The organism is Burkholderiaceae bacterium (assembly GCA_024235995.1).
Taxonomy (GTDB): Bacteria; Pseudomonadota; Gammaproteobacteria; order Burkholderiales; family Burkholderiaceae_C; genus Ottowia.
This window is the reverse complement of the sequence record JACKLI010000001.1, coordinates 2,976,279-3,087,466: the sequence shown is the minus strand read 5'-3', so window position 1 is coordinate 3,087,466 and position 111,188 is coordinate 2,976,279. Positions and strand designations below refer to the sequence as shown.

Genomic DNA, 111,188 nt, shown 5'->3' with positions numbered 1-111,188 from the left:
CTCCAACTTGGCGATGCCGACCGCCACCGTGAACACCTTGATGCCCCGGCGCAGCTTCTTGCCGCCCTGCGAGACATCGATGGCCGTTGGTGTGCCGATCAGGGCCGCGCCGCGCGGCACACCCTTGACCGCCATCACGCGCGAATCGCGGCAGGCGCGCACGAAAGCGTAGGCCTCCTGCGTCGCAAAGCCGGTGTCGAGCGCGAACCGGGCCAACGGCATCGCCGCGCCCGAGGCATGCGTCCAGTTCTCCGCAATCAACTCGGCGAGGCGCTTCCACACCGCGTCGCGGGCGGTGTCGCCCATCAGCACGCGGTGTTCCACCAGCCAGGACTCCTTGCCGCGCCCAAAGGCCCAGATCGACGCCTCGGTGCGATCCTTCTGCACGTCGGCCGCGCCCACCAGGAGCAGTCCTCCCTGCGGAACCGTGCCGATGCGGTAGTCCTCGCGGCGCTCGACCAGCCGTTGCCAGTCGGGTGCTTCGCCTTCCTCGACCCAGGTCTCACCCAGTTCGGTGTTCTTGAAGGTCTTGATAGCAGCCGCCGATCCCGATTCCTTGTTGACGGCGCTCTCCCACGCGGCGGCGATGTCACGCCAACTGCGCCAGCCCACCGGGCTGTACAGCGACGACAGGTGAAATCCCGCGGTCTTGCCGGGCCCGTCGCTGATCATCGCGCGCCACTCGCCGTGCTCCAGCATCCAGGTCTTGTGATGCTCGGCAATCGACTCGTCGCACGATTCGCAGATGTAGGCCGCCGTCTCCGGTGCGCCCTTGTCCCAGCGCAACTGCTCGAAGCGCAGCCACTGCCGGTGCGAGCAATGCGGGCACGGCACGAAGTAGCGACGCTGGTCGCTGGCCTCGTATTCGCGCTCGATGGCGCTCGCCCCGGAGATCGTCGGCGTCGACACGATGAAGATCTTGCGGCGCGCGAAGGTGCGGGTGCGCGCCTCGGCCAGCGAGATCGCGTCGCCTTCGCCCTCGACGTCCAGCGGATAGCCGTCGACCTCGTCGAGAAACAGATACCGCACCGGCATCGACCGCAGACCGACGGCGCTGTTCGCGCCCGTCATCACGAGCACGCCGCCCCGGAACTCCTTGGCGAGGATCGTGTTGCCCGAGTCGCGCGAACGCGCCGGCGCGATCAGTTCCGCCAGCGCCGCCGACTCCTCGATGAGCGGGTCGATCCGCTGCTTGGAGTTGCGCTTGGCCATCTCCACCGTCGGCCAGACCGCCATCATCGGCCCCGGCGCATGGTGGATCACGTAGCCGATCCAGTTCGAGCCCATCTCGGTCGCGCCGAGCTGGGCGGCCTTCATGAACACCACACGTTCGAGCGGCGAGGTCGGCGACAGGCAGTCCATGATCGCCTTCAGGTATGGCGTGCGGCTGGTACGCCAGCGCCCCGGCTCGGCGGATGCCTTGCTGGAAAGCATCCGGTGGCGATCCGACCATTCGGACACCGTGAGCAGAGGATCGGGCGTCAGCCCTTCGCGCCATGCGCGCTCGATCTCGGCCGCGCCTTCGTAGTCCATGTCCATCGTCAATCCACCCGAGGGCGCATCTCGCCCAGCTCCTGCAGGTGCTCACGCACCGCCGCCTCAAGGGCGATGTGCATCGTGTGCGGATCGACACCGAGCTTGGCCGCCATCTGCGCCGAGATGCGCGCGGGCCAGTTCAGCCACGCGTCGCGCTCGGAGCGCGCCAGCTTGAAGACGTGGGCGATGGCCTGCGGCCGATCCACCAGTTCGCCCTTCAGGCGGGCCAGCCGCACCTTGTTCGTCTGCGCCTTGACCACCTCGTTGACTGTGCGCGCTTGCAACAGCGACGCGCCGCCGGTAGGCAAGGCAGCCTGACCGTCGCCCACGGGCGCGGCGGTGGCGGTTTCCGGCGGCACGACGGCCTTGACGGCATGGGCGCGCGTGCCGGTGCGCGGCGCTTCGGTGTTGCGCGTCCACTCGGCGTCGGCGCGCTGCGGGTCAAGGGTTCCGTCCGACTCCGGCGTGATGCGCCCGGCAGCGATGGCCTTGCGCACAGCCGCGTCCGAAACGCCACGGTGACGCGCGTAGGCGCGAATCGAGATTCCCATCGGCACCTTCAATCATGTGTTCGTCCTTCGTCGAGAAAGAGCTTGGCTTCCATCGGGAACAGCGCGTTCATCACGTCACGCCATCAATCACGTCGAAAGGACAAACGATGAACAACCCAGCCCCCGACACCCTTGCAGTCAAGCTCGCCGAAGCCGCAATGACGGTCTTGGTGCGCGCCTGCCGCGACGAGGTCGCCTCCGCCAGCAATGCCGAACTCGAAGCTGCATGCGCTTCGATGCGCACACGAGCCAAGTCGGTCGTCAATCAACTGCTGGATGACGCTCGGGACGCACCCTGGATCGCGGAAACCGCGTTCCATGCCGCGGCCCTTGAACTGGCCGAAGCGGGCATCTCGTCGCTCCGCAGGCGTTGAAGCAGAAAGAGCTTGGCTTCACCGGCGAACAGCGCGTTCATCACGATCCCAATCAACCACTGCAAAGGAACTGACCATGAGCACCATCCAACTGACCCCGGCCCAGCACGCCATCCTCGCCAAGGCCATCCACTCCAGCGACGGCAAGATCGATTGGTTCCCCGATAACGTCAAAGGCGGCGCGCGCAAGAAAGTGCTGGAGAGCATGTTCAACCGCGCCCTCATCACGCCTGACGGCGAGGGCTGGCGCATTGCCGCCGAGGGTTACGACGCGCTGGGCATGCCGCGCCCCGGCGTCCAGCAGCCGACGCCACAGTTCGACGCCGAACTGGAGCAGGACGTCGCTGCCGCCGAAGCCACGTGGAAGCAGGAGGCCAAGGCCACGCCGCGCACCCGCGAGAACAGCAAGCAGGCCGAGGTCATCCGGATGCTCAAGCGCCCCGAGGGCGCGACCATCCGCCAGATCTGCGATATCACCGGCTGGCAGGCGCACACGGTGCGCGGCACCTTCGCCGGGGCCTTCAAGAAAAAACTCGGACTCGCCATCGTCTCGGACAAGGCCGAGGGCGGCGAGCGCGTGTATCGGATTGCGTGATCAGCGCCGGGGTGCCGGCCCTGCCTGCCCCCCCGAAACATCCATCGCCACCACCCTTGAAAACGCTTGGCTTCCCTGTCGAACAGCGCGTTCATGCTGATGTCGTGATTGACGACGCATACCAAGGAGAACAGCTATGAGCACCATGACCATCACCATCGAACGCACCCCTTGCACTCTGCGGATTGGCACAAACACCATCGAGGTCGAGGAGTTGAGCATCCGCCTGCCGTTCGCACGCAAACCCGCCGATCTCGGCGAGGTCGCTGGCAGGGAACAGACCAAGGTCTACATCACCGAGACCAAGGAACTGACCCCGGCCGAGTTCGACGCCTTTGCCAGCAGCTTGTTGGTATCGCGCGATTGGTTGCGCGGCAAAGGCGGCGGCACCGGCGACGGCTAGCTCTGCGTCGAGGTCAAGGCGCCGGGTCGCCCCTATCTGTACATCAACCCGGAGGGCGGCGATTACGCCCGCTACGTGGCCCGCCTCGGGTAATCGAAAAGATCGAGAAAGAAGCCAGGAACAACTTGGCTTCTCAATCGAACAGCGCGTTACTACGTGTGTCGCAACGATCAACCGCAAGGAGCCCACGATGAACAACACCAACCAGATCCCCGCCACCCGGAACGACGCCTGGGGCTTTTGGGGAACGATGAACGAGAACGCCGCCGCAGCCTGGCCGACGGCTATGACCGCGATCTCGGATGCCACGCACCAACCCCTCGACTCGGTCCGGGCCTTCCTCGACAGCCGGCACGGACGCCACTTCGCGGACGATGTCCTGAACCAGATGCACGCAGGCCGCGCCCTGGCGGACGCGATCCACGCCGCCACCGAGCAGTGGATGGGCTGGAAGATCGGACGCCAGACCAGCAAAGACTACGGCATCCCGCGCGGCCTGCCTTACCTGACGGGCTTCGTGATTCACTGCGAGATCGTCGAAGAAGAACTCGCCGCCTGAGGAGAACGACATGGCCGCAGTCACCACCAACCTGACCATCGAAGCCAACTACGACAAGTTCGTCGCCGAACTGACTGCGCTCACCCGCAAGTATGGTGTGGCAATCCAGTCAGTCGGCGGCGTCATCCTTGCCGACCACGCCGACGAATTCCGCAACGTCACTTACGTTGCGGATATCAGCAGCGGCGACCTCTACCCGAGTTTGCCCGAGTCCTGACAGATCGTCGAACGCCACCCCATCGGATTCGCGGGTGGCTTGCTCTCCGGTCCAGTCCTGCCAGCGGCGCACGATCACATCGACGTACTTGGGGTCGAGTTCGATCAAGCGCGCCAGCCGTCCTGATTTCTCGGCGGCGATCAGCGTCGTGCCCGAGCCGCCGAACGGGTCGAGCACCACGTTGCCCGGACGGCTCGAATTGCGGATCGCCCGCTCCACCAACTCCACCGGCTTCATCGTCGGGTGCAGGTCGTTCTTCGCCGGCTTCTTGATCTGCCAGACATCGCCCTGGTCGCGGTCACCGCACCAATGGCGCTGCGCGCCCTCGGCCCAGCCGTAGAGGATCGGCTCGTATTGGCGCTGGTAATCGGCGCGGCCCAGCGTGAAAGTGTTCTTGGCCCAGATGATGAACGTCGACCAGTGGCCGCCGGCGGCGCGGAACGCGGCCTGCAGCACGTCGAGTTCGCTGGAGGACATTGCCACGTAGATGCCGCCTCGGCAACTGGCGATGGTCGGCGTGAGCGCCGCCAGCAGGAAGTCGTAGAAGCCGTCGCCGAGGTTGTCGTTCAGGATCGCCCGGCTCTTGCCGCGCAGTCTGTCTTTCGACGTATTGGCGTAGTTCACGTTGTACGGCGGATCGGTGAAGACCATGTCCACCTGTTCGCCGTCCAGGACGCGCTCGTAGCTTTCGGCGTTGGTGGCGTCGCCGCACAGCAGCCGATGGCCGCCGAGCAGCCAGACGTCGCACGGACGCGAGACCAGCGTCTCGCTCACTTCAGGCATCGCATCGTCGTCGGTCTGACCTTCACCCTCCGGCTCATCGCCCGCCATCAATTCAGCCAGCGCATCGGCATCGAAGCCGGTCAGCGAGAGGTCGAAGTCATCGTCCTGCAAAGCGGCGATCTCGATGCGCAACATCGCGTCATCCCACCCTGCGTTCTCGGCGATGCGGTTGTCCGCGATCACCAGGGCCCGGCGCTGGGTGGGACTCAAGTGATCGAGCACTACCACCGGCACCACCTCCAGTCCAAGCTTCTGGGCGGCGGCGAGCCGCCCGTGGCCGGCGACGATCACGCCGTCGCTGCCCGCCAGGATGGGATTGGTGAATCCGAACTCGGCAATCGATGCGGCGATCTGCGCGACCTGTTCATCCGAATGGGTGCGCGCGTTGCGGGCGTAGGGCAGCAGCTTGGCCGTCGGCCACTGCTCGATCTTGTCGGCAAACCAGGAGGCGTTCATTGCGCGGCCTCCGTCGCGGCCAGACGATCCTTGGCAACGTCGTCGAAGGGCTGGCCGGTGGCCACCAGCGTGACGGCCACGCCCGGATGGTTCTGCTGGAAGCGCTTGATGGCGACATCCACGTACTCAGGGGCGATCTCGACTGTGCGGCAGACTCGACCGCTGCGCTGGGCCGCCAGCATCGTCGTGCCGCTGCCGCCGAAGGGTTCGAACACTATGTCGCCAGCGTTCGAATAGGCCTCGATCACGAACTCCGGCAGCGCGACCGGGAACACGGCAGGATGATCGATGTCCTGACCGATCTTGCCCTTGTGGCGCATCACGCGGATCACCGAATCAGGAATGCGCATGTCCTGCGTCGGCTGGCCCGCGTGCGTCCAGCCGTTGACTTCGCCATCCTTCCTGCGCATCGCGGTGGATGAGCCATCGGCGCGCAGGTGCGTTTCCTGCCCGGCGAACTTGCAGGGCACGATCTTGTTGGGCTTGCGGCTGGCGCTGTTGATTCATCAGCACAACTGAGCCAGTGATCACGTTGAATATTGAGCCACTGGGTTGATGGATTCTTTGACTATTCGGTTGTGGATAAGTCTATCGGGTCTGCTGTTTTTCGATCTCCTTTCTGGCTCTTTGGGCGTTGCTTTGGGGGAGCCGCGCCAGCGGCACTGGAGTGCTTGAATCGCCAGCTCTCGTTGCCCGTCTCGACGATGTGGCAATGGTGCGTGAGCCGGTCAAGCAAGGCCGTGGTCATCTTGGCGTCTCCAAAGACGCTGCTCCACTCCGAGAAGGTGAGGTTGGTGGTGATCACCACGCTCGTTCGCTCATAGAGTTTGGAGAGCAGGTGGAACAGCATCGCGCCGCCCGACTGCGTGAATGGCAGGTAGCCCAGTTCATCCAGGATCACCAGATCGACGTACATCAGGCGGTGCGCCATTTGCCCGGCCTTGTTCTGCGCCTTCTCCAGCTCCAGGGCGTTGACCAGCTCCACCGTTGAGAAGAAGCGCACCCGCTTGCCATGCATGCGAATGGCCTCGATCCCCAGGCTCGTGGCCAGGTGGGTTTTACCCGTGCCGGGGCCACCAACCAGCACCACGTTGTGCGCCGACTCCACGAAGCGAAGGGTGTGCAACTGGCGCACCAGTGCTTCGTCGAGCTGCGCGTGGGCGAAGTCAAAGCCGGCGAGGTCACGGTGCGAAGGGAAGCGCGCCACGCGCATCTGGTAAGCCATGGAACGCACCTCACGCTGAGCGGTCTCGGCCTTGATGAGCTGGTGCAGCACGGCCTCATGATCCAGCGACTTCATGCGGGCGGTGCCCAGTACCTCCGGCCAGGCACTGGCCATGCCGTGCAGGCCCAGCGCTTTGAGGGCATCAATGACGTCATGCATGGTCGGACTCCGGTGATGCCTCATGAGGCTGGACGTTGCGCAGTGCGTCGTAGCGCTGCAGGTTGGCCAGTGGCGGCGTGTTGAGCTTGAGCATCGTGGCCACCGGTGGCTCGGGCACGCGCTGCTCCTTCAGACGCGAGAGCACGTTGAGCACGTGCTCGGCACTCACCCGCCCGGACTGCAGCGCCAGCTCTACCGCCACCACCACGGCCTCCAGTCCATGCAGGCTCACCCCCATGAGCACCTGCGCCATCACCCTGTCGCCACCGCTGTGGCGCAGCAACTGGCGCTGCATTTCCTGCAGTGGCTCGGGCATGGTCTTGAAGGGCGCGCCGTTGCGCAGCGCGCCGGGCTTTCGCTCGATGAGCGCGATGTAATGCATCCAGTCGTAGAGCGTCTGATCACGTTCGAAGCTGCGCGCCAGGCGCACCTGTCGCCCATCGGGCCCGACCACCAGCAGGCCATCCGCGTAGGCCCGCAGACTGACCACCGCATGAATCCATTCACACGGCACGCTGTAGCGGTTGCGCTGGAAGTGGATCAGTGCGGTCGCAGAGACCCGTACCGGCTGCTCCACGTAGCCATCAAACGCACGGGGGTTGGGCATGAGACGAGCACGTTCGTCCTGCCAGACATCGGCCACCGTGAGCTGAGTCCATTCCGGGTGACTCATCTCAGCCCAGGCCTTCACGCAGGCCTGCTGCAACCAGTCGTTGAGTTCACCAAGCGTCCCCCAGCGCCGCTCGCTGGCCTCACGCCAGATGTCCTTGCGCCGATCCTGAACGTTCTTCTCCACGACCCCCTTCTCCCAGCCGGCGGCCCGGTTGCAGAACTCCGGCTCGAACAGGTAGTGCCCGGTCATCGCCTCGAAGCGTGCATTGACGCTGCGCTGTTTGCCATGGCCGACCTTGTCCACAGCGGTCTTCATGTTGTCGTAGATGCCCCGCCGGGGCACGCCACCGAAGAGGGCGAACGCCCGTGCGTGCGCATCGAACAGCATCTCGTGCGCTTGGCTGTAGTACGCCACCAGGCAGAAGGCGCGACTGGCCGCCAGCTTGGTGTGTGCCACTTCCAGGCGGCGGCGCAGCCCGCCGATGAACAGGTACTCGCAGCTCCAGTCGAACTGGAACGCCTCGCCCAACTCGAAGCTCAGCGGCACGAACCCCGCACCACGCGCAGCGTTGCCTTGCTCTTGCTGCCAGCGCTGGGCAAAGGCGTAGACCGGCCCTCGGCTGCCGCTGTAGCCCTGCGCGCGCAGCGCCTCAAACATGGCCTTGATCCCGCGTCGATCGCGTTTGCTGCGATGGCTATCGGCCTTGAGCCATTGGCTCAACTGCTCCTTGTACGGATCCAGGATGCTGGGGCCCGACACCCGCTGCGGGTATCGGGGTTCGGCCATCTGCCCGTCTTTGAGCCACTTGGTGGCTGTGTTGCGCGAGATGCCCAGGCGCCGGCTGGCCTCGCGCACCGACACGTCCTGCCTCAGCACGAGGCGGCGTAACTTGCTCAATGTGCTCACGTTGATCACTCCTGCTCCCCCGTGCTGAAAAATTCAGCAGGATAGAGCGGCAACGTGGCTCAAATTTCAACGTGAATGCGTCCCGAAATGGCCCAGCTTTGGAAATGAATCAACAGCGGGCCATTTTCTTTTTCCTGATTCGTTCAAAACTATCGCTGATCCGGCAACTGCCCGTTCGAGACGAACTGATCGTAGCTGTCGAAACTCTCACCGTCCTGCCATGACCGATCCCATGCGCGCGGCTCTGCGCTTTCGAGCAGTAGCAGCGTGAGGATGCGATCACGGGCGCCGTAGCTGTGCTTGAACTCGCGCAGCTTCATGTGCTGCGCTTCCTCCGGACACCAGATCGCGGCGGACATCTCCGTGCCATCCCATTCCTGATCGACGCTGGCGTCGGCGGCCAGCGTGCCCGGCAGCGGTTCCTGCGGATCGGCGTTGCGCCGGATGCGCGCCCGCGTCTTGACGGCGCTGCTGCTACGCCATTCGTACTTCACGTAGCCGTTGTCCCAATAGACGAGGATCGCGCGCTGCGTGGTGAACTTGATGAAGCGGATGCACAGCGCCTCGAACGAAACCTGAAACCGCTTGGCGATTGCGCTGAGGACGTGCAGGTCGATGCGCTGGTTCGAAATCCAGTCACGCAGCAGATCGCCGGGCATCAGCAAGTTGCTGGCGAAGTCGTCGGCTTCGCGTTCGATGACGCGGATGGTGTCGACGCCGGAGTAGACGCTTTCCTTGTCGCAGTTGAAGCTCTGCTGCTGGCCGCGATGGAGGATGAAGTGGCCCAGCTCATGGGCGATGGTGAAGCGTCGACGTTCAGGGCTGGCCTTGCCGTTGTAGAAGATGCCCCACTCGGCCGCATCCTTCGGGTTGCGCACCAGCATGCCTTCGCAACTGTCGACGTCGAGCACCATCGGCGCCTTGATCTCCCGCGCGCCTGTGCCGTAGGGCGTGCTCGGCAGCATCTGCCGGACGATCTCCAGATCGATGGCGTCGGGCATGCCCGTGCTGTACCACGCCCGCAACCACTTCTGGACGGTGTTGGCGGCAATGGAGCCAGTGAGGGTCTGCGCTGCGCTCAATCCTCAGTCCCCGCCTTGGCTCTTGTCGGGGAACATGATCTTGAGTGCCTGCCGGTAGCGATCCTTCTCCTCGTCGGTCATCCCGGCGTACTCGCGGAAGAACGCCACATCCTCGGGGCTAGCTTCGGGTGCCTGCTGCATGGGCGTCCCCATCACATCCTCCATCGTCACGCCGAGCACCTGGGCGATCTTCTGAATCCGCTCGGCGGTGGGGCGCTGCCCATCCTTCATTTCCAGCTCCCAGATGTAGGCCTTGGTGCAGCCGACCGCGTCGGCGACCTGTTGCAGGGTCAGCTTCTTCGCCTCGCGCAAGCGTCGCAGGCGTGCTCCAAACGCCGAAGCCATGGCGATGCTCCTGTAGTAGGTAAACGGTCAATCAATGAAAACAAGACTCACAGTATAGCCGCGAGATACATAAAAGGTCTAGATGTGCCCCGTTGATTGACAAGCGGAAATCCGAGGGGCAGAATCACGCTTGTATCTCGTGACTTTACTTGTACGAGTTACGTGTTCAGTAACCCTGTCGCTGGCCCGTGCAGCCCGAACATCGGTCGCAGACCTCCGACGCCGATCCAGAAAGGACGAACAAGATGAAGAAAACCTTTGTCGACGTGATGCTCGAACTGCCGGTGGATGCCACGCTGCGCGACTTCCTGACCACGCATGGCCTGCCGGTGCCCGACGGGTTCGCGTGGGACGACATGCCGGAGACCAGCCAGTTCTTGGTGGAGGCGGTCAAGGTGTGGCCCGACACCGCCGCCCGCGACCAGATGATCGCCAACCTCATGGCCGCAGTCCAACTGGGCGACGCGGCGGGCAAGCAGGCGATGTTTGAGGCCGTGGTGGCAGACGGTGCCGCACTGGCCGGCCTGACGCTGTGCCGCAGCGACGTCCATCGCTCGTTCTGGCTGTACGTCAACCACCCGACGCTGTTCGAGCGCGCCTACGACTTCAGCTTCTGGGAGCACCACGGGCCGCAGACCCAGCAATACGATCTGGGCCTCAAGCGCCAGCCGAACGGTTCGGACACCAACCTGGCCGCGCTGCGCCACGCGATCTCGGCTTTCTACAAGCGCGAAATGCAGTGTGGCGACAGCAGCGTGGCGCACTTGGTCGAGCGCAGCCCCGGCGTGTTCCTGCTCACCGTCCACGTCAAGGACATGGCCATGCTGCGGCTGGAGTTCGAGGGTTCGACCCTGAAGCGCCGCGTCGGCAATCCCAACATCCACATGGTGTTGGAGTACGCCAAGTCCACCGGCGTGGTGCGCACGCTGGTACGCGGCGGCGCGAAGTACCAGCAGATGCTGGTCGAGGCCTTCGCCGAGCATGTGCTCGGCGTGAAGGCGAACGCGCACCGGATCAAGTCGCCCACCCTGGATTTGTCGATGTTGCGTACCGGCTTCGATGCGCCGGAGGCGTTCGAGGACGGCTTCTCGATGGTGCAGCTCAAGGCGCTCACGCTCCTCAGCCCCGACACCGCGCTGAAGATCGAATGCACCGCGATGCAGTCCAGCCAGCAACGTTCGGTGCATGAGCTGCTGAAGGAGAAGCTGCCCGGCCCGCTGGAAGGTCAGTGGGCGGTGACGGCGGCGCAGGTCAATCTCTACTACCCGCCCGAGCCGGGCCGGACACGCCCCAAGGTGGTCACCATCGAAGTGACCAGCAAGGGGAGGCTGAACCTGCACAAGTTCGACGCCAAGATGCAGGCGCAACTGGAGGGCTATCTGGTCGCAGTGGGCATCTTGCAGAAGGGCCAGACCCTGAGCGCGCAGGAGCTTCCGCCTGAAGCAGATGCGGTCAGTTCGTCATCGGCATTCGAGGACTGATCGATGGCGACGCACGATGCCTGGGCCCTGGTCTGCCGCCTGTTCGCGGGCGGCACGCCCGTGCTGCGCACCATGCTGTCGCTGAACGAAATCGCCTCACTCTCCGTACTCGGCAAAGCAGTCAAGCCAACGACGGTGGATCAGTCGTTCGTGCTCTGCCCCCATTGCCAGCAACATCGGGCGCAGGTGTGGGGTGATGGTCGCGGCGGTCGGATGTGCCGCTGCCCGGACTGTGGGCCCGTGGCCGTCGAAGTAAACGACGGTGCGGCGTTGGCATTGGACGAGGATTGGCTGCGACAGAAGATGCGCCTCGCACTTGGCATCGAGAGCCGCGACGGCATCGATGATCTGGGCGGCGAGGTGTGGCGGCTCGGCGATGCTCGACGGTCGCCCGTCCTGCTGACCCGCGACCTGACGCGGGTGCTGCACGAACCCGCGCTGCTGGATCGCGTGCGCGTGGCGGGCGGCGACATTCGGGTGATCACGCCGAGGCCGAGCACGACTCGCGGCTCGCCTTTCGGTGCGTGCGTCGAGTGGTTGGTGCTGGAGGAACGCTTCACGTTCTACGGCGGCGGGATCACGTTCATCGCCTCGCCGTCGTCTGCGACGCCAGTGGTCGTCGATTTGGCCACGCCGGTCAATGGGCCGTTCTCGGCGGACTTCAAGTGGGCGACGCTGCCGGACATCAGCAGCGCGCCGATCCAATTCACCGACGGTCAGGCCAAGGTGTTCGAGGCGCTGTGGTCGTTCAAGGGCGAAGCCACGACGGCGGATCGGATCATGCCGCGCGCCGGGCTGGACAGCGCCAAACCCAGCGACCTGTTCAAGATCAAGGCGAAGGACAAGGGCAAGCCGGAGCCTGCGGCACAGCACGCGGCTTACGGCGCGCTCGTGGTCACGCAGAGGCGCGCAGGGCTGTATTCGATGCCGTGCGCGGCGGGCGCGGTGGACTCCCTACGCCAAACATCGGGAAAGGAGGTCTCCATGACGTGATCTCACCACCCGATGCGCCGAGGCTCGCGCGGACTTCAAGAGCCTGACCTTTTCAATTTTTTGGAGTGCTTGAAATGAGCGGAAAAAACCAATGGGTCGTACCCATCAACGGCGGCGATCAATGGGGTGTGCGGGGAGAAGGCAATGACCGTCTCACCTCCATCCATGACACGCAACAACAGGCGATTGACCGTGCGCGGGACATCGCCATCAACCAGCAGAGCGAGATGTTCATCCAAGGACGTGACGGCCAGATCCGTGAGCGCAACAGCTACGGTGACGATCCGTTCCCGCCCAAGGGCTGACGTGGAGGCTGGCCTCGCGGGTTTGCCGTTCTGCTTTGCCCGTGCAAACCCGCGAACCAACCATTCCCGTCGGCACACGCACAAGTGGTTGATGAACAACGCCGTCTGCGAGTGCCACGGCGAAGAAGTTGGCGCAGGTTTCGAGAGAAGATAGGGCGGAACAGGGGCGAACCGGGCGCCTCGCGGCGGTCGGGCGACCGGCTGGTGGCACCCGCAGAATGGCCGGGAACCCCGCGTGGTGTGTGGAATCCGCAAACGAAAACGCCCAACCGAGAACGGTTGGGCGCTGAATAGTGGTGGAGAGGAGGAGGATCGAACTCCCGACCTCCGCATTGCGAACGCGGCGCTCTCCCAGCTGAGCTACCCCCCCACGAGGGATCGTCATTCTAGCGCAAATCAGGCGGCGGGCGGCAGCGTGGTTTCCATCTGCTGGCGGATTTGCCAGGCGCGCGTGCTGGTGTCCATGGCGACGTCGGCCCAGGTCAGGCACTGGCCCCTGGCGACGGGGCGCAGCACCTTCACGTCGTGCGCCAGGCCCAGCGGCAGGCCGCCTTGGGCCACCGACTGGCGGGCCGGTTGCAGCTTGCCCCAGACGGTGGTGCCGCCTTCGCCGTCCAGCAGCTCGCCGGGCTTCAGGTCGCGCTTGGCGGTGGCCACCACGTCGGCGTGCCAGCCTTGCGCCACGCCGGTGGCCTCGCGCCGCAGGGCGACGCTGGCCACGCTCAGGCCGACTTCCAGGCCGATCAGGTGCCAGCGCTTGTAGAGCGTGAAGTAGCGGCCGCTGTCGTCGGTGTGGGCGTTGTACTCTTCGAAGCAGTGCTGGATGTAGTCGGTCTCGGCCTGCACCGTCACCCACACGCCCATGCGGATGTCGTAGTCGATGGGCGTGCCGTCGGGCCGCAGGCAGGAGATGACCTCGACCATGCCTTTCCGGTCCAGCACGCCGCCTTCGCTGCGCGGGCGCGTCAGGTTGGGGATGTCGGCGATGCTGCCGCTGGGGTAGGCCAGGCCGCCCGCGGGCACCGACAGGCCGGTGGCGTTGGCGACGGCGGTGCTTTCGATGGCGGGCTTGCTGCCGTCCAGGAAGCTGTTGAACATCTTGGGGTTGAGCCCGCCGCGCGCGGCCTGCTCGGGCGTGAGGCCGTAGTAGCCCCACACGGTCTCGGGCGTGCTTTCGCAAAAATGCGGCAGCCACTTGTGGCCGCGCCCGGCCGCGACGACGGGAAAGCCGCAGGTGCGCGCCCAGTCCACCAGGTCGCAGATCAGCGCGGGCTGGTCGCCGAAGGCCATGGAATAGACCACGCCGGCCTCGTGCGCGCGGCGCGCCAGCAGCGGGCCGCAAAAGGCGTCGGCCTCGACCGTGACGTTGACCACGTGCTTGCCGTGCGCGAAGGCCTCCAGGCAGTGGTCGACCGCAGCGATGGGATGGCCGGTGCATTCGACGACGACGTCGATGGTTGGGTGGCGCACCAGGGCCTGCCAGTCCTCGCCCACGTGGGTGCTGCCGAGCTTGAGCGCCTCGTCGATGCTGGCGGCGTGGGCGCGCTCGGGCTGCCAGCCGACGCGCGCCAGGTTGGCGCGGGCGTTGGCGGGCGACAGGTCGGCAATGGCGGCCAGGTGCACGCCGGGCGTGCGCGGCACCTGCGCCAGGTACATGGAGCCGAACTTGCCGGCGCCGATCAGGCCGACGCGGATGGGGCGGCCGGCGGCCGCGCGTTGCTGGAGCTGGTGGTGCAGGCTCATGGGCAAGCAGGCTACTTCATCTGGTTGCGGCGGGCCAGCTCGACGAACAGGCCCGAGTGGTCCAGCTCGCCGTCGCCGTGCGCCACGCCGTCGGCGTACAGGCGCTCCAGCGCGGCGGTGATGGGGGCGTCGAAGCCCATGCCGGCGGCGGTGTCCAGCGCGTTGCGCATGTCTTTCAGCTGCACCGTCATGCGCCCGCGCGGGGCGAAGTCGCGCGTCACCATGCGCTCGCCGTGCAGCTGCAGGATGCGGCTTTCGGCAAAGCCGCCGCCGATGGCCTGGCGCACCTTGGCCGGGTCGGCGCCGCCCTTCTCGCACAGCAGCAGCGCCTCGGCCACGGCGCCGATGGTGATGCCCACGATCATCTGGTTGGCCAGCTTGGCCAGCTGCCCGGCGCCGTGCGGGCCCACGTGCGTGGCGCGGCCCAGCGCCGCGAACACCGGCGCGGCACGCTCGAAGTCGGCCGCCTCGCCGCCGGCCATGATGGCCAGCGTGCCGGCCTCGGCGCCCACGGTGCCGCCGGAGACGGGGGCGTCCAGGTGATGCACGCCGCCGCGCTCGGCCAGGCGCCGGGCGTGCTCGCGCGCCTCGGCCGGCTTGATCGAGGCCATGTCGATGAACAGCGCGCCGGCGTGCATGGCGTCGGCGGCGCCCTGCTCGAACAGCACGCTGGCGACGACGGGGCCGTTTTCGAGCAGGCTGACGACGGCGTCGGCGGCCCGCACCGCATCGGCCAGGCTGGCATGCACCGCCACGCCATGCGCGGCCAGCGGCGCGGCCTTGTCGGGGCTGCGGTTCCAGGCGTGCACCTCGTGCCCGGCGGCGGCCAGGCGGCGCGCCATCGGAAAGCCCATGTGGCCGGTGCCGAGGACGGCGAGTTTCATGCGCAACTCCTGAAATGAGAGCGCCCGGCGGACGTGTCGTGGCGCGCGGCGGCGGCTCGGTGCTGGGCCCGCATCCCGCGATGGGCCGGGCAAAAGACTGGCATTCTGCCCCATCCCCGGGCCGGCTCGGCCCGCCTGGCTTTGCGTCAGAATGGCGGCCGACCATGCCCCGAATCGACGATCTGCCCCACCACTACCCCGCGCCCACCCAGCCCGACACGCAATGGCTGGAGCGCATGTACAACAACCTGATGCGCGTGCCGGACCATGGCGACTACTTCGCGCGCTGGACGGCGCAGTCGGCGCAGGTGCGCGCCAGCCTGCCCGGCACGCTGGACGTGGCCTACGGCGAGGCCCCGCGCGAGCGGCTGGACGCCTTCGCGGCGCCACGGCGGCGCGCGCCGCTGGTGGTGTTCGTGCACGGCGGCTACTGGAAGGCCATGGACAAGTCGCAGCACAGCTTCATCGCCGGGGCGCTGCACGACATGGGTGCCGCGGCGGTGCTGCCCAACTACACCCTGTGTCCGCAGACCAGCATCCCGCAGATCACGCTGCAGGTGGCGCGCGCCGTGGCCTGGGCCTGGCGCCACGCGGAGGCGTTGAATGCCGACGCGCGGCGCCTGACGGTGATCGGCCACTCGGCCGGCGGCCAGCTGGCGGCGATGATGCTGGCCTGCGCCTGGGACGTGCTCGACCCCGGCCTGCCGCCGCGCGTGGTGCGCGGCGCCATGGGGCTGTCGGGCCTGTACGACCTGCAGCCGCTGATGCACACGCCCAGCCTGCAGGAGCGATTGCGCCTGACGCCCGACCAGGTGCGGCGCGCCAGCCCGGCGCGCCTGCCCGCGCCCACGCACGGGCGCCTGCTGGCCGTGGTGGGCGGCGCGGAAAGCGGCGAATACCTGCGGCTCAACCGCCTGATCCAGCAGGCCTGGGGCCGCCAGCGCGTGCCGCAGGCGGTGGCGCTGCCGGGGCTCAATCACTTCAGCATCGTCGATGCGCTGGCCACGCCCGGCCACCGCCTGAACCGCATGCTGCGCGAGCTGATCCGCTGAAAAACCAGGCGCTATGAAAAAAGAAGCTGCTGGCGCTTGTTCCGTGCGCGCCAGCAGCTTCTTTCATTCAGATTTTTGGCCGCCGTTCACATGAACAGGTGCTCGCCCGCGTTGTCCCCGCCCAGGATGACGTAGTTGACCTTGCGCACGTCGGCCAGCTTGGTGCCGCCGGCGTAGCTGATGGAGCTTTGCACGTCCTGCTCCATCTCGATCAGGGTGTCGGCCAGCTTGCCCTTGATGGGCTCCAGGATGCGCTTGCCTTCCACGTGGCGGTACTCGCCCTTGTTGAAGTCGCTGGCCGAGCCGTAGTACTCCTTGTACAGCTGGCCGTCGACCTCCACGGTCTGGCCGGGCGACTCCTCGTGGCCGGCGAACAGCGAGCCGATCATCACCATCGAGGCGCCGAAGCGGATGCTCTTGGCAATGTCGCCGTGGCTGCGGATGCCGCCGTCGGCAATGATGGGCTTGGTGGCCACGCGCGCGCACCACTTGAGCGCCGACAGCTGCCAGCCGCCGGTGCCGAAGCCGGTCTTCAGCTTGGTGATGCACACCTTGCCCGGGCCCACGCCCACCTTGGTGGCGTCTGCCCCCCAGGTCTCCAGGTCGATCACGGCCTCGGGCGTGGCCACGTTGCCGGCGATCACGAAGGACGCAGGCAGCCTGGCCTTGATGTGGCGGATCATGTCGCGCACCGTGTCGGCGTGGCCGTGGGCGATGTCGATGGTGATGTACTCGGGCGCCAGGTCCTCGGCGGCCAGCTGGTCCACCGTGGCGTAGTCGGGCGCCTTCACGCCCAGCGAGATGCTGGCGTACAGGCCGTGCTGCTTCATCTCGCGCACGAACACCACGTTGTCCAGGTCGAACCGGTGCATGACGTAGAAGTAGCCGTTTTCGGCCAGCCAGCGGCTGAGCGGCTCGTCGACCACCGTCTTCATGTTGGAGGGCACCACCGGCAGCCTGAAGCGCCGCCCGCCAAAGTCGATGCCGGCGTCGCACTCGCTGCGGCTTTGCACGCGGCACTTGCGCGGCAGCAGCAGGATGTGGTCGTAGTCGAAGATTTCCATGAGGCTCCAAGCTCCTGTCGATTCAGCTAAGGGAAGGGCGCTTGGCCTGGCCGCCGGTCTTGTGCCGCGCCGAGAAGCGGGCACAAAAAACCGGGCCAAGAAAATCTTGGGCCCGGTGATTGATTGTAGGGGTTTCTCAGTCCAGGTGCGCCAGCAGGTGGTGCCAGAAGCGCGCGCGGGTCTGCAGGGTGGACACCTGCACGTATTCGCCCCAGGTGTGCGCGCCGTCGCCGTCGGCGCCCAGGCCGTCGATGGAGGGCGTGCCCACGGCCGAGGTGAAGTTGGCGTCGCTGCCGCCGCCGGTGGGCGGGGCCTCTTCCAGCACCAGGCCCACCGCCTGCGCCGACTGCTGGGCGCGGCGCAGCAGCTGCACCGCCTTGTCGTCGCGCACCATGGGCGGGCGGTTGATCTCGGCGTCGATCTCCAGCGCCACGTCGGGCCCCATGGGCTTGAGCTGGCGCATCCGCTCGGCCACCTCGTTGGCCGACACCAGATCGCTGAAGCGAAAGTCGACCACGCACCGGCAAAACGCCGGCACGGTGTTGGCGGTGGTGCCGCCTTCGATGGTGCCCACGCTCACGGTGATGCCGCGGGCGTAGTCGGTCATGGCCTCCAGCGCCAGCACCTGGTGCGCCATCTCGCGCACGGCGCTGCGGCCCTGCTCGTGCGCCACGCCGGCGTGCGCGGCCACGCCCCGGGCGGTGATGACGGTGTTGCCCGTGCCCTTGCGCGCCGTCACGCAGCGCCCGCCGCCGGCGCGCGCCGGCTCGCACACCAGGCAGTAGCGTGACTGGCGCGCCAGCGCCTCGATGGAAGCGCGCGAGGCATGGCTGCCCACTTCTTCGTCCGGCACGATCAAAAAGTCCACCGGCAGCCGCGTGGCGCCGGGCTGCGCCAGCGCGCCCAGGGCCGTCAGCGCCAGAAAGATACCGGCCTTCATGTCGTAGCCGCCGGGGCCGTAGAAACGGTCGCCCTCCACGCGCACCGGGTTGTGCGCCAGCGTGCCGATGGGGTGCACCGTGTCCAGGTGGCCCAGCACCAGCAGGCCGGGCCGGCGGTCGCCTTCGGCGCGGTTGTGGATGTGCAGCAGGGGCAGCCAGGGGGCGTCGGGCCCGGTCTGCACCTGCGTCAGGCTGGCGTGCAAACCGTGCTTCAGGGCATGGTCGCGGATCATTTCGGCCATGCGTGCCAGCGCCGCCGGGTCGCTGGAGGGCGACTCGCAGCGCAGCCATGGGGCCATGCCTTCGACCAGTTGTTCGGTGCTGATGTTCATGGCCTGCATTGTGACCATGGCCGGCGGCGCCTTCCTACAATCGGCGCATGAATGACTTGTTGGCTGCGCCGGCCGCGCACGAATCGCCCCTGCTGGCCGGGCTGAACGCCGAGCAGAAAGCCGCCGTCACCCTGCCGCCCGAGCACGCGCTGATCCTGGCCGGCGCCGGCTCGGGCAAGACCCGCGTGCTGACCACGCGCATCGCCTGGCTGCTTCAGACGGGGCAGGTGTCGCCCGGCGGCGTGCTGGCCGTCACCTTCACCAACAAGGCGGCCAAGGAGATGCTGACACGCCTGACCAGCATGCTGCCGTTGAACGTGCGCGGCATGTGGATCGGCACCTTCCACGGCCTGTGCAACCGCTTTCTGCGCGCGCACCACAAGCTGGCGGGGCTGCCGCAGGCGTTTCAGATCCTGGACACGCAGGACCAGCTCTCGGCCATCAAGCGCCTGTGCAAGCAGTACCAGGTGGACGAGGAGCGCTTTCCGCCGCGCCAGCTGCAGTGGTTCATCGCCGGCTGCAAGGAAGACGGCCTGCGCCCCGCCGACGTGCCCGCCAGCGACAGCGAGGCGCGCCGCAAGGTGGATATCTACCAGCTGTACGAAGAGCAGTGCCAGCGCGAGGGCGTGGTCGACTTCGGCGAGCTGATGCTGCGCAGCTACGAGCTGCTGCGCGACAACGACGCCGTGCGCGAGCACTACCGCCGGCGCTTTCGGCATCTGCTGATCGACGAGTTCCAGGACACCAACCGCCTGCAGTACGCGTGGATCAAGCTGATCGCCGGGCTGCCGGCCGAAGGTGGTGGTGGCGCCATCCTGGCGGTGGGCGACGACGACCAGAGCATCTACGCCTTTCGCGGCGCGCGCGTGGGCAACATGGCCGACTTCGTGCGCGAATTTCAAGTGCAGCACCAGATCAAGCTGGAGCAGAACTACCGCAGCCACAGCAACATCCTGGATGCCGCCAACGCGCTGATCGGCCACAACCGCCAGCGCCTGGGCAAGAACCTGCGCACCGACGCCGGCGCCGGCGAGCCGGTGCGCGTGCTGGAGGCGCCGAGCGACTTTGCCGAGGCCGAGTGGGTGGTGGAAGAACTCCGCCAACTGGTGCGCGATGAGGGCCTGCCCCGCAGCGGAATCGCCGTGCTCTACCGCAGCAACGCGCAAAGCCGCGTGCTGGAGACGCAGCTGTTCAACGCCGGCGTGCCCTACCGCGTGTATGGCGGCCTGCGCTTTTTCGAGCGGGCCGAAATCAAGCATGCGCTGGCCTACCTGCGCCTGCTGGAGAACCCGCGCGACGACACCAGCTTTCTGCGCGTGGTCAACTTTCCGCCGCGCGGCATTGGCGCGCGCACGCTGGAGGCGCTGCAGGACTCGGCACGCGGCCTGGGCACCTCGCTGCATGACGCGGTCAGCAGCGTGCCCGGCAAGGCCGGCGCCAACCTGGCGGCCTTCGTGGCCCGGCTGGACGTGCTGCGCGAGCAGACCGCCGGCTACACCCTACGCGAGATCATCGAGCAGATGCTGGAGGCCAGCGGCCTGATCGAGCACTACCGCAGCGAGCGCGAAGGGCAGGACCGCATCGAGAACCTGCAGGAGTTGGTCAACGCCGCCGAGAGCTTCGTCACGCAGGAAGGCTTTGGGCGCGATGCCGTGGCGCTGCCGGTGGATGAGCAGGGCGCGGTGCTGACGCAGAGCCCGGCGAGCCAGGGGATCGATCCGGATGCGCCCATGCTGGATGCGGCGATCGACGCCGACACCGGCGAAACCCTGAGTCCTCTGGCCGCCTTCCTCACCCACGCCGCGCTGGAGGCTGGCGACAACCAGGCCCAGGCCGGGCAGGACGCGGTGCAACTGATGACGGTGCACGCCAGCAAGGGGCTGGAGTTCGACGCGGTGTTCATCACCGGGCTGGAGGAGGGGCTGTTTCCGCACGAGAACGCGCTGTCCGACGCCGGCGGGCTGGAGGAAGAGCGCCGCCTGATGTACGTGGCCATCACCCGCGCACGCCGGCGCCTGTACCTGAGCCATGCGCAGACGCGCCTGCTGCACGGGCAGACGCGCTACAACCTGCGCAGCCGCTTCCTGGAGGAATTGCCCGAGGAGGTGCTCAAGTGGCTCACGCCGCAGCGCGGCGGCTTCGGCTCGTTTGCTCCCCAAGCCATAGCTGCTCGCGCAGATTGGGCGCCGGCTGCAGGCCGATTTGGCTTGAATTCACGAAAGCCCCAGCCCACGCCCCCGGCCGCCGGCGGCGCCATCCGCGCCGGCCAGCAGGTGTTTCACAACAAGTTCGGCGAAGGCCGCGTGCTGGCCGTGGAGGGCACGGGCGACGATGCGCGGGCGCAGGTCAACTTTCCGCGCCACGGCGTCAAGTGGCTGGCGCTGTCGATTGCCAAGCTGACGGTGGTGGAGTAGGGTCCGCTAATGCTATGGAAAGGGCTATGTAGCCCATAAAAACTTGGCCTACCAAGCCACCCGACGCGGTGCGTTCGTCGTACGGACAGGAAGCGAAACGTCAAAGAACAGGCTTTTATGAGCTACTCTTTGAGTCGCCTTGTCAAGGAGTTTCCTGTGGTGTTTCAGTCTCCTCAAAACTCGGGGTGGTTTAGGTTCCAGTATTGAAATATATTGATGCAAACAATAAGAGGTGCGATTGTTGATTCATCAGCACAACTGAGCCAGTGATCACGTTGAATATTGAGCCACTGGGTTGATGGATTCTTTGACTATTCGGTTGTGGATAAGTCTATCGGGTCTGCTGTTTTTCGATCTCCTTTCTGGCTCTTTGGGCGTTGCTTTGGGGGAGCCGCGCCAGCGGCACTGGAGTGCTTGAATCGCCAGCTCTCGTTGCCCGTCTCGACGATGTGGCAATGGTGCGTGAGCCGGTCAAGCAAGGCCGTGGTCATCTTGGCGTCTCCAAAGACGCTGCTCCACTCCGAGAAGGTGAGGTTGGTGGTGATCACCACGCTCGTTCGCTCATAGAGTTTGGAGAGCAGGTGGAACAGCATCGCGCCGCCCGACTGCGTGAATGGCAGGTAGCCCAGTTCATCCAGGATCACCAGATCGACGTACATCAGGCGGTGCGCCATTTGCCCGGCCTTGTTCTGCGCCTTCTCCAGCTCCAGGGCGTTGACCAGCTCCACCGTTGAGAAGAAGCGCACCCGCTTGCCATGCATGCGAATGGCCTCGATCCCCAGGCTCGTGGCCAGGTGGGTTTTACCCGTGCCGGGGCCACCAACCAGCACCACGTTGTGCGCCGACTCCACGAAGCGAAGGGTGTGCAACTGGCGCACCAGTGCTTCGTCGAGCTGCGCGTGGGCGAAGTCAAAGCCGGCGAGGTCACGGTGCGAAGGGAAGCGCGCCACGCGCATCTGGTAAGCCATGGAACGCACCTCACGCTGAGCGGTCTCGGCCTTGATGAGCTGGTGCAGCACGGCCTCATGATCCAGCGACTTCATGCGGGCGGTGCCCAGTACCTCCGGCCAGGCACTGGCCATGCCGTGCAGGCCCAGCGCTTTGAGGGCATCAATGACGTCATGCATGGTCGGACTCCGGTGATGCCTCATGAGGCTGGACGTTGCGCAGTGCGTCGTAGCGCTGCAGGTTGGCCAGTGGCGGCGTGTTGAGCTTGAGCATCGTGGCCACCGGTGGCTCGGGCACGCGCTGCTCCTTCAGACGCGAGAGCACGTTGAGCACGTGCTCGGCACTCACCCGCCCGGACTGCAGCGCCAGCTCTACCGCCACCACCACGGCCTCCAGTCCATGCAGGCTCACCCCCATGAGCACCTGCGCCATCACCCTGTCGCCACCGCTGTGGCGCAGCAACTGGCGCTGCATTTCCTGCAGTGGCTCGGGCATGGTCTTGAAGGGCGCGCCGTTGCGCAGCGCGCCGGGCTTTCGCTCGATGAGCGCGATGTAATGCATCCAGTCGTAGAGCGTCTGATCACGTTCGAAGCTGCGCGCCAGGCGCACCTGTCGCCCATCGGGCCCGACCACCAGCAGGCCATCCGCGTAGGCCCGCAGACTGACCACCGCATGAATCCATTCACACGGCACGCTGTAGCGGTTGCGCTGGAAGTGGATCAGTGCGGTCGCAGAGACCCGTACCGGCTGCTCCACGTAGCCATCAAACGCACGGGGGTTGGGCATGAGACGAGCACGTTCGTCCTGCCAGACATCGGCCACCGTGAGCTGAGTCCATTCCGGGTGACTCATCTCAGCCCAGGCCTTCACGCAGGCCTGCTGCAACCAGTCGTTGAGTTCACCAAGCGTCCCCCAGCGCCGCTCGCTGGCCTCACGCCAGATGTCCTTGCGCCGATCCTGAACGTTCTTCTCCACGACCCCCTTCTCCCAGCCGGCGGCCCGGTTGCAGAACTCCGGCTCGAACAGGTAGTGCCCGGTCATCGCCTCGAAGCGTGCATTGACGCTGCGCTGTTTGCCATGGCCGACCTTGTCCACAGCGGTCTTCATGTTGTCGTAGATGCCCCGCCGGGGCACGCCACCGAAGAGGGCGAACGCCCGTGCGTGCGCATCGAACAGCATCTCGTGCGCTTGGCTGTAGTACGCCACCAGGCAGAAGGCGCGACTGGCCGCCAGCTTGGTGTGTGCCACTTCCAGGCGGCGGCGCAGCCCGCCGATGAACAGGTACTCGCAGCTCCAGTCGAACTGGAACGCCTCGCCCAACTCGAAGCTCAGCGGCACGAACCCCGCACCACGCGCAGCGTTGCCTTGCTCTTGCTGCCAGCGCTGGGCAAAGGCGTAGACCGGCCCTCGGCTGCCGCTGTAGCCCTGCGCGCGCAGCGCCTCAAACATGGCCTTGATCCCGCGTCGATCGCGTTTGCTGCGATGGCTATCGGCCTTGAGCCATTGGCTCAACTGCTCCTTGTACGGATCCAGGATGCTGGGGCCCGACACCCGCTGCGGGTATCGGGGTTCGGCCATCTGCCCGTCTTTGAGCCACTTGGTGGCTGTGTTGCGCGAGATGCCCAGGCGCCGGCTGGCCTCGCGCACCGACACGTCCTGCCTCAGCACGAGGCGGCGTAACTTGCTCAATGTGCTCACGTTGATCACTCCTGCTCCCCCGTGCTGAAAAATTCAGCAGGATAGAGCGGCAACGTGGCTCAAATTTCAACGTGAATGCGTCCCGAAATGGCCCAGCTTTGGAAATGAATCAACAACTGGGCGCCGGCGGCGGCGGGGACGACGTTGAGCTTCATGGCGTGATGGGCGCGGCCGCGCGCTGGCGCAGCACGCGCTCGAAGTGGCGCGGGTCGTGCGGCGTCAGCAGGCTGGCGCTGCGCGGCAGGTGGAAGTCCCACAGCCGCGAGATCCAGAAGCGCAGCGCCCCGGCGCGCAGCATGGCCGGCAGCAGGCGCCGCTCGGCGTCGGTCAGCGGGCGCACGGCCTGGTAGGCGTCCAGCAGGGCGCGGGTGCGCGGCTCGTCGGTGGCGCCGCTGGGCAGGTCGATGGCCCAGTCGTTCAGCGTCACGGCCAGGTCGAACAGCCAGGTGTCGACGCCGGCGAAGTAGAAGTCGAAGAAGCCCGTCAGCTCGGGCTGCTCGGGCGTGCCGGCAAACATCACGTTGTCGCGGAACAGGTCGGCATGCACCGCGCCGCGCGGCAGCGCGGCGTAGGCGCTGCCGGCGGCCACGTGGTTCTGGTAGGCCAGCTCGGCGCGCAGCAGCGCGGCCTGCGCCTCGTCCAGGTGGGGCAGCACGGCGGGCGCGGTCTCGTTCCACCAGGGCAGGCCGCGCAGGTTGGGCTGGCGCCGCTCGTAGTCGCGCGTGGCCAGGTGGGCGCGCGCCAGCATGTCGCCCACGGCGGCGCAGTGGGCGCGGCCGGGGTTCAGCTCGCTCTTGCCGCGCAGGCGGTTGACCAGCGCCGCGGGCTTGCCGCACACGGTGTGCAGGATGTCGTCCTCGCCGGCCGGCACGCGCGCGCCCTCGGGCTTGGCCTGCGGCTCGGGCACCGGCACGCCGTGCTGCGCCAGGTGCTTCATCAGGTGCAGGTAAAAGGGCAGCTGCGCGTGCGTCAGGCGCTCGAACAGGGTCAGCACCCATTCGCCCGTGCTGCTGGTGACGAAGTAGTTGGTGTTCTCGATGCCGCCCTCGATGCCGCGCAGGGCCTGCAATTCACCCAGGTCCAGCGCCTGCAGCAGGGCGCCGGCCTCGCGTTCGGAGACTTCGGTGTAGACAGCCATGCGGCAACGCGTCAGAAGCTGAGCACGTTCCAGGTGCGCCGGCCGGCGCCGTCGCGGCCATCGGGGTGGCTCGGGTTGGCGGGCTGCACGTTGTAGGGTGGCACGTCGGCCTTGGGGTGCACCGTGATGGACTGCGTCTGGCCGCCCACGCGCAGCTCGTCGATGCGGCTGCCGGCGTCTTCCACCTCGATGCGCTCGATGCGCTGCGAGGCGCCGCCCGGCGCGGTCTGCTCGCGCACCACCGGCGCGTTGGCGGGCGCCTGGGTGGCGGCTGCCGGCGCGGGCGCCTGGGCGCTGGCCACGGCGCCGATGCCCAGGCACAGTGCCGCCAGCACGGCCCGAAAAACAAGGTTTGAACGCATGGATTCATTGTAGTTGCGATGGGGCCTGGGAGCCTGGGCGGCAGAAGCTGCGTCGGCTGCAACGCGCGAGAAAACGGTCCATCGCGGCGCTCCCAACGGCGCCCATAGCTCGGCTATGGGCTTGTTGGTATCACCACGCTGTCCTCGTTTTCGCACGTTTCGCTTCGACGCCTTCTGCCGCCCAGGCTCCTGGCCGCCTTCGCGCGCGTGCACAATTTGGCCATGACCGACACCCCCTCCACGCCCGCCGGCGCGCGCCCGCAACTGCTGCTGGTCGACGGCTCCAGCTACCTGTACCGGGCGTTCCACGCCATGCCCGACCTGCGGGTCGATCCGGCGGACCCGCACAGCGCGCCCACCGGCGCCATCCGCGGCATGATCAACATGCTGGGCGTGCTGCGCAAGGACTACCCCGACGCGGCCTACGCCGCCTGCGTGTTCGACGCCTCGGGCCCCACCTTCCGCGACGCGATCTATCCCGAATACAAGGCCAACCGCGCGTCCATGCCCGACGACCTGCGCAGCCAGATCGAGCCGATCCACGAGGTGGTCGGCCTGCTGGGCTGGCCGGTGCTGGCGGTGCCGGGGGTGGAGGCCGACGACGTCATCGGCACGCTGGCGCACGCCGCGGCCGCGCAGGGCCTGCAGGTGCTGATCTCCAGCGGCGACAAGGACCTGGCCCAGCTCGTCAACGAGCGCATCGCCATCATCGACACCATGAGCGGCAAGCGCCGCGACCTGGCCGGCGTGCAGGCCGAGTTCGGCGTGGCGGCCTCGCAGATGCTGGACTTCCAGACCCTGGTGGGCGACGCCATCGACAACGTGCCCGGCGTCGACAAGGTGGGCCCCAAGACCGCCGCCAAGTGGCTGGCCGAATACGGCTCGCTGGACGGCATCGTCGCGCACGCGGGCGAGATCAAGGGCGCCGCCGGCCAGAACCTGCGCGACAGGCTGGCCTGGCTGCCCACCGGGCGCGAGCTGCTGAAGATTCGCACCGACTGCGACCTGGACGGCTACGTCGAGAGCCTGCCTGCTCTTGATTCGATAGCTGTTCGCGCGCAGCAGACGGGCGACCTGGCCCGTTTTTATGAAAAATTCGGTTTCAAGACGCTGGTCAAGGCCCTGGCGGGTGCCGAGGGTGCCAGGCCCGTCCCCAAGCCCGCCGCCGCGGCCGCGGCGCCCGCCGACGACCTGTTTGCCGACCCACCGGCCGCCTCCCAGGCCGGCAGCGGCCTGGTCTACGAAACCATCCTCGACTGGCCCGCGTTCGAGCGCTGGCTGGCGAGGATCGAGGCCGCCGAGCTGACGGCGCTGGACACCGAGACCACCTCCATCGACGAGATGCAGGCGCGCATCGTCGGCATCTCCTTCAGCGTGGTGCCGGGCGAGGCGGCCTACATCCCGCTGGCGCACACCGGGCCGGACGCGCCGGTGCAACTGCCCATCGACGACGTGCTGGCGCGCCTGAAGCCCTGGCTGCAAGACCCGGCCAGGAAGAAGCTGGGCCAGCACATCAAGTACGACCGCCACGTGCTGGCCAACCACGGCATCGAGGTGGCCGGCTACGCGCACGACACCATGCTGCAAAGCTACGTGCTGGAGGTGCACCGCTCGCACAACCTGGCCAGCCTGGCCGAGCGCCACCTGGGGCGCAGCGGCATCAACTACGAGGACCTGTGCGGCAAGGGCGTGCACCAGATCCCGTTTGCCCAGGTGCCGGTGGAGCAGGCGGCGCGCTATTCGTGCGAGGACTCGGACCAGACGCTGGATGTGCACCGCGTGCTGTGGCCGCGCCTGCAGGCCCATGAGCGCCTGCGCGCCATCTACGAGCTGGAGGTGCAGTGCAGCGAGGTGCTCTACCGCATCGAGCGCCACGGCGTGCTGATCGACGCCAGCCTGCTGAGGAAGCAGAGCCACGAGCTGGGCGAGCGCATCGTGGCGCTGGAGGCCGAGGCGCACCAGCTCGCCGGCCAGCCCTTCAACCTGGGCAGCCCCAAGCAGATCGGCGAGATCTTCTTCGACAGGCTGGGCCTGCCCATCGTCAAGAAGACCGCCACCGGCAAGCCCAGCACCGATGAGGAGGTGCTGGAAAAGCTGGCCGAGGACTACCCGCTGCCGGCGCGCATCCTGGAGCACCGGGGCCTGTCCAAGCTCAAGGGCACCTACACCGACAAGCTGCCGCAGCTCGTCGACGCGGCGGGCCGCGTGCACACCCACTACGCGCAGGCCGTGGCCGTGACCGGGCGCCTGGCCAGCAACGACCCCAACCTGCAGAACATTCCCGTGCGCACGCCCGAGGGCCGGCGCATCCGCGAGGCCTTCGTCGCGCCGCCGGGCCACGTCATCATGAGCTGCGACTATAGCCAGATCGAGCTGCGCATCATGGCCCACCTGTCGGGCGACGCGGCCTTGCTCAAGGCCTTCCACGACGGGCTGGACGTGCACCGCGCCACCGCCAGCGAGGTGTTCGGCGTGCCGGTCGATCAGGTCAGCAGCGAGCAGCGCCGCTACGCCAAGGTGATCAACTTCGGCCTCATCTACGGCATGAGCAGCTTTGGCCTGGCGCGCAACTTGGGGCTAGACAACACGGCGGCCAAGAACTACATCCAGCGCTATTTCGAGCGCTACCCGGGTGTGCGGCGCTACATGGACGAGACGCGCCAGCTGGCCAAGGCGCAGGGCTACGTGGAGACGGTGTTCGGCCGGCGCCTGATGCTGCCCGAGATCAACTCCCCCAACGGCCCGCGCCGCCAGGGCGCCGAGCGCGCCGCCATCAACGCGCCCATGCAGGGCACGGCGGCCGACCTGATCAAGAAGGCCATGGTGGCGGTGCAGCAGGCGCTCGATCAGGGCCGCGCCAGCCGCATGGTGATGCAGGTGCACGACGAGCTGGTGCTGGAGGTGCCCGACGCCGAGGTCGAGTGGGTCCGCGCCGAGCTGCCGCGCCTGATGGCCGGTGTGGCGCAGCTGAAGGTGCCGCTGCTGGCCGAGGTGGGGGTGGGCGCCAACTGGGAGCAGGCGCACTGACCACGGAGCGCGCCGCTTCAGCGTGCGTCGGGCGGCGGCGCGCCGTCCGGGGACTCCGTCGTTGGGGCCGGGTGCAGCGGTGGCGGCAGGTTCGCCCCCGAGGAGGGCTTGCGCCGCTCCCGGAACAGCGCCGCGCGGCTGAGGATGACGGTGGTGACGGGCACGGTGACCGACAGCACGATGACGATCAGCCAGCTGCGCAGCTGCAGCTGGCCGTCGTGCAGCGAAAAGAACAGCATCGAGGCCAGCGCGACGCACCAGGCGCCGCCCACCAGGGCTAGCGCCGGCGGGTGCAGGCGCTTGAAGAAGTCGTCCAGGCGCAGCACGCCCCAGGCGGCGGCCAGGGTGAGCGCGGCGCTCAGCAGCAGCAGGCAGCCGACCAGGATTTGAGCCCAGAGGGGTACGGCGTCGACACTCATTCTGGCGGCCTCCGGTCGTCTGGGGTGTGAACATGGGCCCGAGTGGTCGGCCGCCCGATCGAATTCGCTGGCCGATCCCCGCAAGCGGGGCCCCTCGTCCGGGCGCTCATTCTGGCGGCCTCCGATCGTCTGGGGTGTGAACATGAGCCTGGGTGGTCGGCCGCCTGATCGAATTCGCTGGCCGATCCCCGCAAGCGGGGGCCCCTCGTCCGGACGCTCATTCGATCACCTCCCCTCGCAGCAGAAACTTGGCCATCGCGCTCGAGCTGACGAAGCCGAGCAGGGCGATCAGCAGGGCGGCCTCGAAGTAGACGTGGCTGGCGTAGCGGATGCCCAGCACCAGCGCCGACAGCATGCCGATGCCGTACAGCAGGTCCAGCGCCAGCACGCGGTCCAGCGCCGTCGGGCCGCGCAGCACGCGCGCCAGCAGCAGCAGGCCGGCCAGGCCGTAGACGCCCAGGGTGATGGCGATGGCGGCGGACAGGAAGCTGCTCATGGCTCGAAGATCTCCCGCAGGGGCTGCTCGTAGCGCTGCTTGTAGTGTGCGACGAAGGCGGCCTCGTCCGGCGCGTCCCACACGTGCAGCAGCAGGGCGCTGCCGTCGCGCGCCAGCTCGCACCACACGGTGCCGGGCACCACCGTGGTGATGACGGCCAGCGCCGCCAGCGCGCTGGGGTCGCGCAGCTGCAGCGGCACACGCACGAAGCGCGCGTGCCTGGGCTGGCCCGGCGGGGTGAGCAGGGTGAGAAACACCCGCGCGTTCGATTCGAGCACGTCGCGGCCGACCACGCCGATCAGGCGCAGCACCGTCCAAGGGTGGCGCATGCGCGGGCGTGCCGGGCGCAGCGGCGCCAGCAGCACCGGCACGGCCAGGCCCAGCAGCAGCGCCAGCAGCACGTCGCCCACCGCCAGCGAGGCGTTCAGCACCAGCCACAGCGCGACCAGCGCGGCGCTCAGCAGCGGGGCGGGCAGCAGCCGCCGCATCATCGCCGCAGTCCCTTCTGGCCGTTGGCGACGGGCGAGGGCACGGGCTGGGCTGCCATCACCGTGCCGATGTAGTGCCGCGGGTCGTGCAGCTCGCGCGCGGTGGCGTTGACGTAGCGCAGCACGTCGTCGGCGCGCCACACCAGCACGCCGATCAGCAGCAGCAGCGCGGCGATGGGCAGGGTCTCGATCAGGCGCAGGCGCGGCACCGGCCGGCCGGTGGGCGACCAGAAGTAGCGCGAGCCCGCGCGCGACAGCGCAATGATGCACAGCAGGCCGCTGGCCAGCAGCAGGCCCAGCAGCACCCAGGCGGCCGGCGACACCGGTGCGTTCTGGCCGAAGCCGGCCGGGTTGAGCAGCGCCGACAGCATCACCACCTTGCCGACGAAGCCGGCCATCGGCGGCAGCCCCGCCAGCGTCAGCCCGCAGACGATGAAGGCCAGGCCCAGGAAGGCCATGGCCGCCGGAATGGGCAGGCCGATCAGCGCCTGCTCGTCCTCGTCCAGGTTGACGTCGCGCGTGGGCACCAGGTTGACGGGGAAGGCGAAGGCGTTGTCGGTCTGCACGTCGCTCAGGTCGGCCGGCTGCTCCTCCATGTCGCGCGCGCGGTCGATCAGCTCGGACAGCAGGAAGAAGGCGCACACCGCCAGCGTCGAGCCCAGGACGTAGTACAGCGCGCCGCCCGTCACCGCCGGTCGCCCGAAGCCCAGCGCCGCCAGCAGCGTGCCCGAGGACACGATGGCGCAGAACGCCACCATGCGCCCCAGGTGCTGGGTGGCCAGCACGCCGATGGCGCCCAGCGCCAGCGTGACCAGGCCGATGCCCACCAGCGCCGGGCCGCCGAACAGGGTGGACACGCCGGCGTCGGGGCCGAACAGCACCGTCCACACCCGCAGCACGGCGTAGGCGCCCAGCTTGGTCAGGATGGCGAACAGCGCCGCCACCGGCGTCGACGCGCTGGCGTAGGTGGAGGGCAGCCAGAAGTTCAGCGGCCAGGCCGCGGCCTTGACCAGAAAGCCCACCGCCAGCACCGCCGCGCCGGCGTGCAGCAGGCCGCGGTCGGTGTCGGCGATGGCGGGCACGATGATGGCCATGTCGGCCAGGTTGAGCGTGCCCGTCACGCCGTACAAAATGGCCACGCCGATCAGAAACAGCGTGGAGGCCATCAGGTTCATGGCGATGTAGTGCAGCCCCGAATGCACGCGCGCCCAGCCCGAGCCGTGCAGCAGCAGGCCGTAGGAGGCGGTCAGCAGGATCTCGAAGAACACGAACAGGTTGAACAGGTCGGCCGTCAAGAACGCGCCGGCCAGCCCCATCAGCTGCAGCTGCAGCAGCGGGTGGAAGTGCGTGCCGGCGCGGTCCCAGCGCGCCACCGAATACAGCACCGCGGCCAGGCCCAGCACGCTGGTGAGCAGCAGCATCATGGCCGACAGGCGGTCCACCACCAGCGTGATGCCGTAGGGAATGGGCCAGTTGGAGGGCAGGTACACGCCCACCGCGTGCGGGCCGTCGCCGTGCTGCACCCACAGCAGCAGCCCGACCGACACCGCCAGCCCCAGCGCGCACGACAGCACGCTGGCCCAGGCCTTCAGCGGCCGGCGCGCGTCGCCCAGCAGCAGCATCAGCGCCGCCGTGGCCATGGGCAGCAGGATGGGCGCCGCGATCAGGTGCGGCATCAGCGAGGCCACGAAGCCGCTGCTCATCGCCGCTCCTGCGCGTCGGCGTCGGGCTCCTGGCCGTCGACGTGGTCGGTGCCCGACAGCCCCCGCGAGGCCAGCAGCACCACCAGGAACAGCGCCGAGGTGGCAAAGCCGATGACGATGGCCGTCAGCACCAGCGCCTGCGGCAGCGGGTCGGTGTAGTTCTGCAGGTTGGCCGCCAGGCCGGGCCGCACGATGGGCTCGCGGCCGATGAACAGGCTGCCCATGGCGAAGATGAACAGGTTGACCGCGTAGGACAGCAGCGCCAGCCCGATCAGCACCTGGAAGCTGCGCGGGCGCAGCACCAGCCACACGCCCGAGCCGCCGAGCACGCCGATGGCGATGGCCATGATGACCTCCATCAGCCGGCCTCCCGCGGCCCGGTGCCGGCGGCGGCGCTGCGCTCGGGCGCCTGGCGGTGGCTTCGCACCGACTGGTGCGCCAGCGCGGTGAGGGTGAGCAGGGTGGCGCCGACCACGGTGGCGAACACGCCGGCGTCGAAGAACAGCGCGCTGGCCAGGTGCACTTCGCCCAGCAGCGGCAGCGTGAAGTGGGCGGTGTGCGTGGTCAGGAAGGGATAGCCCCAGACCAGCGAGCCCAGGCCCGTGGCCAGCGCCAGCAGCAGCCCGACGGCGATCCAGCGCACGACCTTCAGCGGCAGGTGCGCCTCGACCCACAGCGTGCCCGCCACGATGTACTGCGCCACGAACGCGATCGACACCACCAGCCCGGCGACGAAGCCGCCGCCCGGCGCGTTGTGCCCGCGCAGGAACAGGTGGATGGCCACCACCACCATCACCGGCATCAGCAGCCGCGCCAGCACCGCCGGTACCATCAGGTAGCCCAGCGCCGTGTCCTGCGCGGTGCGCGGGTTGATCAGGTCGCTCACCAGGTCGGGCGGCACGGCCAGCTGCTGCGGTGGCAGCTGCACCACCTCGCGCGGCGGGCGAAAGCGGCGCAGCAGCGCATACACCGTCAGCGCCACGATGCCCAGCACCGTGATCTCGCCCAGCGTGTCGAAGCCGCGAAAGTCCACCAGCATGACGTTGACCACGTTGCTGCCTCCGCCCTCGGGCAGGGCGCGGTCGATGAAGAAGGGCGCGATGCTCTGCGGCGCCGGCCGCGTCATCATGGCGTAGGCCAGCACCGCCATGCCGGCGCCGGCCACGGTGGCCAGCAGGCCGTCGCGCCCGCGGCGCACGCGCACCCGCAGGCCCTCATTCCGGTTCCTCGGGTTCTGCTCGGGCAGACGCCGGGGCAGCCAGCGCAGGCCCAGCAGGAACAGCACGGTGGTGACGACCTCGACCGTGATCTGCGTCAGCGCCAGGTCGGGCGCCGAGAACCACAGGAAGGTCAGGCTCACGCACAGGCCCACCACCCCGGCCATCACCAGCGCCGCCAGGCGGTGGAACTTGGCCTGCCGCGCCGCGCCCAGCGCGCACAGGCCGCCCACCAGCCACAGCAGGGCGAACTCCAGGTTGGCGGGCACGCGCTCGCGGTGGCCCCAGCTCACGCCGCCTGCCCATAGCGAGGTGGCGGCCGCCAGCACGGCCGCCAGCACCAGCAGCAGCATCTGCGGCTGCAGCCGGCGGCTGCTCAGGCGCGCCAGCAGCCCGCGGCAGCCGCGGTCCAGTCCCAGCAGCGCCAGCAAAAACAGGCGCTCGCCATTCAGCCAGCGGCCCAGCGGCGGCTGGCGCAGGTGCCCGCGCCCGCGCAGGGCCTGCATCACCGCGTGCAGCGCCACGCCGCCCACCAGGGCCACCAGGCTCATGGCCAGCGGCTTGCCCCAGCCGTGCCACAGCGCCAGGCTGTAGGGCGGCAGCTCGCCGCCCACCACCGGCCGCGCCGCCAGCTGCAGGGCGCCGCCGATGGACCACTGCGGCACCATGCCCACCAGCAGGCACAGCAGCACCAGCACCTCGATCGGCACGCGCATCCAGCGCACCGGCTCGTGCGGCGACAGCGGCAAGTCGCGCGCCGGCGGGCCCAGGAACACGCCCGCGAAGCGCAGCGAATACACCACCGCGAACACGCCCGCCACTGTGGCCGCCGCCGGAAGGCCCCAGTCCAGCAGCGCGTTGCCACGCAGGGCCACCGTTTCGGCAAAGAACATCTCCTTGGACAAAAAGCCGTTGAGCAGCGGCACGCCGGCCATGGCGGCGCTGGCCACGAAGGCCAGCGCCGCCGTGATCGGCATGGCCCGGCGCAGGCCCGACAGCCGCCGCAAATCGCGCGTGCCGGTCTCGTGGTCGATGATGCCGGCGGCCATGAAGAGCGAGGCCTTGAAGGTCGCGTGGTTCATGACGTGGAACACCGCCGCCACCGCGGCCAGCGGGCTGCCCAGGCCCAGCAGCAGGGTGATCAGGCCCAGGTGGCTGATGGTGGAATACGCCAGCAGGCCCTTCAGGTCGTTCTGGAACATCGCCGCGCCGGCGCCCAGCACCAGCGACATCAGTCCTGCGCCACCCACCAGCCAGAACCATTCGGGCGTGCCCGCCAGCACCGGCCACAGCCGCGCCAGCAGGAACACGCCGGCCTTGACCATGGTGGCCGAGTGCAGGTAGCTCGATACCGGCGTGGGCGCGGCCATGGCGCGCGGCAGCCAGAAGTGAAAGGGAAACTGCGCGCTCTTGGCCAGCGCCCCCAGCAGCACCAGCACCAGCATGGTGCTGTACAGCGGGTGGGACTGCACGCGCGCGCCCTCGGCCAGCACGGCGTCCAGCTCGTAGCTGCCGGCGATGTGGCCCAGCAGCAGCACGCCGGCCAGCAGGGCCAGGCCGCCGGCGCCCGTCACCGTCAGCGCCATGCGTGCGCCGCGCCGCGCATCCTTGCGGTGGTGCCAGTAGCCGATCAGCAGGAAGCTCAGCAGGCTGGTCAGCTCCCAGAAGAACACCAGCTGCACCAGGTTGCCCGACAGCACCACGCCCAGCATGGCGCCCATGAAGGCCAGGAAGAAGGCGAAAAAGCGCGGCACCGGGTCTTCGCGCGACATGTAGTAGCGCGCGTACACGGCCACCAGCAGGCCGATGCCCGTCACCAGCAGCGCGAACATCCAGGCCAGGCCGTCCAGGCGCACCAGCAGGTTGATGCCGGCCGAGGGAATCCAGCGGTACTCCTCGCGCAGCACCGTGCCCGCCTGCAGCGTGGGCGTGAGCCACAGCACCCAGGCCAGGCCCGCGGCCGACACCACTGCCGCCCACGTGGCCGCGGCGGTGCGCGCGTGCGTGGGCAGCAGCGCCGCCACCAGGGCGCCGGCAAACGGCAGCAACAGCAGAAAGACCAGGTCCATCGGGCGGTGGGTTGGGGCAGGCGGGGACGGCACCCGAATATAGCAGCCGAGTGCGATCGGTAATCGGCACCGGCCATGGGTCTGGAGCTATCAAATCAGGAGTTTTGGAGCGAAGCGGCGCTGGGTCACAATGCCGCCATGCGAATCCTGCTGGCCGAGGACGACGCCATGATCGGCGAGGTGGTGCACGACGCGCTGCGCGCCGAGGGCCATGCCGCCGACTGGGTGCGCGACGGCGCCCAGGCCGGCACGGCGCTGGCCAGCACCGCGTACGACCTGCTGCTGCTGGACCTGGGCCTGCCGCGCAGGAGCGGGCTGGAGGTGCTGCGCGCCCTGCGCGCGCACGGCCAGCGCCTGCCGGTGCTGATCGCCACCGCGCGCGACGCGGTGGCCGAGCGCGTGGCCGGGCTGGACGCCGGCGCCGACGACTACATCGTCAAGCCCTACGACCTGGACGAGTTGCTGGCGCGCGTGCGCGCCCTGCTGCGCCGCGCCCACGGCCGCGCCGAGCCGGCCTACGCCTGGGGCGCGGTGCGCATCGTGCCGGCCACGCGCGAGGTCACGCTGCACGGCCAGCCGGTGCAGCTGTCGGCGCGCGAATGGGCGGTGCTGGAGCCCCTGCTGGCGCGCCCGGGCCGCGTGCTGTCGCGCCAGCAGCTGGAGGACAAGCTCTACGCCTGGGGCGAGGAAATCAGCAGCAACGCGGTCGAGGTCTACATCCACGGCGTGCGCCGCAAGCTGGGCGCCGGCCTGATCGAGAACGTGCGCGGCCTGGGCTACCTGGTGCCGGCGGCGCCCGCGGGCGGCGCGGAGGTGGGCGGTGACGACCCCTGAATCAATAGCTGGTCAGGCATATTCCGCGCCGGCTGGTGGCCAAAATGATTTGAAAATGGACAAACCTGCCCCCTCGCTGCGCGTGCGCCTGACGGTGCTGCTGCTGCTGGCCGTGCTGGTGACGGCGCTGGCGCAGGCGGCGGTCACCTGGCGCGCCGCGCGCGCCGAGGTCGAGTCGGTGTTCGACGCGCAGATGCAGCGCATCGCCCTGTCGCTCACCGGCGGGCTGGCCGCCACCGTGCTGGAGGGCAGCGTGCTCGACGGCCCGCCCGGCTCGCAGGAGCTGATCATCCAGGTGTGGCGCGCCGACGGCATCATGCTGTACCGCTCGCCCTCGGCGCGCCTGCTGCCGCCGCAGGCCGTGATCGGCTTCTCGGACGTGCTGGCCGCCGGCGAGCCCTACCGCGTGTACACGCTGGAGACGGCCACGCAGGTGATCCAGATCGCGCAGGCGCAAAGCGCGCGCCGGCGCATGGCCGGCCAGCTGGCGCTGCGCGCCGTGCTGCCGGTGGCGCTGCTGGCGCCCATGCTGATGCTCATCGTGTGGTGGGTGGTGGGCCGCGCCGTGGCGCCCGTGGACCGCCTGCGCCGCCAGCTGGCCGCGCGCGCCGCGGGCGACCTGGCGCCCCTGCCCGTGGCCGGCCTGCCGGCCGAGGTGGCGCCGCTGGTGGCCGAGATGAACGGCCTGCTGGCGCGGCTGGACGCGGCGTGGCGGCAGCTGAGCGACTTCACCGCCGACGCCGCGCACGAGCTGCGCTCGCCCCTGGCCGCGCTGCGCCTGCAGGTGCAAAGCCTGCAGCGCGCCGCCACGCCCGAGGCGAGCCAGCGGGCCACCGAGCGCCTGCTGGCCGGCGTGGACCGCGCCACGCGCCTGGTCGAGCAGCTGCTGGCCCTGGCGCGCCACGACGGCGACGGCGTTGCCGCCGCCAGCGCCCCTGTCGATTTGATGGCCCTGGCGCGCCGCGCCGTGCACGACGCCATGCCCGAGGCCCAGACGCGCCAGATCGAGCTGCGCGGGCCCGATGAGGGCGCGGCCGAGCTGCCCGTGCAGGGCCAGGCCGACGCCCTGGCCGTGCTGCTGCGCAACCTGATCGACAACGCCCTCAAGCACACGCCCGCGGGCGGCGTGGTGCAGGTATCGGCGGCGCGCGGGGGGGGCGGCGCGGCCGAGCTGGCGGTGCAAGACAGCGGCCCCGGCATCGCCCCGTCCGAGCGCCAGCGCGTGCTCGACCGCTTCTACCGCGTGCCCGGCGCCGCCGGCCATGGCAGCGGCCTGGGCCTGGCCATCGTGCAGGCGGTGGCGCGGCGGCATGGGGCGCAGGTCGTCATCGACGCCTCGGCGGCCCTGGGCGGGGCGCGGGTGGGGGTGCGGTTCAGCGCCTGAGCCGGTTTAAGTTTCACCTAACTCTCGCGGCTCACAGTCCCCCCATCGTCCCGGTCCGGGACATGGCTTGAAAGGACTGACCATGAGCTCCCTGAAATTCAAAACCTCGCGCCTGGCGCTGGCCCTGCTGGCTGCGGGCGTGCTGGGCGGCGCCGGCGTGACGGCGGTGCGCGACTTCTCGACGCCGGCCCAGGCGCAGCCGGCGGTGGTGGCCATGGCGCCCGCCGCGGCGCCGGCGGCCGCCAGCGCGCAGGTCGCGGCGCCCAACTTTGCCGCCATTGCGGCGCGCGAGGGGCCGGCGGTGGTCAACATCAGCGTCAGCGGCGTCGAGAAGGTGAGCGACGGCGGTGGCGCGGCGATCGACCCCGGCATGCGCGACTTTCTGCGCCGCTTCGGCATTCCGCCCGAGGCCTTTCAGCAAGGGCCCAACGGCGGCAGCCAGTCGGTGCCGGTGCGCGGCCTGGGCTCGGGCTTCATCATCAGCCCCGACGGCCTGATCATGACCAACGCGCACGTGGTCAAGGGCGCCAAGACGGTCACCGTCAAGCTGACCGACCGGCGCGAGTACAAGGCCAAGGTGCTGGGCCTGGACACCAAGACCGACATCGCCGTGCTCAAGATCGACGCGCATGGCCTGCCCACCGTCAAGCTGGGCAGCAGCAAGGCGCTGCAGCCGGGCGACTGGGTGCTGGCCATCGGCTCGCCCTTCGGCTTCGAGAACACCGTCACCGCCGGCATCGTCAGCGCGCTGGGGCGCTCGCTGCCCGACGACAGCTCGGTGCCCTTCATCCAGACCGACGTGGCCGTCAACCCCGGCAACTCGGGCGGGCCGCTGTTCAACGCGCAGGGCCAGGTGGTGGGCATCAACTCGCAGATCTACAGCCGCTCGGGCGGCTTTCAGGGCGTGTCGTTCTCGATCCCGATCGAGCTGGCCACGCACATCGAGGAGCAGATCGTGGCGCACGGCAAGGTCGAGCACGCGCGCCTGGGCGTGACGATCCAGCAGGTCAACCAGGCGCTGGCCGATTCCTTCAAGCTGCCCAGCCCCGAGGGGGCGCTGGTGGCGCAGGTCACCAAGGGCAGCGCGGCCGACAAGGCGGGGCTCAAGCCTGGTGACGTGATCCTGAAGGCCAACGGCCAGACCATCGTCGACTCGGGCGATTTGCCGGCCAGCATCGCGCTGGCCAGGCCGGGCGAGAAGCTGCAGTTGCAGGTTTGGCGCAACGGCCGGCCAGAGGACCTCACGGCCACGCTGCAGGGCATCCAGGACTCGGACGAGGCGGTGGCGCAGGCGGGCAATGCCGACAGCGGCAACAGGCTGGGCCTGGCGCTGCGCCCGCTGCAGCCGCAGGAGCGGCGTGAAGCCCGCGTGACCGGCCCCGGCGGCCTGCTGGTGGAAGACGCCGAGGGCGCCGCCGCCGCGGCCGGCGTGCAGTCGGGCGACGTGGTGCTGGCCATCAACGGTCAGCCCGCCACCAGCGTCGAGCAGATGCGCGCCGTGCTGGCCAAGTCCGGCAAGTCGGTGGCGCTGCTGATCGAGCGCGACGGGCAGCAGCTGTTCGTGCCCGTGCCGCTGGCCTGATCGATTTCCAGGCCAAATGGGCTGCCGGCGCTTGTGCATCAAGCGCCGGCAGCTCTTTTTTTAGGAGTCATGGGCTTCGTGCCCGGCTACTGGGCATAGCCCAGGCAGGCCCCCGCATTGGGCCGGCCCTGGCACTCGCGGCGCAGGCGGGCGTCCTCGTTGCGCTGGCGCTCGGCCGGTGTTTCGCCGTTGGCGTAGGTGGTGGTCGGCGAGGGCTTCAGGCGCACGCCGCGCGAGCCGGCGCCGCTGCGCGGCTTGGCCTTGGTCCCGCTCTTCTTGCGGCGCGCGGACTCGGCCTGCGCGGCCGGCAGCGCGCCCAGCAGGGACAGGAACAGGGCGCCGGAGATGAGCCGGCGGTTGATCGGTTGCATGGCATGTCCTCCCGTGTGTCGTTGGCCAGCGCGGCGCCGCCAACTGTGCGATGCTCGCGCTCCGTTGCATTAGAAAAGCCGTGCTTCCATGCGTCAAGCCATCCTGAACCTCGAAGAATCCAAGATTCGTGAAGTCGCCAACGCCGGCATGGGCCGCGCCGACGTGCTGCCGTTCTGGTTCGGCGAGAGCGACGAGGTCACGCCCGAGCCGGTGCGCGCCGCCGCCGTGGCGGCGCTGCAGGCGGGCGAAACCTTCTACTCGCACAACCTGGGCCTGCCCGAGCTGCGCCAGGCCGTGGCCGACTACGCCAGCGGCCTGCACGGGCCCATCGCGGCCGACCGCATCGCCATCACCTCGGGCGGCGTCAACGCGCTGATGCTGGCGGTGCAGATGCTGGTGGACGCCGGCGACGAGGTGCTGGCCGTCACGCCGGTGTGGCCCAACCTGACGGCGCAGCCGCTGATTTTGGGCGCGCGCCTGCGCTGCCTGGCGCTCAAACCCCAAGCCGACGGCGCCTGGGCGCTGGACTTGCCCGCGCTGCTGGCGGCCATCACGCCCACCACCCGCCTGCTGGTCGTCAACTCGCCCAACAACCCCACGGGCTGGACGCTGACGCGGGCCGAGCAGCAGGCCATCCTGGCGCGCTGCCGCGAGACGGGCACCTGGATCCTGGCCGACGAGGTGTACGAGCGCCTGTACTACCGCAGTGATGTGCCCAGTGGCGCGGCACCTTCCTTTTTGGATATTGCCAAGCCCGACGACCGGCTGGTGGCCGTGCAAAGCTTTTCCAAGGCCTTCCTGATGACCGGCTGGCGCCTGGGCTGGCTGACCATGCCGGCGGCGATGACGCCGCACATGGGCAAGCTGCTGGAGTTCAACACCTCCTGCGCGCCGGTGTTCGTGCAGCGCGCCGCGCTGACCGCGCTGGCGCAGACCGAGGCCATCACCCCGCGCATCGTGGCGCACCTGCGCCAGTGCCGCGACACCCTGGTGCCGCTGCTGCAGGCCGTGCCCGGCGTGCACACCAGCGCGGCTCCGGGCGGCATGTACGCCTTTTTGCGCATCGACGGCTTTGCCGATTCGCTGGCACTGGCCAAGCGCCTGGTGGCCGAGGCCGGCCTGGGCCTGGCCCCGGGCGTGGCCTTTGCCCCCGAGGCCGAGGGCTGGCTGCGCTGGTGCTTTGCCTCGAAAGACGTGGCGCGCCTGGGGCAGGGCGTGCAGCGGCTGCAGGCCTGGTTGGCCGGGCAGGCTCCCGGGGCATCCGGCCGGTCTTGATATACTCCACAGGTTTTGCATCTGGCAGAACGCACGCGGCGCGCAGTTCCGGCGCACCGCGCAAGTCAAATCATTTGGAACGAGGACATTGACATGATCTCCAAAGAGAACAAGGCCGCCGTGGTCAAGGACAACGCCCGCGCGGCCGCCGACACCGGCAGCCCCGAGGTGCAGGTGGCCATCCTGACGGCCCGCATCAACGAGCTGACCCCGCACTTCAAAGAGCACGCCAAGGACCACCACGGCCGCCGCGGCCTGCTGCGCATGGTCAGCCGCCGCCGCAAGCTGCTGGACTACCTCAAGGGCAAGGACGCCGACCGCTACCTGGCCCTGATCGCCAAACTGGGCCTGCGCAAGTAAGCCCATGCACCGGACAAACGCCTGATGCCCCGCGAGGCTCAGGCGTTTTTGTCTTTTTTCATCCGGAACGCGGTTTTCAGAAGCTGAAGCTGTGTCATTCCACAAGGCCGGGCGCAGGGTGCGCATGGCGTTCTGGAATGGCATCGTGTTCTGAACCCAATCCGGCTCCAGCGCGGATGCAGTCTGCGCGAATAGCTATCAATCAAGGAGCAACCATGAGCCTGTTCAACAAAGTCACCAAGTCCTTCCAGTGGGGCGACAAGACCGTCGTCATGGAAACGGGCGAGATCGCCCGCCAGGCCGCCGGCGCCGTGCTGGTCAACATCGACGGCACCGTGGTGCTGGCCACCGTGGCCGCCAGCAAGACGGCCAAGCCGGGGCAGGACTTCTTTCCGCTGACGGTCGACTACATCGAGAAAACCTACGCCGCCGGCAAGATTCCGGGCAGCTTCTTCAAGCGCGAGGCCAAGCCCAGCGAGCTGGAGACGCTGACCAGCCGCCTGATCGACCGCCCGATCCGCCCGCTGTTTCCGGATGGCTTCTTCAACGAAGTGCACGTGGTCATCCACACCGTCTCGCTCAACCCCGAGGTGGACGCCGACATCGCCGCCATGCTCGGCGTGAGCGCGGCGCTGTCGATCAGCGGTATCCCGTTCAACGGCCCCATCGGCGCGGCGCGTGTGGGCTACGCCAATGGCCAGTACGTGCTCAACCCGGGTCCGACGGCGCGCAAGAGCGGCCAGCTCGACCTGGTGGTGGCCGGCACCGAGTCTGCCGTGCTGATGGTCGAGTCCGAGGCGCAGCAGCTGCCCGAGGACGTGATGCTGGGCGCCGTGGTGTTCGGCCACGAGCAGGGCAAGATCGCCATCAACGCCATCCATGAGCTGGTGCGCGAGGCCGGCAAGCCCCTGTGGGCCGACAACGGCACCTGGGCGCCCGAGGTCAAGGACGAGGCCTTCATCGAGCAGGTGGGCACGCTGGCCGAGCCCAAGCTGCGCGCCGCCTACCAAATCCGCAGCAAGCAGGCGCGCACCCAGGCGCTGCGCGAGGCCACGGCGGCCGTCAAGGCGGCGCTGACCGAGCAGGGCGTGGCGTTCGACGCGGTCAAGCTCGACAACCTGCTGTTCGAGATCGAGGCGCGCATCGTGCGCAGCCAGATCCTGGCCGGCGAGCCGCGCATCGACGGGCGCGACACGCGCACCGTGCGCCCCATCGAGATCCGCAACGGCGTGCTGCCGCGCACCCACGGCTCGGCGCTGTTCACGCGCGGCGAGACGCAGGCGCTGGTCATCACCACGCTGGGCACCGACCGCGACGCGCAGCGCATCGACGCGCTGGCCGGCGAGTTCGAGGACCACTTCCTGTTCCACTACAACATGCCGCCCTTTGCCACCGGCGAGGTGGGCCGCATGGGCTCGACCAAGCGCCGCGAAGTCGGCCACGGCCGCCTGGCCAAGCGCGCGCTGATCCCGCTGCTGCCGGCGCGCGACGAGTTTCCCTACACCATCCGCGTGGTCAGCGAGATCACCGAATCCAACGGCTCCAGCTCGATGGCCTCGGTGTGCGGCGGCTGCCTGTCGCTGATGGACGCCGGCGTGCCCATGAAGGCGCACGTGGCCGGCATCGCCATGGGCTTGATCAAGGAAGACAACCGCTTCGCGGTGCTGACCGACATCCTGGGTGACGAGGACCACCTGGGCGACATGGACTTCAAGGTGGCCGGCACCACCAACGGCATCACCGCGCTGCAGATGGACATCAAGATCCAGGGCATCACCAAGGAGATCATGCAGGTCGCCCTGGCGCAGGCCAAGGAAGCGCGCATGCACATCCTGGGCAAGATGCAGGACGCCATGGGCCAGGCGCGCGAGGAGATCAGCTCCTGGGCGCCTAAGCTGTACACGATGAAGATCAACCCCGAGAAGATCCGCGACGTGATCGGCAAGGGCGGCGCCACCATCCGCATGCTGACGGAAGAGACGGGCACCACCATCGACATCGGCGAGGACGGCACCATCACCATCGCCAGCAACGACGCCGCCAAGGCCGACGAGGCCAAGCGCCGTATCACCGAGATCACCGCCGAGGCGGAAGTGGGCAAGGTCTACGAAGGCCCGGTCACCAAGCTGCTGGACTTTGGCGCGCTGGTCAACATCCTGCCCGGCAAGGACGGCCTGCTGCACATCAGCCAGATCGCGCACGAGCGCGTGGAGAAGGTCAGCGACTACCTGCAAGAGGGCCAGATCGTCAGGGTCAAGGTGCTGGAGACCGACGAGAAGGGCCGCATCAAGCTGTCGATGAAGGCGCTGCTCGATCGTCCCGCGCGCGAGGACAACGGCGACCGCCCGCCGCGCGAGGAGCGCGGTGGCCGCGGCCCGCGTGAAGACCGTGGCCCGCGCGAGGACCGCGGCCCCCGTGAAGACCGCGGTGAGCGCGGCTATCGTGAAGAGCGTGCGCCGCGCGCCGAGTCGCCGGCAGCCGACGCGCCTGCCGACGGCACGCATCCTTCGGCCTGAGCAGGGGTTGCCCGCACGGCCCGTCCCGGGCCGTTGCGGGGCCTGACCGAGATGACGATGAACTGCATTGAAATCAGCACGCCGGGCGCGCCCGAGGTGCTGGTGCCCGCGCAGCGCCCCCGGCCCGTCGCCGGCGCCGGCGAGGCGCTGATCCGCGTGCACGCGTCCGGCGTCAACCGTCCCGACGTGCTGCAGCGCATGGGCCACTACCCGCCACCGCCCGGTGCGTCGGACCTGCCCGGCCTGGAAGTGGCGGGCGTCATCGAATCCGGCGACGCCGCCGCGCTGCTGGCCGCCGGCCTGAAGGTGGGCGAGCGCGTGTGCGCGCTGGTGGCCGGCGGCGGCTATGCCGAATACTGCGTGGCCCCGGTGGCGCAGTGCCTGCCCGTGCCCCAGGGCCTGAGCGACGTGGAGGCGGCCAGCCTGCCCGAGACCTACTTCACCGTCTGGACCAACGTGTTCGACCGCGGGCGCCTGCAGGCGGGCGAGACGCTGTTGATCCAGGGCGGCACCAGCGGCATCGGCGTGACGGCCATCCAGCTGGCCAAGGCGGCCGGCGCCACCGTCATCGCCACGGCCGGCAGCGACGAGAAGTGCGCCGCCTGCCTGAGCCTGGGCGCCGACCACGCCATCAACTACAAGAGCGCCGATTTCGCGGCCGAGGTGCTGCGCCTGACCGACGGGCGCGGCGCCAACGTCATCCTGGACATGGTGGCGGGCGACTACGTGGCGCGCGAGGTGGCGTGCCTGGCCGAGGAGGGGCGCCTGGTCATCATCGCGGTGCAGGGCGGCGTCAAGGCCCAGTTCGACGCCGGCCTGGTGCTGCGCCGGCGCCTGACGATCACCGGCTCCACGCTGCGCGTGCGGCCCGTGGCCTTCAAGGGCGCCATCGCGCAGGCGCTGCGCCAGCGCGTGTGGCCCTGGCTGGAGGCCGGCCGCGTCAAGCCCATCGTGCATGCGCAGTTCGCGGCGCTCGAGCCGGCGGCCGGCCTGCCCAGCGGCGCCGCGCGCGCGCACGCGCTGATGCAGGGCGGCCAGCACGTCGGCAAGATCGTTTTGACCTGGAAGGCTGAGTGATGCGCAAGCTGATTGCCGGCAACTGGAAGATGAACGGCAGCCTGGCCGCCAACCAGGCGCTGGTGCAGGCGCTGTGCGCCGGCGTGGGCACGCCGGACTGCGACGTGGTGGTGTGCCCGCCCGCGGCCTATCTGGCCCAGGTGCAGCAGCTGCTGGCGGGTTGCGGCGCCATCGCGCTGGGCGCGCAGGACGTGTCCGAGCAGGCCGGCGGCGCCTACACCGGCAACGTGTCGGCCGCGATGCTGGCCGAGTTCGGCGTGCGCTACGTCATCGTCGGCCACAGCGAGCGGCGCCAGTACCAGGGCGAGAGCGACCTGCTGGTGGCGCGCAAGGCGCAGCAGGCATTGGCCACCGGCATCACCCCCATCGTGTGCGTGGGCGAGACGCTGGCCGAGCGCGAGCAGGGCCTGACCGAGTTCATCGTGCAGCGCCAGCTCTCGGCCGTCATGGCCGTCAACGCGGCGCGCCTGGCCGAGATCGTGGTGGCCTACGAGCCCGTGTGGGCCATCGGCACCGGCCAGACCGCCACGCCCGGGCAGGCGCAGCAGGTGCACGCGGTGCTGCGCGCGCAACTGGCCGCGGCCGACGCCGCCGCCGCGCGCCAGGTGCGCCTGTTGTACGGCGGCAGCATGAACGCGGCCAACGCCCAGGCGCTGCTGGCGCAGCCCGACATCGACGGCGGCCTGATCGGCGGCGCGGCGCTGAAGGCCCCCGATTTCTTGACGATCGTTGGCGCCGCCGCTTGAATGGCGTGCGCATCGTGCTATTGGATTTGGAGTGATTGAATGGGACTGAACTTCGTATTGAACCTGGTGCTGGTGCTGCAGATCGTCTCGGCCCTGGCCATGATCGGCCTGATCCTGATGCAGCACGGCAAGGGCGCCGACATGGGCGCCGCCTTCGGCAGCGGCAGCTCGGGCAGCCTGTTCGGCGCTTCGGGCAGCGCCAACTTCCTGTCGCGCGCCACGGCGGTGCTGGCCACGGTGTTCTTTGCCTGCACGCTGGCGCTGGCCTACTTCGGCTTCAGCATTCGCAGCAGCGAGCCCACCGGCGGCAGCGTGCTCGAGCGCGCGGCCGTGACGGCACCGGCCACCACGGCATCGCAGGCGCCGGCGGCTCCGTCCACGGGCCCCGCCGCCGGCATTCCGGCCACCGTGCCGGCTGCCGCCGCGGCCAGCGCCAGCGTGCCGGCCGCACCGGCCGTGCCGGCCTCGGGCGCGGCGCAGATCCCGACGCGTTGACGCACCGCAAAAGTGGCCTGCATGCTTGGACGCTTGCGGGATCCGGACATTTTTCAGGGTAAACTCTTACAGTTGTCCGTAGCGTGTTTTGCAGGTGGTTGCGACCACCCGAAACCTCGGGACGACAATGCCGTCGTGGTGGAATTGGTAGACACGCTATCTTGAGGGGGTAGTGGCGAAAGCTGTGCGAGTTCGAGTCTCGCCGACGGCACCAGACATGCAAGGGTCAGGGCTCCAGAATCGGGCACCTGGCGCCGCAACCGAGAGCGCACGATGAACCTGGCCGACTACCTTCCCGTTTTCTTGTTCATTCTGGTGGGTCTGGCTGTCGGAGCCCTTTGTCTCGGAATGGGGGCCTTCCTGAAGCCCCACAAGGCCGACCCGGCCAAGAACTCTCCCTACGAATGCGGATTCGAAGCCTTCGAGGACGCACGCATGAAATTCGACGTGCGCTACTACCTCGTGGCCATCCTGTTCATCCTGTTTGACCTCGAGATCGCCTTCCTCTTTCCCTGGGCGGTGACGCTCAAGGAGGTGGGCCCGACCGGCTTTGCCGCCGTCGTCATCTTCCTGACGATCCTGGTGGTGGGCTTTGTCTACGAATGGAAGAAGGGAGCTCTGGACTGGGAGTGAGGGACTCGTCCCAACTCGGCTTCAGGAAATACGCTCATGAATGAACAGTTTCAGCAAAAAGGCTTCGTGTTGACCGGCATCGATGCCGCGATCAACTGGGCCAAGACCGGCTCCCTGTGGCCGGTGACCTTCGGCTTGGCGTGCTGCGCCGTCGAGATGATGCACGCCGCCGCCGCCCGCTACGACATCGCGCGCTTTGGTGCCGAGGTGTTTCGCGCCAGCCCGCGCCAGTCCGACCTGATGATCGTTGCCGGCACGCTGTGCAACAAGATGGCGCCGGCGCTGCGCCGGGTGTACGACCAGATGGCCGAGCCGCGCTGGGTCATCTCCATGGGCTCGTGCGCCAACGGCGGCGGCTACTACCACTACAGCTATTCGGTGGTGCGCGGCTGCGACCGCATCGTGCCGGTGGACGTGTACGTGCCGGGCTGCCCGCCCACGGCCGAGGCGCTGCTCTACGGCATCATTCAGTTGCAGCAGAAGGTGCGCCGCACCCACACGATCGCGAGGGTGTGACACCATGGCCGAACATGCCATTGCGCCCGAGGCGCTGAAGGACAAGGTGGCCGCCGCCCTGGGCGCGCTGGCGCAAAGCGTGACGGTGGCGCGCGGCGAGGTCACGCTGATCGTGGCGGCCGAGCACTACGTGCAGGCCATGACGGCGCTGCGCGACGCGCCGGCCTGCCGTTTCGAGCAGCTGATCGACCTGTGCGGCGTGGACTACTCCACCTACGGCGACGGCGTCTGGGAGGGCCCGCGCTTCGCGGTGGTGGTGCACCTGCTGTCGGTCAGCCTGAACCAGCGCGTGCGGGTGCGGGTGTTCTGCCCCGACGACGAGTTTCCCGTCATTTCGTCCGTCGAAGGCCTGTGGGCCGCGGCCAACTGGTTCGAGCGCGAGGCGTTCGACCTGTTCGGCATCGTGTTCGAGGGCCACGCCGACCTGCGCCGCATCCTGACCGACTACGGCTTCATCGGCCATCCGTTCCGCAAGGACTTCCCGCTCTCGGGCCACGTCGAGATGCGCTACGACGCCGAGCGCCAGCGCGTGATCTACGAGCCCGTCACGATCGAGCCGCGCGAGGTCGTGCCGCGCGTGATCCGCGAAGACAACTACGGGGGATTGCACTGACGCGCGCCGCGCGTCTGGTTTTGACCCATGGCAGACATCAAGAACTACACCCTCAACTTCGGCCCCCAGCACCCGGCCGCGCACGGCGTGCTGCGCCTGGTGCTCGAGCTGGACGGCGAGGTGGTGCAGCGCGCCGACCCGCACATCGGCCTGCTGCACCGCGCCACCGAGAAGCTGGCCGAGCACAAGACCTTCATCCAGTCGCTGCCCTACATGGACCGGCTGGACTACGTGTCGATGATGTGCAACGAGCACGCCTACTGCCTGGCCATCGAGAAGCTGCTGGGCATCGAGGTGCCGCTGCGTGCCCGGTACATCCGCGTGATGTTCGCCGAGATCACGCGCCTGCTCAACCACCTGATGTGGCTGGGCTCGCACGGCAACGACTGTGGCAGCTCGACCATCCTGATCTACACCTTCCGCGAGCGCGAGGACCTGTTCGACATGTACGAGGCGGTGTCGGGCGCGCGCATGCACGCGGCCTACTTCCGTCCGGGCGGGGTGTACCGCGACCTGCCGGACGCCATGCCGCAGTACAAGCCCAGCAAGGTGCGCTCGACGCGCAGCCTGGCCGCCATCAATGCCAACCGCCAGGGCTCGCTGCTGGACTTCATCGACGACTTCACGCAGCGTTTTCCCAAGCTGGTGGACGAGTACGAGGTGCTGCTGACCGAGAACCGCATCTGGAAGCAGCGCCTGGTGGGCATCGGCGTGGTCACGCCCGAGCGCGCGCTCAACCTGGGCCTCACGGGTCCCATGCTGCGCGGCTCCGGCATCGCGTGGGACCTGCGCAGGAAGCAGCCCTACGAGGTCTACGACCAGCTCGACTTCGACATCCCGGTGGGCAAGACCGGCGACAGCTACGACCGCTACCTGGTGCGCATCGAGGAAATGCGCCAGTCCAACCGCATCATCCAGCAGTGCGTGGCCTGGCTGCGTGCCAACCCGGGCCCGGTCATCATCGACAACCACAAGGTGGCCCCGCCCAAGCGCGAGCGCATGAAGTACGGCATGGAGGACCTGATCCACCACTTCAAGTTGTTCACCGAGGGCATGCACGTGCCCGAGGGTGAGGCCTATGCCGCGGTCGAGCACCCCAAGGGGGAGTTCGGCATCTACCTGATCAGCGACGGCGCCAACAAGCCCTATCGCCTGAAGATTCGCCCGCCCGGATATGTCCATCTGGCCGCGTTCGACGAGCTGTGCCGGGGGCACATGCTGGCCGACGCCGTGGCCATCATTGGCACGCTGGACATCGTGTTTGGAGAGATCGATCGATGAGCGCAACCGTTGCCGACGCGCCCGTGGCGGCGCTGTCCGAGGCCACGCGAGCGCGCTTTGCGCGCGAAGTGGCCAAGTACCCGGCCGACCAGAAGCAGTCGGCCGTGATCGCCTGCCTCACCATCGCCCAGCAGGAGCAGGGCTGGGTCAGCCCGGCGATGGAAAAGGCGGTGGCCGAGTACCTGGGCATGCCGCCCATGGCCGTGCACGAGGTCACCACCTTCTACAACATGTTCAACCAGCAGCCCGTGGGCCGCTTCAAGCTGAACGTGTGCACCAACCTGCCGTGCCAGTTGCGCGGTGGTGCGCAGGCGCTGGCCTATCTCGAGAAGACGCTGGGCATCGTCGACGGCGACACCACGCCGGACGGCCTGTTCACCCTGCAGCACTGCGAGTGCCTGGGCGCCTGCGCCGATGCGCCGGTGATGCTGGTCAACGACCGCAGCATGTGCAGCTTCATGAGCGACGACAAGCTGCAACAGCTGGTCGACGGCCTGAAGGGCGCGGAGGTGGCGCCATGAAGGTCGAGCAGGTGTTGTCGCAGTTTGCCGCGCAAGGCGTGGAAACCTGCTTTCACGGCCGCCACATCAACCCCCAGATCTACGCCGGGCTGGATGGCACCAACTGGCGCCTGAAGGACTACGAGGCGCGCGGCGGCTACCAGGCGCTGAAAAAGCTGCTGGGCAAGGACGGCGGAGGCGGCATGACGCCCGAGCAGCTGATTGCCATGGTCAAGGAGTCGGGCCTGCGCGGGCGCGGCGGCGCGGGTTTTCCGACCGGCCTGAAGTGGAGCTTCATGCCGCGCCAGTTTCCGGGGCCAAAGCACCTGGTGTGCAATTCGGACGAGGGCGAGCCCGGCACCTGCAAGGACCGCGACATCCTCATGTTCAACCCGCACATCGTGATCGAGGGCATGGCCATTGCCGCCTACGCCATGGGCACGAGCGTGGGCTACAACTACATCCACGGCGAGATCTTCCAGGTCTACGAGCGCTTCGAAGAGGCGCTGGAAGAAGCGCGTGCCGCCGGCTACCTGGGCGATCGCATCCTGGGCAGCGACTTCAGCTTCCAGCTGCACGCCTTCCACGGCTTCGGCGCCTACATCTGCGGCGAGGAAACCGGCCTGCTCGAATCGCTGGAAGGCAAGAAGGGCCAGCCGCGCTTCAAGCCGCCGTTTCCGGCCAGTTTCGGCCTCTACGGCAAGCCCACCACGATCAACAACACCGAGACCTTTGCCGCGGTGCCCTGGATCGTGCGCCACGGGGGGCAGGCCTACCTGGAGTGCGGCAAGCCCAACAACGGCGGCACCAAGATCTACTCGGTCAGCGGCGACGTCGAGCGCCCCGGCAACTACGAGGTTCCCATGGGCACGCCCTTTGCCAGGTTGCTGGAGCTGGCCGGCGGCGTGCGCGGCGGGCGCCAGCTCAAGGCCGTCATTCCGGGTGGCTCGTCGGCGCCGGTGCTGCCCGCGTCCATCATGATGGACTGCACCATGGACTACGACAGCATCGCCAAGGCCGGCTCCATGCTGGGCTCGGGCGCGGTGATCGTGCTGGACGACTCGCGCTGCATGGTCAAGTCGCTGATGCGTCTGTCCTACTTCTACATGCACGAGTCCTGCGGCCAGTGCACGCCCTGCCGCGAGGGCACGGGCTGGCTGTGGCGCGTGGTCGAGCGCATCGAGAACGGCCACGGCCGCCAGCAGGACATGGACCTGCTGGATTCGGTGGCCGGCAACATCATGGGCCGAACCATCTGCGCGCTGGGCGACGCGGCGGCCATGCCCGTGCGTGGCATGCTCAAGCATTTCCGGCACGAATTCGAGCATCACGTCGAGCACAAGTGCTGCGTGGTGCCTGCCTACGTCTGAAGCGGGGCCGGTTGGAAGAATCTCATGGTTGAACTCGAAATCGACGGCAAGAAGGTGCAGGCGCCCGAAGGCAGCATGGTGATCCAGGCTGCGCAGGAGGCCGACATCTACATCCCGCACTTCTGCTATCACAAGAAGCTGTCCATCGCCGCCAACTGCCGCATGTGCCTGGTGGACGTGGAAAAGGCGCCCAAGGCGGTGCCGGCCTGCGCCACCCCGGTGACGCAGGGCATGATCGTGCGCACCAAAAGCGCCAAGGCCATCGCCGCGCAGAACGCGGTGATGGAGTTCCTGCTCATCAACCACCCGCTGGACTGCCCGGTGTGCGACCAGGGCGGCGAGTGCCAGCTGCAGGACCTGGCCGTGGGCTACGGCTGGTCGGCCTCGCGCTACGACGAGGAAAAGCGCTCGGTCAAGCCCAAGGAGGTGGGGCCGCTGATCTCCATGAAGGAGATGACGCGCTGCATCCACTGCACGCGCTGCGTGCGCTTCGGCCAGGAGATCGGCGGCATCATGGAGTTGGGTATGTCCAACCGGGGCGAGCATGCCGAGATCGAGACCTTCGTCGGCAGTTCGATCGACTCGGAGCTCTCGGGCAACATGATCGACATCTGCCCGGTGGGCGCGCTCACCAGCAAGCCCTTCCGCTTCAGCGCCCGCACCTGGGAGATGGCGCGCCGCCGCAGCGTCAGTCCGCACGACTCGACCGGCGCCAACCTGATCATGCAGGTCAAGAACAACAAGGTCCTGCGCGTGGTGCCGTTCGAGAACGAGGACGTCAACGAGTGCTGGATCGCCGATCGCGACCGCTTCTCGTACGAGGCGCTCAACGGCGCCGAACGCCTGACCAAGCCCATGCTCAAGCAGGGCGGCCAGTGGCAGGAGGTCGACTGGCAGACCGCGCTGGAATACGTCGCCAACGGCCTGCACGACATCCGCGCCCAGCATGGCGCCGGCGCCATCGGCGCGCTGGTCAGCCCGCACAGCACGCTCGAAGAGCTGTTCCTGGCCGGCCGCCTGGTGCGCGGGCTGGGCAGCCAGAACATCGACCACCGCCTGCGCCACACCGAATTCGCCGCTCCCGAGGGCGTGCGCTGGCTCGGCACCTCGATCGCCGCGCTGGGGCAGTTGCAGGCGGCGCTCGTCGTGGGCTCCAACCTGCGCAAGGACCACCCGCTGTTCGCCGCGCGCATCCGCCAGGCCGTGCGTCACGGCGCGCAAGTGGCGGCGCTCACGTCGCCGGCGCTGCTGCGCGAGGCCGACGCCTGGGCCATGCCGCTGGCGGCGTCGTCGCTGGGCGAGCCCGGGCAGTGGCCCCAGTTGCTGGCCGACGTGGCGGCGGCCGTCGCGGCGGCCAAGGGCGTTTCGGCACCGGCGGCGGGCACGGTCAGCGAGGCCGCGCAGGCCGTGGCCAAGGCTCTGCTTGCGGGCGAGCGCAAGGCGGTTCTGCTGGGCAACGCGGCGGCGCAGCATCCGGCCGCCAGCAGCCTGCTGGCGTTGGCCCAATGGATCGGCGAGCAGACCGGCGCCAGCGTGGGCTACCTGACCGAGGCGGCCAACACGGTGGGCGCGCAGGTGGTGGAGGCGCTGCCGGGATCCGGCGGCCTGAATGCCGCGCAAATGCTGGCCGGCGGCCTGAAGGCGGCGCTGCTGCTGAACTGCGAACCGGGGCCCGACACGCGCGGCGTGCCGCTCACCGGCTGCGACATGGTGGTCACGCTCAGCCCCTTCAAGACCAACCTGGACATCAGCGACGTGCTGCTGCCGATCGCCCCGTTTTCCGAGACCTCGGGCAGCTTCGTCAACGCCGAGGGGCGGGTGCAGAGCTTTCACGCCGTGGTGGCGCCGCTGGGCGACACGCGCCCGGCCTGGAAGGTGCTGCGCGTGCTGGCCGACATGCTGGAGGTCGTGCAACCGGCCTTCCAGAGCACGCAGGAGGTGCTGGCCGAAGCGCTGGGCGGCACGGTGGCCGAGTTCGTCGCGGCCGAGCGCCTGGACAACCGCACGCGGGCGGCGATCGACGTGACGGCGCGGCCGGTCACCTTGGCGCCCGTGGGCATCTACCAGCTCGATGGCCTGGTGCGCCGCGCGCCGTCGCTGCAAGGCACGACCGACGGACGTGAGGGAGCGGCCGCATGATCGACGCGATTTACAACGCCGGACTGGGGCTGCTGGCCAGCCCCTGGTGGACCGGCATCGTCTGGCCCGTGATCTGGGCCCTGATCAAGATCGTGGTGGTGCTGGTGCCGCTGCTGGTGGCCGTGGCCTACCTGACGCTGTGGGAGCGCAAGCTGCTGGGCTGGATGCAGGTGCGCCTGGGTCCCAACCGCGTCGGCCCGTGGGGCCTGCTGCAGCCGATTGCCGACGCCGTCAAGCTGCTGACCAAGGAAATCATCCGGCCCACGGCGGCCTCCAAGGGCCTGTTCCTGCTGGGCCCGGTGCTGGCCATCATGCCGGCGCTGGCGGCCTGGGTGGTGGTGCCCTTTGGCCCTGAGATGGCGCTGGCCAACGTCAACGCCGGCCTGCTGCTGGTGATGGCCATCACCTCGATCGAGATCTACGGCGTGATCGTCGGCGGCTGGGCGTCCAACTCCAAGTACCCCTTCCTGGGCGCGCTGCGCGCCTCGGCGCAGATGGTCAGCTACGAAATCGCCATGGGCTTTTGCTTCGTGATCGTGCTGATGGTCTCGGGCAGCCTGAACCTGACCGACATTGTGACCGGGCAGGGCAAGGGCATGGCCGCCAGTGCCGGCTGGACCTTCCTGTCCTGGAACTGGCTGCCGCTGCTGCCGGTGTTCTTCATCTACCTGATCTCGGGCGTGGCCGAGGTCAACCGCCATCCGTTCGACATGGCCGAGGGCGAGTCCGAAATCGTGGCCGGCCACATGGTCGAGTACTCGGGCATGGGCTTTGCCATCTACTTCCTGGGCGAATACGCCAGCATGTGGCTGGTGTCGATCCTGGCCGTCATCATGTTCCTGGGCGGCTGGATGGCGCCGGTGGTGTGGCTGGATTTCATCCCGGGCTGGATCTGGCTGGGCATCAAGACCTGCGTGGTGGTGTCCATGTTCATCTGGTTTCGCGCCACCTTCCCGCGTTTTCGTTACGACCAGATCATGCGGCTGGGCTGGAAGGTGTTCATCCCCGTGACGCTGATCTGGCTGCTGCTGGTGGGCGCGTGGATGCACAGCCCGCTGAACATCTGGCACTGAACCACGGGAGATTGAGTCATGGCTTCCGTTACCGCTTCCCCATTTTCACTGCGCGACTTCCTCAAGAGCTTCATGCTCGTGGAGCTGTTCAAGGGCATGGTCCTGACCGGGCGCTACGCGCTGTCGCGCAAGGTGACCATCGAGTATCCCGAGGAAAAGACGCCCTTGTCGCCGCGCTTTCGCGGCCTGCACGCGCTGCGCCGCTACGACAACGGCGAGGAGCGCTGCATCGCCTGCAAGCTGTGCGAGGCGATCTGCCCGGCGGTGGCCATCACCATCGAGTCGGCCGAGCGCGACGATGGCTCGCGCCGCACCACGCGCTACGACATCGACCTGACCAAGTGCATCTTCTGCGGTTTCTGCGAGGAGAGCTGCCCGGTCGACTCGATCGTCGAGACCCACATCCTCGAGTACCACGGTGAAAAGCGGGGCGACCTGTATTTCACCAAGGACATGCTGCTGGCCGTGGGCGACAAGTACGAGCCCGAGATCGCCGCCGCCCGCGCGGCCGACGCCAAGTACCGCTGAAGGCGCCCAACCCCGCACACGACCATGGACGTCAAGACCGCCTTTTTCTATCTGTTCTCGCTGGTGATGCTGTTTTCGGCATTCCGCGTGATCACCGCGCGCAACCCGGTGCACGCGGTGCTGTTCCTGATGCTCGCCTTCTCGCAGGCCGCCGGCGTGTGGCTGCTGCTGCAGGCCGAGTTCCTGGCCATCGTGCTGGTGCTGGTGTACCTGGGCGCGGTGATGGTGCTGTTCCTGTTCGTGGTGATGATGCTGGACATCCACATCGACAGCATCCGGCAGGGCTTCTGGCGCCACTTTCCGCTGGCGCTCGTCATCGGCGCGGTGATCACGCTGGAGATGGCGGCGGTGCTGTTCGGCGGTTTCCGCGTGAGCGAGGCGCGACCCATGCCCGACACCGTCGCCCAGGTGGCGGGGCAGGTGGCGCAGGTGTCCAACACCAAGGAGCTGGGGGTGCTGATGTTCACGCAGTACCTGTACCCGGTGGAGATCGCCGCCGTCATCCTGCTGATCGCCATGATCGCGGCCATTGCCCTGACCCTGCGCGAACGGCGCAAGGACAACAAGGCCATCGATGCGTCGCTGGCGGTGCGCGTGCGCCCGCGCGACCGCGTGCAGCTCGTCAAGCTGGCGTCCACGCAAGCTCCCGTTCCCGCCCCGGCAGCGCCGGCTGCCCCCGCCGAGGAGGTGAAGAAATGACCCTGTCACTGGCCCATTACCTGACGCTGGGCGCCATCCTGTTCGCGATCTCCATGGTCGGCATCTTCCTGAACCGCAAGAACCTGATCGTGCTGCTGATGGCCATCGAGCTGATGCTGCTGGCCGTCAACATGAACTTCGTGGCCTTCTCGCACTACCTGGGCGACATGCATGGCCAGGTGTTCGTGTTCTTCATCCTGACCGTGGCGGCCGCCGAGTCGGCCATCGGCCTGGCCATCCTGATGCTGCTGTTCCGAGCCCGGACGAACATCAACGTCGACGAACTCAACGCGTTGAAGGGCTGAGGGACAAGCGATGAGTCAAACCCTGTCCACGGCGGCCCTGCTGACCGTTCCCCTGGCGCCGCTGGCCGGCGCGCTGATCGCCGGCATCCTGGGCACCGCCTTCGGCGGCAACCGCATCGGCCGCACGGCCTCGCACACGGTCACCATCGGCGGCGTGCTGATCGCCTTCATCGTCTCGGCCCTGGTGCTGCGCGACGTGATCGGCGGCGCCACGTACAACGCCACCCTCTACGAATGGATGACGGTGGGCAAGCTGAAGATGGAGGTCGGCTTCCTCATCGACAGCCTGACGGCGACCATGATGTGCGTGGTGACCTTCGTGTCGCTGATGGTGCACATCTACACCATCGGCTACATGGCCGAGGACGACGGCTACGACCGCTTCTTCTCCTACATCGCGCTGTTCACCTTCTCGATGCTGATGCTGGTGATGAGCAACAACTTCCTGCAGCTGTTCTTCGGCTGGGAGGCGGTGGGCCTGGTGTCCTACCTGCTGATCGGCTTCTGGTTCCAGCGCGAGTCCGCCATCTTCGCCAACCTCAAGGCCTTCATGGTCAACCGGGTGGGCGACTTCGGCTTCATCCTGGGCATCGGCCTGGTCGCCGCCTACGCGGGTACGCTGAACTACGGCGAGACCTTTGCCCAGGCGCCGGCGCTGGGCACGATCGTGTTTCCGGGCACCGACTGGCTGGTGGTCACCGTGATGTGCATCTGCCTGTTCATCGGCGCCATGGGCAAGTCGGCGCAGTTCCCGCTGCACGTGTGGCTGCCCGACTCGATGGAAGGCCCGACGCCGATCTCGGCGCTGATCCACGCCGCCACCATGGTGACGGCGGGCATCTTCATGGTGGCGCGCATGTCGCCGCTGTTCGAGTTGTCGGACACGGCGCTCAACTTCGTGATGGTCATCGGCGCCATCACCGCGCTGTTCATGGGCCTGGTGGGCGTGGTGCAGAACGACATCAAGCGCGTCATCGCCTACTCCACGCTGTCGCAGCTGGGCTACATGACGGCGGCGCTGGGCGCCTCGGCCTACTCGGCCGCGATCTTCCACCTGATGACGCACGCCTTCTTCAAGGCGCTGCTGTTCCTGGGCGCGGGCTCGGTCATCCTGTCCATGCACCACAACCAGGACATCCGCTGGATGGGCGGGCTGCGCAAGTACATGCCCTGGACCTGGATCACCTTCCTGGTGGGCACGCTGGCGCTGATCGGCACGCCGTTCTTCTCCGGCTTCTACTCCAAGGAATCGATCATCTCCGCGGTGCACGCCAGCACGCTGCCGGCCACGGGCTTTGCCTATTTCGCGCTGGTGGCCGGCGTGTTCGTCACCTCGCTGTACTCGTTCCGCCTGTATTTCCTGGTCTTTCACGGTCCCGAGCGCTACGACCAGAACCCGGACGCGCACCATGACGCGCATCATGGCGAGCACGGCCACGATCACGGCGGCAAGCCCAAGGAGCAGCCCGCGGTGGTCTGGGTGCCGCTGGCGCTGCTGGCCATTCCCTCGGTCGTCATCGGCGCGATGACGCTGATGCCCATGCTGTTCGGCGACTTCTTCGCCAAGGCCATCACGGTCGATGGCGCGCGCCACCCGGCGATGGCCGCGCTGGCCGAGGAAATCCACGGCTGGTGGGCCATGGGCCTGCACGGCCTGACGGCGCTGCCCACCTGGCTGGCGCTGGCCGCCGCGGTGCTCAGCTACTACCTGTACATCGTCAACCCGGCGCTGCCGACGCGCATCAGGAAGATGTTCGGGCCCGTCTACACGCTGCTGGACAACAAGTACTACATGGACTGGCTCTGGATCAAGGTCATCGCGGGCGGCCTGCGCAAGCTGGGTGTCGGCCTGTGGAAGGGCGTGGACGCCGGCCTGATCGACGGCGCGGTGGTCAACGGTTCCTGGCGCCTGGTGGGCTGGAGCGCCGGCGCCTTGCGCTGGCTGCAGTCGGGCTACCTCTATCACTACGCCCTGGCGATGATCCTGGGCCTCTTCGTGCTGATGACGTACTTCGTCTGGCTCGCCCAATAAGCAAGAACGGGATAAGAACATGGGATGGTTGAGCCTTGCCATCTGGACGCCGATCGTGATTGGCGCCCTGCTGCTGCTGTTCGGAAAGGACAGCCAGGTGACGCTGGTGCGCTGGATCGCGCTGCTGGGGTCGGTCGTGAGCTTCCTGGTCACGCTGCCGCTGTACACCCGCTTCAAGCTGGGCACGGCCGACATGCAGTTCGTCGAGAACGTGCCCTGGGTCGAGCGCTTCAACGTCAACTACCACCTGGGCGTCGACGGCCTGTCGGTGTGGTTCGTGCTGCTGACGGCCTTCATCACCATCATCGTGGTGATCGCCGGCTGGGAGGTGATCCAGCGCCGGGTCAACCAGTACATGGCGGCCTTTCTGATCCTGTCCGGGATCATGATCGGCGTGTTCTGCGCGCTGGACGGCATCCTGTTCTACTTCTTCTTCGAGGCCACGCTGATCCCGATGTACCTGATCATCGGCGTGTGGGGCGGGCCCAACCGGATCTACGCGGCGTTCAAGTTCTTCCTGTACACGCTGCTGGGCTCGTTCCTGATGCTGGTGGGCTTCATCTACCTGTACGCCAAGTCGGGCGGCAGCTTCGACATCGCGGCGTGGCAGCAGCTGCCGCTCTCCGGCACGGCGCAGACGCTGCTGTTCTTCGCGCTGTTCGCGGCCTTTGCCGTCAAGGTGCCGATGTGGCCGGTGCACACGTGGTTGCCGGATGCGCACGTGGAGGCGCCCACCGGCGGCTCGATCGTGCTGGCGGCCATCATGCTCAAGCTGGGCGCGTACGGCTTCGTGCGCTTTTCCATGCCCATCCTGCCCGACGCCTCGCGCCAGTGGGCCTGGCTGATGATCGCGCTGTCGCTGATCGCGGTGATCTACGTCGGCCTGGTGGCGCTGGTGCAAAAGGACATGAAGAAGCTCGTCGCCTACTCGTCGGTGGCGCACATGGGCTTCGTCACCATGGGCTTTTTCATCTTCAACGACCTGGGCATCTCGGGCGGCCTGGTGCAGATGATCGCGCACGGCTTCGTGTCGGGCGCCATGTTCTTGTGCATCGGCGTGCTGTACGACCGCCTGCACACGCGCGAGATCGCGGCCTACGGCGGCGTCATCAACGTCATGCCGCGCTTCGGCGTGTTCGCGCTGCTGTTCTTCATGGCCAACTGCGGCCTGCCGGGCACGGCCGGCTTCGTGGGTGAGTGGATGGTCATCCTGGCCACCGTGCGCGCCAACTTCTGGCTCGGCCTGCTGCTGGCCACGGCCCTGATCTCGGGCGCCGGCTACAGCCTGTGGATGTTCAAGCGCGTGTATTTCGGCGCCGTCACCAACGACAACGTGCGCCACAAGATGCCCGACATCAACTGGCGCGAGTACAGCGCCCTGGCCCTGCTGGCCATCGCGGTGCTGTGGATGGGCCTTTATCCCAAGCCCCTGACCGACGTGATGGAGGCCTCGGTGGCCAAGCTGGTGCAGCAGGTGCACGTCTCCAAACTGAACTGAGAACCCGAACATGATTGACCGATTCAGTTGGATGGCCGTCTATCCGGAGATCGTGCTGCTGGCCATGACCTGCGTGGTCACGCTGGTGGACCTGCTCGACCGCGGGCCGCGCCGCCTGGCCGCCTACTGGCTGTCCAACCTCACCCTGGTGGTGCTGGTGGCGCTGACGGCGATGTATGCGCTCAATGGCCAGACCGTGTACGGCTTCGGCGGCATGGTCGTCAGCGACGTAATGGCCGACTGGCTCAAGTGCTTCTCGTCGCTGGCGGTGCTGGTGATCTTCATCTACAGCCGCACCTACGTGGGCCAGCGCGGCATGCTGCGCGGGGGCGAGTGGTACGTGCTCAGCCTGACCTCGCTGCTGGGCGTGTTCATCATGTGCTCGGCCAACAACTTCGTGCTGATCTACCTGGGCCTCGAATGCATGGCCCTGTCGGCCTACGCGCTGGTGGCGCTGCGGCGCGACCACGTGGTGTCGGTCGAGGCGGCCATGAAGTACTTCGTTCTCAGCGCCATGGCCTCGGGCTTCCTGCTCTACGGCCTGTCCATGCTGTACGGCGCCACCGGCACGCTGGACATCGGCGGCGTGTTCAAGGCCGTGGCCTCGGGTCAGGTCAGGCACCAGGTGCTGGTGTTCGGCCTGGTGTTCGTGGTGGCCGGCATGGCCTTCAAGTTCGGCGCCGTGCCTTTCCACATGTGGATTCCGGACGTCTACGAAGGCGCGCCCACCTCGGTCACGCTGATCGTCGGCAGCGCGCCCAAGCTGGCGGCCTTCGCCATGGCGATCCGCCTGCTGGTCGAGGGCCTGCTGCCGCTGGCGGCCGACTGGCAGCCCATGCTGGCGGTGCTGGCGGTGGCCTCGCTCATCATCGGCAACGTGGCGGCCATCTCGCAGACCAACCTCAAGCGCATGCTGGCGTACTCCACCATCTCGCACATGGGCTTCGTGCTGATGGGCCTGCTGGCCGGCGTGGTCAACGGCAACGCGCAGCTGGCGGCCAACGCCTACAGCTCGGCCATGTTCTACGCCGTGGTCTACGTGCTGACCAACCTGGTGAGCTTCGGCATCATCCTGCTGCTGGCGCGCGACGGCTTCGAGAGCGAGAACATCGCCGACTTCGCCGGCCTGAACCAGCGCAGCCCGTTCTACGCCGGCCTGATGGCGATCTGCCTGTTCTCGCTGGCCGGCATTCCGCCGCTGGTGGGCTTCCAGGCCAAGCTGTCGATCCTGCAGGCGCTCATCAGCACGCAGCAGCCGGCCCTGATCGGCCTGGCGGTGTTCGCCGTCGTGATGGCACTGGTGGGCGCGTTCTATTACATCCGCGTGGTCAAGGTCATGTACTTCGATGCGCCGGCCAGCACCGAGCCCATCCAGGCGCCGCTGGACATGCGCGCCACGCTGTCGGTCAACGGCGCGCTGCTGCTGATCCTGGGCCTGGTGCCCGGCGCGCTGATGGCCCTGTGTGCCCAGGCCGTCGTGCAGATGCTGGCCACCTGATGACGCCCGACGTCAGCATCTGGCTGGTCATCGTGCTGGCGCTGGTGGCCGCCAATCTTCCGTTCGCCAACGAGCGCCTGCTGGCCGTGGTGCCGCTGCCGGGCCGCCACAAGGCGCTGGGCTGGCGCGTGCTCGAGCTGCTGGTGTGGTACTTCGTCGTCGGCGCGGTGGGCATGGCGCTGGAGAAGTCGGCCGGGCAGAACTACCCGCAGGGCTGGGAGTTCTACGCCGTCACCGGCTCCCTGTTCGCCACCCTGGCGTTTCCCGGTTTCGTCTACCGCTACCTGGTGCGCCACAAGAGGTAGGGCGCCGCGCCATGGACTTGACCGAGCATCCGGTTGACGAGTGCGAGCTGTTCAAGGGCGGCTTCCTGCACGCGCGGCGCGACCGCGTGCGGCTGCCCGATGGCAGCCTGACCGAGCGCGAATACATCCTGCATCCGGGCGCGGTGATGATCATCCCGCTGCTGGAGCGCGCCGGCGGCGCGCTGGAGGTGGTGCTCGAGCGCCAGTACCGCTACCCGGTGCAGCGCACGCTGGTCGAGTTTCCGGCCGGCAAGCTCGACCCGGGCGAGTCGGCGCTGGCCTGCGCGCAGCGCGAGTTGCGCGAGGAAACGGGCTACGTCGCCCGCCAGTGGGCGCGTGCCGGCGTGCTGCACCCGGTGGTGTCGTATTCCACCGAGGTGATCGAGATCTGGTTCGCGCGCCACCTGGTGTCGGGTGAGCGCGCGCTCGACGAGGGTGAGTTCCTCGAAGTCTTCAGCGCCTCCCCCGTCCAGTTGCAGGCCTGGTGCTGTGGCGGCGAGGTGACGGATGCCAAGACCCTGGTGGGCGCGCTGTGGCTGCAGAACGTGCTGGCTGGGGCGTGGCCGCTGGAGTGGCAGGGCGCACCCGCGGCCTGAGACAATCAAGCCCATGAAAGTGCTCGACCTCCAATGCTCGGCCGGCCACCTCTTCGAGGGCTGGTTCGCGTCCGAGGACGATTTCCTGGACCAGCAGGCGCGCCAGCTGGTGGCCTGCCCGCTGTGCAGCGACACGGCGGTCAGCAAGATGCTGAGCGCGCCGCGGCTGAACCTGGGGCGCGGCAGCGAGCCGCCGGCCACGCCCGATTCGGCACGCCCCGCCGCCGATGGCCGTGGCGATCAGGCCGCCCCCGTGGCCGCGCTGCCGCCCCAGGCCCTGCAGGCGGCATGGCTGCAGATGGTGCGCCGCGTGCTGGCGCAGACCGAGGACGTGGGCGAGCGCTTTGCCGACGAGGCGCGCCGCATCCACCACGGCGAGGCCGCCGAGCGCGGCATCCGCGGCCAGGCCACGCCCGAGCAGACCGAAGCGCTGCTGGAGGAGGGCATCGCCGTCATGCCGCTGCCGATCCCGGACAGCCTGAAAAATACCTTGCAATGATATTGATAGCAACCCACGCTTGATGGGTGCGGGCAAACGGCTGATTTTGCTTGAAAATCAGCGCCCGTCGGGCGCATTGACCAGGGCGCGCAGCGCCTCCGGGTCGAGGATGCGCACGTGCCGGTGCTTGACCTCGATCAGGTCGTCCTCGGCAAACTTCGAGAAGGTGCGGCTGACGGTCTCGAGCTTGAGGCCCAGGAAGCTGCCGATCTCCTCGCGCGTCATGCGTAGCACCAGCTCCGAGCGCGAAAAGCCCCGCGCGTGCAGGCGCTGCACCAGGTTCAGCAGGAAGGCGGCCAGGCGCTCCTCGGCGCGCATGCTGCCCAGCAGCAGCATCACGCCGTGCTCGCGCACGATCTCGCGGCTCATGATCTTGTGCACGTGCGTCTGCAGCGCAGGCACCTCGCGCGACAGCTCCTCAATGCGCCCGTAGGGCATCTCGCACACCTCGGCGTCCTCCAGCGCCACCGCGTCGCAGCTGTGGCGGTCGCCCACGATGCCGTCCAGCCCGATGATCTCGCCGGCCATCTGAAAGCCCGTCACCTGGTCGCGCCCGTCCTCGGTGGTGACGCGGGTCTTGAAGAAACCGGTGCGGATGGCGTAGAGCGCGTCGAAGCGGTCGCCGTTGGAAAACAGCGCATCCCCGCGCTTGATCTTGCGGCGCGTGGCGACCAGCGAGTCGAGCTTGTCCATGTCCGGGCCGTTCACGTCGATCGGCATGCACAGTTCACGCAGGTTGCAATTGGAGCAGGCGACTTGGATGGCTTTGGGGGTCATCAGGATGTTCGGCGCCTTGACGCGTGCGAAGTGGTTCGTTGATTCTAGTCGGCTTATCAGGCTTTTCCCGAATGGTTTCTGCCCGCCTTCTTGATGATCGTCAAGGACAAGGAAGGCTTCTCGCCCGACAGTACGCCCTGTCATTCGGATTTCGCCCTTCATGCCTGTCATCATCCCCGAGCTGCTGAACCGCTTCGACGTTCCCGGGCCGCGCTACACCTCGTATCCCACTGCCGACCGCTTCGTCGAGGCCTTTGGCGAGGCCGACTACCTGAGCGCGCTCGAGCAACGGTGCATCGGCTCCATGCAGGCCGCCAAACCGCTGTCGCTGTACGTGCACCTGCCGTTTTGCGAGTCGCTGTGCTACTACTGCGCCTGCAACAAGATCATCACCAAGCACCACGACCGCACCGGCCCCTACCTGCGCTACCTCAGCCGCGAGGTGGACCTGCACGTGCAGCGCCTGGGCCAGCATCAGGCCGTCAGCCAGCTGCACCTGGGCGGCGGCACGCCGACCTTTCTCAGCGACGAGGAGCTGGGCGAGCTGATGGGCATGCTGCGGCGCAACTTCAGCTTCGTGGACGGCGGCGAATACTCCATCGAGATCGACCCGCGCACCATCGACCCGACGCGCCTGGCCACGCTCAGGGCGCTGGGCTTCAACCGCCTGAGCTTCGGCGTGCAGGACTTCGACCCGCTGGTGCAAAAGGCGGTGCACCGCGTGCAGCCGGCCGAGCAGGTGTTCGCGCTGGTGGCCGCCGCGCGCGAGATCGGCTTCGACTCCATCAACGTCGACCTGATCTACGGCCTGCCCAAGCAGACGCCCGAGTCCTTCGACCGCACCCTGGCGCAGGTGACCGACCTGCGGCCCGACCGCATCGCCCTGTACGGCTACGCGCACCTGCCCGAGCGCTTCAAGTCGCAGCGGCGCATCAACGCCGTCGAGCTGCCGCAGGCTGGCGCCAAGGTGGCCATGCTGGCGCGCTCGCTGGCCGCCTTCGAGCAGGCGGGCTACGTCTACATCGGCATGGACCACTTCGCGCTGCCGGACGACGCGCTGGCGGTGGCCAAGCGCCAGGGCCGGCTGCACCGCAACTTCCAGGGCTACAGCACCCAGCCCGAAGCCGACCTGATCGGCCTGGGCGTGTCGGCCATCGGCAAGGTGGGCGCCACCTACAGCCAGAACGCCAAGGACCTGATCGAGTACCAGGACCGGCTGGACCACGGCCACCTGCCGGTGGTGCGCGGCCTGGCCGTCTCGCGCGACGACCTGGCCAGGCGGGCCGTCATCATGGGCCTGATGTGCCAGGGCCGCGTGCAGTTCGAGTCGATCGAGCTGTCGCACCTGATCGACTTCAAGCGCTACTTCGCCAGCGAGCTCGAGCGCCTGGCCGCCATGCAGGACGACGGGCTGGTCCAGCTGACCGACAGCGCGATCGAGGTCACGCCCATGGGCTGGTTCTTCGTGCGCGGCGTGGCCATGGTGTTCGACAAATACCTGCAGGCCGCCCAAACCCGGGCGCGCTTTTCTAAAATCCTCTGATGACCTTATCGTTGGCCACCACCGCCATCCTGATGGGACTGGCGGGCGGCCCGCATTGCATCGCCATGTGCGGCGCGGCCTGCGCCGGCATCGGGCAGGCGGCGGCGCCGCGCACCCATGCGGGCATTGGCCTGTTCCAGCTCGGCCGGCTGGCGGGCTACGCGTTGCTGGGCGCGCTGGCCGCCGCGTCCATGCAGGGCCTGGGCTGGCTCACCGTGCAGTCGGCCGCGCTGCGTCCGGTGTGGAGCATGGTGCACGTGGCGGCCCTGCTGCTGGGCGTCATGCTGCTGGTCTGGGCGCGCCAGCCGCTGTGGCTGGAGCTGGGCGCGCGCCGCGTCTGGGCCCGCGTGCGCGGCGCCACGCAGCGCTGGGGCCTGGCCGCGCCCCTGGGTGTCGGCGTTGCGTGGGCGCTGCTGCCCTGCGGCCTGCTGTATTCGGCGGTGATGGTGGCGGCGCTGGCCGGCAGCGTGGCCGGCGGCGCGGCGGTGATGGCGCTGTTCGCGCTGGGCTCGGGCGCCACCCTGTGGCTGGGCCCCTGGCTGCTGCTGCGCCTGGGCCGCGGTGGGCGCGGCGCCTGGGGCATGCGCATCGCCGGGCTGGCGCTGGTGCTCACCTCGGCCTGGGCGCTGTGGATGGGCCTGGCGCACGACCAGGCGCCCTGGTGCGTGGCGCCGGCGGCGTAGATTTGTATTGAAACGATAGCGCCTTGCCCTTGCTGGGCGCCCGCTGCAGGCCGATTGGGCTTGAAATCGGCGATCAAGCGCCCAGCGCGGCGATTCCCTTGCCCAGCATGTACAGCGCCAGCGCGATCAGCACCACGGCAAAGGCGCGCTTGAGCTTGCTCACCGGCAGCGCGTGCGCGGCGCGCGCGCCCAGCGGCGCCATCAGCACGCTGCAGCTGGCGATGACGAGCAGCGCCGGTAGCCACAGGTAGCCGAACGAGTAGGGCGGCAGCCCGTGCAGGCCATGGCCGGCCACGATGTAGCCCGCCACGTTGGCCAGCGCGATCGGAAAACCCAGCGCCGCGCTGGTGGCCACCGCGTTGTGGATGGCCACGTTGCACCAGGTCATGAAGGGCACCGACACGAAGCCGCCGCCGGCGCCCACCAGCCCCGACAGAAAGCCGATCACCCCGCCCGTGCCCAGCAGGCCGGCCGTGCCGGGCAACTGGCGCGAGGCGACGGGCTTCTTGTGGAGGAACATCTGCACCGCCGAGAAGGTGACGAAGCTGGCGAACACGAAGTACAGCGCCGCGCCCTTGAGCAGGGTGAACACGCCCAGGCTGGCCACCATGGCGCCGCCGACGATGCCCGGCGCCAGGGCGCGCACGATGTCCCAGCGCACGGCGCCTCTCTGGTGGTGCGCGCGCACGCTGCTCATCGAGGTGAAGATGATGGTGGCCATCGAGGTGGCGATCGCCATCTTCACCGCCAGCCCCGGCGCCACGCCGCGCGCGCCCAGCATGGCCGAGATGAAGGGCACCATGATCATCCCGCCGCCGATGCCGAACAGCCCCGCCAGAAAGCCCGTGGACAGGCCCAGCAGGGCCAGTTCAAGGATCAGGCGGGGTTCGATGGGCATGAAGGTTACCGCGACGTCAAGAGATTCAATGACCAATGGCCGCGGAGCAGGCCACGCAAGAAACGCCGTGGCCGGACCTGCGCCGGCCACTGGCGTTGTCCCCCCTTGGGGGGATGGCGCGTCAGCGCCTCAGGGGGGAGCGTCAATTCGGGTGTCTGCGAATGCCGCCGGACCGTCATCCTGAACGCAGGGGTTCAGGTGGGCGAGGTCAGACTGGTCTTGGGTTCATCTGACGCGAGACGATCACGCCGACCAGACGATGTTCCAGGCCCTGGCTCGTACGAGCATTGGTTCAAGGAAATATAAAGCCCGGCGCGCACCGCAGACCGGTTCATTCTAGAGCAACTGACCGTCCTCGCCCAGCGCGCGATCCAGGCGTTGCAGCAGCGCCGCAAGCGTGGCGTCGCCGGCCGCGCCATCGGCCGTTGGCGCCGGCGCGGGGGCCGCGGCGGGCGTTGCCGCGGGCGTGGGCTCGCCCAGCTCGAAGGCCAGGTTCAGCGCCGCCAGCACGGCGATGCGGTCGCGCGCGCGAATCTTGCCGGCGTCACGAATCCGGCACATGGCCGCGTCCACGCGCTGCGCGGCCTCGGTCAGGCGCGCCTCGCCGCCGTCGGGGCAGCGCAGCACGTAGCCCTGGCCCATGATGCGCACTTCGAGCTGGTTCATGGCTGGCGCTCCGGTTGCTGCAGTGCCGTCAGGGCGCCGGGCGAGGTGGGCAGCTTGTCGATCAGCGCGTCCACCCGCGCGCGCGCGGCCTGCAGGCGCGACTTCAGGCTGTCGCGCTCCTGCGTGAGCGTTTCGATCTGCTGCGCCAGCAGCGCGTTGGTGCGATGCAACTCGGCGTGGCGCACGAGCAGCCGCTCCACGCGCTCGGCGATTTGTTCGGTCAGGGGTGCTTGGGTCATGGTGCGGTCAGCCACGCAGCGGAGAGCTGGCATTGTACGAGCCGGGTTGGGCGGCAAGACCGGGCGGCAGCCAGGGTTGCCCCGCGCCGGGCGTGGGCGCGCCGATACAATCGGACGCTGTTGGTGCTCGCGCGCCGTGGTTCGCACGGCCGCAGTTCAACGGGAAGCAGGAGGGCGCCTCGCCTTGAGTGTGGCCCAACCTGCGCTGCCCCCGCAACGGTAAGCGGATGCGGCGCCCCCGGTTCGTCCGCGGGCGCCGACCGGCTCCTCATCAGGCCACTGGCTGCGCTGAAACACGCGGCCGGGAAGGCGAGGCGCCGGCACCTCATCCGTCAGCCCGGATACCGGCCAACAAGGCGGTTTGGCGCTGCCCGTCGCGCGAGCGATGGCCAGCGCCCGGCCATGTGGGTCCCATTGCTGGCGGGGAAGCCGGCCGGGACGCTTGTCTTGTGTTTTTCATCATGAATCCTTGGGGTGTTTCCTTTCGTCCGGCGACGTTGCCGCTGGCGGTTTCGTGCGCGCTGGCTGGCGCGTCGTCCCTGGCCTGGGCACAGGCCGACGTCACCACGGTGGCGCAGCTGAACGCCGTCAACCTGCCCGACACCGTGGTTACCGCCACGCGGGTGGCGCAGCCTTTGAGCGACGTGCTGGCCGACGTGACGCTGATCGACCGCCCGCGCATCGAGGACAGCGGCGCCGTCACCATCAGCGACCTGCTGGCGCGCCAGCCCGGGCTGGAGCTGTCGCGCAGCGGCGGGCCGGGCACGGCCACGGGGGTGTTCCTGCGCGGGGCCGAGACGCGCTTCACCGCCGTCTACATCGACGGCGTGCGCGTCGACTCGCAGGCCACCGGCGGCGCGCCCTGGGAGGCGATCAGCCTGTCGCAGGTCGAGCGCATCGAGATCGTGCGCGGCCCGGCCGCCGCCGTGTACGGCTCGGACGCCGTCGCCGGCGTGGTGCAGATCTTCACCCGCCAGGGCGAGGGCCCGTTCACGCCCTACGTCGGCGTGGGCGCGGGCAGCCGCCGCACCGGCAAGCTGGAGGCGGGCTTTTCGGGCGCCAACGGCGCGCTGGACTACTCGCTGGGCGCGGCGCGCGAGCTCAGCCGCGGCTACGACAGCAGGCCCGGCGCCAACCCCGACCGCGACGGCTACCGTCAAAGCTCGGCCAGCGGCCGGCTGGGGCTGCAGTTCAACCCCATTCATCGCATCGACCTGACGGGCACCCACACCGACATGGACGCGCAGTACGACGGCTTTGTCCCCGGCGTGGACGACCACGGTCTGAACCGCCTGGACACGCTGGGCGCCACCTGGTCGGCGCAGTGGAGCAAGGCCTGGAGCACGCGCCTGTCGCTCAGCCAGTCGCAGCAGCGCTACCAGGTGCGTCCCGACCCGTACCGGACCGAAACGACGCTGCGCAACGTGCTGCTGCACAGCGAATGGCACCAGGGCGACCACCGCGTGACCGCCGCGCTGGAGCGGCGCGGCGACGCGCTGGTCAACGACCCGATCGACCGCAGCCGCCACCAGGACGGCCTCGCCCTGGGCTATGGCTACACCGGCGGGCCGCACACGCTGCAGCTCAACCTGCGCCACGACCGCGACAGCGAATTCGGCGGCCAGACCACCGGCGGCGTGGCCTATGGCTACGCCTTCGCGCCCGGCTGGCGCGTGACCGGGGCGGTGGGCACGGCGTTTCGCGTGCCCACGCTGTACCAGCGCTTTTCCGAGTACGGCCAGCCGGCCTTGCAGCCCGAGAAGGGTCGCAACGTCGAGCTGGGCCTGCACTGGGCCCAGGGCGCCAGCCGCCTGGGCGTGACGGTCTATCGCAACCATGTGACCAACCTGATCAACTTCGGCGCGCCCGGCCCCTGCGCCGGCCTGTACGGCTGCTACGAGAACGCCGGCCGCGCCGTGCTGCAGGGCGTGACGCTGTCCGGCGCGCACCGCGTGGGCGCCGTCAACCTGAGCGGCTCGCTGGACCTGCAGCAGCCCAAGAACCAGGACAGCGGCCATTTGCTGGCGCGGCGCGCGCAGCGCCTGCTCAAGCTGGCGGCCGACACGCGCGTGGCCACCGGGCCCCTGAGCTGGACGCTGGGCGCCGAGTGGCAGGCCGCCAGCCACCGCTGGGACGACGCGGCCAACACCCAGCGCCTGGGCGGCTACGGCCTGGTCAACCTGTACGCCAGCACGCGCATCGCCCGCCAGTGGGACCTGCTGGCGCGCGTCGACAACCTGGGCGACAAGGCCTACCAGCTGGCCCGCGGCTACGCCACGCCGCCGCGCACCTTCTTCGTCGGCCTGCGCTGGACCAGACGATGACGTGATGGCCGACCGCGACTTGCCCACGGCGGACCACCAGGGTCCGCAGCGCATCGTCTGCCTGACGGAGGAGACCACCGAGTGGCTGTACCTGCTGGGCGAGGAGCGGCGCATCGTCGGCATCAGCGGCTTCACGGTGCGCCCGCGCCGCGCGCGGCAGGAAAAGCCCAAGGTCAGCGCCTTCACCAGCGCGCGCATCGAGCAGATCGTGGCCCTGCGGCCCGACCTGGTGCTGGGCTTTTCGGACATCCAGGCCGACATCGCCGCCGATCTGATCCGTGCCGGCGTGCCGGTGCTGGTGTTCAACCAGCGCAGCGTGGCCGAGATCTTCGAGGTGCTGGGCCAGGTGGCCGCGCTGGTGGGCGCGCCGCAGCGCGGGCATGCGCTTTTGCTTCAGTTTCGGGAGCGCCTGGGGCAGATGCAGCAGGCGGTGCAGGCCCGATTGGCTCAAGGCCGGCGCCGGCCGCGCGTGTACTTCGAGGAATGGGACGCGCCGCAGATCAGCGGCATCCGCTGGGTGTCCGAGCTGATCGGCATCGCCGGCGGCGAGGACTGCCTGGCCGAGCTGGCGGCCCAGCCCCTGGCCAAGGGCCGCATCGTCGCCGACCCGCTGGAGGTGGTGCGCCGCGCGCCCGACATCATCGTCGGCTCGTGGTGCGGCAAGAAGTTTCGGCCCGAGCAGGTGGCCGCGCGCACGGGCTGGCAGGACGTGCCCGCCGTGCGGGACGGCCAGCTGTTCGAGATCAAGTCGCCCGAGATCCTGCAGCCCGGCCCGGCCGCGCTGACCGACGGCGCCGAGGCCCTGCATCGCATCGTGATGAACTGGATGGACCGCCATGGATGAGTGTCTGACCGTCGCGCGCAGCGAGCTGATCCTGGGCGGCCAGAAAAGCGGCAAGTCGCGCCGTGCCGAGGCGCTGGCCGCCGCTTGGCTGGCGCAGGAGCGAGATCACCGCGCCGTGCTGATTGCCACCGCCCAGGCGCACGACGCCGAGATGCGCGCGCGCATCGAGCGCCACCAGCGCGACCGCGCGCAGCGGGTGCCGGGGCTGGCCACGCTGGAGGCGCCACACGACGTGCCCGCCGCCATCCAGCAGGCTGGCGGCGCCGACACGCTGCACATCGTCGACTGCCTGACGCTGTGGCTGACGCAGCAGCTCATGCCGCTGGAAGGGTTTGAGGAAATAAAGCCTCCAGCCCGCGATTCATATGCGTTGTACGCTCCTTTTTTGGAAGCAATCGAAACCTGCCCCGGCCCCATCGTGCTGGTGGGCAATGAAATCGGCCTGGGCGTGATCCCGCTGGGCGGCGAGGTGCGGGCCTTCGTCGACGCGCTGGGCGGGCTCAACCAGGCGGTCGCGGCGCGCTGCGAGCGCGTCACGTTCATGGCCGCCGGCCTGCCGCTGACGCTGAAGGACGCCGCGCGATGAAACGCTTCTGGTTCGCGCTGCTGGCGGCGCTGCTGGCCTGCGCCGCGCAGGCCTACGAGGTCCGCGACGATGCCGGTGTCGTCGTCCGCTTCGACGCGCCGCCGGCGCGCGTCGTCAGCCTGCTGCCTTCGCTGACCGAGACCGTGTGCGCGCTGGACGCGTGCGATCGCCTGGTGGCGGTGGACCGCTATTCCAACTGGCCGCAGGCGGTGCAAAAACTCCCGCAGGTCGGTGGCGGGCTCGATCCGAACGTGGAGGCGATCGCCGCGCTCAGGCCCGACCTGATGCTGATGGCCGCCTCGTCGCACGCGGCGGTGCGGCTGCGTGCGCTGGGCTTCAAGGTGGTGCAGCTCGAACCGAAGACCGTGCCCGACATGCGCCGTGTGATCCTCACGCTGGGCCAGGTGCTGCAGGTCGGCGGCGCCGAGCAGCTCCTGCGCAGCATCGACGCGGGCGTGAAGGCGGCCGCCGAGTCGCTGCCGGCGCGCGCACGCGGCACGCGCGTGTACTTCGAGGTCACCCCGGCGCCGTATGCGGCCGGGCGCGGCAGCTTCATCGGCGAACTGATGAATGCGCTGGGCCTGGTCAACGTGATCGGCCCGGAGCTGGGGCCGTTTCCGCGTATCAACCCCGAATACGTGGTGCGCGCCGCGCCGGACATCATCATGGCCAGCCGCGCCAGCCTGCAAGACATGGCGCGCAGGCCCGGCTGGTCGGCGCTGGCGGCGCTGCGCGGCGGCCGCGTCTGCGCGTTCGACGCCGCCGAGCGCGACGTCCTGGTACGGCCGGGCCCGCGCATGCCCGAGGCCGCGCGCCTGATGGCCGCGTGCGTGGCCGCTCTTCTGGCGCCGCCCATCGAGGCGCGCAAGCCCTGATCCCATGAGTGACGCCGTGACGCCCGAAACGGATTCGATGCCGAGCGCCGCCGGGCATTCCGGCCGCGGCGCAGCGCGCGCGCGCTGGCTCGCGTGGGCGCTGCTTGCTTTGGCCGCGCTCGGCCTGTTTGTGGGCGCCAGCGTGGGCAGCACCGGGCTCGGCAGCGTCTTCAACGCGCGCCACGACCCGGTGGCCTGGCAGATCGTGATGGACATCCGCCTGCCGCGCACGCTCGGCGCCTGGCTCGCCGGTGCGCTGCTGGGGCTGGCGGGCGCGGTGTCGCAGGGGCTGTTTCGCAATCCGCTGGCCGACCCGTACCTGCTGGGCAGCGCGTCGGGCGCCGCGCTGGCGGTGGCGCTGACCTTTGCCGGCGCGGGCGCCGCCGGACTGGTGTCGGCGGGCGGCGGCGCGGCGCTGGCGCAGGCGGCCTCGCCCTGGCTGGCGCGCCTCGGGCTCACCGGCGCGGCCTTCGTCGGTGCTTTGGGCGGCGTGCTGCTGACCCTGGTGCTGGCGCAGGGCATGCAGCAGACGCTGCGCCTGCTGCTGGCCGGCGTGGTGGTGGGCTACGTGCTGGGCGCGGTGCGCGACCTGGTGCAGATCGCCGACCCCGACGTGCTGCAGGCCATGCAAGGCTTCACGCTCGGCATCACGAGCTTTGTCGGCTGGAGCGCCTGCGCGGTGATGGCGGCGCTGCTGGCCCCGCTCACGCTGGCCGCATGGGCGCTGGCGCGCGTGCTCGACGCATTGACCCTGGGCGAGTCGACCGCGCAAAGCCTGGGCCTGCCCTTGGCGCCGCTGCGCGCGCTGCTGGTCGCCGTGGTGGCGCTGGCCACCGGCGCCGCGGTGGCGCAGACCGGGCTGATCGGCTTCGTCGGCCTGGTGGCGCCGCACCTGGTGCGCGGGCTGGCGCGCAGCACGCACGGGGCGCTGGTCGTGCTGTCGGCGCTGGCCGGCGGTCTGCTGCTGATGGTCGCCGACATCGCCGCGCGGGTGCTGATCGCGCCGCAGGAGCTGCCGGTCGGCGTGCTCACGGCGGTGCTGGGCGGCGTCTACCTGCTGTGGCGGATGCACCGCGGCGCGCGCTCGGGAGGGTTGAAATGAGCGCGATGCTGAGCGCGCGCATGTCCGGCGCCAGCATCGGGCGGCAGCGCATTCTGCAGGCCATCGATCTGCGGCTGGCGGCCGGACGCTGGGTGGCCGTCGTCGGCCCCAACGGCGCCGGCAAGTCGACCCTGCTGCGCGTGCTGGCCGGCCTGCTGCCGTGCGACGGGCAGGTGATGCTGCAGGGCCGGCCGCTGGGCGACTGGCCGGCGTGCGAGCGCGCCCGCCGCCTCGCCTGGCTGAGCCAGCAGGAGGGCGGCAGCGACGATCTGCTGGCCTGGGACGTGGCCATGCTCGGCCGCCTGCCGCACCGCGCGTGGCTGGCCGCGCCGAGCGAGGCCGACGAGGCCGTGGTCGTGCAGGCGCTGAAATCCGCGCAGGCGTGGGACCTGCGCACGCGGCGCCTGGGCGAACTCTCCGGCGGCGAGCGCCAGCGCGTGCTGCTGGCGCGGCTGCTGGCGGTGCAGGCGCCGGTGCTGCTGATGGACGAGCCGCTGGCGCATCTGGACCCGCCGCACCAGGCCGACTGGATGGCCGAGGTGCGCCGGCTGGCGGCGGGCGGCGCTCTGGTGGTCAGCGTGCTGCACGAGCTGGGCATGGCGCTGCAGGCCGACGAGCTGGTGATCGTGCGCGAAGGCCGCGTGACGCACCACGGCGCCTGCGCCAGCGCCGACACGCACCGCGCCCTGCAGGCGGTGTTCGACCAGCGCGTGGGCGTGTACCCTGTTCGCGGCGGCTGGATCGCGCTGCCCAAGGAGACTTCCGATGCAGATTGAAACCCCGCCCACCGAAAAGGGCTACGACCGGCCCGAGGGCGAGCGGCGCGGCCTGATCCTGATCCACACCGGCGACGGCAAGGGCAAGAGCACGGCGGCCTTCGGGCTGGCGCTGCGCGCTTTTGGCCGCCGGCACGTGCACGGCAAGCAGGTGGCGATCTTCCAGTTCATGAAGGTGCCCAGCGCGCGCTTCGGCGAGCACCGCGCGCTCGAGCAGCTCGGTGTGCCCATCACGGGGCTGGGCGACGGCTTTTCGTGGAAAAGCAAGGACCTGGACCGTTCCGCCCAGCTCGCGCGCGAGGGCTGGCAGAAGGCCCGCTCGGCGATCCTGGACGGCGAGCATTTTCTCGTCGTGCTGGACGAAATCACCTACCCGCTGATCTACGGCTGGCTGCCGCTCGAAGACGTGCTGCAGACGCTGGCGCAGCGGCCCAGGGCGGTGCATGTGTGCCTGACCGGCCGGCGCTGCCCGCCCGAACTGGTCGCGATGGCCGACACCGTGACCGAAATGACCTTGGTCAAGCACGCGTTCAAGGCCGGCATTCCGGCGCAGCGCGGCATCGAGGACTGAACGCCATGCCACTGATTTCCCACACTTACGCGACGCCTCTGGGCGACATGCTGGCCCTTTTTTCCGAGCGCGGCCTGTGCCTGCTCGAGTTTGGCGTCGACACCCGGGACCTGCATCGGGAGTGGGTCCAGGTCGAGGCCGCGCGGGGCGGCCCGGCGCAGCCCGGCGCGAGCAGCGCCACCGCGCAGCTCGGCGCGGAACTGGATGCGTACTTTGCCGGACGGCGGCGCACGTTCGACGTGCCGCTCGACCTCGTCGGCACGGCGTTCCAGATCGACGTCTGGCGGGCGCTGCTGGCCATTGCCTACGGCCAGACCCGCAGCTATGCCGAGCAGGCGCGGCAAATCGGCCGCCCCACGGCCACGCGCGCCGTGGCCGCGGCCAACGGCCAGAACAAGATCTCGATCATCGTGCCGTGCCACCGCGTGATCGGCAGCGACGGCAGTCTCACCGGCTACGGCGGCGGCCTGCCGCGCAAGCGCTGGCTGCTGGCACTGGAGCAGGGCGGTGCGCCGCCCCGGGACCTGCTGTCGTGATCTGGCTCCCCGAGCTGTCCGATGGCACCGGCGCGGTGCTGGCCTGCGCGCCGGCGCTGGCGCTGGCCGCCGACCATTGGCTGGGCGAGCCACCGGTCCGCTGGCATCCGGTCGTGTGGATGGGGCGCTACCTTGCGTGGGCGGGCGCGCGGTGCGCGCCCTGTGCCGGCGCGCCGCGCGTGATGTCGGACCGGCGCATTTTCTGGCTGGCTGCGCTGTACTGGTGTGCGGCGGCCGCCGCGATCGTCGCGGCGACCTGGCTGGTCCAGGCCTGGGTGCTGGCGGGGCCGGCTTGGGCTGCGGCGCTGGTGCTGGGCCTGCTGCTCAAACCGCTGCTGGCCTGGGCGATGCTGCGCGACGAGGTGCTTGGTGTGGAGCACGCGCTTGGCGAATCGCTGGACGCGGGGCGTGCGCGGCTCGCGCGGCTGGTCAGCCGCGACGTGGCGACGCTGTCCAAACACGAGGTGCGCGAGAGCGCGATCGAGAGCCTGGCCGAAAACCTGAACGATTCGCTGGTGGCGCCGCTGCTGTGGTTCGCGTTGCTCGGGCTGCCGGGCGCGGCGCTGTTTCGCTTCGCCAACACGGCGGACGCCATGTGGGGCTACCGCGGCGCGCGTGGCGGGCGCGACTGGCGCTGGGCCGGCCAATGGGCGGCGCGCGCCGACGACGTGCTGGCCTGGCTGCCGGCGCGCATCACGGCCGGGCTGATCGCTGTTCTCGGCGCGCCTTTCAGCAAAGGTTGGCGCACGCTGGGTCGGCTGCCCTTGGAATCGGCGCGCACGCCGTCGCCCAACGGCGGCTGGCCCATGGCGGCGATGGCGCTGGCGCTCGGCGTGCGTCTTGGCAAACCCGGCGTCTACACCCTGAACGCCGCTGGCCCCGGCGCCGAGCCGGCCGACACGGTGCGTGCCTGCGCCATCGGCGCGCGCGCCGCGCTGGCCGCCACGCTGCTGGCCTGCGCGGCGCTGCTGTGCGCCGTTGCCGTATGAAACCTGGCCGGATTTCTCAGGCAATTCGGCCTCAAGCCAGTTCTGTTTCTTTGCTTTTAGCTATGCTTTCAGGAGCAAATCGGTGTTGACCCCGGTTCACGGCGGTCCCGACGCCCAGGGCGTGCCGGCGCACGACCTGTCGACCAACGTCAATGCCTGCGGCCCCTACCCGCCGGCGCTGCGCGCGCTGCACGAGGCCGATGCGTGCCACTACCCCGACCCGGCCTACACCCGGCTCGCCGCGCAACTGGCCGCCTGGCATGGCGTGTCGTCAGAGCGCATCGTGCCGGCCGCCAGCGGCAGCGAGTTCATCCAGCGCATCAGTGTCGCAACCGCACTGCACGCCGGCGCCGGGGCCCTGCGCTGGTGGCAGCCGGCGCACGCCTACGGCGACTACGCGCGGGCCGCGCAGGCTGCGTCGGCCGGATCGTCGGTGCGTACCGACGATCCGGCCGAGGCGCGATTGCTCTGGGCCTGCGACCCGTCCAGCCCGCGCGGCGCGCCGCAGGAGCATCTGGCGGAAACCGTGGCGGCGCTGCGACCGGACCAGACGCTGGTGCTGGACCAGGCCTACGAACCGCTGCGGCTCGCCGGCGCGCTGGCGCTCGACGCCGCGGCGCTGGAGCGCGTGTGGCGCCTCGTCACGCCGAACAAGGCGCTCGGCCTGGCCGGCGTGCGCGCGGCCTACGCCATTGCGCCGCGCACGGTGGACGCGGCACTGCTCGCGCGCGTGCAGCGGCTCGCGCCTTCGTGGCCGCTGGGCGCCCACGGCGTGGCGCTGCTGCAGACCTGGGCGACGCCGCCGGCACGGGACTGGCTGGCGGACTGCCGCGCCACGCTGCGCGCCTGGAAGGCGCGGCAGGTCGAATGGCTGCGCCGCGCGGACTGGTGCGTCGAACCGGGCGATGCCAATTTCTTCGTCGCGGTGCCTCCGGATGGCACGGGTGCCGAGATGCGGCCCGACCTGCAGCAGCGGCTTGCCGCATGGCGGGCACGCGGCTTCAAGCTGCGCGACTGCGCCAGCTTCGGCCTGCCCGGCCGGGTGCGCATGGCGGTGGTGGCACCGGCCGTGCAGGACGCGCTGCTGCAAGCCCTGGCTCGCGCATCGGATCGTCGATCCCGTTCTGAATCTCCATCACCCGCAATAGCCCATCGCCATGAACCCATCCCTTCGACTTCCCGACGTTCCTGATCTGACCGACCCCGCGCGCGCGGCCGCGCTGCGGCACCGCATCGACCGCAAGACCGTGCCGCACGGTGCGCTGGGGCGCCTGGCGGCGCTGGGCGAACGGCTGGGTGCGATCCTCGGCACCACCGAGCCGCGCCTCACCGCGCCGCAACTGGTGGTGTTCGCCGCCGACCACGGCATCGCGGCGCGCGGCGTGTCGGCCTATCCCAGCGACGTGACCTGGCAGATGGTGGGCAACTTCCTGGCCGGCGGCGCGGCGGTGAGCGTGCTGGCGCGCCAGCACGGCATCGCGCAGACCGTGCTGGACTGCGGCGTGCGGCACGACTTCGAGCCTGCACCGGGCCTGCTCGTGCGCAAGATCGCACCGGGCACGCAGGATTGTTCGCGCGGTCCGGCCATGACGCGCGTCCAATGCGAGCAGGCGATCGTCAACGGCATCGAACTGGTCCAGTCGCTCCCCGGCAACGCGCTGCTGCTGGGCGAGATGGGCATTGGCAACACCAGCGCCGCGTCGCTGCTGACGGCGCGCCTGGGCGGCATCGACGTGGCCGAGGTGACCGGCGCCGGCACCGGGCTGGACGCCGCCGGCATCGCGCGCAAGACCGCGCTGCTGCGCGAGGCGCTGGCGGCCAATGCCGACGCGGTGCAGCCGCTGGACGTGCTGGCGGCGCTGGGCGGGTTCGAGATCGCCACCATGGTCGGCAGCGTGCTGCAGGCCGCGCAGGAGCGGCGCGTGATCGTGGTCGACGGCTTCATCGCCACGGCCGCGGTGCTGGCGGCGAGCCGCCTCGCACCGAACGTGCTGCAGCGCTGCGTGTTCGCGCATTGCTCGAGCGAGCGCGGCCACACACGGCTGCTGGGCCTGCTCGGCGCCGCGCCGCTGCTCGACCTGGGCCTGCGCGTGGGCGAGGGCAGCGGCGCTGCGCTGGCCTGGCCGCTGCTCGAGTCGGCCTGCCGCATCCTGAACGAAATGGCGAGCTTCGAGTCCGCCGGCGTCTCGGACCGCGGTTGATCATGCAAAGCGCCGCGGCACCGGCCGGTCCCAGCGCGATGCGCTATGCCCGCTGCGGTTAGGCCTGGGCGGAACGCACATGCAATCGCTGCGCCACTTCCTGCTCGCGCTGCAGTTCTTCACCCGCATCCCCGTCACCGGGCGGCTGGCGGCGTGGGTGGGCTACAGCCCGGCCATGCTGAACGCCGCGGCGGGGCACTTTCCGGGCGTGGGCTGGGTGGTGGGCGGCGTGGGCGCTGCCGTGCTGTGGGGCGCGCTGCAGCTGTGGGGCACTACGCCGCTGGGCGCGCTGGTGGCGGTGGGCCTGTCCACCGCCGCCACGGCCTGGCTGACCGGCGCCTTTCATGAAGACGGCCTGGCCGACACGGCCGATGGCCTGGGCGGCAGCGTGAGCCGCGAGCGGGCGCTGGAGATCATGAAGGACTCGCGCATCGGCAGCTACGGCACGGTCACGCTGGTGCTGGCGCTGGGGCTCAAGCTGGCCTTGCTGGCGCTGCTGGCGCAGCGCGGCGCGGCCTGCGCGGCGACGGCGCTGTGGGCCGCGCACGTGCTGTCGCGCGCCGCGCCGCTGGGGGTGATGTGCGCGCTGCCCTATGTCAGCGATGCGGCGCAGGCCAAGTCCAAGCCGCTGGCCGAGGCGGTGTCGCGGGGCAGCCTGGTGATTGCATTTTTGTGGTCCATTCCGGCCCTGGCCCTGATGGAACAAGCGCTGGGCGCTATTCATTTGATGGCGGCGCTGACGCTGTGGGGCGTGGCGCTGGCGGCCATGCTGCACCTGCTGCGCCGCCGCTTGCAGGGCTTTACGGGCGACACGCTGGGCGCCACGCAGCAGCTGTGCGAGCTGGCGCTGTATCTCGGGCTTTCGCTGTCGTTGTCATGAGGCGGGGATGAAGCTCTGGCTGGTGCGCCACGCCGAGGTCCAGGCCGCCGCCGGCCTGTGCTACGGCAGCAGCGACCTGCTGGCCTGCGCCGGCGCCACCTGGCGCGCCGCGCGGATGCTGGCGACGCGGCTGCCGCCGGGTGTGGCGGTCCACGCTTCGCCGCTGCAACGCTGCAGGACGCTGGCGCAGGCCCTGCAGACCTTGCGGCCGGACCTGGCGCCGGGTTTCGACGACCGGCTGCGCGAGATGGACTTCGGCCGCTGGGAGCGCATGCGCTGGGCGGACATCCCGCGCGCCGACTTCGACGCGTGGCTGGCCGACTTCGCCGACGCCCGCCCGGGCGGCGGCGAGTCGGTGCGCGAACTGATGGCCCGCGTGGCCGCCGCGTGGGATGCGCACCGTGCGCGCGGCACCGACGCGGTGTGGATCACCCATGCCGGCGTGATGCGCGCCGCGCTGCTGCTGGAGCGGCACGTGCGGCTGCCGGCCCGCGCCGAGGACTGGCCGGCGGACGCGTTGCCGTACGGGCAGGTGCGGATCGTCGACCAACCCGCCGCCGGATAGGCATGGGCGCTGCCGCCATGCTGCTCGGCGTGATGATCGTGATCCGGCGCCCGGCCGCATTCACCGGATGGCAGCCGGGCTCCACGCAGGCATCGATCGCCTGACCGCGCCCCCTACAATGAGCCGCAGTTTTTGCGGCTTTGTCTCGTGCGGCGCGTCCTGGGCCGCCGCCACGCCATGCGACGCCTGTCACCCGCCGAACCCCTGGTCATGCTGGCCACCATCGCCCTGTGGCTGGTGCTGGCCATGGTCACCGGCGCGCTGGTGGGCTCGGCGTGCAGCGTGTTTCTGCACCTGCTGTTCGCCAGCGAGGGGCGCCTGTACGGCGTGCCCTGGGCGCTGCTGGCCGCGCTGCTGCCGCTGGCCGGGCTGGCCAACGGCCTGCTGCTGCACTACGGCTACCGGCTGGACGCCAGCGGCCTGAAGGACGAGCCGATCGAAGCCGTCAACGAGCAGCAGGGCCGCATGCCGCTGGCCACGCTGTGGATCAAGCCGGTGGCCGCGCTGATCACCCTGGGCTGCGGCGGCTCGGCCGGCAAGGAGGGGCCGTGCTCGCACATCGGCGCCGGCGTGGCCGCCGGGGTGGGGCAGGCGCTGCGGCTGAACGCCGAGCTGCGCAAGCGCCTGGTGGCCTGCGGCGTGAGCGCGGGCTTTGCCAGCGTGTTCGGCACGCCGATCGCCGGCGCGATCTACGGCGTGGAGATGCTGGCCATCGGCCGCATCCGGCACGACTTCCTGTTTCCGGGCATCGTGGCCGGCGTGACGGCCTTCGTCGTCAGCCGCTTCTGGGGCGTGCCGTATCCCGACTATCACATCGCCTTCGACGCGCGCTTCACCGAGCTGCTGTTTCTCAAGACCGTGCTGATCGGCGTGCTGTGCGGCGTGGCCGCGTCCTGGTTCGTCGAGGCCCTGCACCTGGCGCGCCAGGGCTTCGGCTGGCTGGGGCGGCGCCTGGGGCTGTGGCCGCCGCTGCTGCCGCTGCTGGGCGGTGTGGTGTTGGCGCTGCTGCTGGCCGTGCTGCCGCGCGAGTACATGGGCCTGTCGCTGCCGGTGATGGAGCGCGCGCTGCAGGGCCAGGCCATGCCTTGGCTGGGCTTCGCGTTCAAGATCGTGCTGGTGGCGGTCACGCTGGGCTCGGGTTTTTACGGCGGCATCGTCACGCCGCAGTTCGTCATTGGCGCGGTGCTGGGCGGCGCGCTGGCGCCCCTGCTGGGCATGCACGCGGCGCAGGGCGCGGCGGTGGGCATGGTGGCCGTGGTGGCATCGGCCTCCAACACGCCGGTGGCGGCGGTGCTGATGGGGGTGGAGCTGTTCGGCGGCGGCTCCACGCTGTACGTGGCCGGCGCCTGCGTGTCGGCCTACCTGATGGTCGGCCACCGCAGCGTGTATCCGTCCCAGCACCTGGCCTACCCCAAGGCCGCGTGGTTCACCGCCCCGGCCGACCAGCCGGTGGGGCACGAGAAGGTGCAGCTGTCCTACGGCCTGCTGCGCTGGTGGCGCGAGGTGGTGCTGCCGTCGTGGCGGCGCGTGCGCGATCGCCTGCGCCGCCGCTGAGCGGCTCGTTCAGGCGGCCAAACCGAAGAACGCGCGCGCGTTGCCGTCCAGGATGCGCCGCTGCCCCTCGGCGCCCAGGAAGTCGCACGAGCGCACCAGCGAACCGGGCTGCTGCTCGCCCAGCGGGAAGGGCGCGTCGGTGCCCAGCATCACGCGGTCGGTGCCCATCACGTCGGTCAGCAGCCGGAGCGCGCCGGGGTCGAACACAGCGCTGTCGGTGTACAGGCGCCGCGCGTAGCTGGAGGGCAGCTCGGGGCAGTCCTGGCGCACGATGTCGCGGTGCTTCCAGGCGTTGTCCACCCGGCCCAGGGTGTAGGCGAAATTGCCGCCGCCGTGGGCAAAGCAGATCTTCAGCGACTTGGGAATGCGCTCCAGCGCGCCCGAGAGGATCAGCGACAGCATGCCCAGCTGCGTCTCGGCCGGCATGGCCACCAGCCAGGGCATCATCCACTGCTTCATGCGGCCGTCGGTCATCATGTCCCAGGGGTGGACGAAGACCGGGATGGCGTTGTCGGCGCAGAACGTCAGGAAGTCGATCAGGTCCGGATGGTCCAGGTCCTTCTTGCCCATGTGGTTGCCGATCTGCACGCCCAGCGCGCCGGCCTGCATGGCGCGCGCGGCCTCGGCCGTGGCCAGCTGCACGTCCTGCAGCGCCACCTGCGACAGCCAGCGCAGCCGCGCGGGGTGGGGCGCGCAGTAGGCGGCGGCCTTCTCGTTCATGCGCGTGGCCCAGTCGGCGGCGCGCGGCGCCTCCCAGGCGTAGCCGAACATGACCGGCGTGGCGCAGACGATCTGCAGCGAGATGCCGGCCGCGTCCAGCCCGCGCACGCGCGCGTCGGGGTCCCACAGCTCGTCGTGCACCGGGCGAAACGGCCTGTCGCCCAGCATGATCTGGCCGGTCCTGCCATCGGCGTCCACCGTGAGCCAGGGCGCGCGCTCGGCGTCGACGGCGCGGGCCTCGGCCTGGCTGATTCGGGGAAAGAAGTGCGAATGGATGTCGATCATGGTGAGCGTGGGGGTTGGTTCTAGCCGGCCGAGAGGTAGCGGTGCTGAGCCGCCTTGTCGGCGCGCAGCGCGTCGGAGCTGCCGCTCCAGGCCACCTGGCCTTTTTCGACGATGTGGTGCTGCTCGGCCAGCTCGAGCAGGGGCGCCAGGTTCTTGTCCACCACCAGGATGGCCATGCCTTCGGCCTTGATCTCCCGCAGCGCCAGCCAGATCTCGCGCCGTACCAGCGGCGACAGGCCTTCGGTGGCTTCGTCCAGGATGAGCAGCTCGGGGTTGGTCATCAGGGCACGGCCGATGGCCAGCATCTGCTGCTCGCCGCCCGACAGCTGGTTGCCGAAGTTGGACGCGCGCTCGGCCAGGCGCGGAAACAGGCAGTGCACGCGCTCCATGGTCCAGGCATTGGGTGCCCCGCGCTGGCGTCCGGTGGCCACCAGGTTTTCGCGCACGCTGAGGTTGGGAAACACCTGCCGCCCCTCGGGCACCAGGCCCAGGCCCAGCCGGGCGATCGCGTAGGGCGGGCGGCCCTGCACGGCTTGTCCCTTCCAGCGCACCGTGCCGCCCAGGGGCGTCAGCAGGCCCATGATGGTCTTGATGGTGGTCGTCTTGCCCATGCCGTTGCGGCCCAGCAAGGTCGCGCACTGGCCCGGCGCCACCGCCAGGTTCATGCCGAACAGCACCTGGCTGGCGCCATAGCCGGCGGCCAGATCCTCGACTTCGAGCAGGTTCATTGAACGACCCTCCGCGCTGCGCGCCGTGGGATTCGCGCTAGGGAGCGGCCCGGCGCGCTCATGCCGGAATCTCCTCGTCGCCCAGATAGGCCTCGCGCACCAGCGGGTGCTGCTGGACCGCCGCCGGGTCGCCGCAGTAGATCACCCGGCCGTGGAACAGCACGCTGATGCGGTCGGCCAGCGCGAACACGGCGTCCATGTCGTGCTCGATCAGCAGGATGCCGTACTGCCCCTTCAGGCGCTGCAGCAGGGCCACGATCTGCGCCGATTCGACCGGCCCCATGCCGGCCATCGGCTCGTCCAGCAGCAGCACCTTGGGCTGCATGGCCATCGCCATCGCCATCTCCAGCTGGCGCTGCTGCCCGTAGGCCAGCAGCGCGGCCGGGGTGTCGCGTTGCGCGCCCAGGCCGATCAGCTCGATCACCGCGTCGGCGCGCCGCACCAGCTCGGCCGTCTCGCGCGCCGGCTGCCAGAAGTGGTACGCATGGCCCAGGCAGCCCTGCACCGCGAGGATGACGTTCTCGAGCACGGTGAAGGGGCCGATGACCGAGGTGATCTGGTAGGAGCGCCCGATGCCCGCGCGCGCCCGCTCGGCCACGCCCAGGCTGTCGATGGACTGGCCCAGCAGCCGGATGCTGCCCGCGTCGTTCCTGACCTCGCCCACGATCTGGCTGATCAGGGTGGTCTTGCCCGCGCCGTTGGGGCCGATGATGGCGTGCACCTCGCCGGCGCGCACGTCCAGGTCGACGTGGTCGGTGACCAGCAGGCCGCCGTATCGCTTGACCAGCCCCTGGATGCTCAGCAGTGCCTGCGTCATGTCAGCGGCCTCCCCGGGCGGCTGGCGCATCGGAGAGGATGCCCCACAGCCCGTTCTTGAGAAACAGCACGATCAGCACGATGACCGGCCCCATGATGACGGCTCTCCGGAATAACTTGTGGAACAGGTGACCATGCAGTATCCTCCTGAGTCGGATTTTCGTGTGGAAAGGAAACCAAGTGAAACTGCATCCTAAGACCGCCGCCCTTGTGGACCGGTTCGCCGCAGCTCTGAAGGAAAAACTCGCCGCCGCAGAGGAGAAGTACGGCTACTCCGACGGGTGGGCGACTGACGACTGGATGGGCGAGTGTCGCAAGGAACTGCGGAAGCACGTTGCAAAAGGGGACCCACTGGATGTGGCGGCCTACTGCGCATTCCTGTGGCATCACGGCGAGGCGACCACCGGCCCATGTCCGCACGCAGACTACTGCAACGAGACGGGCTCCTGCGCGAACGGATGCGATGACCGGATGCCTCGGCTGACGGACCAAGATGTGGCCGACTGCTTGGGTCGGTCGTTCGATGCGGCGGGGAATATCCTGCCCAGCACCTTCGCACGCGAGGTTCTCCGGGCGGCTCAAGTCTTGGTCCGAGAGAAGTGAATTGACTGCCTTTTTCTTCATCTGCGCAGCCCTGTACTGCGCGTGGTTCATCCTGAGGTTCCTGCTATGAACGAGAATTACGAGGGCGCGCTGGCCAAGATTGACGCTGCAAGGAAACTGGCCCGGCAGACGATGGCGAAGCATGGCAAAGAGGAGGTGTGCGACCCGCCAATGGGCATCGACACGCCCCAGAGGCCGGCGCTGCCGGCTTGGCAGGACGTGTTGGGCGCTGCCGAGCAGCTCGTCCGGCAGAAGCCCGCCTTCCCCAAGTACATCAAGGGCACGGTCTTGGAGAACGATGTGCCGGTGTGGATTGCCACCTTCACCCAGCAAATGCTGGTGCGCGAGCTGTCTCGCATCCGGGCTGTCATCGCTTCCGACCGCTGTGACGGTGATACCGACTACGCAGCGGGAGCCAACGCCGCCCGAGCCAAGTACCTCGCCGCCATTGACAAGCGGTGACCCCATCCACACGACAATCCGGGGATGACGGACATCCTCGACCTGAAGGGCTGGACGGTGCTGGGTCGCACCGAGGAGGACGGGGCGGACGTGCTGGAGGCGGAGTACCCGCTGCCCATGCCTACCGCCTGCCCAAAGTGCGGCACCCTCGACTGCATCTACCGGCACGGCACCAAAGCTACTACTTACGTCGACATTCCGATGCGCGGGAAGCCGGCCAAGCTGCGGGCGAAGGTCCAGCGATACCGGTGCACCTCCTGCAAGGAGACCTTCCTGCAGCCGCTGGGCGGCATCTTGGAGGGCCGGCGCATGACGGAGCGCTGCGCCACCTACATCAAGGCCCACAGCCTGCGGGACACCTTCACCCGCATCGCGGAGAACGTGGGGTGCGACGACAAGACGGTCCGGACGCTGGGGGCGGAGTACATGGCCGAACTGGAGGCCAGCCACCGGCCGGAGATGCCAGACTGGCTGGGCATCGACGAGACCCAAATCGACGGGAAGATGCGCTGCGTCCTGACGGACATCGGGGAGCGCCGCATCCTCGACATGCTGCCGGACCGGGACAAGGCGACCTTGGCGGGGTGGCTGCACCGGTTCAAGGACCGGCACTGGGTCAAGGGCGTGGCCATCGACATGTGGCGGCCGTACCGGGACGTGTCGCACCAGATGTTCCCTGGCCGACCGGTGGTCATCGACAAGTTCCACGTCGTCCGCATGGCGAACTACTGCATGGAGCGGGTCCGCATCCGGCTCCAGAAGCAGCGCAAGGCTGGCGAGCGGCGCCTGTGGCTCCAGTCCAAGGCGATGCTGAACATGCGGTACGCCAAGCTGGCCGAGAAGGGCCGGTTCAATCTGGACATGTGGCTGGCCAACGAGCCCGAGCTGGCCGCCGCCTACGGGCTGAAAGAGGCGTTCTACAACATCTACGACCTGCCCAAGGCGCAGGCCGTGGCGGCCTTCGACGCCTTCCCGGGGACCATCCCAGCCAGCCTGAAGGCGGACTTCAAGACTCTCACGACCGCCATGAAGAACTGGCGGACGGAGATTCTGGCGTACTTCGACCACCCCATCACCAACGCCTACACCGAGGCGCTGAACGGGGTCGCCAAGACCATCAACCGGCAGGGCCGGGGGTACACCTTCGAGGTGCTGCGCGCCCGTCTCCTGTACGGCAAGGGGCCGCTGGAGCCGTGGCGGCTGGCGACCGTCTACCCTGCCAACCCCACCCAGTTGCAGCTCCTGAAGCGGGAACAGGGCAACCGGTGCCAGAGCTGCGGCTGCGAGCTGGGACGGACCAAGGACGACAAGGCGAACGTGGTCGTTCTGGTGCGCGGCAACACCCGCCGGCAGCAGCTCATTTGCGGGCTGTGCAACGTCGGTTTCCACACGGAGGCACTCAATCACCGGAAGCCTCCTTCAACACAGAAATCCGGATAGCCATGATGACCAGCCAGTGGTCGGTCAGGCCCTTGAGCCCTTCCTCCAGCAGCAGGAACACCAGCGCGCCGACCACCGGGCCCATCAGCGTGCCCATGCCGCCCAGCAGCACCATCACGATCAGCTCGCCCGACACCGTCCAGGCCATGTAGGCGGGCGAGGCAAACGAGGTGAGGTTGGCCAGGAAGAAGCCCGCCAGCGCGCACAGCAGCGCCGACACCACGTAGCCCACCAGCCGGTAGCCCAGCGGCGGCGTACCGACGGCGTTGACCCGCCTTTCGTTGATCATGGTGGCGCGCAGCACCAGCCCGAAGCGCGAGGCCACCACGCGGCGCAGCAGCAGCAGCGCCACGGCCAGCGCCGCCAGCACCGACAGGTACAGCGCCGTCTTGCTGCCCGTCAGCGCGCCGAAGCTGGACAGCCGCGCAATGCTCAGACCCTCGTCGCCGCCGTATTGCTTCAGGCCCACGGTGACGAAGAACAGCATCTGCGCGAACGCCAGCGTGATCATGATGAAGGCAATGCCCTGGGTGCGCAGCGCGATCAGCCCCACCGGCACGGCGACCACCGTCGTGACCAGCAGCACCAGCAGCAGGTGCGCCAGCCCGTTGTCCAGGCCGTGGTGCGAGGCGATCGCCACCACGTAGGCGCCGATGCCCATGTACATCGCATGCCCGAAGCTCACCATGCCCCCGTAGCCCAGGGCCAGGTTCAGCCCCACGGCGGCCAGCGCGAACACCAGGATGCGCCCGACCAGGATCAGCACGTAGCTGTCGCCGCTTACGAGGCCATACACCGGAACCAGCACGAAAAAGGCCGCCAGCAAGGCCGTGAACACCGTGCGCCAGCGCGCCTTGGGCCAGCCCAGCAGCGCGGGCGCGGGCGCGGGCGATACCGCGGCGGAAGTTGAAGGCAATGACGACATGGGCAACACCTTCAGCGGTTCTTGACCGGAAACAGGCCATCGGGCTTGAGCGCCAGCACCACCGCCATCAGGACGTAGACCGCCAGCGACGACAGGGCAGGCCCCAGCGTGTTGGCAGCCTCGGGGTCCAGCACGCCGCGCAGCAGGGCAGGCACCAGGGTGCGCCCCACGGTGTCGACCACGCCCACCACCAGCGCGCCCAGGAAGGCCCCGCGGATGGAGCCGATGCCGCCGATCACGATGACCACCAGCGTGGTGATCAGGATCGGGTCGCCCATGCCCGGCTGCACCGACATGATGGGGCCGACCATGGCGCCGGCCAGGCCGGCCAGGCCCGCGCCCAGCGCGAAGATGAAGGTGTTGAGCCAGCCGATGTTGACCCCCAGCGCAGACACCATGGCGCGGTTGCTGGCGCCGGCGCGGATCAGCATGCCGATGCGCGTGCGCTCGATCAGCAGGTACAGGCCCACGGCCACCGCCAGCCCGACGGCGATGATCAGCATGCGGTACACCGGGTAGTTGATGCCCAGCAGCGGCACCGAGGCCGAGAGCGAGTCGGGCAGCTCCATGAACACCGGCGAGGCGCCCCAGATCATGCGCGCCAGCTCGTTGGCGAACAGCACCAGGCCGAAGGTGGCCAGCACGTGGTCCAGGTGGTCGCGCCGGTACAGCGCGAACAGCCCGGCGCGGTCGACCAGCACCCCCAGCACGAACACCCCGCCAAAGCCGGCCAGCACCGCCAGCGCGAACGAGCCCGTGGCGTTCCAGGTAGCGGCGGCGAAATAGGCGCCGAACATGTACAGCGCGCCGTGCGCCAGGTTGACGAAGCTCATGATGCCGAACACCAGCGTCAGGCCCGCGGCCATCAGGAACAGCAGCACGCCGAACTGCAGGCCGTTGAGCGTCTGGATCAGAAGCAGTTCAGGCGTCATGCGGTACCCGGCCCTTCGTGCGGGATGAAGTCGTAGGCATAGTGCGTGCCCTCCGCGGTTGGTACGCAGCGCAGCCGCCCGGCGGTCGGATCGGGAAAGTGCGCTGGAAACAGCAACGTCCGCTGCCGTGCATGCTGCTGCAGAAAAGCCAGGCGCGTGGCGCGCGCCTGGTCGGCGTCAAAGCAAAAGCGCGTGCTCCAATGCGGAAATCGGCATTGCAGCGGGTGGTGCAGCAGATCGCCGGTGATCAGGGCCTGCTGGCCTTCGCTGTCGATGGCCACGCAGACGTGGCCCGGCGTGTGGCCGGGGGTGTGGACCAGGGCAATGGCCTCGTCGATGCGGTGATCGGACGGCACCAGGTCGGCCAGGCCGGCCTCGAAGATGGGGCGCACGCTGTCTTCGACGTAGTCACCCGTGCGCTGCAGGGCCTGGCGTCCTGCGTCCGAGCTCCAGTAGGCGTATTCCGGCTCGACGAACAGATAGCGCGCACGCGGAAACGTCGGCGCCCACTGCCCACCCACCCGCCGGGTATGCCAGCCCACGTGATCCACGTGCAGGTGGGTCGAGAGCACGATGTCGACATCCTGCGGCGCCACGCCCGCGGCCTGCAGCCGGTCGAGCCAGTGCCATTGCCTGCCGTCGAAGTCCGGCCGCGCCCGCTGCTTGCAGTCGCCCACGCAACTGTCGACCAGGATGGTCTTGCCGCCGCTGCGCAGCACGAAGCCCTGCATGGTGATGACCAGCCGGTCGCTGGCGGCGTCATAGAGGGCGGGGCCCATCCATGCGCGCTGCGCCGAGATGCTTTCGGGGGTGGATTCGGGATAAAGCTCGGCGGGGCGCAGCAGCGGCTCGCTGGCTTCGACCACCAGGATGACCTCGACGGCGCCGATGCGAAAGCGCCGGGCCGTGTCGGTCATGGGCTCGCCTGACACTGCAGCGCCAGTCCGCCGGTGCTCAGGGCTCAGTACTTGCACTCGCTCACGTAGGCGTCGCGGTGCGCCTTCAGCGGCGTGGCGATGGTCTTGAGCGAGACGCGGCCGGCGCTGTCCTTGGCCACCTGGAAGACGTGGAAGTCCTGGATCGGGTAGCCGTTGACGTCGAACTTGTAGGCCCCGCGCAGCGACGCGTAGTCAGCGGCGCGCAGCGCGTTGCGGAAGGCCTGCTTGTCCGCGGTCTTGCCGCCGGTCTTCTTCAGCGCGCTGTCGATCAGCAGCGCCGAGTCGTAGGCCTGCGCCGCGTACTGCGAGGGGATGCGGTTGTACTTTTTCTCGAACGCGGCGACGAAATTCTTGCTGGTCGCGTTGTCGAAATCAGGCCCCCAGAAGGTGCCCGTGACGGCGCCCAGGGCCGTGTCCTTGAGGGCCGGCAGCGTGGTGCCGTCGACGGTGGAGGCCGACACCAGCGGGATCTTGCCCAGCAGGCCGGCCTGCTTGTACTGCTTGATGAAGTTCACGCCCATGCCACCGGGGTAGAACACGTAGACCACGTCGGGAGCGGCCGCCTGCAGCTGGGCCAGTTCGGCCGAGTAGTCGGGCTGGTTCAGCTGGGTATACACCTCGCCGGCCACGCTGCCCTTGTACAGGCGCTTGAAGCCCGCGATCTGGTCACGGCCGGACTGGTAGTTGGGCGCCAGCAGATAGGCCTTCTTGTAGCCCTTGTCGTTGGCGTAGGCGCCCATCACCTCGGCCTGCTCGTCGTTCTGCCACGAGGCAAAGAAAAAGCCCTTGTTGCACTGCTTGCCGGCCAGCGGCGCCGGGCCGGCATTGGAGCCGACGAAGGTCATGTCGGCATCGGCCAGAGGCTTGGCAATGGCCATCATGACGTTGGAGAAGGTCACGCCGGCCACCAGGTCGACCTTGTCCTTCTCGATGAACTTCTGCACGATCTGCACGCCCACGTCGGGCTTGAGCTGGTCGTCTTCCTTGATCAGGTCGATCTTCTGGCCGCCCAGCTTGCCGCCGTGCTGCTCCAGCGCCAGCGCGAAGCCGTCGTACATGTCCTGGCCCAGCGCCGCGGCGCTGCCCGACATGGTGGCCATGAAGCCGATCTTGACGTCGGCGTGGGCCAGGCCCGACAGGGCCGCCGCGGACAGGGCTACGGCCAGGGGTTTGAGAAAGAGCTTCATGCGTGTCTCCTGAGGTGTATGGAACGATCGGTGCCTGACCAACGACTGGCGCGCCAGTGCCACGCCAGTCGAATTAACTACAGATATAAATATTTCACAAATAAACAATTAAATCCATAGGGATTTCTCCCTGGGTGCCTGATGAGCCAGCACCCGGTCAGGCATGCGCCTGCCGGATGGCATGCCAGGCCGCGTAGTCCTTGCCCGGGTGCACGGTGCCGCAGTGCTTGCAGGTTCTTTCGGCGTCGCTCAAGGCATAGAAGACCTCGTAGGTGCGTGGCAGGTCGGCCACCAGGTCTTGCAGCTCCATGCTGGCGCCCCACACCAGGGTGGCGCACTTGGGGCAGTACCAGTTCAGGGTGTCGATGGCGGCCTTGGGGCGCTTGAGCTCGACCAGGAAGCACAGGCCGTTCGGGTCGGGGCGCTGCGGCGAGTGCTGCAGGTGCGGCTCCATCAGCCACACGTCGCCTTCCTTCAGGTCGATGCGGTCGAACTTGCCGCGGTCCCAGATGTTGAGGTAGGCCGTGCCCTTGATCTGGTAGAAGATTTCTTCCGTCGGGTTGTCGTGGAAGTCGGTGCGCGTGTTGCCGCCGCCCACCATGTTGATGATGTAGTTGCCGTCCGGAAACAGCGCCGCGTTGTTGACCGGGGGCTTGAGGCTGGCGCGGTTGGCGTCGACCCAGCCCATCAGGTTCTTGGGCAATCCGTACTTGGGGTTCATGGTGTGTCTCCGTGCGGGTGGAAAGGACAGGGCGTTCAGGCTTGCACCGGCTTGTAGGCCACGGCCTTGATCTCGATCAGCAGGTGCGGGTGCGGCAGCTGGTGCACCGCCACCGTGGTGCGGGTGGGGCCGTCGTAGTCGAAGAACTCGCCCCACACCTCGTTGTAGCCGCCGAAATCGTTCATGTTGACCAGGAAGGCCTGCGCCTCCACCAGGTCGCTCAGCTCGGCGCCAGCGCTGCGCAGGATGCCCTGGATGTTCTCGATCACCGCGCGCGTCTGCATCCGGATGTCCAGCGTGGTCACGCCCATGGCGTCGGCCTGGGCGCCGGCAAAGCTGTTGTCGGGGCGGCGCGAGCTGGTGCCCGAGACGTACAGGAAGTCGCCCGCGCGCTTGATGTGCGGAAACTTGCCGCGCGGCGTGGCCTTGCCGCTGACCACCGTGGCCTGGGCGCTCTTGTCCTGGTGGGTGCTCATGGGCGTCTCCTTCAGACCTTGATGCAGATGTTGCTGGTTTCGGAATAGAAGTCCAGCGACCAGCGCCCGCCCTCGCGGCCGATGCCCGACAGCTTGACGCCGCCGAAGGGCGTGCGCAGGTCGCGCGAGAACCAGGTGTTGACCCACACGATGCCCACGTGCAGCCGGGGGCCGACGCGGTGTGCGCGCGAGAGGTTGGTGGTCCACACGCTGGCAGCCAGGCCGTAGTCGCTGGCGTTGGCGCGCCGCAGCACCTCGTCTTCGCTGTCGAAGGGGGCAAGGTGGCACACCGGGCCGAACACCTCCTCGTTCAGGCAGCGCGCGCCGTCGGGCAGGCCGGTCCAGATGGTGGGTTGCACGAAGGCGCCGCCATCGCGCTCGTCGCCGAAATGCGGTACGCCGCCGCCGGCGACCACGGTGGCGCCTTCCTCGACGGCCAGCCGGTAGTACGACAGCACCTTCTCGCGGTGCTCGCGCGAGATCAGCGAGCCCATGTCCACGCCCGGCTCGTCGGGCCAGCCGATCTTCAGGGCCTCGGTGCGCGCCTTCAGCGCGGCGACGAAGCGCTCGAAGATCGGCTGCTCCACGTACACCCGCTCCGAGCACAGGCAGACCTGGCCGGTGTTGGTGAAGCTGGAGCGGATTACACCCTCGACCGCGGCGTCGAAGTCGCAGTCGGCAAACACGATGGCGGCGTTCTTGCCGCCCAGCTCGAAGGAGACTTCCTTCACCCCGTCGGCCACCGTCCGCATGATGGCGGCGCCGGTGCGCGATTCGCCGGTGAAGGTGACGGCGTCGATGCCGGGGTGGCGCGTCAGCGCCTCGCCGGCCGAGCCGGGGCCGAAGCCGTGCACCACGTTGAACACGCCCGGCGGCACGCCCGCCTCGTCGAAGGCCTCGGCGATCAGCGTGGCCGACGAGGGCGTTTCCTCCGACGGCTTGCAGACGATGGCGTTGCCGCAGATCAGCGCCGGCGCGGCCTTCCAGGTCAGCGACAGGATGGGCAAATTCCACGGCGAGATGCTGGCCACCACCCCCAGCGGCTTGCGCGTGGTGTAGTTGATCAGCCGGGTGCCGTCGGCCAGGTTGGTCTCGAAGAAGTCGCCGTGCGCGGTCTTGCCCAGGTCGGCGAAGGTGCGGAAGTTGGCGATGCCGCGGTACACGTCCAGCTTGCGCGCCTGCGCCAGCGGGCGGCCGGTGTCGGCGATCTCGGCGGCCAGGAAGTCGTCGAAGCGCCGCTCGATCACGTCGGCCACGCGGTGCAGCGCGGTGGCGCGCTCTTCGACCGTCGAGCGGCCCCAGGGGCCCTCGTCCAGCGCCCGGCGCGCGGCGCGCACGGCACGGTCCACCAGCGCGGCGTCGGCCTCGTGCACCGGCGCCAGCACGCGGCCGGTGAGCGGGCTGACGTTGTCGAAGGTCTTGCCGGTGGCGACGAAGGCGCCGTCCACGTAGTTGCGGATTTCGACCAGCGAGGGTGGCAGTGCGAAGCGTTCGGTCATGGTGGGTTCAGTCTAGGCCGCGCACGCTTGCCTTACAAGCGAAGATTTCGCCCCTTGTTATAACCAACATGAATATTTCAACGGCCGCGGCCCAGGCGCTCGCCCACCGCCCGCAGCGCCGCCAGAAAGCGCTCGGTGGCGGCGCTGGGGGCGCGGTCGGCGCGCACCGTGTAGCCCACGGCGCCGAACGCGCCCAGGCCGCGGATGGGCAGAACCGCCAGCTGGCCCAGCTGGGCAAAGCGCTCGGCCGCGGCCTGCGGCATCAGCGCCACCATGGAGCCGCCGGCTAGCAGCGCCAGGTTGGTCAGGATCGACACCGACTCGATGCGCCGCGCCGGCAGCCCCGCCGCGCCGAAAAAGGCGCGCACCGAGGGCCAGGCCATGGAGTCGGGCGTGGGCACGATCCAGTCCAGCGCCATCAGTTCGGCCAGCACCAGCTTGCGCCGGCGCGCCAGCGGGTGTTGTGCGCTCACCACCACGCGCAGCGCCTCCTCGTACAGGGGCTGGTGGGCCAGCCGCGCGGGCTCGGTGCCGGCCGCCGCCAGCGCCGCCGGGCCGGGCAGGGCGCCCACCACCACGTCCAGCTCGCCGCGCGCCAGCAGCGGAAACAGCAGGGTGTTGGGCCCCACGCGCACGGTCACCACCACGTCGGGCGCGCCGCGGCGCAGCCGCTCGATCGCCTCGGGCAGCAGCGCGGCCGAGGCGCTGATCAGCGTGCCCACCACCACCTGGCCGCGGGCGCCCGCGTGGGTCGTGTTCAGCGTCTCGGCCAGCTGGCGCAGCTCGGCCAGCACGCTGGCGGCGTGCGGCTCGAAGCGGCGGCCAAACTCGGTCAGCGCCACGCCGCGCTTGCCGCGCACGAACAGCGCGCCGCCGACCTGCGCCTCCAGCTCCTGGATCGACTTGCTGACGGCCGGCTGCGTCATCGCCAGTTCGCCGGCGGCCGCCAGCAGCGAGCCCGAGGCCACCGCCTGCTCGAAGACCATCAACTGCTGCAGGCGCAGCCGGCGCGCCAGCGACTGGCGCGAATGGAGCGGCAAGGCGGGCTGCGCGGGGGGCTCAGGAGCGTCGGGGTCGGCCATGGCGGCATTGTGACAAGCCGCCCCGGTGTAAAGGAAGGCGCCTGTCCGCCCATCCCATCGCTAGGTCCGCGCCAAACTCTGCGGACGAAAAGCGATTTCCGCTACTCCGCCGCCATCGTCTACAACAACTTTCCCTGGCCACTGTGCGCCCGGTTTTGAGAAAAACAAGGCTCTAGCCGGCGTGCAGAAAGCGCAGGAAGCTATCGAAAAAGAAGTGCAGGCGGTGCTGGACGCGCGCACGCAGTTTGCCGCCAGCAGCCTGGCCGACCTGTACGACCCGCTCACCATGCCGCCCGCCCTGCTCAAGGCGCACCAGCGGCTGGACGCCGCGGTGGACAAGGCCCATCAGCTCGCCGGCGGCCCCCGGGCCTACGCCAACGACGCCGCGCGCGTGGCTTTTTTGTTCACGCTGTACCAGCGCATCACCAGCCTGCTGCCGGCGGCCGCGTCCCCATATCCCTATGGCAAAAAAAGTTGCGGCATAACCGGGAGCATTTATAATTTTTTCAGTTCGTTTCAATTGAAGCGAGTTGAGTGAGGGATTCTGATGAAAGCTCAAAGCCTAATCCGTCAGTGCGCAGTTGCTTTAACTTGTATGTTGGGTGTTGCTGGCCAGGCGCAGGCCGCCAACGTCGCGTTTTGGAACGACTCTCACTCTGCTAGCAGCTTCGCGGCCTTGAACGCGGCGCACACGGTGACCCAGGTCACGACGGCCAACATCGACTCGGGGGCACTGTCGAGCTACGACGTGCTGGTGATGGGACACGTCAATCCAGCCGACTCTACGGCAACCACGTGTACCGCGATCCAGACCTTTCTGGCCGCCGGAAAGGGCGTGGTGAGCGAATGGAACAACGCCACGTTACTGTTCCAGCCTGCGCCGGGCGCGTATTACGCGATGACCAACCCCTGCAACCTGTTTGCCGGCACTGCCAGCGGGGGCGAGAATACTTTTGGTAGTGACGTGCCGATCCAGATCACGATGCCCGCCAGCCCGCTGGTGGCGGGGCTGAACAGCCCGTTTTCCATGGCGGACGGCAGCGAGTTCGTCTACGAATTGACCGGCCTGGGACCGGAATGGACCGTGGCGGCCACGTTCGATGGCGGCGGCACCACTTACCCGGCCGTGCTGTCGGCGGTGCGCAGCGGCGGCGGATGCGTGGCTCTGTCGCCGTTCGACTATTTCGACGCCAGAAATGCCGGGGGAAGTGCCCAAAGCAACATGGAGACGCTACTCAACAATATGGTTGCTTGGGCCGCGCGCGGGCCCGTCAGTTGCGGCCGAGCCATGCCGGCAGCGGTGCAACCGGTGCCGACGCTGGAGGCCCCGCTGTTGGCCGTGCTGGCCGGTTTGATGGCTGGGCTCGGCTGGCTGCGCCGTCGCCGCCACTGATCGCTTCGCATCACTCTTGGCATGCGGCGCCTGGGTTACCCGGCGCCGCGTGACGTTGAGCGGCATGAAGCGAGCATGGCCTGTTGTCACGCCGGGTGTGCTGGCCATGGCGCGTGTCGTGCCAACCCCCTCGGCGAGTCAATGCGGCGAGTCAATGTCCCGCAGCGAGCCGTGCTTGATCCCCGGGCCCCGGCCCGAAGCTCCGTAGGCCGCAGCGCCGGCGTGCGGATCGGGTAGTCGAAGGCGCCGTCTGCGGCCGACTGGAAAGCCGCTACCGCTACCGCTACTCCGCCGCCATCGTCTACAACAACTTCCCCTGGCCCCTGTACGCCGATGGTTTTGAGCAAAACAAGGCTCTAGCCGGCGTGCAGAAAGCGCAAGAAGCTATCGAAAAAGAAGTGCAGGCGGTGCTGGACGCGCGCGCGCAGTTTGCCGCCAGCAGCCTGGCCGACCTGTACGACCCGCTCACCATGCCGCCCGCCCTGCTCAAGGCGCACCAGCGGCTGGACGCGGCGGTGGACAAGGCCCATCAGCTCGCCGGCGGCCCCCGGGCCTACGCCAACGACGCCGCGCGCGTGGCCTTTTTGTTCACGCTGTACCAGCGCATCACCAGCCTGCTGCCGGCGGCGGGCGCGGCGGGCAAAAAGCCGCGCCGCGCATAGGCTGCTCAGGGTGCCGGCGTGCGGATCAGGTAATCGAAGGCGCTGAGCGCGGCAGTCGACCCGGCTCCGGCCGCCACCACGATCTGCTTGTAGGGCACGGTGGTGCAGTCGCCGGCGGCAAACACGCCGGGCACGTTGGTTTCGCCCCGGGCGTTGACCTCGATCTCGCCGAACCTGCTGCGCCCCACGGTGTCGCCCAGCCATTCGGTGTTGGGCACCAGGCCGATCTGCACGAACACGCCCTCCAGGTCGACCCTGGCCTCGGTGCCGTCGCCGCGGTGCTTGAACTTCAGGCCGCTGACCTTGCCGCCTTCGCCGGTGATCTCGGTCGTCTGCGCATTGGTGTGCACGGTGACGTTGGGCAGGCTTTGCAACTTTTTGATCAGCACCGCGTCGGCCTTCATCTCGGGCATGAACTCGAGCACGGTGACGTGATGGACCACGCCGGCCAGGTCGATGGCGGCCTCGACGCCCGAGTTGCCGCCGCCGATCACGGCCACGTCCTTGCCCTTGAACAGCGGGCCGTCGCAGCTGGGGCAATAGGCCACGCCCTTGGTCTTGTATTCCTGCTCGCCGGGCACGCCCACGTTGCGCCAGCGCGCACCGGTGGCCAGGATGACGCTGCGGCTTTGCAGGCGCCCGCCGTTGGCCAGCTTGACGGTGACGAGGCCGCCGGCTTCAGCGGCCGGAATCAGCTCGGCCACGCTTTGCGCGGTGATGACGTCCACCTCGTAGTTGCGCACGTGCTGCTCCAGCGCGGCCGCGTACTGCGGGCCGGTGGTCTCGGGCACGCCGGGGTAGTTGGCGATCTCCAGCGTGTCGTTGACCTGGCCGCCGAAGCGCTCGGTGACGATGCCGGTGCGGATGCCCTTGCGCGCGGTGTAGATGGCCGCGGCCGCGCCGGCCGGGCCGCCGCCGACGATGAGCACCTCGAACGGCGCCTTGGCGCTGAGTCTGTCGGCGTCGCGCCGGGCGGCGCCGGTGTCCACCTTCTGCAGGATTTCCTCCAGCGAGGTGCGGCCACTGTGGAACATCTGCCCGCCCTGGAACACGGTGGGCACGCCCATGATGTCGCGCGCCTGGATTTCGTCCTGGAACAGGCCGCCGTCGATGACGGTGACCTTGACGCGCGGGTTGAAGATGGCCATGAGCGAGAGCGCCTGCACCACGTCGGGGCAGTTGTGGCACGACAGGCTGATGTAGGCCTCGAAGTCCAGGTCGGTGTCCAGCGCCTTGATCTGCTCGAGGACTTCGGGCGCGACCTTGGGCGGGTGCCCGCCCGTCCACAGCAGGGCCAGAATCAGCGAGGTGAACTCGTGCCCCATGGGGATGGCGGCAAAGGTCAGCTGCGTGCCGCTGCCCGGGCGTGCCAGAGTGAAGGAGGGCACGCGTGCATCCGTGCCGTCGGTGCGCAGGGTGATCTTGTCGGGGCGCATGCTGGCGACTTCTTGCAGCAGCTCGCGCAGCTCGGCCGACTTGGCGTCCTCGCCCAGGGTCGCCACCATCTCGAACGGCTCTTGCACGCGCTCGAGGTAGGCCGCGAGTTGTTGCTTGATGTCCTGGTCCAACATGGTGGTAACTCCTTGTTTGATAGCTGCTTGCGCAGAATGGGTGCGGGCCAGCAGATGATTTTTCAATAAAAAACCGAACGGCCGAGCGCGTGCGCCCCGTCGCCGTTCGGCGGTGCGGCTGCGACGGGCGCAGCGTGTCGGATGCTTAGATCTTGCCGACCAGGTCGATGGAGGGCTTCAGCGTCTTCTCGCCTTCCTTCCACTTGGCGGGGCACACCTCGTCGGGGTGCTCGGCGGTGTACTTGGCGGCCTTCAGCTTGCGCAGGGTCTCGCTCACGTCGCGGGCGATCTCGTTGGAGTGCACTTCCATCGTCTTGATGGTGCCGCTGGGGTCGATCACGAAGGTGCCGCGCAGCGCCAGGCCTTCCTCGGGGATGTGCACGCCGAAGTTGTGGGTCAGCTGGTGCGTGGGGTCGCCCACCAGGAAGAACTTGGCCTTGCCCACGGCGTCGCTGGTCTCGTGCCACACCTTGTGGCTGAAGTGCGTGTCGGTGGTGACGACGAACACCTCGGCGCCCAGCTTCTGGAACTCGCCGTAGTGCTCGGCGGCGTCTTCGATCTCGGTCGGGCAGTTGAAGGTGAAGGCGGCGGGCATGAAGATCACGACCGACCAGTTCTTGCCGTTGCTGAAGTTCTTCTCGGTCACTTCCTCGAACTTGCCGTTGTGGAAGGCCTGGGTCTTGAAGGGCAGGACCTTGGTGTTGATCAGGGACATGGGTTTTCTCCTTGGGTTGACGAAATCGATGGGTGAATTATAGTGTATTGCTATTGATATTAACTATACATTTTATCTAAACTATATTTAGCGCCTGCCTATCGCGGGCTGCGGATACAAAAAAACCGGATGCCAGGCATCCGGTTTTCGGCAGGCGCAAGCGCCCACGGGGCGACGCATCCGTGCGTCAATGCGGCGCCTGCTCGAAGGGCAGGCTGATCTTGCCCAGGTCCTTGTGAGTCTCGACCAGGACCAGCGGGCCGTCGTCCAGCTCGACCGCGGGCGGGCGCTCGCGCGGCACGTGGATGGGCGCGGGCTCGGCGGCGATGGCGGCCTGCACGGCAGCCACCTTGTCGGCGTCGGAGTTGACCCACTGCAGGCCGGCGGTGTCGGCCAGGTTGGCCAGCGCGTCGACGGGCAGGGCAAAGCCGGTCACCTTGGGCAGGCCGGCGGGGGCCGGTGCGGGGGCGGCGGCAACGGGCGCTGGTGCCGGCGCCGGAGCGGAGACCGCGACCGCAGGGGCCGCTGCCACCGGGGTCGGCGCCGGGGCGGCGACGTCCAGCGAGGGCGCGTGGGCCAGCGCTTGCGCGGCGGACGGCTCGTGGGCGGACGCAGCCTCGGCCTGCGCGGCGCGGGCGAAGTACGAGCGCGGTGCGTCGCCGGCCGGCGCGGCCGGGCTGGCCTCGGACGGGGCGGCGGCGCGCTCGTCGCTCATGGCCGTGTCGGCATGCTCGGCGGGGCGCTCGCGGCGTTCGCGGCGCTCACGCGGGCGGCGCTCGCGCGGCTCGGCGTCGGCGCTGGCCGGGCGGGTGTCGCCGGTGGCGTCCATGCCTTCCGGCGCCGCGTCGTCGCGCTCACGCGGCTCGTCGCCGCGGCCTTCGCCGCCACGGCCACGACGGCCTTCGCCGCGCGGGCCGCGCGGTGGGCGGGCGCTGGCGCCCGCTTCGTCCGGCGTCGCGTGCTCGGCGCCGTTGCCGTTGGGGGCGGCGTCACGGCGCTCGCGTGGCGGACGCTCGCTGCGTTCGCCGCGTTCGGGGCGCTCCCGCGTTCACCGCGCTCGCCGGAGCGGCGGCCGCCGTCGCGCGGCTTGCGGGCGTCGCCGTTGGCGGCGCTGCGCTCGCCGGCTTCACCGGCCGCGGCCTGGCCTTCGCGCGGTTCGCCGCGGCCTTCGCCGCTGCGCCCGCCGCGGCCCCGGCCGCCACGGCGGCCACCGCGTTCACCGCCGCGCTCGCCGCGGGCCTCGCGCTTGTCGTCGGCGGCCGGCGTGGCCGCCACGACAGGAGCGGCGCTGGCCGCGGGCTGCGGCGCCGGCGTGGTGCCGAACAGGCCCCGGAGCCAGCCCATCAGGCCACCGGCGGCTGGCGCGGCGGCCGCGGCATGGGGCGCGGTGGCGGCAGCAGGCGCCGCCACCGGAGCGGCGGCGGGCGCCGGCGCCGGCGGCTGGGGCATGGGCACGTCGCGCAGCACGCCCTTGATGACGGGCTGCTGGCGGTTGGTGGGCTCCTGGCTGCGGCGCGTGACGTGGGTCGGGTCCTCGAACTCCTCGGCCAGCTTGTAGCTGCTGTCGATGTCGTCCAGGCGCGGGTCGTCGTGCTTGAGGCGCTCGAGCTTGTAGTGCGGCGTTTCCAGCGACTTGTTGGGCACCAGGGTGACGTTGACGCGCTGCTTGAGCTCGATCTTGGCGATCTCGGGGCGCTTTTCGTTCAGCAGGAAGCTGGCCACCTCCACCGGCACCTGCACGTGCACGGCGGCGGTGTTGTCCTTCATGGACTCTTCCTGGATGATGCGCAGGATCTGCAGCGCGCTGGACTCGGTGTCGCGCACGTGGCCCGAGCCGCCGCAGCGCGGGCAGGGGATGGAGGCGCCTTCGCTGAGGGCGGGCTTCAGGCGCTGGCGGCTCATCTCCAGCAGGCCGAACTTGCTGATGGAGCCGAACTGCACGCGCGCGCGGTCCTGGCGCAGCGCGTCGCGCAGGCGGTTTTCGACCTCGCGGCGGTTCTTGCTCTCCTCCATGTCGATGAAGTCGATCACGATCAGGCCGCCCAGGTCGCGCAGGCGCATCTGGCGCGCCACCTCGTCGGCGGCCTCCAGGTTGGTGCGGGTGGCGGTTTCCTCGATGTCGCCGCCCTTGATGGCGCGCGCCGAGTTCACGTCCACGCTGACCAGCGCCTCGGTGTGGTCGATGACGATGGCGCCGCCCGAGGGCAGGGTGACGGTGCGCGCGTAGGCGGACTCGATCTGGTGCTCGATCTGGAAGCGCGAGAACAGCGGCGCGTTGTCGCGGTAGCGCTTGACGCGGTGCGCCTGGTCGGGCATCACGTGCGCCATGAACTGGTGCGCCTGCTCGAAGATGTCGTCGGTGTCGATCAGGATGTCGCCGACGTCGCTGTTGAAGTAGTCGCGGATGGCGCGGATGACGAGGTTGCTTTCCTGGTAGATCAGGAAGGCGCCCTTGCCGGCCTTGGCGGCGCCGTCGATGGCGTCCCACAGCTTGAGCAGGTAGTTCAGGTCCCACTGCAGCTCGGGCGCGCTGCGGCCGATGCCGGCGGTGCGCGCGATGATGCTGGCGCCCTTGGGGTATTCCAGCTGGTCCATCGCCTCCTTCAGCTCGGCGCGGTCCTCGCCCTCGATGCGCCGGCTGACGCCGCCGCCGCGCGGGTTGTTGGGCATCAGCACCACGTAGCGGCCGGCCAGGCTGACGAAGGTGGTCAGCGCCGCGCCCTTGTTGCCGCGCTCCTCCTTCTCCACCTGCACCAGCAGCTCCTGGCCTTCCTTGATGGCGTCCTGGATGCGCGCCTGGCTGGGCGAGACGCCCTCGGCGAAGTACTGGCGGGAGATTTCCTTGAACGGCAGGAAGCCGTGGCGCTCCTCGCCGTAGTCGACGAAGCAGGCTTCAAGCGAGGGCTCGACGCGCGTGACGACGGCCTTGTAGATGTTGCCTTTGCGCTGTTCGCGCCCCTCGATCTCGATCTCGTAGTCGAGCAGTTTCTGTCCATCGACAATCGCCAGGCGGCGTTCTTCGGCCTGCGTGGCGTTGATCAGCATCCGTTTCATGATGCGTGTTCCTTTGCGTCAAAAAGCATGGCCCCCTGAAGGGGCACTCGACGCCGGGGCGGCGCGCAAAAACGCAAGGACGAAACGAAGAACCGAGGGTGCGCTCAGGCGGCTGTCCCACCCGGGTGGGTGGCAGCGGCCCAGGGCGGGGCTGGAGCGGCAACGTGCGCGGGGGCCGGCCGGGTGGCCTTGCTGGCGGTGACGGGCGGCGGCGCGGGCTCGAAGCCGGCGGGGCCGGGCGCGGCCATGCCGGGCACGGGCAGCAGCCAGCGCCAGCAGATCGCAAACCAGGTCATCAGCACGTTGGGTTCTCGTCGGAGCCGACTCGCGGGGGCCGCCTTGTGCGGCGCGCCCGCCAGTCTCGGGTGTTTCGTCGTCAGGGTTTCATTGCGCCGTCCGTGTCTGCTCGTTTTGGGCCAGGCGGCCCGGTGTGGGGCCTGGCGGTCGTTGTGCGGACGCGGCGTCGAACCTTTGCTGGCCGGGCGGCGCTTGCCTGATGGAATTAGACTTGCCCGCAGTCGGGATGTCCATTCCGGTTCAAAGTCAAGCGTTTACACCACCGGATGCCAACAAATCCCATTATAGGGGCGCCCGCCGCACCCGCGCCCAAGCCCCCCGTGCTGTGGGTGACGGTGGACGCCGAGAGCGCCGGCCAGCGCCTGGACAATTTCCTGATCCGCCAGCTCAAGGGCGTGCCCAAGACGCACGTGTACCGCATCATCCGCTCGGGCGAGGTGCGGGTGAACAAGGGGCGCGCCGCGGCCGACACGCGGGTGCAGCCGGGCGACGTGGTGCGCGTGCCCCCGGTGCGCCAGGCGGTGCGCGAGCAGGCCCCGGTGCCGGCGCGCGAGTTTGCGGTGCTGCTGGAGGACGAGCACCTGCTGGCCATCGACAAGCCCGCCGGCGTGGCGGTGCACGGCGGCTCGGGCGTGAGCTTCGGCGTCATCGAGCAGCTGCGCCGCGCCCGGCCCGGCGCCCGCCTGCTGGAGCTGGTGCACCGGCTGGACCGCGAGACCAGCGGCGTGCTGTTGATTGCCAAGAAGCGCAGCGCGCTGAAGGCCCTGCAGGAGCAGTTCCGCGAGCGCAGCACCGGCAAGACCTACCTGGCCGTGGTGCGCGGCGACTGGCCCGAGCGGCTGAAGGTGATCGACGCGCCGCTGCACAAGTATCTGATCGAAGGCGGCGAGCGCCGCGTCAAGACCGTGGCGCCCGAGCACCCCGACGCCATGCGCGCCGTCACGCTGGTGCGGGTGCGCGAGCGCGCGGGCGGCCACAGCCTGCTGGAGGTCACCATCAAGACCGGGCGCACGCACCAGATCCGCGTGCACCTGGCCGCCCAGGGCCACCCCATTGCCGGCGACGACAAGTACGGCGACTTTGCGCACAACCGCCTGTTGCACAAGCAGGGCCTGAGGCGCATGTTCCTGCACGCGTGGCGGTTACAGTTCGAGCATCCGGCCAGCGGCGAACGCATCGAGCTGCTCGCGCCCCTGCCGGCCGACCTGCCCTGGCCCCTGCCCCAAACCGCCTCCCCATCCGCATGACCCGCCCGCGCCAGTTCGACCTGATCTGCTTCGATTGGGACGGCACCCTGTTCGACTCCACCGCCATCATCACGCGCTGCATCCAGCAGGCGGTGGTGGACGTGGGCGGCGCGCGACCCAGCGACGAGGCGGCTTCGCACGTGATCGGCATGGCGCTGGTGCCGGCGCTGGCCAAGGCCGCACCCGACGTGCCGGCCGACCAATACCCCGAGCTGGCCGCGCGCTACCGCCACCATTACTTCAGGCACCAGGGCGACATCAGCCTGTTCGACGGCGTGCTGCCGCTGCTGGCCGCGCTGCGCGAGCGCCACCACTGGCTGGCGGTGGCCACCGGCAAGAGCCGCCGCGGCCTGGACGAGGCGCTGGCCTCGCGCCAGCTGCGCGGCGTGTTCGACGGCTCGCGCACCGCCGACGAGACCGCCGGCAAGCCCGACCCGCGCATGCTGCACGAGCTGATGCGCCAGTTCGGCGCCGAGCCCGAGCGCACGCTGATGATCGGCGACACCACGCACGACCTGCAGATGGCCCAGAACGCCGGCTGCGCCAGCCTGGGCGTGAGCTACGGCGCGCATCCGGCCGAGGCGCTGACGGCCGCGCTGGCCCCGCGCTTTCTGGCCCACTCCGTGGCCGAGCTGCAGGCCTGGCTGGCCGAGCACGCCTGAGCGAATCCGCAGCCCAAGCCATGCCGGCCGATACCTCCACCGACACGCCGATCGAGCTGTGCGCCTCCGCCGACCTGGCCGAAGGCGGCCTGGCCGTGCCCTTCGACGTGGTCTGCGACGGCGAGCCCTGCCGCGCTTTCGCCATCCGCTTCGAAGGGCGCGCGCACGCCTACCTGAACCGCTGCACGCACGTGGCGATGGAGCTGGACTGGCAGCCCAACCGCTTTTTCGACGACACCGGCCAGTGGCTGCTGTGCGCCTCGCACGGCGCGGTGTACGCGCCCGACACCGGCGAGGGCGTGGCCGGGCCGTGCCAGGGCGGCCTGCTCAAGATCGAGCTGACCGAGGCCGATGGCACGGTGCGCTGGCAGCCCACCGAGCGCCTGCGGCCGGTGGTGTTCTGAACGCGCTCGGCGCGTCATTTTTTAATCATTTGGGCCTCTGGCCCGCTCGGAATCTGCCCAAACAGCTATGGAAAACGAAGTGAACATCGACGGCAAACCGGTGGCCTGGGAACGCGCCACGATCGAGAAACTGGTGCTGGCCCAGGTGCGCGAGCAGCGGGCGGCGCGCCGCTGGCGCATGCTGCGCACCCTGCTGTGGATGGCGCTCTTCGGCGCGCTGGTCTGGCTGCTGGCGCGCGACCAGTGGTCGGCCGCCACCGTGCCCAGCGGGCCGCACACGGCGCTGGTGACGATCCGCGGCGAGATCGCCGACCGCAGCGAGGCCAGCGCCGAGTCCGTGCTGCCGGCCATGCGCAGCGCGCTGGAGGATTCGGACACCAAGGCGCTGGTGCTGCTCATCAACTCGCCCGGCGGCAGCCCGGTGCAGGCGGGCCTGATCAGCGACGAGATCCGCCGCCTGCGCAAGCTGCACGGCAAGCCGATCTACGCCGTGGTGGAGGAGACCTGCGCCTCGGCGGCGTACTACATCGCCTCGGCGGCCGACGACATCTACGTCGACAAGGCCAGCATCGTCGGCAGCATCGGCGTGCTGATGGACGGCTTCGGCTTTGTCGGCACCATGGACAAGCTGGGCGTGGAGCGGCGCCTGCTGACGGCCGGCGCCAACAAAGGCTTTCTGGACCCGTTCAGCCCGCAGACCGAGACGCAAAGGCAGTTTGCCCAGGTCATGCTCGACCAGATCCACCAGCAGTTCATCGACTCCGTCAAGCGGGGCCGCGGCGACCGCCTGAAGGCCACGCCCGAGACCTTCAGCGGCCTGTTCTGGACCGGGGAGCAGGCCATCGGCATGGGCCTGGCCGACGGCTACGGCAGCCTGGATTCGGTGGCGCGCGACGTGGTCAAGGCCGACAAGCTGGTGGACTACACCAACAAGGAGAACCTGGCCGAGCGCGTGGCCAAGCGCTTTGGCGCAGCCCTGGGGCAGGGCGCCGTGGCGGCGCTGCGCGTGCTGCCGGCGCTGCGCTGAGGTTTCAGTCCGGCGCCACGTCGAAGCCTGCGGGCGGCAGGCCTTGCGCGTGGCGCGCGGCCATGTGCTCGAAGGCGCGCTCCAGGTGGCGCGTGAAGCGCCGCGTGTCGAACAGCGGCGCCGTGGGCGTGCCCGCCGCCAGCCGCTGGCGCAGGCCGCGCAGGGTCTCGGGTTCGCGGGCCAGGCGCAGCGCCAGCGCCTCGTACTCGTCGGCCGAACGGGTGATCAGCTCGGGCAGGCCCACGGCATCCAGCAGGCTGGCGGCCATGCGGCCGGCGAAGGTGTGGCCCAGCTGGGTCAGCACCGGCAGGCCGGCCCACAGCGCGTCGCTGACGGTGGTGCCGCCGTTGAAGGGCAGGGTGTCCAGAAACAAATCGGCCTGGCGGTACTGCGCCAGGTACTGCGCGTAGGGCCGGCGCTGGGCAAACACCAGCCGCTCGGGCGCCACGCCGCGCGCCTGTGCCTCGGCGCGCAGGTTCTGGCGCGCCGTCTCGCCGTCGCCCAGCAGCCACAGCACGGCCTGCGGCAGCTGGCGCAGCAGGTGCATCCAGCGGTCGAACACCCGGGGGTTGATCTTGTACGTGTTGTTCAGGCAGCAGAACACGAAGCCGTGCCCGGGCAGGCCCAGCTCGGCGCGCGAGGGGGTGTCGGGGGCGATGGGGCGCGCATCGTCGTTGGCCTGGAACGAACCGGGCAGGCGCACGATGTGCTCGGAAAAGGCGTGGGCCTGGTCGCCGGGCGTGACCCAGCGGTCACCGAGGATGTAGTCCACCTGAGCCATGCCCGAGGTGCCGGGATAGCCCAGGTACTGCACCTGGATGGGCGCCGGCCGCCGCGCCAGAATGCCGGGGCGGGCGTGGGTGGTCAAGCCGTTGAGGTCGACCAGGATGTCGATCCGGTGCCGGGCGATCAGGCGCGCCGCCTCGGCGTCGCCCAGCGCGTGGAGGTCGATGAAGTGCTCGAACGCCGCCTGCGCGCGCCGGCGCTCGGGCGAGTCGTCGGCCTGCGGATAGGTGGAGAACGCGAAGGTCTCGAAGCGGCGGCGGTCATGGGCCTCGAACATGCCGGCCATCAGGTGGCTGACGGCGTGCGCGCGCAGGTCGGACGACAGGTAGCCCAGGCGCAGGCGCCGCCCGGCTGGGTTGTGGAACGCGGGCGCGGCGGGCTCTTGCGGCACCTGGCTTTCGGCGGCGGCGAGGGCCCGGTTGGACCGCAGCAGGTCGTCGGCGCTGGCGTCCGGATGGGCCAGGGTGGAGAGGGTGACCGAACCGGCCGTGCCCGACCGCAGCAGGCGCAGCACCTCGTCGAACAGCTCGGGCAGGCCGGCCCAGTGCGCGGTTTTCAGCATCGCGTCCATCAGCCACAGGGCGATGCCGGCGTGGGCCGGGTCGGCGGCGTGCGCCTGCTGCAAGGGCGCCAGCGCGGCGGCCGGCCCCTCGACCCTGGCGAGCGCCTGCGCCAGGCCCAGCAGCACCTGCGGCGAGTCGGGCGCCAACCGCGCCGCCTGGCGCAGGCGCTCGAGCGCCAGGTCCGGGCGGCCCAGCTGCTGCAGCACGCTGCCGAACTTGAGCCAGCCGTCGGCGCTGCCGGCGTCCAGCGCCACGACCTTCTCGTAGCAGGCCAGGGCGTCGGGCAGGCGCCGCGCTTTTTCCAGCACCTCGCCCAGCGCCAGCCAGGAGCGGGGCTGGCGCGGGTCGGCGTCGGTGGCGCGCTCGAAGCTGGCGATCGCTTCGTCCAGCCGGTGCAGCGCGAGCAGGACGTGGCCGCGGTTGAGCCAGGCGTGCGCATGCCCCGGTGCGATGCGCACCGCCTGGCTGAAGCTGGCCAGCGCCGCGTCGTGCTGCTGCAGCGCGTGCAGCGTGTTGCCGCGGTCGTACCAGATGTTGGCGCTGCCGGGCTCGATGGCCAGCGCGCGGTCGAACCAGGCCACGGCGTCCTGCGGCTGGCCGGTTTGCGAGCAGGCGGTGCCCAGCAGGCAAAGAAGCTGGGTGTTGCGCGGCTGCAGCGCCAGCGCCTGGCGCAGCGGCTGCAGGGCGTCGGCGGGCCGGCCGCCGACCATCCGCGCCATGCCGAGCAGCTGCCAGGCCTGCGCATGGGCGGGTTGCGCTTGCACGATGGGCCCGCACAGCGCCTCGGCCTGCGCGGCCTGGCCGGCGTTGAACAGCTCGACGGCGCGGGCGAAGCGATCGGCCGTGCCGGTGGCGGCGCGCGCCGGGGCGCTGGGGTGGGGCTTGGACTTGGACATCGTGTGGGCCTTGCTCGGCCAGGCAGGGCGTCAGCGCCGTGACGTTCGGGGTTCAGCGGCCGATGGCATACACGGCCGGCATGGCCAGCGCGGCGGGCGCCGGCGTCGCGCGCCGCCATTGCGCCACGCTCTGGCTGGTGCAGCGCGCCTGGGCCAGCGTCAGGCCCTGGCAGACGGCCAGCTGCGTCGTGGGTTGCAATTCATGCAGCAGGGCCTGCAGCAGCGCGGCGTTGCGGTAGGGGGTTTCGATGAACAGCTGGGTCTGGCCGCTCTTGCGCGCCAGGGCTTCCAGCTCGCGCAGGCGCTGCGCGCGGGCGGCCGCGTCCTGGGGCACGTAGCCGACGAAGGCGAAGCTCTGGCCGTTCAGGCCGCTGGCGGCCAGCGCCAGCAGGACGGACACCGGCCCCACCAGCGGCACCACCTCGATGCCCAGCGCATGCGCGGCGCGCACCACCGAGCTGCCGGGGTCGGCCACGGCCGGCATGCCGGCCTCGCTGACCAGGCCCATGTCGTGCCCCTGCAGCGCGGCGGCCAGCAGCGGCCGGGCGTCGGGCAGGGCGCTGGCGCGGTCGTGGTCGCCCTTCTTGTGCACGGCGCGCGGCAGTTCGGCGATGGCCTGCGCCTGCAGCGGCTGCGCCAGCGGCACGACGGCGTCGACGCGCTTGAGGAAGGCGCGCGTGGACTTGGCGTTTTCGCTGATCCAATGTGTGATGCCGGCGGCCGCCTGCAGCGTGCCCAGCGGCAGCACGTCGGCGAGCGGCGCCTGCGTGTCGCAGCCGTGGTCCAGCGGGGTGGGGACCAGCAGCAGACGGCCAGGGGTTGGGCTCATGGCAGCACCCGGCCGGCGGCGCGCAGCATGCGCGCGGTGCGGATCAGCGGCAGGCCGACCAGCGCCGTGGGGTCGTCGTTGTGGATGGCCTCCAGCAGCGCGATGCCCAGACCCTCGCTTTTGGCGCTGCCGGCGCAGTCGTAGGGCTGCTCGGCGCGCAGGTAGCGCTCGATCTCGCCGTCGCTCAGGGGCCGAAAGCGCACCTCCACCGCGGCCAGGTCGCTCTGCTCGAAGCCGGTGGCCCGGCACACCACGGACAGCGCGGTCTGGAAGATCACCGTCTGCCCGCTCATGGCGCGCAGCTGCGCCACGGCGCGCTCGTGCGTGCCGGGCTTGCCCAGCGGCTGGCCGGCCAGGTCGGCCACCTGGTCGGAGCCGATGACGATGGCCTGCGGATGGCGCGCCGCCACGTCGCGCGCCTTGGCCAGCGCCAGCCGCCGGGCCAGGGCGGGCGGGGCTTCGCCGGGCTGCGGGGTTTCGTCCACGTCGGGCGCGGCCACGTCGAAGGGCAGGCCCAGGCGGGCCAGCAGCTCGCGCCGGTAGCGCGAGGTGGAGCCCAGGATCAGCGGTCGGTCGGCGGCAGGCAGGCAGGGGGCATCGCTCATGCGGGCGATTCTCTTACACTGCCCGCATGAGTTTCCGGTTTCAGCCCCAGCATCTGGATGTGGCGGCCTTTGCAGGCGCCAAGGCCCACCTGTCGGCGCGCGATTCACTGCAAAAATACGAGCGGCTTGCGATTGAAGTACGCGGGCCAGAGCCCGATTTGACGGTTGAATGGCAGGTGCAGGGCGAGCAGCGCAGCGCCGCCGACGGCGTGGCGCGGCCGGCGCTGCATGTGCAGGCCCAGGCCCGCCTGCCGCTGACCTGCCAGCGCTGCATGGGCGAGGTGCGGGTGGATGTCCGGGTCGATCGCCATGTGCTGTTCGCGGCGGACGAGGACAGCGCGGCGGCGCTGGACGACGTGTCCGAGGACGACGTGCTGGCGCTGGCGCCCGAGATCGACCTGCGCGCCTTGATCGAGGATGAGCTGCTGATGGCCCTGCCCCTGGTGCCGCGCCACGAGGTGTGCCCGCAGCCGGTCAGGCTGTCGGCGCAGGACGCGGATTTCGACGCCGCGCAGGAGCAGCGGCAGCACCCGTTTGCCGCGCTGGCGGCGCTCAAGGACGGCAAGAAGCCCTGAGCCGTTCGGGACGGCGGCCGCCCCGACCTACTTGGTGCCGAAGATGCGGTCGCCCGCGTCGCCCAGGCCGGGCAGGATGTAGCCGTGATCGTTGAGCTGGCGGTCGATGGCGGCGGTGTAGATCGGCACGTCCGGATGGGCCTTTTGCAGGGTGGCGATGCCCTCGGGCGCGGCCAGCAGGCACAGGAACTTGATGGAGCGCGGCGTGCAGGCCTTGATGCGCTCGATGGCCGCGGCCGCCGAGTGGCCGGTGGCCAACATCGGGTCCACCACGATCACGTCGCGCTCGGCCATGTCGGCCGGCATCTTGAAGTAGTACTCCACCGCCTGCAGCGTCTTCGGGTCGCGGTACAGGCCCACGGTGCCCACGCGGGCGTTGGGCACCACGCGCAGCAGGCCGTCGAGCATGCCGTTGCCGGCGCGCAGGATCGAGGCGAACACCAGCTTCTTGCCGTCGATCATGGGGCTCTGCATTTTTTCGAGCGGCGTTTCGATCTCCACCAGGTGCGTCGGCATGTCGCGCGTCACCTCGTAGGCCATCAGCATCGCCAGTTCGCCCAGCAGGGTGCGAAAGCTGGTGCTGCTGGCCTCCTTGTTGCGCATCAGGGTCAGCTTGTGCTGCACCAGCGGGTGGGTGATGTGGTGGACTTGGGCTGGGGTGGCGGGCGGCATGCGGGGGATTTTAGACAGGCAGCCGCGTGTCGGATCAGCGCAGTTTCAACAAGCGGTCCAGCGACCAGCGGCCGCCGCCTTCGCGCATCAGCAGCATCAGCGGCACCGCCCAGGTCAGGTGGGTGGGCCAGGCGTCGGGGTAGACGAAGATTTCGATCACGGCGGTCATCACCAGCAGGGCCAGGGCTGCGCTGCGCGTGAACAGGCCCGCGAACAGCAGCAGCGGAAACAGGTGCTCGGCATAGGTGGCCAGGTGCGCGGCCAGCCCCGGGTCGATCAGCGGCAGCTTGAACTCGTCGGTGAACAGCGCGATGGCGCTGTCGCTCACATGCAGGCCGTGATCGACCTTGGTGCGGCCCGACAGCCAGAAGGTGGCGCCGATGCCGAACCGGGCGGCCAGGGTCAGCAGCTCGGTGCAGGGCAGCAGAAAAGGGCGGCTCCACACGGCGTTGTAAAGGCGATTGAAAGCGTTCATGTTGTTTGGACTTGCGTTGCGTTGAGGGTGAGCGCGCCGGCCTGCGCCAGCGTGGCCAGCAGGGCGCTGGGGTTGGCATCGGGTTCGGCCTGCAGGGCGTGGGCCAGCGCTTCGGGCAGGGTGTGGCCGGCGGCGCAGGCGTCCAGAAAGGCGCAGGCGGCGCGGGAGGCCGGCTGCCAGACCACTCGGTCCGCAGGGCGGGTGATCAGGGCGCCTTCGCCTTGCCACAGCAGGTCGCGGCCGGGGTCTTCGTCGGCGCGGGTGCGCGACCATAGGGTGTAGGCGGGCAGGGCGTCGTCCCACAGCCAGCGCGCGGCCGGGTGCGACTGCAGCCGCAGCGTGGCCAGGGCCTGCTCGTGGCTGGCCAGGCGGGCCAGATCGCCCGCGCCCAGCACGGGCGCGTCGGCGGCCACGTGGCTTTCGCTCCACAGCCGGTCCAGTCGCGCCACGGCGGGCAGGTAGGGCAGCGCCTGGGCGGGCGCGTAAGTGGTCAGGAACTCGGGAAATTTTTCACCGTAGAGCAGCAGCGGGCCGGCCTGGGGCGGCTGCTGGCGGGCGTAGATGGCGGCAGCATCGTCGAACCAGGCCGCGCCGGTGAGCTTGACGATGGAGGGAAACTGCGCCTGCAGCGCGTCCATGCAGCCCTTGAGCACGGTGTTGCGGTAGACCGCGAAGCCGGGTTGGCGGGTCAGCTCGTCCAGTTCGGGGCTGTCGGCCATCAGCGCCCGGGCAAAGCGCTGCTGAAAATCGGCCATGGATCGAGGCGCGCAAGCGGTGTTCATGCGATGGCCCCCGCAGTGCATGCGTGCAGCAGAGCGTGGGCGCGGTTGCGCTCGGCCAGCAGGACGTCGAAGGCGGGCACCTTGCCTTCGCGCTCGACCAGCGTGGGCACCGGGCCGGTGCGCTCGATCACGGATTGGTACAGCGCCCACACGGATTCGGAGATGGGGGCGTCGTGCGAGTCGATCCACAGGGCCTGGCCCAGGCGCGGGTCGGCACTGTGGCCGGCGATGTGGATTTCGGCCACGGCCTCCAGCGGGTATTCGTTCAAATAGCTCTGGGGTGCAAAGCCGAGGTTGTGCGCGGAGACTTCGACGTTGTTCACGTCCAGCAGCAACTGGCAGCCGGTGCGCCGCACCAGCTCGCGCAAGAAATCGGGCTCGCTCCAGTCGTGTGCGTCCACGCGCAGGTAGTGCGAGGGGTTTTCGACCGCGATGGGCCGGCCGATGGCGTTTTGCGTGCAGTCGATGTTGCGCGCGATGGTGTTCAGCGCCTCGGTGGTGCGGGGCGTCGGCAGCAGGTCGGGCACCCAGGTGCAGCCCCAGTGGCACCAGGCCAGGTGCTCGGACACCAGGGCCGGCTCGAAGCGCCGCACGAAGGCGGCCAGCTGCTTCAGGTATGGGGCATCGGGCAGGGCATGCCCGGCCAGGGAGAGCGACACGCCATGGACGGACAGCGGATGCCCCTCGCGCAGGGCGTGCAGCCACGCCAGGCGGGGGCCGCCGGCCACCATGTGGTTTTCCGGGTGCACCTCCAGCCACAGCCCGGGCGTGCGGCATGGCAGTGCCGCGTCGAAGTGCTCGGGCATGAGGCTGATGCCGGCGCTCAGGCGGCGGGTGTCCATGGCGTGCTCTCTCGCTGGGCGTGGATCAGGCGCCGATGGGCGTGAGCGAGCCCATGCCCTTGGGGGTCTTGATGCTGGTGCAGGTGCCGGCGGGCACGTTCTTCCAGGCGTTGCCCTGGTAGTCGGTCTTGGCCGTGCCCGCGCAGGTGGTGCCGGCGCCGGCCTTGCAGTCGTTGTGGCCGGCCATGGACACGCCATAGCACTTTTCCATCTTGACGGGCATCTTGTCCTTGCCCATGTCGTCGGCGCGGGCGGCGGTGGAGACGATGGCGCTCAGGCTCAGGGCGGTGAGGGCGGCGAGTTGGACGGTCTTGTTCATGAAAAATCTCCTTGAAGGAACCGATACGATCGGCGGGTTGAAAGATCGACCACGATGGCGGTCACCACTCCATTCGAATGCCTGA

At 69.1% G+C, this 111,188-nt stretch carries 109 protein-coding genes, 2 tRNA genes, 4 pseudogenes and 1 riboswitch (1 of these 116 only partly in view); of the genes and pseudogenes, 64 read left to right on the top strand and 51 right to left on the bottom strand.

Annotated features, from left to right (window positions below; all coding sequences use genetic code 11):
* Both H6927_14800 and H6927_14795 read right to left on the bottom strand, forming a co-directional pair.
* Positions 1-1,539 carry the 5' portion of a phage terminase large subunit family protein gene (locus tag H6927_14800; protein MCP5219364.1) on the bottom strand. Its footprint begins 426 nt before the window's first position, so 1,539 of the gene's 1,965 nt are visible here — the first part of the coding sequence; its start codon is at positions 1,537-1,539; its stop codon lies beyond the left edge, outside the window.
* Positions 1,540-1,541: 2 nt separating this feature from the next.
* The gene (locus H6927_14795; GenBank protein MCP5219363.1) at positions 1,542-2,087 is read right to left on the bottom strand and encodes an elements of external origin; all 546 of its coding nucleotides are present in this window, start codon (positions 2,085-2,087) and stop codon (positions 1,542-1,544) included.
* A 107-nt stretch (positions 2,088-2,194) separates the two neighbouring features.
* Here H6927_14795 and H6927_14790 point away from each other — a divergent pair, with 107 nt between their 5' ends.
* From H6927_14790 to H6927_14775, 4 genes and pseudogenes are all read left to right on the top strand, one after another.
* The gene (locus H6927_14790) at positions 2,195-2,461 is read left to right on the top strand and encodes a hypothetical protein (GenBank protein ID MCP5219362.1); all 267 of its coding nucleotides are present in this window, start codon (positions 2,195-2,197) and stop codon (positions 2,459-2,461) included.
* Positions 2,462-2,537: 76 nt separating this feature from the next.
* Positions 2,538-3,056 carry a DUF3489 domain-containing protein gene (locus H6927_14785; protein MCP5219361.1) on the top strand — a complete coding sequence of 173 codons (519 nt, stop codon included), beginning with the start codon at positions 2,538-2,540 and terminating at the stop codon, positions 3,054-3,056.
* Between the two features lie 136 nt (positions 3,057-3,192).
* Positions 3,193-3,552: pseudogene (locus H6927_14780) on the top strand (hypothetical protein).
* Between the two features lie 97 nt (positions 3,553-3,649).
* Complete coding sequence (locus tag H6927_14775; protein MCP5219360.1) at positions 3,650-4,018, top strand: hypothetical protein; 369 nt, start codon at positions 3,650-3,652, stop codon at positions 4,016-4,018.
* 235 nt (positions 4,019-4,253) lie between these two features.
* Here the strand turns inward: H6927_14775 and H6927_14770 are convergent.
* The 6 genes and pseudogenes from H6927_14770 to H6927_14745 form a co-directional block, all read right to left on the bottom strand.
* Positions 4,254-5,474, bottom strand: a pseudogene (locus H6927_14770) (site-specific DNA-methyltransferase).
* A pseudogene (locus tag H6927_14765) lies at positions 5,471-5,965 on the bottom strand (site-specific DNA-methyltransferase). Before H6927_14765 ends, H6927_14770 begins: the two co-directional pseudogenes overlap by 4 nt.
* A 77-nt stretch (positions 5,966-6,042) precedes the next feature.
* Positions 6,043-6,882 (bottom strand): ATP-binding protein, encoded by an 840-nt coding sequence (locus tag H6927_14760; GenBank protein MCP5219359.1) that lies wholly within the window; start codon positions 6,880-6,882, stop codon positions 6,043-6,045.
* Entirely contained in the window at positions 6,851-8,377 is a 1,527-nt protein-coding gene (locus H6927_14755; GenBank protein ID MCP5219358.1) for an IS21 family transposase, read from the bottom strand. Before H6927_14755 ends, H6927_14760 begins: the two co-directional genes overlap by 32 nt.
* Positions 8,378-8,526: 149 nt before the next feature.
* Complete coding sequence (locus H6927_14750; protein MCP5219357.1) at positions 8,527-9,378, bottom strand: ImmA/IrrE family metallo-endopeptidase; 852 nt, start codon at positions 9,376-9,378, stop codon at positions 8,527-8,529.
* A gap of 84 nt (positions 9,379-9,462) precedes the next feature.
* On the bottom strand, positions 9,463-9,804 hold the full coding sequence (locus tag H6927_14745) for a helix-turn-helix transcriptional regulator (GenBank protein ID MCP5219356.1): 342 nt from the start codon (positions 9,802-9,804) through the stop codon (positions 9,463-9,465).
* Between the two features lie 245 nt (positions 9,805-10,049).
* Between H6927_14745 and H6927_14740 the strand changes: the two genes are divergently transcribed.
* The 3 genes from H6927_14740 to H6927_14730 all read left to right on the top strand — a co-directional run bounded on the left by H6927_14740 (position 10,050) and on the right by H6927_14730 (position 12,583).
* A complete protein-coding gene (locus H6927_14740) occupies positions 10,050-11,285 on the top strand; it encodes a hypothetical protein (GenBank protein MCP5219355.1) in 1,236 nt (411 codons plus the stop codon).
* A gap of 3 nt (positions 11,286-11,288) precedes the next feature.
* Positions 11,289-12,278, top strand: a complete 990-nt coding sequence (locus tag H6927_14735; protein ID MCP5219354.1) for a hypothetical protein — start codon at positions 11,289-11,291, stop codon at positions 12,276-12,278.
* A gap of 74 nt (positions 12,279-12,352) precedes the next feature.
* Positions 12,353-12,583 carry a DUF2188 domain-containing protein gene (locus H6927_14730; protein MCP5219353.1) on the top strand — a complete coding sequence of 77 codons (231 nt, stop codon included), beginning with the start codon at positions 12,353-12,355 and terminating at the stop codon, positions 12,581-12,583.
* Positions 12,584-12,877: 294 nt separating this feature from the next.
* Here the strand turns inward: H6927_14730 and H6927_14725 are convergent.
* The 3 genes from H6927_14725 to H6927_14715 form a co-directional block, all read right to left on the bottom strand.
* A tRNA-Ala gene (locus tag H6927_14725) sits at positions 12,878-12,953 on the bottom strand.
* 26 nt (positions 12,954-12,979) lie between these two features.
* The gene (locus H6927_14720) at positions 12,980-14,326 is read right to left on the bottom strand and encodes a Gfo/Idh/MocA family oxidoreductase (protein MCP5219352.1); all 1,347 of its coding nucleotides are present in this window, start codon (positions 14,324-14,326) and stop codon (positions 12,980-12,982) included.
* An 11-nt stretch (positions 14,327-14,337) separates the two neighbouring features.
* Positions 14,338-15,210, bottom strand: a complete 873-nt coding sequence (locus H6927_14715) for an NAD(P)-dependent oxidoreductase (GenBank protein MCP5219351.1) — start codon at positions 15,208-15,210, stop codon at positions 14,338-14,340.
* Positions 15,211-15,374: 164 nt separating this feature from the next.
* Here H6927_14715 and H6927_14710 point away from each other — a divergent pair, with 164 nt between their 5' ends.
* Positions 15,375-16,262 carry an alpha/beta hydrolase gene (locus tag H6927_14710; protein ID MCP5219350.1) on the top strand — a complete coding sequence of 296 codons (888 nt, stop codon included), beginning with the start codon at positions 15,375-15,377 and terminating at the stop codon, positions 16,260-16,262.
* A gap of 86 nt (positions 16,263-16,348) precedes the next feature.
* Here the strand turns inward: H6927_14710 and H6927_14705 are convergent, their stop codons facing one another.
* Together H6927_14705 and H6927_14700 are read right to left on the bottom strand one after the other, a co-directional pair.
* Positions 16,349-17,326 carry a GMP reductase gene (locus tag H6927_14705; GenBank protein MCP5219349.1) on the bottom strand — a complete coding sequence of 326 codons (978 nt, stop codon included), beginning with the start codon at positions 17,324-17,326 and terminating at the stop codon, positions 16,349-16,351.
* A gap of 136 nt (positions 17,327-17,462) precedes the next feature.
* Positions 17,463-18,599, bottom strand: coding sequence for a M20 family metallopeptidase (locus tag H6927_14700; GenBank protein ID MCP5219348.1), 1,137 nt, complete (start codon positions 18,597-18,599; stop codon positions 17,463-17,465).
* Positions 18,600-18,646: 47 nt separating this feature from the next.
* On the opposite strand from H6927_14700, the gene H6927_14695 reads away from it, so the two are divergent.
* Entirely contained in the window at positions 18,647-21,013 is a 2,367-nt protein-coding gene (locus H6927_14695; protein ID MCP5219347.1) for a UvrD-helicase domain-containing protein, read from the top strand.
* Positions 21,014-21,324: 311 nt separating this feature from the next.
* On the opposite strand, the gene H6927_14690 is transcribed toward H6927_14695, so the two are convergent.
* The 4 genes from H6927_14690 to H6927_14675 form a co-directional block, all read right to left on the bottom strand.
* Positions 21,325-22,164: an ATP-binding protein gene (locus tag H6927_14690; GenBank protein MCP5219346.1), complete on the bottom strand. Its 840-nt coding sequence runs from the start codon at positions 22,162-22,164 to the stop codon at positions 21,325-21,327.
* Entirely contained in the window at positions 22,133-23,659 is a 1,527-nt protein-coding gene (locus H6927_14685) for an IS21 family transposase (GenBank protein MCP5219345.1), read from the bottom strand. Before H6927_14685 ends, H6927_14690 begins: the two co-directional genes overlap by 32 nt.
* 151 nt (positions 23,660-23,810) lie before the next feature.
* Positions 23,811-24,797, bottom strand: coding sequence for a homoserine kinase (locus H6927_14680; protein ID MCP5219344.1), 987 nt, complete (start codon positions 24,795-24,797; stop codon positions 23,811-23,813).
* Between the two features lie 11 nt (positions 24,798-24,808).
* On the bottom strand, positions 24,809-25,132 hold the full coding sequence (locus H6927_14675; GenBank protein MCP5219343.1) for a hypothetical protein: 324 nt from the start codon (positions 25,130-25,132) through the stop codon (positions 24,809-24,811).
* A gap of 249 nt (positions 25,133-25,381) precedes the next feature.
* Here H6927_14675 and polA point away from each other — a divergent pair, with 249 nt between their 5' ends.
* Positions 25,382-28,186 (top strand): DNA polymerase I, encoded by a 2,805-nt coding sequence (gene polA, locus H6927_14670; GenBank protein ID MCP5219342.1) that lies wholly within the window; start codon positions 25,382-25,384, stop codon positions 28,184-28,186.
* A 17-nt stretch (positions 28,187-28,203) separates the two neighbouring features.
* On the opposite strand, the gene H6927_14665 is transcribed toward polA, so the two are convergent.
* The 6 genes from H6927_14665 to H6927_14640 all read right to left on the bottom strand — a co-directional run bounded on the left by H6927_14665 (position 28,204) and on the right by H6927_14640 (position 34,578).
* Complete coding sequence (locus H6927_14665; GenBank protein ID MCP5219341.1) at positions 28,204-28,605, bottom strand: monovalent cation/H(+) antiporter subunit G; 402 nt, start codon at positions 28,603-28,605, stop codon at positions 28,204-28,206.
* 217 nt (positions 28,606-28,822) lie between these two features.
* Positions 28,823-29,101: a K+/H+ antiporter subunit F gene (locus H6927_14660; GenBank protein MCP5219340.1), complete on the bottom strand. Its 279-nt coding sequence runs from the start codon at positions 29,099-29,101 to the stop codon at positions 28,823-28,825.
* Complete coding sequence (locus H6927_14655; protein MCP5219339.1) at positions 29,098-29,589, bottom strand: Na+/H+ antiporter subunit E; 492 nt, start codon at positions 29,587-29,589, stop codon at positions 29,098-29,100. Before H6927_14655 ends, H6927_14660 begins: the two co-directional genes overlap by 4 nt.
* A complete protein-coding gene (locus H6927_14650; protein ID MCP5219338.1) occupies positions 29,589-31,265 on the bottom strand; it encodes a monovalent cation/H+ antiporter subunit D in 1,677 nt (558 codons plus the stop codon). Before H6927_14650 ends, H6927_14655 begins: the two co-directional genes overlap by 1 nt.
* A gap of 23 nt (positions 31,266-31,288) precedes the next feature.
* A complete protein-coding gene (locus H6927_14645; GenBank protein MCP5219337.1) occupies positions 31,289-31,651 on the bottom strand; it encodes a Na+/H+ antiporter subunit C in 363 nt (120 codons plus the stop codon).
* A complete protein-coding gene (locus H6927_14640; GenBank protein MCP5219336.1) occupies positions 31,651-34,578 on the bottom strand; it encodes a monovalent cation/H+ antiporter subunit A in 2,928 nt (975 codons plus the stop codon). The genes H6927_14645 and H6927_14640 overlap by 1 nt, the downstream gene beginning before the upstream one ends.
* Before the next feature lie 138 nt (positions 34,579-34,716).
* On the opposite strand from H6927_14640, the gene H6927_14635 reads away from it, so the two are divergent.
* The 3 genes from H6927_14635 to H6927_14625 all read left to right on the top strand — a co-directional run bounded on the left by H6927_14635 (position 34,717) and on the right by H6927_14625 (position 38,378).
* Complete coding sequence (locus tag H6927_14635) at positions 34,717-35,412, top strand: response regulator transcription factor (GenBank protein MCP5219335.1); 696 nt, start codon at positions 34,717-34,719, stop codon at positions 35,410-35,412.
* 55 nt (positions 35,413-35,467) lie between these two features.
* Positions 35,468-36,796 (top strand): sensor histidine kinase N-terminal domain-containing protein, encoded by a 1,329-nt coding sequence (locus H6927_14630; GenBank protein ID MCP5219334.1) that lies wholly within the window; start codon positions 35,468-35,470, stop codon positions 36,794-36,796.
* Between the two features lie 82 nt (positions 36,797-36,878).
* Positions 36,879-38,378, top strand: a complete 1,500-nt coding sequence (locus H6927_14625; GenBank protein ID MCP5219333.1) for a Do family serine endopeptidase — start codon at positions 36,879-36,881, stop codon at positions 38,376-38,378.
* 86 nt (positions 38,379-38,464) lie between these two features.
* Here the strand turns inward: H6927_14625 and H6927_14620 are convergent, their stop codons facing one another.
* Complete coding sequence (locus tag H6927_14620; GenBank protein ID MCP5219332.1) at positions 38,465-38,749, bottom strand: hypothetical protein; 285 nt, start codon at positions 38,747-38,749, stop codon at positions 38,465-38,467.
* A gap of 88 nt (positions 38,750-38,837) precedes the next feature.
* Between H6927_14620 and H6927_14615 the strand changes: the two genes are divergently transcribed.
* The 24 genes from H6927_14615 (at position 38,838) to H6927_14500 (ending at position 61,304) form a co-directional block, all read left to right on the top strand.
* Positions 38,838-40,025 carry a pyridoxal phosphate-dependent aminotransferase gene (locus tag H6927_14615; protein ID MCP5219331.1) on the top strand — a complete coding sequence of 396 codons (1,188 nt, stop codon included), beginning with the start codon at positions 38,838-38,840 and terminating at the stop codon, positions 40,023-40,025.
* 93 nt (positions 40,026-40,118) lie between these two features.
* Positions 40,119-40,385, top strand: a complete 267-nt coding sequence (rpsO, locus tag H6927_14610; GenBank protein MCP5219330.1) for a 30S ribosomal protein S15 — start codon at positions 40,119-40,121, stop codon at positions 40,383-40,385.
* A gap of 215 nt (positions 40,386-40,600) precedes the next feature.
* A complete protein-coding gene (gene pnp / locus H6927_14605; protein MCP5219329.1) occupies positions 40,601-42,901 on the top strand; it encodes a polyribonucleotide nucleotidyltransferase in 2,301 nt (766 codons plus the stop codon).
* A gap of 57 nt (positions 42,902-42,958) precedes the next feature.
* Positions 42,959-43,978, top strand: a complete 1,020-nt coding sequence (locus tag H6927_14600) for an NAD(P)H-quinone oxidoreductase (protein ID MCP5219328.1) — start codon at positions 42,959-42,961, stop codon at positions 43,976-43,978.
* Positions 43,978-44,724 (top strand): triose-phosphate isomerase, encoded by a 747-nt coding sequence (locus H6927_14595; protein ID MCP5219327.1) that lies wholly within the window; start codon positions 43,978-43,980, stop codon positions 44,722-44,724. Before H6927_14600 ends, H6927_14595 begins: the two co-directional genes overlap by 1 nt.
* A gap of 45 nt (positions 44,725-44,769) precedes the next feature.
* Complete coding sequence (secG, locus tag H6927_14590) at positions 44,770-45,219, top strand: preprotein translocase subunit SecG (GenBank protein ID MCP5219326.1); 450 nt, start codon at positions 44,770-44,772, stop codon at positions 45,217-45,219.
* A 129-nt stretch (positions 45,220-45,348) separates the two neighbouring features.
* Positions 45,349-45,433: transfer RNA gene (locus tag H6927_14585), tRNA-Leu, on the top strand.
* A gap of 59 nt (positions 45,434-45,492) precedes the next feature.
* Entirely contained in the window at positions 45,493-45,852 is a 360-nt protein-coding gene (locus H6927_14580; protein ID MCP5219325.1) for an NADH-quinone oxidoreductase subunit A, read from the top strand.
* A gap of 36 nt (positions 45,853-45,888) precedes the next feature.
* The gene (locus H6927_14575; protein ID MCP5219324.1) at positions 45,889-46,368 is read left to right on the top strand and encodes an NADH-quinone oxidoreductase subunit B; all 480 of its coding nucleotides are present in this window, start codon (positions 45,889-45,891) and stop codon (positions 46,366-46,368) included.
* 4 nt (positions 46,369-46,372) lie between these two features.
* Entirely contained in the window at positions 46,373-46,981 is a 609-nt protein-coding gene (locus H6927_14570) for an NADH-quinone oxidoreductase subunit C (GenBank protein MCP5219323.1), read from the top strand.
* A 27-nt stretch (positions 46,982-47,008) separates the two neighbouring features.
* A complete protein-coding gene (locus H6927_14565; GenBank protein ID MCP5219322.1) occupies positions 47,009-48,262 on the top strand; it encodes an NADH-quinone oxidoreductase subunit D in 1,254 nt (417 codons plus the stop codon).
* Positions 48,259-48,783: an NADH-quinone oxidoreductase subunit NuoE gene (gene nuoE, locus H6927_14560; GenBank protein MCP5219321.1), complete on the top strand. Its 525-nt coding sequence runs from the start codon at positions 48,259-48,261 to the stop codon at positions 48,781-48,783. Before H6927_14565 ends, nuoE begins: the two co-directional genes overlap by 4 nt.
* Positions 48,780-50,132: an NADH-quinone oxidoreductase subunit NuoF gene (gene nuoF / locus H6927_14555; protein ID MCP5219320.1), complete on the top strand. Its 1,353-nt coding sequence runs from the start codon at positions 48,780-48,782 to the stop codon at positions 50,130-50,132. Before nuoE ends, nuoF begins: the two co-directional genes overlap by 4 nt.
* 24 nt (positions 50,133-50,156) lie before the next feature.
* The gene (locus tag H6927_14550; GenBank protein ID MCP5219319.1) at positions 50,157-52,271 is read left to right on the top strand and encodes an NADH-quinone oxidoreductase subunit G; all 2,115 of its coding nucleotides are present in this window, start codon (positions 50,157-50,159) and stop codon (positions 52,269-52,271) included.
* On the top strand, positions 52,268-53,344 hold the full coding sequence (gene nuoH / locus H6927_14545; GenBank protein ID MCP5219318.1) for an NADH-quinone oxidoreductase subunit NuoH: 1,077 nt from the start codon (positions 52,268-52,270) through the stop codon (positions 53,342-53,344). The genes H6927_14550 and nuoH overlap by 4 nt, the downstream gene beginning before the upstream one ends.
* Positions 53,345-53,362: 18 nt before the next feature.
* A complete protein-coding gene (nuoI, locus tag H6927_14540) occupies positions 53,363-53,872 on the top strand; it encodes an NADH-quinone oxidoreductase subunit NuoI (GenBank protein MCP5219317.1) in 510 nt (169 codons plus the stop codon).
* A gap of 24 nt (positions 53,873-53,896) precedes the next feature.
* Positions 53,897-54,571: an NADH-quinone oxidoreductase subunit J gene (locus H6927_14535; GenBank protein MCP5219316.1), complete on the top strand. Its 675-nt coding sequence runs from the start codon at positions 53,897-53,899 to the stop codon at positions 54,569-54,571.
* Complete coding sequence (nuoK, locus tag H6927_14530; protein MCP5219315.1) at positions 54,568-54,876, top strand: NADH-quinone oxidoreductase subunit NuoK; 309 nt, start codon at positions 54,568-54,570, stop codon at positions 54,874-54,876. Before H6927_14535 ends, nuoK begins: the two co-directional genes overlap by 4 nt.
* A gap of 10 nt (positions 54,877-54,886) precedes the next feature.
* Entirely contained in the window at positions 54,887-56,908 is a 2,022-nt protein-coding gene (gene nuoL / locus H6927_14525) for an NADH-quinone oxidoreductase subunit L (protein MCP5219314.1), read from the top strand.
* A 19-nt stretch (positions 56,909-56,927) separates the two neighbouring features.
* Complete coding sequence (locus H6927_14520) at positions 56,928-58,406, top strand: NADH-quinone oxidoreductase subunit M (GenBank protein ID MCP5219313.1); 1,479 nt, start codon at positions 56,928-56,930, stop codon at positions 58,404-58,406.
* A gap of 10 nt (positions 58,407-58,416) precedes the next feature.
* Positions 58,417-59,904 (top strand): NADH-quinone oxidoreductase subunit NuoN, encoded by a 1,488-nt coding sequence (nuoN, locus tag H6927_14515; GenBank protein ID MCP5219312.1) that lies wholly within the window; start codon positions 58,417-58,419, stop codon positions 59,902-59,904.
* Positions 59,904-60,209 carry a DUF2818 family protein gene (locus H6927_14510; GenBank protein ID MCP5219311.1) on the top strand — a complete coding sequence of 102 codons (306 nt, stop codon included), beginning with the start codon at positions 59,904-59,906 and terminating at the stop codon, positions 60,207-60,209. Before nuoN ends, H6927_14510 begins: the two co-directional genes overlap by 1 nt.
* 11 nt (positions 60,210-60,220) lie before the next feature.
* The gene (locus H6927_14505; GenBank protein MCP5219310.1) at positions 60,221-60,805 is read left to right on the top strand and encodes an NUDIX hydrolase; all 585 of its coding nucleotides are present in this window, start codon (positions 60,221-60,223) and stop codon (positions 60,803-60,805) included.
* Between the two features lie 13 nt (positions 60,806-60,818).
* The gene (locus H6927_14500; protein MCP5219309.1) at positions 60,819-61,304 is read left to right on the top strand and encodes a DUF1178 family protein; all 486 of its coding nucleotides are present in this window, start codon (positions 60,819-60,821) and stop codon (positions 61,302-61,304) included.
* Positions 61,305-61,361: 57 nt separating this feature from the next.
* Here the strand turns inward: H6927_14500 and fnr are convergent, their stop codons facing one another.
* Positions 61,362-62,081 carry a fumarate/nitrate reduction transcriptional regulator Fnr gene (gene fnr, locus H6927_14495; protein ID MCP5219308.1) on the bottom strand — a complete coding sequence of 240 codons (720 nt, stop codon included), beginning with the start codon at positions 62,079-62,081 and terminating at the stop codon, positions 61,362-61,364.
* A 160-nt stretch (positions 62,082-62,241) separates the two neighbouring features.
* Here fnr and hemN point away from each other — a divergent pair, with 160 nt between their 5' ends.
* Positions 62,242-63,624 carry an oxygen-independent coproporphyrinogen III oxidase gene (hemN, locus tag H6927_14490; GenBank protein MCP5219307.1) on the top strand — a complete coding sequence of 461 codons (1,383 nt, stop codon included), beginning with the start codon at positions 62,242-62,244 and terminating at the stop codon, positions 63,622-63,624.
* Positions 63,624-64,307 carry a sulfite exporter TauE/SafE family protein gene (locus tag H6927_14485; GenBank protein MCP5219306.1) on the top strand — a complete coding sequence of 228 codons (684 nt, stop codon included), beginning with the start codon at positions 63,624-63,626 and terminating at the stop codon, positions 64,305-64,307. Before hemN ends, H6927_14485 begins: the two co-directional genes overlap by 1 nt.
* Positions 64,308-64,380: 73 nt before the next feature.
* On the opposite strand, the gene H6927_14480 is transcribed toward H6927_14485, so the two are convergent.
* From H6927_14480 to H6927_14470, 3 genes are all read right to left on the bottom strand, one after another.
* On the bottom strand, positions 64,381-65,205 hold the full coding sequence (locus H6927_14480; GenBank protein MCP5219305.1) for a sulfite exporter TauE/SafE family protein: 825 nt from the start codon (positions 65,203-65,205) through the stop codon (positions 64,381-64,383).
* 336 nt (positions 65,206-65,541) lie between these two features.
* On the bottom strand, positions 65,542-65,871 hold the full coding sequence (locus H6927_14475; GenBank protein MCP5219304.1) for a cell division protein ZapA: 330 nt from the start codon (positions 65,869-65,871) through the stop codon (positions 65,542-65,544).
* A complete protein-coding gene (locus tag H6927_14470) occupies positions 65,868-66,110 on the bottom strand; it encodes a DUF904 domain-containing protein (GenBank protein MCP5219303.1) in 243 nt (80 codons plus the stop codon). Before H6927_14470 ends, H6927_14475 begins: the two co-directional genes overlap by 4 nt.
* 104 nt (positions 66,111-66,214) lie before the next feature.
* Positions 66,215-66,478, top strand: a riboswitch (cobalamin riboswitch).
* A gap of 93 nt (positions 66,479-66,571) precedes the next feature.
* Between H6927_14470 and H6927_14465 the strand changes: the two genes are divergently transcribed.
* From H6927_14465 to H6927_14400, 14 genes are all read left to right on the top strand, one after another.
* Entirely contained in the window at positions 66,572-68,434 is a 1,863-nt protein-coding gene (locus H6927_14465; GenBank protein MCP5219302.1) for a TonB-dependent receptor, read from the top strand.
* A 4-nt stretch (positions 68,435-68,438) separates the two neighbouring features.
* A complete protein-coding gene (locus tag H6927_14460; protein ID MCP5219301.1) occupies positions 68,439-69,278 on the top strand; it encodes an ABC transporter substrate-binding protein in 840 nt (279 codons plus the stop codon).
* A complete protein-coding gene (locus H6927_14455; protein ID MCP5219300.1) occupies positions 69,271-69,864 on the top strand; it encodes a bifunctional adenosylcobinamide kinase/adenosylcobinamide-phosphate guanylyltransferase in 594 nt (197 codons plus the stop codon). Before H6927_14460 ends, H6927_14455 begins: the two co-directional genes overlap by 8 nt.
* Complete coding sequence (locus H6927_14450) at positions 69,861-70,739, top strand: ABC transporter substrate-binding protein (protein MCP5219299.1); 879 nt, start codon at positions 69,861-69,863, stop codon at positions 70,737-70,739. Before H6927_14455 ends, H6927_14450 begins: the two co-directional genes overlap by 4 nt.
* Positions 70,740-70,776: 37 nt before the next feature.
* Positions 70,777-71,841 (top strand): iron ABC transporter permease, encoded by a 1,065-nt coding sequence (locus H6927_14445; GenBank protein ID MCP5219298.1) that lies wholly within the window; start codon positions 70,777-70,779, stop codon positions 71,839-71,841.
* Entirely contained in the window at positions 71,838-72,617 is a 780-nt protein-coding gene (locus H6927_14440) for an ABC transporter ATP-binding protein (protein MCP5219297.1), read from the top strand. Before H6927_14445 ends, H6927_14440 begins: the two co-directional genes overlap by 4 nt.
* On the top strand, positions 72,607-73,188 hold the full coding sequence (gene cobO / locus H6927_14435) for a cob(I)yrinic acid a,c-diamide adenosyltransferase (protein ID MCP5219296.1): 582 nt from the start codon (positions 72,607-72,609) through the stop codon (positions 73,186-73,188). Before H6927_14440 ends, cobO begins: the two co-directional genes overlap by 11 nt.
* Before the next feature lie 5 nt (positions 73,189-73,193).
* On the top strand, positions 73,194-73,724 hold the full coding sequence (locus H6927_14430; GenBank protein MCP5219295.1) for a methylated-DNA--[protein]-cysteine S-methyltransferase: 531 nt from the start codon (positions 73,194-73,196) through the stop codon (positions 73,722-73,724).
* 35 nt (positions 73,725-73,759) lie between these two features.
* Entirely contained in the window at positions 73,760-74,713 is a 954-nt protein-coding gene (gene cobD, locus H6927_14425; protein MCP5219294.1) for a cobalamin biosynthesis protein CobD, read from the top strand.
* Positions 74,714-74,798: 85 nt separating this feature from the next.
* Complete coding sequence (locus H6927_14420) at positions 74,799-75,905, top strand: aminotransferase class I/II-fold pyridoxal phosphate-dependent enzyme (protein ID MCP5219293.1); 1,107 nt, start codon at positions 74,799-74,801, stop codon at positions 75,903-75,905.
* The gene (gene cobT, locus H6927_14415; GenBank protein ID MCP5219292.1) at positions 75,871-76,914 is read left to right on the top strand and encodes a nicotinate-nucleotide--dimethylbenzimidazole phosphoribosyltransferase; all 1,044 of its coding nucleotides are present in this window, start codon (positions 75,871-75,873) and stop codon (positions 76,912-76,914) included. The genes H6927_14420 and cobT overlap by 35 nt, the downstream gene beginning before the upstream one ends.
* A 79-nt stretch (positions 76,915-76,993) precedes the next feature.
* Positions 76,994-77,794: an adenosylcobinamide-GDP ribazoletransferase gene (locus H6927_14410; protein ID MCP5219291.1), complete on the top strand. Its 801-nt coding sequence runs from the start codon at positions 76,994-76,996 to the stop codon at positions 77,792-77,794.
* Between the two features lie 7 nt (positions 77,795-77,801).
* Entirely contained in the window at positions 77,802-78,359 is a 558-nt protein-coding gene (locus H6927_14405; protein ID MCP5219290.1) for a histidine phosphatase family protein, read from the top strand.
* Between the two features lie 177 nt (positions 78,360-78,536).
* Positions 78,537-79,913 (top strand): chloride channel protein, encoded by a 1,377-nt coding sequence (locus H6927_14400; GenBank protein ID MCP5219289.1) that lies wholly within the window; start codon positions 78,537-78,539, stop codon positions 79,911-79,913.
* A gap of 9 nt (positions 79,914-79,922) precedes the next feature.
* Here the strand turns inward: H6927_14400 and H6927_14395 are convergent, their stop codons facing one another.
* Genes H6927_14395 through H6927_14385 form a run of 3 tightly spaced genes read right to left on the bottom strand, consistent with a single transcriptional unit; the run spans position 79,923 to position 82,463 of the window.
* Positions 79,923-80,918, bottom strand: a complete 996-nt coding sequence (locus H6927_14395; protein ID MCP5219288.1) for an amidohydrolase — start codon at positions 80,916-80,918, stop codon at positions 79,923-79,925.
* A 20-nt stretch (positions 80,919-80,938) separates the two neighbouring features.
* Positions 80,939-81,646 carry an ABC transporter ATP-binding protein gene (locus H6927_14390; GenBank protein MCP5219287.1) on the bottom strand — a complete coding sequence of 236 codons (708 nt, stop codon included), beginning with the start codon at positions 81,644-81,646 and terminating at the stop codon, positions 80,939-80,941.
* A gap of 58 nt (positions 81,647-81,704) precedes the next feature.
* Positions 81,705-82,463, bottom strand: a complete 759-nt coding sequence (locus H6927_14385) for an ABC transporter ATP-binding protein (protein ID MCP5219286.1) — start codon at positions 82,461-82,463, stop codon at positions 81,705-81,707.
* Positions 82,464-82,642: 179 nt separating this feature from the next.
* On the opposite strand from H6927_14385, the gene H6927_14380 reads away from it, so the two are divergent.
* From H6927_14380 to H6927_14370, 3 genes are all read left to right on the top strand, one after another.
* Complete coding sequence (locus H6927_14380) at positions 82,643-83,065, top strand: hypothetical protein (protein ID MCP5219285.1); 423 nt, start codon at positions 82,643-82,645, stop codon at positions 83,063-83,065.
* 66 nt (positions 83,066-83,131) lie between these two features.
* Positions 83,132-83,527 (top strand): hypothetical protein, encoded by a 396-nt coding sequence (locus H6927_14375; GenBank protein ID MCP5219284.1) that lies wholly within the window; start codon positions 83,132-83,134, stop codon positions 83,525-83,527.
* A gap of 24 nt (positions 83,528-83,551) precedes the next feature.
* Positions 83,552-84,967: an ISL3 family transposase gene (locus tag H6927_14370; GenBank protein ID MCP5219283.1), complete on the top strand. Its 1,416-nt coding sequence runs from the start codon at positions 83,552-83,554 to the stop codon at positions 84,965-84,967.
* On the opposite strand, the gene H6927_14365 is transcribed toward H6927_14370, so the two are convergent.
* The 8 genes from H6927_14365 to H6927_14330 all read right to left on the bottom strand — a co-directional run bounded on the left by H6927_14365 (position 84,927) and on the right by H6927_14330 (position 92,727).
* Entirely contained in the window at positions 84,927-85,892 is a 966-nt protein-coding gene (locus H6927_14365; GenBank protein MCP5219282.1) for a branched-chain amino acid ABC transporter permease, read from the bottom strand. The two genes, H6927_14370 and H6927_14365, sit on opposite strands and share 41 nt — an antisense overlap.
* Positions 85,893-85,903: 11 nt before the next feature.
* Positions 85,904-86,824, bottom strand: a complete 921-nt coding sequence (locus tag H6927_14360) for a branched-chain amino acid ABC transporter permease (protein MCP5219281.1) — start codon at positions 86,822-86,824, stop codon at positions 85,904-85,906.
* The gene (locus H6927_14355) at positions 86,821-87,741 is read right to left on the bottom strand and encodes an MBL fold metallo-hydrolase (protein ID MCP5219280.1); all 921 of its coding nucleotides are present in this window, start codon (positions 87,739-87,741) and stop codon (positions 86,821-86,823) included. Before H6927_14355 ends, H6927_14360 begins: the two co-directional genes overlap by 4 nt.
* Before the next feature lie 44 nt (positions 87,742-87,785).
* Positions 87,786-88,949, bottom strand: coding sequence for an ABC transporter substrate-binding protein (locus H6927_14350; protein ID MCP5219279.1), 1,164 nt, complete (start codon positions 88,947-88,949; stop codon positions 87,786-87,788).
* 157 nt (positions 88,950-89,106) lie between these two features.
* Positions 89,107-89,670 (bottom strand): 3-hydroxyanthranilate 3,4-dioxygenase, encoded by a 564-nt coding sequence (gene nbaC / locus H6927_14345; protein MCP5219278.1) that lies wholly within the window; start codon positions 89,668-89,670, stop codon positions 89,107-89,109.
* Between the two features lie 35 nt (positions 89,671-89,705).
* Positions 89,706-90,146: a RidA family protein gene (locus H6927_14340; protein ID MCP5219277.1), complete on the bottom strand. Its 441-nt coding sequence runs from the start codon at positions 90,144-90,146 to the stop codon at positions 89,706-89,708.
* Positions 90,147-90,157: 11 nt separating this feature from the next.
* The gene (locus H6927_14335; GenBank protein ID MCP5219276.1) at positions 90,158-91,645 is read right to left on the bottom strand and encodes a 2-hydroxymuconic semialdehyde dehydrogenase; all 1,488 of its coding nucleotides are present in this window, start codon (positions 91,643-91,645) and stop codon (positions 90,158-90,160) included.
* 77 nt (positions 91,646-91,722) lie between these two features.
* Positions 91,723-92,727, bottom strand: coding sequence for a LysR family transcriptional regulator (locus H6927_14330; GenBank protein ID MCP5219275.1), 1,005 nt, complete (start codon positions 92,725-92,727; stop codon positions 91,723-91,725).
* 181 nt (positions 92,728-92,908) lie between these two features.
* Here H6927_14330 and H6927_14325 point away from each other — a divergent pair, with 181 nt between their 5' ends.
* The 3 genes from H6927_14325 (at position 92,909) to H6927_14315 (ending at position 94,782) form a co-directional block, all read left to right on the top strand.
* Positions 92,909-93,265, top strand: coding sequence for a DNA methylase (locus H6927_14325; GenBank protein ID MCP5219274.1), 357 nt, complete (start codon positions 92,909-92,911; stop codon positions 93,263-93,265).
* A 9-nt stretch (positions 93,266-93,274) separates the two neighbouring features.
* The gene (locus H6927_14320) at positions 93,275-94,120 is read left to right on the top strand and encodes a hypothetical protein (protein MCP5219273.1); all 846 of its coding nucleotides are present in this window, start codon (positions 93,275-93,277) and stop codon (positions 94,118-94,120) included.
* 260 nt (positions 94,121-94,380) lie between these two features.
* Positions 94,381-94,782: a DNA methylase gene (locus H6927_14315; protein ID MCP5219272.1), complete on the top strand. Its 402-nt coding sequence runs from the start codon at positions 94,381-94,383 to the stop codon at positions 94,780-94,782.
* A gap of 5 nt (positions 94,783-94,787) precedes the next feature.
* On the opposite strand, the gene ahpF is transcribed toward H6927_14315, so the two are convergent.
* From ahpF to H6927_14295, 4 genes and pseudogenes are all read right to left on the bottom strand, one after another.
* Entirely contained in the window at positions 94,788-96,353 is a 1,566-nt protein-coding gene (gene ahpF, locus H6927_14310; protein MCP5219271.1) for an alkyl hydroperoxide reductase subunit F, read from the bottom strand.
* A 145-nt stretch (positions 96,354-96,498) separates the two neighbouring features.
* Positions 96,499-97,068 (bottom strand): peroxiredoxin, encoded by a 570-nt coding sequence (gene ahpC / locus H6927_14305; protein MCP5219270.1) that lies wholly within the window; start codon positions 97,066-97,068, stop codon positions 96,499-96,501.
* A gap of 187 nt (positions 97,069-97,255) precedes the next feature.
* Positions 97,256-100,122: pseudogene (locus H6927_14300) on the bottom strand (Rne/Rng family ribonuclease).
* 104 nt (positions 100,123-100,226) lie between these two features.
* Complete coding sequence (locus H6927_14295) at positions 100,227-100,424, bottom strand: hypothetical protein (GenBank protein MCP5219269.1); 198 nt, start codon at positions 100,422-100,424, stop codon at positions 100,227-100,229.
* 261 nt (positions 100,425-100,685) lie between these two features.
* Between H6927_14295 and H6927_14290 the strand changes: the two genes are divergently transcribed.
* The 4 genes from H6927_14290 (at position 100,686) to H6927_14275 (ending at position 103,759) form a co-directional block, all read left to right on the top strand.
* The gene (locus H6927_14290; GenBank protein MCP5219268.1) at positions 100,686-101,666 is read left to right on the top strand and encodes an RluA family pseudouridine synthase; all 981 of its coding nucleotides are present in this window, start codon (positions 100,686-100,688) and stop codon (positions 101,664-101,666) included.
* Positions 101,663-102,328: an HAD-IA family hydrolase gene (locus H6927_14285; GenBank protein ID MCP5219267.1), complete on the top strand. Its 666-nt coding sequence runs from the start codon at positions 101,663-101,665 to the stop codon at positions 102,326-102,328. The genes H6927_14290 and H6927_14285 overlap by 4 nt, the downstream gene beginning before the upstream one ends.
* A gap of 20 nt (positions 102,329-102,348) precedes the next feature.
* On the top strand, positions 102,349-102,732 hold the full coding sequence (locus tag H6927_14280; protein MCP5219266.1) for a Rieske 2Fe-2S domain-containing protein: 384 nt from the start codon (positions 102,349-102,351) through the stop codon (positions 102,730-102,732).
* Between the two features lie 67 nt (positions 102,733-102,799).
* Positions 102,800-103,759: a S49 family peptidase gene (locus tag H6927_14275; protein ID MCP5219265.1), complete on the top strand. Its 960-nt coding sequence runs from the start codon at positions 102,800-102,802 to the stop codon at positions 103,757-103,759.
* A 4-nt stretch (positions 103,760-103,763) separates the two neighbouring features.
* Here H6927_14275 and H6927_14270 read toward each other — a convergent pair whose 3' ends face one another.
* Genes H6927_14270 through maf form a run of 3 tightly spaced genes read right to left on the bottom strand, consistent with a single transcriptional unit; the run spans position 103,764 to position 107,438 of the window.
* Complete coding sequence (locus H6927_14270) at positions 103,764-106,004, bottom strand: tetratricopeptide repeat protein (GenBank protein ID MCP5219264.1); 2,241 nt, start codon at positions 106,002-106,004, stop codon at positions 103,764-103,766.
* A 52-nt stretch (positions 106,005-106,056) separates the two neighbouring features.
* Entirely contained in the window at positions 106,057-106,833 is a 777-nt protein-coding gene (locus H6927_14265) for an SAM-dependent methyltransferase (protein MCP5219263.1), read from the bottom strand.
* Entirely contained in the window at positions 106,830-107,438 is a 609-nt protein-coding gene (gene maf / locus H6927_14260) for a septum formation inhibitor Maf (protein ID MCP5219262.1), read from the bottom strand. The genes H6927_14265 and maf overlap by 4 nt, the downstream gene beginning before the upstream one ends.
* Positions 107,439-107,464: 26 nt before the next feature.
* On the opposite strand from maf, the gene H6927_14255 reads away from it, so the two are divergent.
* Positions 107,465-108,013 carry a DUF177 domain-containing protein gene (locus H6927_14255; GenBank protein MCP5219261.1) on the top strand — a complete coding sequence of 183 codons (549 nt, stop codon included), beginning with the start codon at positions 107,465-107,467 and terminating at the stop codon, positions 108,011-108,013.
* A 27-nt stretch (positions 108,014-108,040) separates the two neighbouring features.
* On the opposite strand, the gene upp is transcribed toward H6927_14255, so the two are convergent.
* Genes upp through H6927_14230 form a run of 5 tightly spaced genes read right to left on the bottom strand, consistent with a single transcriptional unit; the run spans position 108,041 to position 111,103 of the window.
* Positions 108,041-108,685 (bottom strand): uracil phosphoribosyltransferase, encoded by a 645-nt coding sequence (gene upp, locus H6927_14250; GenBank protein ID MCP5219260.1) that lies wholly within the window; start codon positions 108,683-108,685, stop codon positions 108,041-108,043.
* A 34-nt stretch (positions 108,686-108,719) separates the two neighbouring features.
* Positions 108,720-109,160, bottom strand: a complete 441-nt coding sequence (locus tag H6927_14245; GenBank protein ID MCP5219259.1) for a DoxX family protein — start codon at positions 109,158-109,160, stop codon at positions 108,720-108,722.
* On the bottom strand, positions 109,157-109,942 hold the full coding sequence (locus tag H6927_14240) for a putative DNA-binding domain-containing protein (protein ID MCP5219258.1): 786 nt from the start codon (positions 109,940-109,942) through the stop codon (positions 109,157-109,159). Before H6927_14240 ends, H6927_14245 begins: the two co-directional genes overlap by 4 nt.
* Positions 109,939-110,784 carry a DUF692 domain-containing protein gene (locus H6927_14235; protein ID MCP5219257.1) on the bottom strand — a complete coding sequence of 282 codons (846 nt, stop codon included), beginning with the start codon at positions 110,782-110,784 and terminating at the stop codon, positions 109,939-109,941. The genes H6927_14240 and H6927_14235 overlap by 4 nt, the downstream gene beginning before the upstream one ends.
* A gap of 25 nt (positions 110,785-110,809) precedes the next feature.
* A complete protein-coding gene (locus H6927_14230; GenBank protein MCP5219256.1) occupies positions 110,810-111,103 on the bottom strand; it encodes a DUF2282 domain-containing protein in 294 nt (97 codons plus the stop codon).
* Positions 111,104-111,188 lie beyond the last annotated feature (85 nt).

Coding starts and splice junctions, on each gene's coding strand:
- H6927_14735 (MCP5219354.1), top strand. CDS start 11,289: ATGGCGACGCACGATGCCTGGGCCCTGGTCTGCCGCCTGTTCGCGGGC.
- H6927_14520 (MCP5219313.1), top strand. CDS start 56,928: ATGGGATGGTTGAGCCTTGCCATCTGGACGCCGATCGTGATTGGCGCC.
- H6927_14320 (MCP5219273.1), top strand. CDS start 93,275: ATGAAAGCTCAAAGCCTAATCCGTCAGTGCGCAGTTGCTTTAACTTGT.
- H6927_14625 (MCP5219333.1), top strand. CDS start 36,879: ATGAGCTCCCTGAAATTCAAAACCTCGCGCCTGGCGCTGGCCCTGCTG.
- cobO (MCP5219296.1), top strand. CDS start 72,607: ATGCAGATTGAAACCCCGCCCACCGAAAAGGGCTACGACCGGCCCGAG.
- nuoN (MCP5219312.1), top strand. CDS start 58,417: ATGATTGACCGATTCAGTTGGATGGCCGTCTATCCGGAGATCGTGCTG.
- nuoE (MCP5219321.1), top strand. CDS start 48,259: ATGAGCGCAACCGTTGCCGACGCGCCCGTGGCGGCGCTGTCCGAGGCC.
- H6927_14485 (MCP5219306.1), top strand. CDS start 63,624: ATGACCTTATCGTTGGCCACCACCGCCATCCTGATGGGACTGGCGGGC.
- H6927_14510 (MCP5219311.1), top strand. CDS start 59,904: ATGACGCCCGACGTCAGCATCTGGCTGGTCATCGTGCTGGCGCTGGTG.
- H6927_14565 (MCP5219322.1), top strand. CDS start 47,009: ATGGCAGACATCAAGAACTACACCCTCAACTTCGGCCCCCAGCACCCG.
- H6927_14365 (MCP5219282.1), bottom strand. CDS start 85,892: ATGTCGTCATTGCCTTCAACTTCCGCCGCGGTATCGCCCGCGCCCGCG.
- H6927_14360 (MCP5219281.1), bottom strand. CDS start 86,824: ATGACGCCTGAACTGCTTCTGATCCAGACGCTCAACGGCCTGCAGTTC.
- nuoH (MCP5219318.1), top strand. CDS start 52,268: ATGATCGACGCGATTTACAACGCCGGACTGGGGCTGCTGGCCAGCCCC.
- H6927_14615 (MCP5219331.1), top strand. CDS start 38,838: ATGCGTCAAGCCATCCTGAACCTCGAAGAATCCAAGATTCGTGAAGTC.
- H6927_14400 (MCP5219289.1), top strand. CDS start 78,537: ATGCGACGCCTGTCACCCGCCGAACCCCTGGTCATGCTGGCCACCATC.
- H6927_14340 (MCP5219277.1), bottom strand. CDS start 90,146: ATGAGCACCCACCAGGACAAGAGCGCCCAGGCCACGGTGGTCAGCGGC.
- H6927_14720 (MCP5219352.1), bottom strand. CDS start 14,326: ATGAGCCTGCACCACCAGCTCCAGCAACGCGCGGCCGCCGGCCGCCCC.
- H6927_14700 (MCP5219348.1), bottom strand. CDS start 18,599: ATGAACATCAGCACCGAACAACTGGTCGAAGGCATGGCCCCATGGCTG.
- H6927_14695 (MCP5219347.1), top strand. CDS start 18,647: ATGAATGACTTGTTGGCTGCGCCGGCCGCGCACGAATCGCCCCTGCTG.
- H6927_14715 (MCP5219351.1), bottom strand. CDS start 15,210: ATGAAACTCGCCGTCCTCGGCACCGGCCACATGGGCTTTCCGATGGCG.
- ahpF (MCP5219271.1), bottom strand. CDS start 96,353: ATGTTGGACCAGGACATCAAGCAACAACTCGCGGCCTACCTCGAGCGC.
- H6927_14440 (MCP5219297.1), top strand. CDS start 71,838: ATGAGCGCGATGCTGAGCGCGCGCATGTCCGGCGCCAGCATCGGGCGG.
- H6927_14575 (MCP5219324.1), top strand. CDS start 45,889: ATGAATGAACAGTTTCAGCAAAAAGGCTTCGTGTTGACCGGCATCGAT.
- H6927_14355 (MCP5219280.1), bottom strand. CDS start 87,741: ATGACCGACACGGCCCGGCGCTTTCGCATCGGCGCCGTCGAGGTCATC.
- H6927_14645 (MCP5219337.1), bottom strand. CDS start 31,651: ATGGAGGTCATCATGGCCATCGCCATCGGCGTGCTCGGCGGCTCGGGC.
- nuoI (MCP5219317.1), top strand. CDS start 53,363: ATGGCTTCCGTTACCGCTTCCCCATTTTCACTGCGCGACTTCCTCAAG.
- H6927_14535 (MCP5219316.1), top strand. CDS start 53,897: ATGGACGTCAAGACCGCCTTTTTCTATCTGTTCTCGCTGGTGATGCTG.
- H6927_14245 (MCP5219259.1), bottom strand. CDS start 109,160: ATGAACGCTTTCAATCGCCTTTACAACGCCGTGTGGAGCCGCCCTTTT.
- H6927_14760 (MCP5219359.1), bottom strand. CDS start 6,882: ATGAGGCATCACCGGAGTCCGACCATGCATGACGTCATTGATGCCCTC.
- H6927_14230 (MCP5219256.1), bottom strand. CDS start 111,103: ATGAACAAGACCGTCCAACTCGCCGCCCTCACCGCCCTGAGCCTGAGC.
- H6927_14680 (MCP5219344.1), bottom strand. CDS start 24,797: ATGGCTGTCTACACCGAAGTCTCCGAACGCGAGGCCGGCGCCCTGCTG.
- H6927_14450 (MCP5219299.1), top strand. CDS start 69,861: ATGAAACGCTTCTGGTTCGCGCTGCTGGCGGCGCTGCTGGCCTGCGCC.
- H6927_14730 (MCP5219353.1), top strand. CDS start 12,353: ATGAGCGGAAAAAACCAATGGGTCGTACCCATCAACGGCGGCGATCAA.
- H6927_14690 (MCP5219346.1), bottom strand. CDS start 22,164: ATGAGGCATCACCGGAGTCCGACCATGCATGACGTCATTGATGCCCTC.
- H6927_14790 (MCP5219362.1), top strand. CDS start 2,195: ATGAACAACCCAGCCCCCGACACCCTTGCAGTCAAGCTCGCCGAAGCC.
- H6927_14455 (MCP5219300.1), top strand. CDS start 69,271: ATGGATGAGTGTCTGACCGTCGCGCGCAGCGAGCTGATCCTGGGCGGC.
- H6927_14640 (MCP5219336.1), bottom strand. CDS start 34,578: ATGGACCTGGTCTTTCTGCTGTTGCTGCCGTTTGCCGGCGCCCTGGTG.
- H6927_14580 (MCP5219325.1), top strand. CDS start 45,493: ATGAACCTGGCCGACTACCTTCCCGTTTTCTTGTTCATTCTGGTGGGT.
- hemN (MCP5219307.1), top strand. CDS start 62,242: ATGCCTGTCATCATCCCCGAGCTGCTGAACCGCTTCGACGTTCCCGGG.
- fnr (MCP5219308.1), bottom strand. CDS start 62,081: ATGACCCCCAAAGCCATCCAAGTCGCCTGCTCCAATTGCAACCTGCGT.
- H6927_14635 (MCP5219335.1), top strand. CDS start 34,717: ATGCGAATCCTGCTGGCCGAGGACGACGCCATGATCGGCGAGGTGGTG.
- H6927_14750 (MCP5219357.1), bottom strand. CDS start 9,378: ATGCCCGACGCCATCGATCTGGAGATCGTCCGGCAGATGCTGCCGAGC.
- H6927_14505 (MCP5219310.1), top strand. CDS start 60,221: ATGGACTTGACCGAGCATCCGGTTGACGAGTGCGAGCTGTTCAAGGGC.
- H6927_14705 (MCP5219349.1), bottom strand. CDS start 17,326: ATGGAAATCTTCGACTACGACCACATCCTGCTGCTGCCGCGCAAGTGC.
- H6927_14665 (MCP5219341.1), bottom strand. CDS start 28,605: ATGAGTGTCGACGCCGTACCCCTCTGGGCTCAAATCCTGGTCGGCTGC.
- H6927_14775 (MCP5219360.1), top strand. CDS start 3,650: ATGAACAACACCAACCAGATCCCCGCCACCCGGAACGACGCCTGGGGC.
- H6927_14500 (MCP5219309.1), top strand. CDS start 60,819: ATGAAAGTGCTCGACCTCCAATGCTCGGCCGGCCACCTCTTCGAGGGC.
- H6927_14785 (MCP5219361.1), top strand. CDS start 2,538: ATGAGCACCATCCAACTGACCCCGGCCCAGCACGCCATCCTCGCCAAG.
- H6927_14740 (MCP5219355.1), top strand. CDS start 10,050: ATGAAGAAAACCTTTGTCGACGTGATGCTCGAACTGCCGGTGGATGCC.
- H6927_14240 (MCP5219258.1), bottom strand. CDS start 109,942: ATGAACACCGCTTGCGCGCCTCGATCCATGGCCGATTTTCAGCAGCGC.
- H6927_14375 (MCP5219284.1), top strand. CDS start 83,132: ATGAACGAGAATTACGAGGGCGCGCTGGCCAAGATTGACGCTGCAAGG.
- H6927_14475 (MCP5219304.1), bottom strand. CDS start 65,871: ATGAACCAGCTCGAAGTGCGCATCATGGGCCAGGGCTACGTGCTGCGC.
- ahpC (MCP5219270.1), bottom strand. CDS start 97,068: ATGTCCCTGATCAACACCAAGGTCCTGCCCTTCAAGACCCAGGCCTTC.
- H6927_14600 (MCP5219328.1), top strand. CDS start 42,959: ATGAACTGCATTGAAATCAGCACGCCGGGCGCGCCCGAGGTGCTGGTG.
- cobT (MCP5219292.1), top strand. CDS start 75,871: ATGAACCCATCCCTTCGACTTCCCGACGTTCCTGATCTGACCGACCCC.
- H6927_14405 (MCP5219290.1), top strand. CDS start 77,802: ATGAAGCTCTGGCTGGTGCGCCACGCCGAGGTCCAGGCCGCCGCCGGC.
- H6927_14650 (MCP5219338.1), bottom strand. CDS start 31,265: ATGCCGCACCTGATCGCGGCGCCCATCCTGCTGCCCATGGCCACGGCG.
- H6927_14430 (MCP5219295.1), top strand. CDS start 73,194: ATGCCACTGATTTCCCACACTTACGCGACGCCTCTGGGCGACATGCTG.
- H6927_14285 (MCP5219267.1), top strand. CDS start 101,663: ATGACCCGCCCGCGCCAGTTCGACCTGATCTGCTTCGATTGGGACGGC.
- H6927_14460 (MCP5219301.1), top strand. CDS start 68,439: ATGGCCGACCGCGACTTGCCCACGGCGGACCACCAGGGTCCGCAGCGC.
- pnp (MCP5219329.1), top strand. CDS start 40,601: ATGAGCCTGTTCAACAAAGTCACCAAGTCCTTCCAGTGGGGCGACAAG.
- H6927_14655 (MCP5219339.1), bottom strand. CDS start 29,589: ATGCGGCGGCTGCTGCCCGCCCCGCTGCTGAGCGCCGCGCTGGTCGCG.
- H6927_14350 (MCP5219279.1), bottom strand. CDS start 88,949: ATGAAGCTCTTTCTCAAACCCCTGGCCGTAGCCCTGTCCGCGGCGGCC.
- H6927_14395 (MCP5219288.1), bottom strand. CDS start 80,918: ATGATCGACATCCATTCGCACTTCTTTCCCCGAATCAGCCAGGCCGAG.
- H6927_14470 (MCP5219303.1), bottom strand. CDS start 66,110: ATGACCCAAGCACCCCTGACCGAACAAATCGCCGAGCGCGTGGAGCGG.
- H6927_14480 (MCP5219305.1), bottom strand. CDS start 65,205: ATGCCCATCGAACCCCGCCTGATCCTTGAACTGGCCCTGCTGGGCCTG.
- H6927_14745 (MCP5219356.1), bottom strand. CDS start 9,804: ATGGCTTCGGCGTTTGGAGCACGCCTGCGACGCTTGCGCGAGGCGAAG.
- H6927_14620 (MCP5219332.1), bottom strand. CDS start 38,749: ATGCAACCGATCAACCGCCGGCTCATCTCCGGCGCCCTGTTCCTGTCC.
- H6927_14630 (MCP5219334.1), top strand. CDS start 35,468: ATGGACAAACCTGCCCCCTCGCTGCGCGTGCGCCTGACGGTGCTGCTG.
- H6927_14595 (MCP5219327.1), top strand. CDS start 43,978: ATGCGCAAGCTGATTGCCGGCAACTGGAAGATGAACGGCAGCCTGGCC.
- H6927_14235 (MCP5219257.1), bottom strand. CDS start 110,784: ATGGACACCCGCCGCCTGAGCGCCGGCATCAGCCTCATGCCCGAGCAC.
- nuoF (MCP5219320.1), top strand. CDS start 48,780: ATGAAGGTCGAGCAGGTGTTGTCGCAGTTTGCCGCGCAAGGCGTGGAA.
- H6927_14445 (MCP5219298.1), top strand. CDS start 70,777: ATGCCGAGCGCCGCCGGGCATTCCGGCCGCGGCGCAGCGCGCGCGCGC.
- H6927_14275 (MCP5219265.1), top strand. CDS start 102,800: ATGGAAAACGAAGTGAACATCGACGGCAAACCGGTGGCCTGGGAACGC.
- H6927_14410 (MCP5219291.1), top strand. CDS start 76,994: ATGCAATCGCTGCGCCACTTCCTGCTCGCGCTGCAGTTCTTCACCCGC.
- H6927_14390 (MCP5219287.1), bottom strand. CDS start 81,646: ATGAACCTGCTCGAAGTCGAGGATCTGGCCGCCGGCTATGGCGCCAGC.
- H6927_14370 (MCP5219283.1), top strand. CDS start 83,552: ATGACGGACATCCTCGACCTGAAGGGCTGGACGGTGCTGGGTCGCACC.
- H6927_14335 (MCP5219276.1), bottom strand. CDS start 91,645: ATGACCGAACGCTTCGCACTGCCACCCTCGCTGGTCGAAATCCGCAAC.
- H6927_14290 (MCP5219268.1), top strand. CDS start 100,686: ATGCCAACAAATCCCATTATAGGGGCGCCCGCCGCACCCGCGCCCAAG.
- maf (MCP5219262.1), bottom strand. CDS start 107,438: ATGAGCGATGCCCCCTGCCTGCCTGCCGCCGACCGACCGCTGATCCTG.
- nbaC (MCP5219278.1), bottom strand. CDS start 89,670: ATGAACCCCAAGTACGGATTGCCCAAGAACCTGATGGGCTGGGTCGAC.
- nuoL (MCP5219314.1), top strand. CDS start 54,887: ATGAGTCAAACCCTGTCCACGGCGGCCCTGCTGACCGTTCCCCTGGCG.
- H6927_14385 (MCP5219286.1), bottom strand. CDS start 82,463: ATGACGCAGGCACTGCTGAGCATCCAGGGGCTGGTCAAGCGATACGGC.
- nuoK (MCP5219315.1), top strand. CDS start 54,568: ATGACCCTGTCACTGGCCCATTACCTGACGCTGGGCGCCATCCTGTTC.
- H6927_14465 (MCP5219302.1), top strand. CDS start 66,572: ATGAATCCTTGGGGTGTTTCCTTTCGTCCGGCGACGTTGCCGCTGGCG.
- H6927_14660 (MCP5219340.1), bottom strand. CDS start 29,101: ATGAGCAGCTTCCTGTCCGCCGCCATCGCCATCACCCTGGGCGTCTAC.
- H6927_14330 (MCP5219275.1), bottom strand. CDS start 92,727: ATGGCCGACCCCGACGCTCCTGAGCCCCCCGCGCAGCCCGCCTTGCCG.
- H6927_14255 (MCP5219261.1), top strand. CDS start 107,465: ATGAGTTTCCGGTTTCAGCCCCAGCATCTGGATGTGGCGGCCTTTGCA.
- H6927_14710 (MCP5219350.1), top strand. CDS start 15,375: ATGCCCCGAATCGACGATCTGCCCCACCACTACCCCGCGCCCACCCAG.
- upp (MCP5219260.1), bottom strand. CDS start 108,685: ATGCCGCCCGCCACCCCAGCCCAAGTCCACCACATCACCCACCCGCTG.
- H6927_14265 (MCP5219263.1), bottom strand. CDS start 106,833: ATGAGCCCAACCCCTGGCCGTCTGCTGCTGGTCCCCACCCCGCTGGAC.
- H6927_14570 (MCP5219323.1), top strand. CDS start 46,373: ATGGCCGAACATGCCATTGCGCCCGAGGCGCTGAAGGACAAGGTGGCC.
- H6927_14550 (MCP5219319.1), top strand. CDS start 50,157: ATGGTTGAACTCGAAATCGACGGCAAGAAGGTGCAGGCGCCCGAAGGC.
- H6927_14280 (MCP5219266.1), top strand. CDS start 102,349: ATGCCGGCCGATACCTCCACCGACACGCCGATCGAGCTGTGCGCCTCC.
- H6927_14270 (MCP5219264.1), bottom strand. CDS start 106,004: ATGTCCAAGTCCAAGCCCCACCCCAGCGCCCCGGCGCGCGCCGCCACC.
- polA (MCP5219342.1), top strand. CDS start 25,382: ATGACCGACACCCCCTCCACGCCCGCCGGCGCGCGCCCGCAACTGCTG.
- rpsO (MCP5219330.1), top strand. CDS start 40,119: ATGATCTCCAAAGAGAACAAGGCCGCCGTGGTCAAGGACAACGCCCGC.
- H6927_14795 (MCP5219363.1), bottom strand. CDS start 2,087: ATGGGAATCTCGATTCGCGCCTACGCGCGTCACCGTGGCGTTTCGGAC.